The sequence below is a fragment of the Sphingobium sp. TomTYG65 genome, from assembly GCF_055395525.1.
On record NZ_AP027330.1, the window covers coordinates 1901562 to 2014986 of the forward strand.

At 62.6% G+C, this 113425-nt stretch carries 106 protein-coding genes, 2 tRNA genes and 2 pseudogenes (2 of these 110 only partly in view); 44 read left to right on the forward strand and 66 right to left on the reverse strand.

Annotated elements, in window-relative coordinates; translation table 11 throughout:
- Positions 1-764, reverse strand: partial view of a glycosyltransferase family 2 protein gene (locus tag ACZ5Y5_RS09310; protein WP_464808367.1) — the 5' portion only. It extends 250 nt beyond the left edge of the window; only the first 764 of its 1014 coding nucleotides appear in the window; the start codon lies at positions 762-764; its stop codon lies off the left edge, out of view.
- 116 nt (positions 765-880) lie between these two features.
- On the opposite strand from ACZ5Y5_RS09310, the gene ACZ5Y5_RS09315 reads away from it, so the two are divergent.
- Positions 881-2422 carry a YfhO family protein gene (locus tag ACZ5Y5_RS09315; protein ID WP_464808368.1) on the forward strand — a complete coding sequence of 514 codons (1542 nt, stop codon included), beginning with the start codon at positions 881-883 and terminating at the stop codon, positions 2420-2422.
- 711 nt (positions 2423-3133) lie between these two features.
- On the opposite strand, the gene ACZ5Y5_RS09320 is transcribed toward ACZ5Y5_RS09315, so the two are convergent.
- The 5 genes from ACZ5Y5_RS09320 to petA all read right to left on the reverse strand — a co-directional run bounded on the left by ACZ5Y5_RS09320 (position 3134) and on the right by petA (position 7173).
- Positions 3134-3778 carry a 5'-methylthioadenosine/S-adenosylhomocysteine nucleosidase gene (locus ACZ5Y5_RS09320; protein ID WP_464808369.1) on the reverse strand — a complete coding sequence of 215 codons (645 nt, stop codon included), beginning with the start codon at positions 3776-3778 and terminating at the stop codon, positions 3134-3136.
- 11 nt (positions 3779-3789) lie between these two features.
- Positions 3790-4326 (reverse strand): adenine phosphoribosyltransferase, encoded by a 537-nt coding sequence (locus ACZ5Y5_RS09325; protein WP_464808370.1) that lies wholly within the window; start codon positions 4324-4326, stop codon positions 3790-3792.
- A gap of 83 nt (positions 4327-4409) precedes the next feature.
- Complete coding sequence (locus ACZ5Y5_RS09330) at positions 4410-5258, reverse strand: cytochrome c1 (RefSeq protein ID WP_464808371.1); 849 nt, start codon at positions 5256-5258, stop codon at positions 4410-4412.
- Positions 5259-5275: 17 nt separating this feature from the next.
- Positions 5276-6595 carry a cytochrome b gene (locus ACZ5Y5_RS09335; RefSeq protein ID WP_464808372.1) on the reverse strand — a complete coding sequence of 440 codons (1320 nt, stop codon included), beginning with the start codon at positions 6593-6595 and terminating at the stop codon, positions 5276-5278.
- Positions 6596-6606: 11 nt separating this feature from the next.
- Positions 6607-7173 carry a ubiquinol-cytochrome c reductase iron-sulfur subunit gene (petA, locus tag ACZ5Y5_RS09340; protein WP_464808373.1) on the reverse strand — a complete coding sequence of 189 codons (567 nt, stop codon included), beginning with the start codon at positions 7171-7173 and terminating at the stop codon, positions 6607-6609.
- 211 nt (positions 7174-7384) lie between these two features.
- Here petA and ACZ5Y5_RS09345 point away from each other — a divergent pair, with 211 nt between their 5' ends.
- The 3 genes from ACZ5Y5_RS09345 to ACZ5Y5_RS09355 are packed head-to-tail and all read left to right on the forward strand — an operon-like array spanning position 7385 to position 9309.
- Positions 7385-7843, forward strand: coding sequence for a tRNA (cytidine(34)-2'-O)-methyltransferase (locus ACZ5Y5_RS09345; RefSeq protein WP_464808374.1), 459 nt, complete (start codon positions 7385-7387; stop codon positions 7841-7843).
- Entirely contained in the window at positions 7840-8703 is an 864-nt protein-coding gene (gene hemF / locus ACZ5Y5_RS09350) for an oxygen-dependent coproporphyrinogen oxidase (protein ID WP_464808375.1), read from the forward strand. Before ACZ5Y5_RS09345 ends, hemF begins: the two co-directional genes overlap by 4 nt.
- Positions 8704-8709: 6 nt before the next feature.
- Positions 8710-9309, forward strand: coding sequence for a GNAT family N-acetyltransferase (locus ACZ5Y5_RS09355; protein ID WP_464808376.1), 600 nt, complete (start codon positions 8710-8712; stop codon positions 9307-9309).
- Here ACZ5Y5_RS09355 and ACZ5Y5_RS09360 read toward each other — a convergent pair.
- Positions 9291-10079: a DUF7847 domain-containing protein gene (locus ACZ5Y5_RS09360; protein ID WP_464808377.1), complete on the reverse strand. Its 789-nt coding sequence runs from the start codon at positions 10077-10079 to the stop codon at positions 9291-9293. The genes ACZ5Y5_RS09355 and ACZ5Y5_RS09360 overlap by 19 nt on opposite strands.
- 76 nt (positions 10080-10155) lie before the next feature.
- Here ACZ5Y5_RS09360 and lipB point away from each other — a divergent pair, with 76 nt between their 5' ends.
- The 3 genes from lipB to ACZ5Y5_RS09375 all read left to right on the forward strand — a co-directional run bounded on the left by lipB (position 10156) and on the right by ACZ5Y5_RS09375 (position 11995).
- Positions 10156-10860, forward strand: coding sequence for a lipoyl(octanoyl) transferase LipB (gene lipB / locus ACZ5Y5_RS09365; protein ID WP_464808378.1), 705 nt, complete (start codon positions 10156-10158; stop codon positions 10858-10860).
- A gap of 58 nt (positions 10861-10918) precedes the next feature.
- On the forward strand, positions 10919-11212 hold the full coding sequence (locus ACZ5Y5_RS09370) for a hypothetical protein (RefSeq protein WP_464808379.1): 294 nt from the start codon (positions 10919-10921) through the stop codon (positions 11210-11212).
- Positions 11213-11305: 93 nt separating this feature from the next.
- Positions 11306-11995, forward strand: coding sequence for a hypothetical protein (locus ACZ5Y5_RS09375; protein WP_464808380.1), 690 nt, complete (start codon positions 11306-11308; stop codon positions 11993-11995).
- 141 nt (positions 11996-12136) lie between these two features.
- Here ACZ5Y5_RS09375 and queE read toward each other — a convergent pair whose 3' ends face one another.
- The 25 genes from queE to ACZ5Y5_RS09500 form a co-directional block, all read right to left on the reverse strand.
- Complete coding sequence (queE, locus tag ACZ5Y5_RS09380; protein ID WP_464808381.1) at positions 12137-12784, reverse strand: 7-carboxy-7-deazaguanine synthase; 648 nt, start codon at positions 12782-12784, stop codon at positions 12137-12139.
- A 12-nt stretch (positions 12785-12796) separates the two neighbouring features.
- Positions 12797-13492 (reverse strand): 7-cyano-7-deazaguanine synthase QueC, encoded by a 696-nt coding sequence (gene queC, locus ACZ5Y5_RS09385; protein WP_464808382.1) that lies wholly within the window; start codon positions 13490-13492, stop codon positions 12797-12799.
- Between the two features lie 44 nt (positions 13493-13536).
- Entirely contained in the window at positions 13537-13947 is a 411-nt protein-coding gene (locus ACZ5Y5_RS09390) for a DUF3617 domain-containing protein (RefSeq protein WP_464808383.1), read from the reverse strand.
- A 151-nt stretch (positions 13948-14098) separates the two neighbouring features.
- A complete protein-coding gene (gene hslO / locus ACZ5Y5_RS09395) occupies positions 14099-15007 on the reverse strand; it encodes an Hsp33 family molecular chaperone HslO (RefSeq protein WP_464808384.1) in 909 nt (302 codons plus the stop codon).
- A gap of 191 nt (positions 15008-15198) precedes the next feature.
- Complete coding sequence (gene argF / locus ACZ5Y5_RS09400) at positions 15199-16128, reverse strand: ornithine carbamoyltransferase (RefSeq protein WP_464808385.1); 930 nt, start codon at positions 16126-16128, stop codon at positions 15199-15201.
- A gap of 156 nt (positions 16129-16284) precedes the next feature.
- Positions 16285-17478 carry an acetylornithine transaminase gene (locus ACZ5Y5_RS09405; protein WP_464808386.1) on the reverse strand — a complete coding sequence of 398 codons (1194 nt, stop codon included), beginning with the start codon at positions 17476-17478 and terminating at the stop codon, positions 16285-16287.
- 139 nt (positions 17479-17617) lie between these two features.
- Positions 17618-18016 (reverse strand): flagellar export chaperone FliS, encoded by a 399-nt coding sequence (locus ACZ5Y5_RS09410; RefSeq protein WP_464808387.1) that lies wholly within the window; start codon positions 18014-18016, stop codon positions 17618-17620.
- Positions 18017-18034: 18 nt separating this feature from the next.
- Positions 18035-19438, reverse strand: coding sequence for a flagellar filament capping protein FliD (gene fliD / locus ACZ5Y5_RS09415; protein WP_464808388.1), 1404 nt, complete (start codon positions 19436-19438; stop codon positions 18035-18037).
- Between the two features lie 97 nt (positions 19439-19535).
- A complete protein-coding gene (locus ACZ5Y5_RS09420) occupies positions 19536-19988 on the reverse strand; it encodes a hypothetical protein (protein ID WP_464808389.1) in 453 nt (150 codons plus the stop codon).
- Positions 19989-20067: 79 nt separating this feature from the next.
- On the reverse strand, positions 20068-21204 hold the full coding sequence (gene flhB / locus ACZ5Y5_RS09425) for a flagellar type III secretion system protein FlhB (RefSeq protein WP_464808390.1): 1137 nt from the start codon (positions 21202-21204) through the stop codon (positions 20068-20070).
- 3 nt (positions 21205-21207) lie between these two features.
- The gene (gene fliR / locus ACZ5Y5_RS09430) at positions 21208-21990 is read right to left on the reverse strand and encodes a flagellar biosynthetic protein FliR (protein ID WP_464808391.1); all 783 of its coding nucleotides are present in this window, start codon (positions 21988-21990) and stop codon (positions 21208-21210) included.
- Positions 21987-22259 (reverse strand): flagellar biosynthesis protein FliQ, encoded by a 273-nt coding sequence (gene fliQ, locus ACZ5Y5_RS09435; protein ID WP_460986469.1) that lies wholly within the window; start codon positions 22257-22259, stop codon positions 21987-21989. Before fliQ ends, fliR begins: the two co-directional genes overlap by 4 nt.
- A gap of 122 nt (positions 22260-22381) precedes the next feature.
- Positions 22382-23164, reverse strand: a complete 783-nt coding sequence (fliP, locus tag ACZ5Y5_RS09440; protein WP_464810511.1) for a flagellar type III secretion system pore protein FliP — start codon at positions 23162-23164, stop codon at positions 22382-22384.
- A gap of 103 nt (positions 23165-23267) precedes the next feature.
- Positions 23268-23534: a FliO/MopB family protein gene (locus ACZ5Y5_RS09445; RefSeq protein WP_021236401.1), complete on the reverse strand. Its 267-nt coding sequence runs from the start codon at positions 23532-23534 to the stop codon at positions 23268-23270.
- 84 nt (positions 23535-23618) lie between these two features.
- Positions 23619-23957, reverse strand: a complete 339-nt coding sequence (gene fliN, locus ACZ5Y5_RS09450) for a flagellar motor switch protein FliN (RefSeq protein ID WP_464808392.1) — start codon at positions 23955-23957, stop codon at positions 23619-23621.
- Positions 23954-24838, reverse strand: coding sequence for a flagellar motor switch protein FliM (locus ACZ5Y5_RS09455; RefSeq protein WP_464808393.1), 885 nt, complete (start codon positions 24836-24838; stop codon positions 23954-23956). The genes fliN and ACZ5Y5_RS09455 overlap by 4 nt, the downstream gene beginning before the upstream one ends.
- Before the next feature lie 52 nt (positions 24839-24890).
- A complete protein-coding gene (locus ACZ5Y5_RS09460) occupies positions 24891-25538 on the reverse strand; it encodes a flagellar basal body-associated FliL family protein (RefSeq protein WP_464808394.1) in 648 nt (215 codons plus the stop codon).
- A gap of 27 nt (positions 25539-25565) precedes the next feature.
- Positions 25566-27383, reverse strand: a complete 1818-nt coding sequence (locus ACZ5Y5_RS09465) for a flagellar hook-length control protein FliK (protein ID WP_464808395.1) — start codon at positions 27381-27383, stop codon at positions 25566-25568.
- A gap of 1 nt (position 27384) precedes the next feature.
- Positions 27385-27810: a hypothetical protein gene (locus ACZ5Y5_RS09470; protein ID WP_464808396.1), complete on the reverse strand. Its 426-nt coding sequence runs from the start codon at positions 27808-27810 to the stop codon at positions 27385-27387.
- Positions 27807-29135, reverse strand: a complete 1329-nt coding sequence (locus ACZ5Y5_RS09475; RefSeq protein WP_464808397.1) for a FliI/YscN family ATPase — start codon at positions 29133-29135, stop codon at positions 27807-27809. Before ACZ5Y5_RS09475 ends, ACZ5Y5_RS09470 begins: the two co-directional genes overlap by 4 nt.
- Positions 29132-29770, reverse strand: a complete 639-nt coding sequence (locus ACZ5Y5_RS09480) for a FliH/SctL family protein (RefSeq protein WP_464808398.1) — start codon at positions 29768-29770, stop codon at positions 29132-29134. The genes ACZ5Y5_RS09475 and ACZ5Y5_RS09480 overlap by 4 nt, the downstream gene beginning before the upstream one ends.
- Complete coding sequence (gene fliG, locus ACZ5Y5_RS09485; protein WP_464808399.1) at positions 29763-30776, reverse strand: flagellar motor switch protein FliG; 1014 nt, start codon at positions 30774-30776, stop codon at positions 29763-29765. Before fliG ends, ACZ5Y5_RS09480 begins: the two co-directional genes overlap by 8 nt.
- Positions 30769-32508, reverse strand: coding sequence for a flagellar basal-body MS-ring/collar protein FliF (fliF, locus tag ACZ5Y5_RS09490; protein WP_464808400.1), 1740 nt, complete (start codon positions 32506-32508; stop codon positions 30769-30771). Before fliF ends, fliG begins: the two co-directional genes overlap by 8 nt.
- A gap of 1 nt (position 32509) precedes the next feature.
- Positions 32510-32869 carry a flagellar hook-basal body complex protein FliE gene (gene fliE, locus ACZ5Y5_RS09495; protein WP_464808401.1) on the reverse strand — a complete coding sequence of 120 codons (360 nt, stop codon included), beginning with the start codon at positions 32867-32869 and terminating at the stop codon, positions 32510-32512.
- A gap of 12 nt (positions 32870-32881) precedes the next feature.
- Positions 32882-34138 carry a sigma-54 interaction domain-containing protein gene (locus tag ACZ5Y5_RS09500; protein WP_464808402.1) on the reverse strand — a complete coding sequence of 419 codons (1257 nt, stop codon included), beginning with the start codon at positions 34136-34138 and terminating at the stop codon, positions 32882-32884.
- A 59-nt stretch (positions 34139-34197) separates the two neighbouring features.
- On the opposite strand from ACZ5Y5_RS09500, the gene ACZ5Y5_RS09505 reads away from it, so the two are divergent.
- From ACZ5Y5_RS09505 to mdoH, 4 genes are all read left to right on the forward strand, one after another.
- Positions 34198-34473 carry a hypothetical protein gene (locus tag ACZ5Y5_RS09505; RefSeq protein WP_464808403.1) on the forward strand — a complete coding sequence of 92 codons (276 nt, stop codon included), beginning with the start codon at positions 34198-34200 and terminating at the stop codon, positions 34471-34473.
- Positions 34470-35318 carry a flagellin N-terminal helical domain-containing protein gene (locus tag ACZ5Y5_RS09510; protein ID WP_464808404.1) on the forward strand — a complete coding sequence of 283 codons (849 nt, stop codon included), beginning with the start codon at positions 34470-34472 and terminating at the stop codon, positions 35316-35318. The genes ACZ5Y5_RS09505 and ACZ5Y5_RS09510 overlap by 4 nt, the downstream gene beginning before the upstream one ends.
- Positions 35319-35535: 217 nt before the next feature.
- Positions 35536-37020: an OpgD/OpgG family glucan biosynthesis protein gene (locus ACZ5Y5_RS09515; RefSeq protein ID WP_464810512.1), complete on the forward strand. Its 1485-nt coding sequence runs from the start codon at positions 35536-35538 to the stop codon at positions 37018-37020.
- A 60-nt stretch (positions 37021-37080) separates the two neighbouring features.
- Entirely contained in the window at positions 37081-38970 is a 1890-nt protein-coding gene (mdoH, locus tag ACZ5Y5_RS09520) for a glucans biosynthesis glucosyltransferase MdoH (protein WP_464808405.1), read from the forward strand.
- A gap of 40 nt (positions 38971-39010) precedes the next feature.
- On the opposite strand, the gene ACZ5Y5_RS09525 is transcribed toward mdoH, so the two are convergent.
- The 8 genes from ACZ5Y5_RS09525 to ACZ5Y5_RS09560 form a co-directional block, all read right to left on the reverse strand.
- Positions 39011-39742 carry a FliA/WhiG family RNA polymerase sigma factor gene (locus tag ACZ5Y5_RS09525; protein ID WP_464808406.1) on the reverse strand — a complete coding sequence of 244 codons (732 nt, stop codon included), beginning with the start codon at positions 39740-39742 and terminating at the stop codon, positions 39011-39013.
- An 11-nt stretch (positions 39743-39753) separates the two neighbouring features.
- Complete coding sequence (gene flhA / locus ACZ5Y5_RS09530) at positions 39754-41874, reverse strand: flagellar biosynthesis protein FlhA (protein ID WP_464808407.1); 2121 nt, start codon at positions 41872-41874, stop codon at positions 39754-39756.
- Between the two features lie 9 nt (positions 41875-41883).
- Complete coding sequence (locus ACZ5Y5_RS09535; protein ID WP_464808408.1) at positions 41884-42708, reverse strand: lysozyme family protein; 825 nt, start codon at positions 42706-42708, stop codon at positions 41884-41886.
- A gap of 252 nt (positions 42709-42960) precedes the next feature.
- Positions 42961-43269, reverse strand: a complete 309-nt coding sequence (locus ACZ5Y5_RS09540; RefSeq protein ID WP_464808409.1) for a hypothetical protein — start codon at positions 43267-43269, stop codon at positions 42961-42963.
- Between the two features lie 8 nt (positions 43270-43277).
- Positions 43278-43556: a flagellar biosynthesis anti-sigma factor FlgM gene (gene flgM / locus ACZ5Y5_RS09545; protein ID WP_464808410.1), complete on the reverse strand. Its 279-nt coding sequence runs from the start codon at positions 43554-43556 to the stop codon at positions 43278-43280.
- A 47-nt stretch (positions 43557-43603) separates the two neighbouring features.
- Positions 43604-44149, reverse strand: a complete 546-nt coding sequence (locus ACZ5Y5_RS09550; protein ID WP_464808411.1) for a flagella basal body P-ring formation protein FlgA — start codon at positions 44147-44149, stop codon at positions 43604-43606.
- 65 nt (positions 44150-44214) lie between these two features.
- Positions 44215-44712, reverse strand: a complete 498-nt coding sequence (locus ACZ5Y5_RS09555; protein ID WP_464808412.1) for a flagellar motor protein MotB — start codon at positions 44710-44712, stop codon at positions 44215-44217.
- The gene (locus tag ACZ5Y5_RS09560; protein ID WP_464808413.1) at positions 44709-45377 is read right to left on the reverse strand and encodes a motility protein A; all 669 of its coding nucleotides are present in this window, start codon (positions 45375-45377) and stop codon (positions 44709-44711) included. The genes ACZ5Y5_RS09555 and ACZ5Y5_RS09560 overlap by 4 nt, the downstream gene beginning before the upstream one ends.
- 259 nt (positions 45378-45636) lie before the next feature.
- On the opposite strand from ACZ5Y5_RS09560, the gene flgB reads away from it, so the two are divergent.
- The 13 genes from flgB to ACZ5Y5_RS09625 all read left to right on the forward strand — a co-directional run bounded on the left by flgB (position 45637) and on the right by ACZ5Y5_RS09625 (position 56110).
- On the forward strand, positions 45637-46008 hold the full coding sequence (gene flgB, locus ACZ5Y5_RS09565) for a flagellar basal body rod protein FlgB (RefSeq protein WP_196224334.1): 372 nt from the start codon (positions 45637-45639) through the stop codon (positions 46006-46008).
- A 2-nt stretch (positions 46009-46010) separates the two neighbouring features.
- Positions 46011-46421 carry a flagellar basal body rod protein FlgC gene (flgC, locus tag ACZ5Y5_RS09570; protein ID WP_464808414.1) on the forward strand — a complete coding sequence of 137 codons (411 nt, stop codon included), beginning with the start codon at positions 46011-46013 and terminating at the stop codon, positions 46419-46421.
- Positions 46418-47077: a flagellar hook assembly protein FlgD gene (locus ACZ5Y5_RS09575; RefSeq protein WP_464808415.1), complete on the forward strand. Its 660-nt coding sequence runs from the start codon at positions 46418-46420 to the stop codon at positions 47075-47077. The genes flgC and ACZ5Y5_RS09575 overlap by 4 nt, the downstream gene beginning before the upstream one ends.
- A gap of 40 nt (positions 47078-47117) precedes the next feature.
- Positions 47118-47966, forward strand: a complete 849-nt coding sequence (locus ACZ5Y5_RS09580; protein WP_464808416.1) for a flagellar hook-basal body complex protein — start codon at positions 47118-47120, stop codon at positions 47964-47966.
- 32 nt (positions 47967-47998) lie between these two features.
- Positions 47999-48742, forward strand: coding sequence for a flagellar basal body rod protein FlgF (locus ACZ5Y5_RS09585; RefSeq protein ID WP_464808417.1), 744 nt, complete (start codon positions 47999-48001; stop codon positions 48740-48742).
- A gap of 57 nt (positions 48743-48799) precedes the next feature.
- Positions 48800-49588: a flagellar basal-body rod protein FlgG gene (flgG, locus tag ACZ5Y5_RS09590; RefSeq protein WP_464808418.1), complete on the forward strand. Its 789-nt coding sequence runs from the start codon at positions 48800-48802 to the stop codon at positions 49586-49588.
- Positions 49589-49710: 122 nt separating this feature from the next.
- A complete protein-coding gene (locus ACZ5Y5_RS09595; protein ID WP_464808419.1) occupies positions 49711-50355 on the forward strand; it encodes a flagellar basal body L-ring protein FlgH in 645 nt (214 codons plus the stop codon).
- Positions 50356-50369: 14 nt separating this feature from the next.
- Positions 50370-51470 carry a flagellar basal body P-ring protein FlgI gene (locus ACZ5Y5_RS09600; RefSeq protein WP_464808420.1) on the forward strand — a complete coding sequence of 367 codons (1101 nt, stop codon included), beginning with the start codon at positions 50370-50372 and terminating at the stop codon, positions 51468-51470.
- A complete protein-coding gene (locus ACZ5Y5_RS09605; RefSeq protein WP_464808421.1) occupies positions 51470-51781 on the forward strand; it encodes a rod-binding protein in 312 nt (103 codons plus the stop codon). The genes ACZ5Y5_RS09600 and ACZ5Y5_RS09605 overlap by 1 nt, the downstream gene beginning before the upstream one ends.
- The gene (flgK, locus tag ACZ5Y5_RS09610; protein WP_464808422.1) at positions 51778-53112 is read left to right on the forward strand and encodes a flagellar hook-associated protein FlgK; all 1335 of its coding nucleotides are present in this window, start codon (positions 51778-51780) and stop codon (positions 53110-53112) included. The genes ACZ5Y5_RS09605 and flgK overlap by 4 nt, the downstream gene beginning before the upstream one ends.
- 13 nt (positions 53113-53125) lie before the next feature.
- Positions 53126-53971 (forward strand): flagellin, encoded by an 846-nt coding sequence (locus ACZ5Y5_RS09615; protein WP_464808423.1) that lies wholly within the window; start codon positions 53126-53128, stop codon positions 53969-53971.
- Between the two features lie 219 nt (positions 53972-54190).
- Positions 54191-55054, forward strand: a complete 864-nt coding sequence (gene motA / locus ACZ5Y5_RS09620; protein WP_464808424.1) for a flagellar motor stator protein MotA — start codon at positions 54191-54193, stop codon at positions 55052-55054.
- Between the two features lie 3 nt (positions 55055-55057).
- Entirely contained in the window at positions 55058-56110 is a 1053-nt protein-coding gene (locus ACZ5Y5_RS09625) for a flagellar motor protein MotB (protein WP_464808425.1), read from the forward strand.
- A gap of 461 nt (positions 56111-56571) precedes the next feature.
- Here ACZ5Y5_RS09625 and ACZ5Y5_RS09630 read toward each other — a convergent pair whose 3' ends face one another.
- The 7 genes from ACZ5Y5_RS09630 to ACZ5Y5_RS09660 form a co-directional block, all read right to left on the reverse strand.
- Complete coding sequence (locus tag ACZ5Y5_RS09630; protein WP_464808426.1) at positions 56572-57921, reverse strand: sensor histidine kinase; 1350 nt, start codon at positions 57919-57921, stop codon at positions 56572-56574.
- Positions 57918-58637: a response regulator gene (locus ACZ5Y5_RS09635; protein ID WP_464808427.1), complete on the reverse strand. Its 720-nt coding sequence runs from the start codon at positions 58635-58637 to the stop codon at positions 57918-57920. The genes ACZ5Y5_RS09630 and ACZ5Y5_RS09635 overlap by 4 nt, the downstream gene beginning before the upstream one ends.
- Positions 58638-58708: 71 nt before the next feature.
- The gene (locus ACZ5Y5_RS09640; RefSeq protein ID WP_464808428.1) at positions 58709-59362 is read right to left on the reverse strand and encodes an EF-hand domain-containing protein; all 654 of its coding nucleotides are present in this window, start codon (positions 59360-59362) and stop codon (positions 58709-58711) included.
- A gap of 217 nt (positions 59363-59579) precedes the next feature.
- Positions 59580-60797 carry an argininosuccinate synthase gene (locus ACZ5Y5_RS09645; RefSeq protein ID WP_464808429.1) on the reverse strand — a complete coding sequence of 406 codons (1218 nt, stop codon included), beginning with the start codon at positions 60795-60797 and terminating at the stop codon, positions 59580-59582.
- Positions 60798-60946: 149 nt separating this feature from the next.
- The gene (locus tag ACZ5Y5_RS09650) at positions 60947-61888 is read right to left on the reverse strand and encodes a hypothetical protein (protein WP_464808430.1); all 942 of its coding nucleotides are present in this window, start codon (positions 61886-61888) and stop codon (positions 60947-60949) included.
- A gap of 143 nt (positions 61889-62031) precedes the next feature.
- Positions 62032-62241: a DUF4169 family protein gene (locus ACZ5Y5_RS09655; protein ID WP_464808431.1), complete on the reverse strand. Its 210-nt coding sequence runs from the start codon at positions 62239-62241 to the stop codon at positions 62032-62034.
- A 166-nt stretch (positions 62242-62407) separates the two neighbouring features.
- Positions 62408-63739 (reverse strand): endo alpha-1,4 polygalactosaminidase, encoded by a 1332-nt coding sequence (locus ACZ5Y5_RS09660; RefSeq protein WP_464808432.1) that lies wholly within the window; start codon positions 63737-63739, stop codon positions 62408-62410.
- 585 nt (positions 63740-64324) lie between these two features.
- Here ACZ5Y5_RS09660 and ACZ5Y5_RS09665 point away from each other — a divergent pair.
- From ACZ5Y5_RS09665 to ACZ5Y5_RS09695, 7 genes are all read left to right on the forward strand, one after another.
- Positions 64325-65251 (forward strand): LysR family transcriptional regulator, encoded by a 927-nt coding sequence (locus tag ACZ5Y5_RS09665; RefSeq protein ID WP_464808433.1) that lies wholly within the window; start codon positions 64325-64327, stop codon positions 65249-65251.
- Positions 65252-65400: 149 nt separating this feature from the next.
- Positions 65401-67512: a TonB-dependent receptor gene (locus ACZ5Y5_RS09670; protein ID WP_464808434.1), complete on the forward strand. Its 2112-nt coding sequence runs from the start codon at positions 65401-65403 to the stop codon at positions 67510-67512.
- Between the two features lie 97 nt (positions 67513-67609).
- The gene (locus ACZ5Y5_RS09675) at positions 67610-68725 is read left to right on the forward strand and encodes a DUF47 family protein (RefSeq protein WP_464810513.1); all 1116 of its coding nucleotides are present in this window, start codon (positions 67610-67612) and stop codon (positions 68723-68725) included.
- 127 nt (positions 68726-68852) lie between these two features.
- Complete coding sequence (locus tag ACZ5Y5_RS09680) at positions 68853-69854, forward strand: anion permease (RefSeq protein WP_464808435.1); 1002 nt, start codon at positions 68853-68855, stop codon at positions 69852-69854.
- A gap of 306 nt (positions 69855-70160) precedes the next feature.
- On the forward strand, positions 70161-74324 hold the full coding sequence (rpoB, locus tag ACZ5Y5_RS09685; RefSeq protein ID WP_464808436.1) for a DNA-directed RNA polymerase subunit beta: 4164 nt from the start codon (positions 70161-70163) through the stop codon (positions 74322-74324).
- 83 nt (positions 74325-74407) lie between these two features.
- Complete coding sequence (rpoC, locus tag ACZ5Y5_RS09690; RefSeq protein WP_464808437.1) at positions 74408-78664, forward strand: DNA-directed RNA polymerase subunit beta'; 4257 nt, start codon at positions 74408-74410, stop codon at positions 78662-78664.
- A gap of 217 nt (positions 78665-78881) precedes the next feature.
- A tRNA-Gln gene (locus tag ACZ5Y5_RS09695) sits at positions 78882-78955 on the forward strand.
- Positions 78956-79623: 668 nt separating this feature from the next.
- Here the strand turns inward: ACZ5Y5_RS09695 and ACZ5Y5_RS09700 are convergent.
- The 4 genes from ACZ5Y5_RS09700 to ACZ5Y5_RS09715 form a co-directional block, all read right to left on the reverse strand.
- The gene (locus tag ACZ5Y5_RS09700) at positions 79624-80025 is read right to left on the reverse strand and encodes a HupE/UreJ family protein (RefSeq protein WP_464808438.1); all 402 of its coding nucleotides are present in this window, start codon (positions 80023-80025) and stop codon (positions 79624-79626) included.
- A complete protein-coding gene (locus tag ACZ5Y5_RS09705) occupies positions 79919-80842 on the reverse strand; it encodes a HupE/UreJ family protein (RefSeq protein WP_464808439.1) in 924 nt (307 codons plus the stop codon). Before ACZ5Y5_RS09705 ends, ACZ5Y5_RS09700 begins: the two co-directional genes overlap by 107 nt.
- Complete coding sequence (locus ACZ5Y5_RS09710) at positions 80842-81207, reverse strand: peptidyl-prolyl cis-trans isomerase (RefSeq protein ID WP_464808440.1); 366 nt, start codon at positions 81205-81207, stop codon at positions 80842-80844. The genes ACZ5Y5_RS09705 and ACZ5Y5_RS09710 overlap by 1 nt, the downstream gene beginning before the upstream one ends.
- A 710-nt stretch (positions 81208-81917) precedes the next feature.
- Positions 81918-83645 (reverse strand): FAD-binding protein, encoded by a 1728-nt coding sequence (locus ACZ5Y5_RS09715; protein ID WP_464808441.1) that lies wholly within the window; start codon positions 83643-83645, stop codon positions 81918-81920.
- A gap of 133 nt (positions 83646-83778) precedes the next feature.
- Here ACZ5Y5_RS09715 and ACZ5Y5_RS09720 point away from each other — a divergent pair, with 133 nt between their 5' ends.
- The 3 genes from ACZ5Y5_RS09720 (at position 83779) to ACZ5Y5_RS09730 (ending at position 86301) form a co-directional block, all read left to right on the forward strand.
- Positions 83779-85227 carry an NAD-dependent epimerase/dehydratase family protein gene (locus ACZ5Y5_RS09720; RefSeq protein WP_464808442.1) on the forward strand — a complete coding sequence of 483 codons (1449 nt, stop codon included), beginning with the start codon at positions 83779-83781 and terminating at the stop codon, positions 85225-85227.
- A gap of 24 nt (positions 85228-85251) precedes the next feature.
- Positions 85252-85572 carry a hypothetical protein gene (locus ACZ5Y5_RS09725; RefSeq protein ID WP_464808443.1) on the forward strand — a complete coding sequence of 107 codons (321 nt, stop codon included), beginning with the start codon at positions 85252-85254 and terminating at the stop codon, positions 85570-85572.
- A 75-nt stretch (positions 85573-85647) separates the two neighbouring features.
- A complete protein-coding gene (locus ACZ5Y5_RS09730) occupies positions 85648-86301 on the forward strand; it encodes a TetR/AcrR family transcriptional regulator (RefSeq protein ID WP_464808444.1) in 654 nt (217 codons plus the stop codon).
- 362 nt (positions 86302-86663) lie between these two features.
- Here the strand turns inward: ACZ5Y5_RS09730 and ACZ5Y5_RS09735 are convergent, their stop codons facing one another.
- Positions 86664-89189 carry an autotransporter domain-containing protein gene (locus ACZ5Y5_RS09735; RefSeq protein ID WP_464808445.1) on the reverse strand — a complete coding sequence of 842 codons (2526 nt, stop codon included), beginning with the start codon at positions 89187-89189 and terminating at the stop codon, positions 86664-86666.
- 285 nt (positions 89190-89474) lie between these two features.
- Here ACZ5Y5_RS09735 and ACZ5Y5_RS09740 point away from each other — a divergent pair.
- Positions 89475-89717, forward strand: a pseudogene (locus ACZ5Y5_RS09740) (EAL domain-containing protein); the annotation flags it as partial.
- A 181-nt stretch (positions 89718-89898) separates the two neighbouring features.
- Here ACZ5Y5_RS09740 and ACZ5Y5_RS09745 read toward each other — a convergent pair.
- Complete coding sequence (locus tag ACZ5Y5_RS09745; RefSeq protein ID WP_464808446.1) at positions 89899-90384, reverse strand: carboxymuconolactone decarboxylase family protein; 486 nt, start codon at positions 90382-90384, stop codon at positions 89899-89901.
- Positions 90385-90506: 122 nt separating this feature from the next.
- Here ACZ5Y5_RS09745 and ACZ5Y5_RS09750 point away from each other — a divergent pair, with 122 nt between their 5' ends.
- The gene (locus tag ACZ5Y5_RS09750) at positions 90507-90794 is read left to right on the forward strand and encodes a hypothetical protein (RefSeq protein ID WP_464808447.1); all 288 of its coding nucleotides are present in this window, start codon (positions 90507-90509) and stop codon (positions 90792-90794) included.
- 506 nt (positions 90795-91300) lie between these two features.
- On the opposite strand, the gene ACZ5Y5_RS09755 is transcribed toward ACZ5Y5_RS09750, so the two are convergent.
- The 3 genes from ACZ5Y5_RS09755 to ACZ5Y5_RS09765 are packed head-to-tail and all read right to left on the reverse strand — an operon-like array spanning position 91301 to position 92549.
- Positions 91301-91471 carry a hypothetical protein gene (locus ACZ5Y5_RS09755; protein WP_464808448.1) on the reverse strand — a complete coding sequence of 57 codons (171 nt, stop codon included), beginning with the start codon at positions 91469-91471 and terminating at the stop codon, positions 91301-91303.
- A gap of 10 nt (positions 91472-91481) precedes the next feature.
- Positions 91482-92072: a recombinase family protein gene (locus ACZ5Y5_RS09760; RefSeq protein ID WP_464808449.1), complete on the reverse strand. Its 591-nt coding sequence runs from the start codon at positions 92070-92072 to the stop codon at positions 91482-91484.
- Positions 92073-92129: 57 nt separating this feature from the next.
- Positions 92130-92549, reverse strand: coding sequence for a hypothetical protein (locus tag ACZ5Y5_RS09765; RefSeq protein ID WP_464808450.1), 420 nt, complete (start codon positions 92547-92549; stop codon positions 92130-92132).
- A gap of 195 nt (positions 92550-92744) precedes the next feature.
- On the opposite strand from ACZ5Y5_RS09765, the gene ACZ5Y5_RS09770 reads away from it, so the two are divergent.
- Positions 92745-93155: a hypothetical protein gene (locus tag ACZ5Y5_RS09770; RefSeq protein WP_464808451.1), complete on the forward strand. Its 411-nt coding sequence runs from the start codon at positions 92745-92747 to the stop codon at positions 93153-93155.
- Positions 93156-93900: 745 nt separating this feature from the next.
- Positions 93901-95352 carry a hypothetical protein gene (locus ACZ5Y5_RS09775; RefSeq protein ID WP_464808452.1) on the forward strand — a complete coding sequence of 484 codons (1452 nt, stop codon included), beginning with the start codon at positions 93901-93903 and terminating at the stop codon, positions 95350-95352.
- 56 nt (positions 95353-95408) lie between these two features.
- Here the strand turns inward: ACZ5Y5_RS09775 and ACZ5Y5_RS09780 are convergent, their stop codons facing one another.
- From ACZ5Y5_RS09780 to ACZ5Y5_RS09795, 4 genes and pseudogenes are all read right to left on the reverse strand, one after another.
- Positions 95409-95993: a type I restriction-modification system subunit M N-terminal domain-containing protein gene (locus ACZ5Y5_RS09780; RefSeq protein ID WP_464808453.1), complete on the reverse strand. Its 585-nt coding sequence runs from the start codon at positions 95991-95993 to the stop codon at positions 95409-95411.
- 573 nt (positions 95994-96566) lie between these two features.
- Positions 96567-97424 carry a hypothetical protein gene (locus tag ACZ5Y5_RS09785; protein ID WP_464810556.1) on the reverse strand — a complete coding sequence of 286 codons (858 nt, stop codon included), beginning with the start codon at positions 97422-97424 and terminating at the stop codon, positions 96567-96569.
- A 36-nt stretch (positions 97425-97460) separates the two neighbouring features.
- Positions 97461-97706, reverse strand: a pseudogene (locus ACZ5Y5_RS09790) (DUF6538 domain-containing protein); the annotation flags it as partial.
- 80 nt (positions 97707-97786) lie between these two features.
- Positions 97787-97862: transfer RNA gene (locus ACZ5Y5_RS09795), tRNA-Thr, on the reverse strand.
- A 187-nt stretch (positions 97863-98049) separates the two neighbouring features.
- On the opposite strand from ACZ5Y5_RS09795, the gene ACZ5Y5_RS09800 reads away from it, so the two are divergent.
- From ACZ5Y5_RS09800 to ACZ5Y5_RS09825, 6 genes are all read left to right on the forward strand, one after another.
- On the forward strand, positions 98050-99321 hold the full coding sequence (locus ACZ5Y5_RS09800; RefSeq protein ID WP_464808454.1) for a PAS domain-containing protein: 1272 nt from the start codon (positions 98050-98052) through the stop codon (positions 99319-99321).
- 269 nt (positions 99322-99590) lie between these two features.
- On the forward strand, positions 99591-104261 hold the full coding sequence (locus ACZ5Y5_RS09805) for an NAD-glutamate dehydrogenase (protein ID WP_464808455.1): 4671 nt from the start codon (positions 99591-99593) through the stop codon (positions 104259-104261).
- Positions 104262-104469: 208 nt separating this feature from the next.
- On the forward strand, positions 104470-105108 hold the full coding sequence (locus ACZ5Y5_RS09810; protein WP_464808456.1) for a PepSY-associated TM helix domain-containing protein: 639 nt from the start codon (positions 104470-104472) through the stop codon (positions 105106-105108).
- Between the two features lie 18 nt (positions 105109-105126).
- The gene (locus ACZ5Y5_RS09815; RefSeq protein ID WP_464808457.1) at positions 105127-105648 is read left to right on the forward strand and encodes a DUF2271 domain-containing protein; all 522 of its coding nucleotides are present in this window, start codon (positions 105127-105129) and stop codon (positions 105646-105648) included.
- A gap of 10 nt (positions 105649-105658) precedes the next feature.
- On the forward strand, positions 105659-106516 hold the full coding sequence (locus ACZ5Y5_RS09820) for a DUF4198 domain-containing protein (protein WP_464808458.1): 858 nt from the start codon (positions 105659-105661) through the stop codon (positions 106514-106516).
- Between the two features lie 95 nt (positions 106517-106611).
- A complete protein-coding gene (locus ACZ5Y5_RS09825; protein WP_464808459.1) occupies positions 106612-107484 on the forward strand; it encodes an FAD:protein FMN transferase in 873 nt (290 codons plus the stop codon).
- Positions 107485-107497: 13 nt separating this feature from the next.
- Here ACZ5Y5_RS09825 and ACZ5Y5_RS09830 read toward each other — a convergent pair whose 3' ends face one another.
- The 6 genes from ACZ5Y5_RS09830 to ACZ5Y5_RS09855 all read right to left on the reverse strand — a co-directional run.
- A complete protein-coding gene (locus ACZ5Y5_RS09830; protein ID WP_464810514.1) occupies positions 107498-108181 on the reverse strand; it encodes a Fe2+-dependent dioxygenase in 684 nt (227 codons plus the stop codon).
- Positions 108182-108296: 115 nt separating this feature from the next.
- Positions 108297-110663, reverse strand: a complete 2367-nt coding sequence (locus ACZ5Y5_RS09835) for a TonB-dependent receptor (RefSeq protein WP_464808460.1) — start codon at positions 110661-110663, stop codon at positions 108297-108299.
- A gap of 75 nt (positions 110664-110738) precedes the next feature.
- Positions 110739-111017: a ribbon-helix-helix domain-containing protein gene (locus tag ACZ5Y5_RS09840; protein ID WP_464808461.1), complete on the reverse strand. Its 279-nt coding sequence runs from the start codon at positions 111015-111017 to the stop codon at positions 110739-110741.
- Positions 111017-111739, reverse strand: coding sequence for an acetoacetyl-CoA reductase (gene phbB / locus ACZ5Y5_RS09845; RefSeq protein WP_464808462.1), 723 nt, complete (start codon positions 111737-111739; stop codon positions 111017-111019). The genes ACZ5Y5_RS09840 and phbB overlap by 1 nt, the downstream gene beginning before the upstream one ends.
- Before the next feature lie 30 nt (positions 111740-111769).
- Positions 111770-112741 (reverse strand): ferrochelatase, encoded by a 972-nt coding sequence (gene hemH / locus ACZ5Y5_RS09850; protein ID WP_464810515.1) that lies wholly within the window; start codon positions 112739-112741, stop codon positions 111770-111772.
- Positions 112742-112749: 8 nt separating this feature from the next.
- Positions 112750-113425: the end of a molybdopterin cofactor-binding domain-containing protein gene (locus ACZ5Y5_RS09855; protein WP_464808463.1), read on the reverse strand. The gene runs 1601 nt beyond the window's last position; 676 of the gene's 2277 nt are visible here — the last part of the coding sequence; its start codon lies beyond the right edge, outside the window; it ends in the stop codon at positions 112750-112752.

Below are 113425 nucleotides of genomic sequence, written 5' to 3' on the forward strand. Positions count from 1 at the left end.
AGGAACGCCGCGTAGCCAAAGGCCATTAGCGCGATGCTTCCCCCCACATAGGACCAGATGCGCAGCGGCATAGTCGTCGAGGCGGTGATGCCGTCAACGGCGAGCGACCAGAGCTTGCTGACGCGCCACTTGCTGCTTCCGACCTCACGAGGCGCACGCTCATAATCGATGGTGGCGACGCGGAAACCCACCCAGGAGAAGAGGCCTTTGGTGAAGCGTGCCTGCTCGCCGAGTTGCTTGATCACATCGACCGCCTGGCGATCGAGCAGCCGGAAATCGCCGACATTCTCAGGGATGGGATGATCGGAAAGGCGGTTGATGAGGCGATAGAAGCCCTGCGCGCTCCAACGCTTGAACCAGTCGTCGCTCGACCGGTCGGCGCGCCGCGCATTTACCACCTTCGCCCCCGCCAGCCAGTGGCGCACCATGTCGACAATGGCTTCTGGCGGGTCCTGAAGATCAACGTCGATCGGGATGACAGCGTCACCCCTCGCCCGATCGATACCCGCGGCCAGCGCTGCCTCCTTGCCGAAATTGCGCGAAAGGGTGACGTGACGGACGTCGGGGTTCAAACGAGCAAGGATCGTCAATATGTCGCCAGTCCGGTCCGTGCTGCCGTCATTAACGAAGAGAAATTCAGCGCGCGCTTCTGGGCCGATCAGGTCGAGCGCCGTCGCAACCGCAGGACGGGCAGCGTCCAGGAATAGCGAGATACTCTCCTGTTCGTTGAAGACCGGAACGATGATCGACAGCAAGATGCGCATGGGTCTTGGCCTGGTTCACACGAAATCAGACATCAAGCTATCGGCCAGAATGGTTAACGGAAGATGAGGCGGATAAAGCTAAAGCCAAAATTTACCATGGGCTGGCATGAGGAAGCATGCCCAGCTTCCGTGCAATACTCACCAAGCCCTCTGTCATCCTGACCCTTGTTGGGATTGCGGCATTGCTGCCCAGCCTGCTTCTGGGCCCTGGGGCCACGCATTCGCATCTCTACAACCATATGTGGACGAGCCATTTCGGAGAGCAGATGGCAGCGGGCCATCTTTATGAGCGCTGGATCCCCACCAGCTTCGAAGGATTGGGCGCTCCAACCTTCTACTTCTACCCTCCCCTCGCCTATTGGACATCTGGCGGACTGCATGCGCTGGGGCTCTCCGTGCCTCAGGCGATAAATGGCGCCGGCCTGCTGCTGTTGATCGCTTCGGGTCTCACCATGCACGCCTGGCTATCGGCGCGGGGCACTTACCCGCTGCTCGGCGCCATTCTCTATATGCTGGCACCCTATCATCTCTATAACTTTCATGTGCGAGGCGCCCTCGCGGAATTTGCCGCTCTCGTCTGGCTGCCGCTGATTGCCTTGGGCATCGAGCGACTGCCGCATCGGCGCGGACTTCTCCTGCTGGCCTTGTCCTATGGCGCGCTCATCATCACCCATTTGCCCCTCGCAGTCCTGACAGGCGTGTTCCTGATTGGACCACTCATGCTCCGGCGCATCTGGCAGGAGCCTTCAGTGCTTCTGCCTGGCGCTGCGGCAGGCGTGATAGCTCTGGGGCTGTCCGCTTTCTTTTTGCTCCCCGCCGCGACACTCCAGGACCATATCTCCACAGCCCTGCTTTGGGGACCGGGCTATCGGGCTACCGACTGGTCGATCTACAATACGAACTTCACGATGTTTACCGGTCCGGCACTGGCGCTCATCATTCTCGCCTGGCCGGCGCGGTCCGTCTGGACCCTGTTGACAGTGATCGGTGCGCTCGCCGCTGTGCGTCTTCTGCCCTTCGTCTGGGACATTCCGCTGCTCAACAAGGCGCAGTTTCCCTGGCGAATGATGGGTATTGTCGAATTTGCCGCCATCACGGCGCTCCTGTCCTGCCCGTTACACCGCATCCGCATCGCCCTCGCGGGAGGCGCGGCTCTCCTCATTTTTGCCTATGCGCTTATGGCGTCCCGGGCGCTGGATGCTCTCAATCATCCCGTGGACTATGCGCGCATCGACCAGGTCAAACCAGACGCACCGGAATATCTGCCTCAAGGCTTCGATATTTCGCTGGTGGAGAAGGAATATCGCTGGACGGATCTGCGAAGGTTTCGGGCTTTGCCGCGCGGGACCGAAATCCCGGTCAGGACAGCCGGGCGCGTGACAGTTCATCAGGCTGAATTTCCGATCTGGCGCGTGACGCGCGATGGCGCGCCCGTCCGGCATGCGGGTCCTCTTATCAACTTTGACGCCCGGCCAGGCGTCTACCATATCGAGCGGGTGACGATCTGGCAGGAGACGATCGGGCTCGCGATCAGCATAGTGGCTGGCATTCTGCTTTTCCTGAGCCAATGCTCCAAACGTTTAGCCATGTCGTTTGCCGAACTCGGGAATGGGCCAGCTCTCGAGAGGACGGGGCGGCGACGAGTTGCAGGAAACTGAACGTGTAGCCGCAGTGGCCTCGGCAGCATAATCCTCCGCGAAATTGAAGATGCTGCGATCCCCTTTCGAGTGCAGTGATCGTGCCCACGCGCCGCTCATGCAGCAATATGTCGAAAGCGTATTACCTCAGTCATCCCCATCATCCACCGTCAGAGCAGGTTCCTGGGGTCGGGACGCGCCGGGCACATCACACCTTCGATGGCTGGCAGGAGCGGTCTTGAAACCAACCGGATTTCCAAATGGAGCGCCCTGGCCAGTTCGGCAAGGCTCGAGGTTGGAGATCGATAGCGCCCTGTTCTATCTTCGACACATGGCTCTACGGCAGTCCGACACGTTTGCTCAGCGCGCGCTGCGTCAATCCGTTTCTCCGTCGCGCGTCACGCAGGCTGCCGCTGCTGGCCTCCAGCACAGGTGAAAGGGGTTTTCATCTGTAACTGCATATAAGCCCGCGCTGGTTCTATGGTTGACCGACTGGCATTCAGATGCGATCCTAAAATGGTGGGACAGGTCGCTATGAGAGAGTTCGGCAGAATCCAGGCAGGCGCTCCCAGCTTCCCTCCTATCCCATTGATTTTGAACGCAGAAACGAGCAAGAACCGCCGCCTTGACATCGCAGGGATCGTAGGTTCCAGCTTTCACGGTCTCATCGAAAACTCGATGGTTCAATCAGGCAGCGTTTTTGACGTTTCTATGGCGTGTTCCCGTCGTATTTCAGCAGGTTAATCGGTTCAGCTCCGCTACCAGTGAATCCACGGACGCAGCGAGCCTTTCATCCAACAGCGCAAGCAGTTGCGTCCAGCCCATCATGTCCCGCAACTCGCCGGGCCCGTCGGATATGCCTCGCAAGCCCATCAATGGAATCGCGAAGCGTTGGCAGGCGCGGGCTATTGCGAAGGTTTCCATATCGACCATGTCCGCGTCGAGCAGAGCATATTCTTCGCCCCCGACAATGTTCGCGCCGGTAGAAAGGCGGGCGGTGGGCATTTTCAGGGGCGTATGGAGCGGCAAATCTACGGGGTGATTCAGGAACGGCGTTACGCCCTTGGGAAAGCCCAGGCGGGAAGCGTCCATGTCGCGCCAGGAGACGCTGGAGACCTGATAGACCTCGCCTAACTGGCAGGTGCGCGATCCAGCTGATCCGAGCGATACCACCAGGTCCGGGAGACTCCCCTGCTGGTGAAGCTGCTGAAGCGCGAGGCTGACCGACATGGCGGCTTCGACCGGGCCCACGCCGGTCATCAGCGGCGTGAAGCGGGATCGTAGATGTGGGCCATATTCATCTTCGATCGCCATGATGAACAGGACGCTTTTTCCGCCGATTGTCTCGCAGCGCGGTGGGGTGGATGGGAATTGCATGAAGGAAATGGTCAATTACCGGAAAATTCGAGGAGGGCCATGGTAGCGATACCGTCGGCCTCCAACGCGGCCCGTCCTCCCAGGTCGGGGAGGTCGATGGCGAAGAGGGCCAGGAGGACGGTGGCGGCCTGTTCCCTTAACAGTTGGGCCGCGGCGAGGGCTGTGCCCCCGGTGGCGATGAGGTCGTCGACCAGAAGGACGCGAGCGCCCTGCCCTACTTGCCCTTCATGCATTTCAAGGCGGTCGGCGCCATATTCGAGGACGTAGTCGATCCCGACGGTCCTTCCCGGCAGCTTGCCCGCCTTGCGGATGGGGACGAAGCCGAGGCCGAGCACTTGGGCCAGGGCGGCGCCGAGGATGAAACCGCGCGCTTCGATGCCCGCGACGAGGTCGGCGTCAAGGGGACGGGCGATGTCGGCCAGACGCCCTATCAGGTCGGCGAACCCCGCCGGATCGGCAAGCAGAGTCGTGATGTCGCGGAACTGAATGCCCGGCTTGGGGAAGTCGGGAATGGTGCGGACGAGAGCGGCAAGATCATCGATGCTCATCGAAACCCCTTACAAGAAAAGGGGCGCGGTTCCGTCATGAAACCGCGCCCCTTCTATTTCCATCGGTTTACCCGAGCCCTTGATCAGGCCGCCTTCTTCTTGTCCGCCCAGATATTCTGGTAGGACATATAGGCCAGAGCCGTAGCGATCAGGAGGAACACGATCGTCGCCAGACCCGCGCGGCGGCGGTTTTCAAGCTTCGGTTCCGCCGTCCAGGTCAGGAAGGCCGAAACGTCCTTCGACATCTGATCAACCGTCGCCTTGGTCCCGTCGCTGTAGGTCACCTGGCCGTCCGTCGTCAGTGGCGGCGGCATGGCAAGGTTCAGGTTGGCGAAGTACGGGTTGTAGTGCAGCCCGTTGGGCGTCTTGGCGTCGGGGAAATGCTTCAGCAGTTCCGCAGGCTGGTTCTGATAACCCGTCAGCAGCGAATAGACATAGTCCGAACCGTCGTGACGCGCCTTGGTCATCAGCGAGAGATCCGGCGGGATCGCATTGTTGTTCGCCGCAGCTGCCGCGACATTGTTCGCGAAGGGCTTGGGGAAATAATCCGCCGGAACCGGCTCGCGGCTCGAAGCCTCGCCAGTCTTGGGATCAACGTCAGGGGTCTTGATCGCCCACTGCTTGGCGATCGCCTTGATCTCAGCCTCGTTGTAGCCAATGCCCTTGAGGTCGCGGAAAGCGACGAACTTCAGGCTGTGGCACGCCGAGCAGACTTCCTTGAAGACCTGGAAGCCGCGCTGCAGTTGCGCCTGGTCGAACTTGCCGAACGGGCCGTTGAACGAGAAGTCCGCTTCCTTGGGATGCTTGTGGAATTCATGCTCAACCGTCGCAGCGGGCGGTTCAGAGACATAGGCCACAGCGCCCACAAGGAAGGAGATCAGCAGCCAGCCAGCAAAGAAGAGGCCGACGAGAAATGCGCCGATGCGAACCATGTTGATCTTGTCCCCCTTTAGCCGGCGTTCGACGGCTGCGGATCCGCGCCCATACCGGGAAGCGCATCCTGTTCGCCCTTGATGTTATAGCGGTTGAGCACCGATTCCGTGATCGAGCCCGGCAACGGCAGCGGCCGTTCGAAGCGCGAGATCAGCGGCAGGATGATCAGGAAGTGGGCGAAATAATAGGCACCCGCAATCTGGGAGATCATCACATAGGGTTCCGCCGCAGGCGCACCGCCGCAATAGCCCAGGATCAGCACGTCAATGATCAGGATCCAGAAGAACTTCTTGAAGGTCGGGCGATAGTTGCCCGAACGCACCGGCGAGGTATCCAGCCAGGGCAGGAAGAAGAGCATCAGGATCGCGCTGAACATCGCCAGGACGCCCAGCAGCTTGGCGGGCACGAAGAAGAAGTCCACGGTGAACGCACGCAGGATCGCGTAGAAGGGCCAGAAATACCATTCAGGCACGATGTGCGCAGGCGTCGAGAGCGGGTTCGCTTCGATATAGTTGTCCGGGTGGCCGAGATAGTTCGGCGCGAAGAACAGCAGGATCGAGAAGAGGATCAGGAACACGCCCGCCCCGAAACCGTCCTTCGCCGTGTAGTAGGGATGGAACGGAACGGTATCCTGCGGACCCTTCACTTCCACGCCGGTCGGGTTCGACGAGCCGGGAATATGCAGCGCCCAGATGTGCAGAATGACAACGGCCGCAATCACGAAGGGCAGCAGGAAGTGCAGCGAGAAGAAGCGGTTGAGCGACGCGTTGCCAGGAGCAAAGCCGCCGAGCAGCCAGGTCTGGATCGGCTCACCGACCACCGGGATCGCGCCGAACAGGCCGGTGATCACCTTCGCGCCCCAATAGGACATCTGCCCCCAGGGAAGCACATAGCCCATGAAGGCGGTGGCCATCATGAGAAGGAAGATGACGAGGCCGAGCAGCCAGACCATTTCGCGGGGCGCCTTGTAGGAGCCGTAGAAAAGGCCACGGAAGATGTGGAGATAGACGACGATGAAGAAGAAGCTGGCGCCGTTGGCGTGCGCATAACGCATCAACCAGCCCGCATTCACGTCGCGCATCGTCTGTTCAACGGTGCCGAAGGCGACCAGCGTGTTGGCGCCATAGTGCATCGCCATGATCACGCCGGTGACGATCTGGATCACCAGCGCGAGGCCGGCGAGAACACCGAAGTTCCAGAAATAGTTGAGGTTGCGCGGGACCGGATAACCGGCGCCGATGGCGTTGTAGACGAGGCGCGGAAGCGGCAGCTTCTCGTCGATCCACTGCATCGCAGGATGCTTGGGAGTATAATGTTCAGCCCAGGGAAAGCTCATCGTTTCTTACCTCAGCCTACGAGAATGGCGGTGTCGGAAGTGAAGCTGAACTTCGGCACTTCCAGGTTCTTAGGCGCAGGGCCTTTGCGGATGCGGGCCGCGGTGTCGTAGGACGAACCGTGGCAGGGGCAGAAATAGCCGCCGAATTCGCCGCGATTCTCGCCTTCGCCCGCGCCCAGCGGCACGCAACCCAGATGGGTGCAGACGCCCATGGTGATGAGCCACTGCTTCTTGCCGTCCACGGTGCGCTGTTCCAGCGTCTGCGGATCGCGCAGCGAGGAGATATCGACCTTGTCGGCTTCGGCGATTTCCTTGTCCGTCAGGTGACGGACGAAAAGCGGCTGCGAACGGAAGGTCGTCTTGATCGCCTGACCCGGTTGGATCGCGGACAGATCGACCTCGGTCGAAGCGAGCGCCAGCACGTCCGCGCTGGGGTTCATCTGATCGACGAGCGGAATGACGACGGCGACAGCCCCGACCCCCGCGAAGCTTACTGCGGCGATGTTGATGAAGTCGCGACGACGCACTCCACCTTCGCCGGATAGACCTTGGCTGTCCGTATGTTCAACGCTCGCCATGCACCTCAACCCTTGCAAAGACGTCCCTGATACCCGCCCGCATTGCCGTTTCCGGCCCTGATTATCGAGAGAGCCACGGCGCCCACAGAATATGGGCCCCGCCTTTCCCCCTGGCGTGGTTCGCGGGCCTGATAGACCCACTGCAGCTTCTTTGCCAACAGCAATTTGGCCATGGCTATGACAATTTGCCCTGCTGCATTATGCGCAGGCCATGCGTATCGCTCTTTATCAACCCGAGATTGCGGGGAATGTCGGCGCCATATTGCGCCTCGCCGCCTGTTTTTCCGTGCCCGTGGACATCATCATGCCGATGGGATTCGCCTTTTCCGATGCCAAGCTGAAGCGCGCTGCGATGGATTATGGCGCGGCGGCAGAGGTGACTCGACACGCCAATTTCCAGGCATTTGACGACCTTCGCCGCGCGCAGGGCCGCCGTCTGGTGCTGATGAGCAGTCATGCCTCGCAACCGCTGCCGCAGGTGAAATTCCACAGCGACGACATATTGCTGATGGGGTCGGAAAGCGCGGGCGTGCCGGATGTGGTGCGCGACATGGCCGACCTGCGCGTGCGAATCCCGATGGCGCCGGGCTTCCGATCCTTGAACATTGCCGTTTCGACGGGCATCGCCGTCGCAGAGGCCCTTCGCCAGACTGGACAGTTTCCGCAATGACCGTTTCCCTCAATCCCAAGCAACAAGCCGCCCGTAACTGGTTCGAATCGCTGCGCGACCGCATCTGCGCCGAATTCGAAGCGATCGAGCGGGAAGCGGGAAGCGATGCGTCCTTCCTCTACACGCCCTGGGACCGCGAAGCGCCCGCGCTGACCCCCGGCGAAGGCGGCGGCGGCGTGCGCGGCGTCATGAAGGGCAAGATTTTCGAGAAGGTCGGCGTCAACGTCTCAACCGTCTCAGGGGAGTTCGCGCCCGAATTCGCCAAGACCATCCATGGCGCGGCGGACAACCCGGCCTTCTTCGCCACCGGCATCAGCCTGGTCGCGCATATGGCCAATCCGCATGTGCCCGCCGTCCATATGAACACCCGCTATCTGGTTACGTCCAAAAGCTGGTTCGGCGGCGGCGCGGACCTTAACCCGCCTCTCCCGCGCGAAGAGGATACGGCGCATTTCCATGCCGAGTTGAAGGCGGCCTGTGACGCACATGATGCGGACTACTACCCTCGCTTCAAGGCATGGGCCGACGACTATTTCTTCATTCCGCACCGGGGCGTGCATCGCGGCGTCGGCGGCATTTTCTACGACCATTTGGAATGTGCGGACGATAGCGGGTTCGACGCGAATTTCGCCTTCACCCGCGCGGTCGGCGACGCCTTCCTGAAAGCCTTCCCGCCGATCGTGCGGCGGCGGATGTACGAAGGCTGGAGCGAGGAAGATTACGCCAAGATGCTGGAATGGCGCGGCCGCTATGCGGAGTTCAACCTGGTGCATGACCGGGGAACGCTGTTCGGACTCAAGACCGGCGGCAATATCGACGCGATCCTGATGAGCCTGCCGCCGATGGCGAGCTGGAGCTGAACCCTCATGAGCCTGACGCCGGTCGCCAATGATCAGATCGCGACGATCGTCACGCATCTGGAGATGGTCGAGCGCCCCAAGCCCGCGCCCATCCCGCCCGCGCCGCTTCGGCTCGTGCCGTGGAAGCAGCCTGCGCCGGATGCCTATCGCGCGCTGTTCCGGCGGGTCGGCGAACCCTGGCTGTGGTTCTCCCGCCTGGTGATGAGCGACGAGGAGCTGGCGGCGATCATCCATGATCCTGCCGTGCAGATTTTCGCGGTCACCGACCCGCGCGGGGTGGAGGTGGGTTTGCTGGAACTGGACTTCCGTTTCCTGCCGGACTGTGAGCTGAGCTTCCTTGGTTTCATCCCGGAACTGACGGGCAAGGGATTCGGCAAGTGGCTGATGGCGCAGGCCAAGTCGCTGGCATGGCGCAAGGATGTGAGCCGTTTCTGGGTGCATAGCTGCACGTTGGACAGCCCCGGAGCGCTTGGCTTCTACAGGCAAGCGGGCTTCGTGCCGTTCAAGCGCGAAGTTGAGGTCTTTCCTGATCCGCGGCTGACGGGGCTGCTAAGCCGGGACGCCGCGCCGCATGTGCCGCTGCTGGATCAGCCCGCCTCTGCCTGACGATAAAGGCGGGCGAGCATCACCAGCATATAGACCTGTACCACGGTCGATACGATGGCGGCCGCGATCCCGCCGGTGAGGCGCGCGCCCTCCGCCCCGGCGATGAGCCGTCCGATCAGGCCGAAAATCACCTGCGCCGCCGATCCGACGATGGCGGATAGCAGCGTCAGCACCAGGATGAAGCCGAATAGCCGCCAGAAATGGCCGCGCGTCAGAGCCCAGCTGTGGCGGAGCGAGGCGGCAACCCCTTCGCTGCCGTCGATCACGACGGGATTGAGCAGCAGCAGGCGGACGCTGGCGAACAGCATCACGGCGCCCAGGCCAATACCAAGCAGCATGGCGAGCGCGGCGCTCGCGGCCTTGGCGACGAAGGAGATGGCGACCACGATGATCATCCCGACGATCGCAACCGCAAGCAGCGCGCCGACGACCGCGAGCGCCGTGCCGAGCAGGACGGGCAGGCGAGAAAGGCTCAAGCGCAGAGCTTCGCCCACGCTGATACCCGGCCGCAGCGCCAGCGCGAACAGGGCGAGCGATCCGAACCAGATGATGATGACGCCAATCAGCATCGATAGGCCGAAGCTGAAGGGGACATCGGGCAGCGCGCTCTTGTCCATGGTCCAGTTGGCGAGTTCGGGCGGCGTCATCTCCTGCAGGATGAGGCCGGGGAGCGCGACGAAGAGCAGGGCGACCGGGAACAGCAAGCTGCGTTCGCGCGCGACGAAGGCGACCGCTTCTTCCCATGCCTTGCCGATCGACATCACCGTCATATCTTCGTCCTGATTATCATGCGGAAAATTGCGGAGGAGACTTGATCGCTCCCCTCGCCCAAGTCAAGGAAGCGCCATGTCATCGCCCTCCCCTGCTCCCGCTGACGCCCGGCAGATCGAATGGCGGGTGGACTCAGCGCCTGTCGAATATCCTGCGGCGCTTGCCGACATGGAAGCGCGGGCGGCAGCGATCTTCGCGGGCGAAGCGCGCGAGCGGGTGTGGCTGCTCGAACATCCGCCGCTTTATACTGCCGGGACCAGCGCCGATCCGGCCGAGCTGATCGACCCGCGCTTTCCGGTGCATGAGGCGGGGCGCGGGGGACGATATACCTATCATGGGCCGGGGCAGCGGATCGGCTATCTCAACATCGACCTGAGCGCGCGGGGCAAGGACGTGCGCAACTTCGTCCATCATCTGGAAGGCTGGATGATCGATGCGCTGGCGGACCTGGGCGTCGAGGCGCGACGGGCGGATGGGCGGATCGGCATCTGGACCGACGATCTTGACGGACGCGAGGCGAAGATCGGCGCTCTCGGCATCCGGGTGCGACGCTGGGTGACGCTGCATGGCTTTTCGATCAATGTGGACCCCGATCTGTCGCATTTCGGGGGCATCGTGCCGTGCGGGCTGGCGGAATATCCGGTGACCAGCCTGGCGGCGCTGGGAAAGACAGCGTCGATGGCCACTCTGGACGCCACGCTTCACGCGCATTTTCCGGCTTTTCTCAGCCGATTGCGGCGCTGCGGCGCGGGGGTTGAGCAATGCGAGGCTGGCCGCTAGGGTCTGCGCTTTCGCCGGGTGGGGGGCTGCCGGGCATGAGGATGTTTGGGAGACCCGGATGCGTGACAACGCAAGGATGATCTTTACCGCCCTGTTGCTGGCGGGCTGCACGGCGCTGGCCGGATGCGGCAAAGGGGAAAAGACCGGCAACACGGTGCAGATGAAGGATCTGGAAGTCGTGGACGGCACGACGACCGACGCCATGACGGACCTGGACGGCGTGCAGAGCGAAGTGCCGAGTACCGCCATGCCCTCCACGGGCGGCAACAACAGCATGGCGGCCGCGACGCCTGCAGCGGAGCCCGCCGCCAACGCGACGCCGGGCGAGACGGAAGTGCTTTCGGATCAATAGAAGGAGCAAGGCGTTCAGGCGCAATACAGGCGCCGCGGACAAGGCATATCATAAGAGAAGGCCTGACCGATCGTCATTCACAAAGGGGAAGTCATGACATCCTGTTCCACCCTGCGCCGGATCCTTTCCGGGTTGATGCTGGCCGCAGCGCCGATGATCGCGCAGCCGGCCGCCGCCCAGTTCTTCTGGTCGCCGCCTGATTTCTCGACCCCGCCGCTGACCGATGCGGAAGCAGCGACGGCGCTGGGCCTGCCGGGCGCCACGGCGGAAGAAATCCGCGCGGGGCTGGTGTGGAACCTGCGCGCGGCGCTGAACGTCGCGGCGTTGCAGTGCCAGTTCGAACCGACGCTGCTGTCGATCAGCAACTATAATGCGATGATCGCGCATCATGATGCGGAACTGGACGCGGCGCAGGCGGCGCTGCTCGGTTATTTCCAGCGCACCGTGGGCAAGGGCAAGCCGGGTCAGGCCGCCGCCGACCAATATGGCACGCGCATCTATTCGGGCTATTCGACGGTGCAGGCACAGCGCGGTTTCTGCCAGGCGGCGGCGCTGGTCGGACGGCAGGCGATCTTCGCCAATCGCGGATCGCTGAATGAAGTAGCGCGGAGCGGGCTTGGCGCGATCAAAAAGTCCCTCGTGCTGGCGGGTGAGCAATTTTACGGCGATCCAGGGCGCAGCTATTCGCTGACGCTGCCTTCCTTCGACAAGAAATGCTGGAAGAAGGACAAGCTGCGGCCAGAATGTCAGGTGGCTTATAATCAGCGGATTGGGGCGCAGTAAGGGAGATTGCGCCCTTAGTTCAGTGGAAGTGAAGGGGCTTCGACAAGCTCAGCCCGAACGGGGGTGGGTGTGATCGCCTTCTATCGGTTACCTACCACCTTCGCTCGAGACGAACGGGGCCGGGGCTAGGCGCTCTCGATCTTATCTCAGCCCGAGATATTTGTGGGATTGAAGGCTTAAACGCCAGCGCGGGCGGGCCATCACCAGGTCGATCGACGCCTGCATGTTCGCGGGGGCGTTCCGGTCGTCGAGCGGCTGGATCAGCAGATGGTCGAAGGCCCAGCCTTCCATCGCTTCCACATCGGCGAGGCTGTGGCCCACGCCCGGCTGCGGCCAGACCAGCTTTAATTCATTGCCGCTGCGTTGGACGACTTCGCTGCCCGCCTTGGGGCTGATGCACACCCAATCGATCGCGGGATGCGCGGCGATGGTGCCGTTGCTTTCGATCGCGATCGTGAAACCGCGCGCGTGCAGGGCGTCGATCAGAGCGTCGTCGATCTGCAGCATCGGCTCGCCGCCGGTGAGGACGATATAGCGCCCCTCCTCCCCTTCACCCCAGAAGGCGAGCGCCGCATCCGCCAGCGCGGCCGCGTCCGCAAACTTGCCTCCGCCATCGCCATCGGTGCCAACAAAATCCGTGTCGCAAAATTGGCAGACGGCCTTGCGCCTGTCCTCTTCCCGGCCGGTCCAGAGATTGCATCCCGCAAAGCGCAGGAAAACGGCGCGGCGGCCGCTATGCACCCCTTCGCCCTGGAGCGTCAGGAACATCTCCTTGACGGCATAGGTCATCTGCCCTGCCCCTTACGGCCTTGCGGCATAGCGGGTGGGATCGGGCAGGCCAGCCTCCTCAAACCCCTTGGACCGCAGACGACAACTGTCGCATAGGCCGCAATGCAGGTCGTTCGGGGCGGGATCATAGCAGGACCAGCTGATCCCGGCGTCCAGGCCCAGGCGATGTGCTTCACGGACGATGTCGGCCTTGCTCATATGCTGCAGCGGCGCATTGATGCGGATCGGGTGACCTTCCACCCCTGCCTTCGTGGCGAGGGCCGCCATCTTCTGAAAGGCGTCGATGAATTCCGGGCGGCAATCGGGATAACCCGAATAATCGAGAGCATTTACGCCGATGAACACGTCATTGGCGCCCGACACTTCGGCAAGGCCAAGGGTCAGCGAAAGAAAGATGGTGTTGCGCGCGGGCACATAGGTGTTGGGAATACCCTCGCCAACCCCGCCCTTGGGCACGGTCATGTCGGCGGTCAGCGCAGAGCCGCCGAACGCGGTGAGATCGAGCGGCAGGACGATATGACGGATCGCGCCCAGCGCCGAAGCGACACGCGCCGCCGCGCCCAGTTCCACGCGATGGCGCTGGTTATAATCGATCGTCAGCGCGAAGACATGGTAGCCCGCCTCGCGCGCGAGCCCGCCCGCAACCATCGAGTCGAGGCCGCCCGACAGCAGGACGACGGCGAATTTCCCATTATTATTGGCAGCCATGGGTCCGCGCTACCGCCCCAGACGGCTCGGCGCAAGCGGTCCGGTCAGCGGCAGGCGCCGATCCGCCGTGCTTCGATGCTGAAGGAGAAAGGCGCGCCCTCGGCAACCCCCTGAGAACGGATCTGGGCGAGACGCGGGGTTTCAATCCGGATGTCGGTGCGTCCTCCGCCTGCGCCAGCGCAATCATAGCTGATGGCAAGCCGTTTGGCGCTTTCGTCCACCGTCAGCCTTTTGCAGCTGTGGCGGGTGTGGCGCAGCTGGATCAATTGGCGCAGGTCGGACAGGCAGATATTGCGGACGCCGCCCTTCTCTCCTTCCTCCGGCCGTTCGCGCAATTCCCATTCGCCGGGCTCAAGCCCCTTGAGCGGTGGTGCGGAAAGCGCCTGGGAGGCAGCCGGAGATGCAGCGATCAGCATCGCAACGGCCACGCGCAAGGCGTGCAGACCTGTCGTCATTCGATAGCCCCCGTCTTTCATCGCGGACTCCGGAGCGGCTTACCGCACGCATGGCGGCTTCCCTTTGCCTCCATACACCTCATCACGGCCATTTGATAACGCCCGCCCCCGCAGACGCATCAAGCTGTTCCGAAATCGCAATAAATTCCTGTCAGCCTTGCACGAAGCTGTCCAGCGAAACCGGGAAGAGTCGCGAGCAAAAGGCGCAATCCACGCCGATGACGCCCTGCTCATCCGCCATCTGCGCCCGTTCTTCAGCCGGGAAACGGCCGATGACGCTGCGAATATGGGCAAGGTCGCAGCGGCAACCCTTGGTCAGATCGACCGGATCGGTGACGCGCACCGCCTCTTCCTCATGGAACAGACGCCATACGATGTCGGTCAGCGGCAGCGCCTCATCTGTCAGTTCCTCGTCCTTCAGCGTGACGGCCAGCGCCTGCACATGTTCCCATTCCGGATGGTCATGGCGGGTGTGCAACCGCTCACGGCCGACCTCTCCCTCCGGCAGATGCTGAAGCAGCATGCCGGCGGCGAAGCAGCCCTGCCCGGCCTCATGCCGGACCGCGATCTGCACGACGCTGGGGATCTGTTCGGACTGGAAGAAATAATGTTCCGCCGCGTCCGCCAGCGAATCGCCATCGAGCGGCACGATGCCCTGATAGCGCTCGCCCGTGACCGCCTGGTCGAATGTGATGGCGAGATAGCCCTTGCCGAAGAGGCCGAACAGCGTCGGGTCGGGTCCAAGCTCCGCCAGCCGGTCCGCATCGAACTTGGCGTAACCGCGCACCTCGCCGCCCTTGTAATCGGCGACCAGCAGGCTGACGACGCCATTTTCGGTCTGCGCCTGGAGCGTGAGCTGTCCGCCCACATCCTTGAGCGTTGAGCCGAGCAGCGCGGCAAGGACGAGCGCGGACGCGAGCAGCCGTTCGATCGGCGGCGGATAGCTGTGCGCGGCCAGCACATCGTCGAGCACGGGCCCCAGGCGCAGGATGCGGCCACGCGCATGGCGCGAGGGGATGGTGAAACCCAGGGCCTGGTCGATATTGGCAGTCGGGTTCAAGTCAGGCTCCAAATTTAGGCGCGCAGCTTATTCTAAGAAAAACCGTCATGCTGGACCTGTTTCAGCATCCATTTCTCTCCACATGGAGCGGCCCATGGGGCACGATGGATGCTGAAACGAGTTCAGCATGACGACCGAAAATAGCGTCGCGTCTGAGTGTTTCGCCCTAGATAGGACGATTCACCCAAATCTCAACCGAGGCGGCCGGTCGCCCACAACAAGACCGACTTTTGCGCGTGGATGCGGTTTTCCGCCTCGTCCCAGATCACCGACTGCGGACCGTCTATCACTTCGGGCGCCACTTCCTCGCCGCGATGGGCGGGCAGGCAATGGAGAAACTTCGCGTCCGGCTTCGCCTTAGCCATCAGGTCGGGGGTGACCTGATAGGGCATCATCGCCTTCAGCTTTTCCTCGGCATGCGCCTGGCCCATGGAAATCCATGTGTCGGTGACGACGGCATCCGCGCCAGCGACGGCCTCGACCGGGTCGCGGGTGAGCGTGATGCCCGCGCCCAAGGCTTGCGCTTCCTTGATGAAGGCGTGATCGGGCTCATAGCCTTCGGGTACGGCGATGCGGACGTCGAACTTGAACAGGCCCGCCGCCTCGATGATCGAGTGCAGGACATTATTGCCGTCGCCAAGCCACGCCCACTGGCTGCCGGGCAGCGCAAGGCCATGCTCGACCACCGTCAGGAGATCGGCGGTGATCTGGCAGGGGTGGGACAGGTCGGTGAGGCCGTTGATGACCGGCACGGTCGCATGACGCGCCATCTCTTCGATCTTCGCATGATCGTCGGTGCGAATCATGATCATGTCGCACATGCGACTCAACACTCGGGCGGTGTCGGCGATGGTTTCACCCCGGCCGAGCTGACTGGTCGAGCCGTCGAGAATCAACGATGTGCCGCCAAGCTGACGGATCGCCATGTCGAAGCTGACGCGGGTGCGGGTGCTGTTCTTTTCAAAGATCATCGCCAGCGTGTGTCCGGCAAGCGGCGCGTCACCGTCGGACTGGCCCTTGGGCAAGCCCTTGCGCGCTGCTTTCCGGTCGATGGCATCGCTGATCATGGCGGCGATAGCATCGCCCCCGGCGTCCGAGAGATTCAGGAAATGTCTGGTCATGATCAAACCCTTCAACCCGTTCGGCCCTTCGATAAACTCAGGAGAGCCTGTCGAAGCCCTCTTCTGCCTTCAGAAGGAGATGCCCCCTTCGACTGCCTGCTTGCGGCAGGCGCTCAGGACAGGCTTCGACAAGCTCAGGGCGAACGGAAGTTGGTCTTATGCCGCTTCAGCCTCCGCAAAGCTCCGCGCGCCGGCGGACAGCTTTTCGATGCATTCAGCGACATGGCTTTCGTCGATAATGAGCGGCGGCAGGATGCGGACGACATTCTGCCCTGCCGACACCACCAGCAGCCCGTGATTGTCCCGCAGATGCGCCACGAAATTGCGAGCGTCCGCGCTGTCCTTCAACTTGACGCCGAGCATCAGGCCCAGGCCACGGACATCTTCGAACATGTCGTGGTTCGGGATCAGCTGCTCCAGCGCCGAACGCAGGCGCGCGCCGATGCTCTTCACATGGTCGAGGAAGCCGTCGCCCAGCACCTCATCCAGCACCGTGATGCCCACCGCCATGGCGAGCGGGTTGCCGCCATAGGTCGAACCATGAGTGCCGAACACCATGCCCTTGGCCGCTTCCTCGGTCGCGAGGCAGGCGCCGAGCGGGAAGCCCGCGCCGATGCCCTTGGCCACGGCCATGATGTCAGGGGTCAGGCCGTATTGCTCATAGGCGAAGAAGGTGCCGGTACGGGCATAGCCGCACTGCACTTCGTCGAGGATCAGCAGCATGCCCTTTTCGTCGCACAGCTTGCGCAAGCCAGCGAGGAACTCTTGGGTTGCGGGCGTGACGCCGCCTTCGCCCTGCACGGTTTCCACCAGGAAACCGGCGGTGTTGTCATCGACCGCAGCGGTGGCCGCTTCCAGGTCGTTGAACGGCACCACGGTGAAGCCGGGCAGCAGCGGTTCGAAGCCGTCGCGCATCTTGGGCTGGCTGGTGGCCGAAATGGTGCCCAGCGTCCGGCCGTGGAAGGCGTTGTCGAAGCTGATGATCTTGTGCCGATGCGCCTCACCATTGGCATAATGGTAGCGGCGCGCTGTCTTGATCGCGCACTCCACCGCCTCCGCGCCCGAATTGGTGAAGAAGACCGTGTCGGCGAAGGTCGAATCAACCAGTCGCTGCGCGAACTTCTCCCCCAGCGGCATGCCGTAGAGGTTCGACGTGTGCATCAGCGTCGCGGCCTGATCCGCGATCGCCTTCACCAGCTTGGGATGACCATGGCCCAGCAGATTGACCGCGATGCCGCTGGCGAAGTCCAGATAGCGTTCGCCACGCTCGCCGATCAGATAGCAGCCCTCGCCTCGCACCGGGCGGACATCACACCGGGGGTAAACGGGCATGAGCGGCGTAATCGACATGGTGGCCCTCCCTTCGCTGGGCTGATGAAAAAGTCTCAAAACGCAAAAAGGCGGCCCCCGCCGGGCCGCCCTTTGCGAGCGTCGCCTATACTAGCGCCGCCGGGGTGGTGCAAGTGTTGCTATGGGCGGCGGTTGGTCCTTACCCGATCTGGTTCCAGGCGTCGGCGATTTCGGCGATGATGTCGCGGGCCTGTTCGGCATGGTCGGCCGACCGTTCCTTGGCGCTAAGCAACAGGAGGCGGCGCGCTTCGCGATAGATCTGCGCCAGGCCCATGGCGATGTCGCCGCCCTTGTCGAAATCCAGGCTCGATTCGAGCGCGATCAGGATCGACATGGCGCGCGCCTGCTTGTCGGAAACCTTGAGGCGGTCGTTATTGCGTTCGGCGAGCGCCGTGGCTTCCAGAGCGATCAGCAGTTCGTCGAACAACACCTTGACCAGCGCATGGGGGGTCGCGCCTTCGATCCGGCTGCCCGAATGAACGGCCGCATATCCGCGCGCCGCGCGATTGCTTGCATAGCCCTGCTGAGAGTAGAACATATTATCTGACCCCTATTTTCAATTATTGCTCTTGGTCCACATGGCGACCTGCTGCTCAAGATAGCTTTGCGTGGCCTTGATCGCGGACAGCCTCGTTTCCATCGCGGTGTAAACCTTGGAAAGCTGCGCCTGGTAATCGGTCATCTGGTCGTCGAGCTTGTCCAGCTGCTCCTGCAGATCTCCGCCCAGCTTTTCATATTTCGCCTTGGCCGCGGCGAGCGGCCCGTCCTTCTGCTGGATCTTGTCGCGAACGCTGTCCATCAGGCCCGCGAGCCCCGGCGTCGTGTCCGACTTGACGGCCGGGTTCAGCATCTGGGTGATACCCTTGGCGTCGGCCACCAGCGCCTTGTCGAGCACGTCGGTGTCGAGCTTCAGCGTTCCGTCACGATTGGTGCTGACGCCGATCGATGACAGCGTAGTGTAGGTGCCGCTGGTCGCCAGCGCCGTTGAGGTCATCCGCGACAGCTGCTGCTTCATGTCCCGGATCGATGCTTCGCCGTTCAGCACGCCCGCGCTAGAGGAATCCGCGCCCTTCGCCGTTGCAGTGTTCAGCGCCTTCATCAGTGTGTTGTAGGCATCGACAAACTCGACCATCAGATCGCGCATCGATGTGGTCGGCTCGGTGGAGGCCAGCGTCACGCTGGTGCCCGGCGCCGCCTTGTTAAGGTCGATGCGCAGATTGGCGATGGCGGTATCGACGGTGTTGGTGGAATAATGTTGCTCGACGCCGTCGAGCAGGATGATCGCGTCCTTGGCCTGGACCTGGCGGGTCATGCCGCCAGCCGCGCCGTCCCAGGTGAAGGCGTCCAGCGCCGTGTTCGCCGACGTATTGGTGAAGGTGAAGCTGTTCGCCGCGCCGGTCTCGCCCTTCATGACCAGGCGCGTGCCCTGATTGTCAGTAATGACGCTGGCGGTAACGCCGGTTCCGGCGGCGTTGATCGCGGCGGCAAGGTCCGCATAGCTGGTGTTGGGCGCGGTCAGCGTGATCGGCACGGCCGCGCCGCTGCCGACCTGCAGGGAGAAACTGCCTGCGCCAAGCTGGGTCGAGGCGGTGGCCCCCACGACCGGCGTGGACGCGATGGTCTGAGCGGCGGCGAGCTGCCGCACCTCAAGCTGGGCGGGCAGCTTCGGCACGCCGCCGGGCAACAGGCTTACGGCCGCGATGCTGGAATCATTGGAGGCTGGCGACCCGGCAAAACCCGTCCCCGCGAGCAGGCTGTTCAACGCATCGGCAAAGGTGTCGAGCGAGCTGGATGCAGACCCCAGCGCCGAAATCCTGGCATTGTTGGTGGTCTGACGGTCGGTGATGACCTTCTGCTTGGGATCGCGCGCGGCGCTTACCAGGCTGGTGACCAGAGCACTGGTATCGATACCCGATCCAATGCCGAGGGCCGTCGCTATGCTGCCGCTTACCGAGGTCATCCGTCCGTCCTTTCGAAAGTGAGAACGGCTCTAGGGCGAAGACCTTTAGGAAAGATTTTCGTGGGGTGAGAAAGATCGCCCGCCTGGACGATCTATCTCAATTGCCGGACGAAAGCAGCTGATCCACCGTTCCACGGCGCAGATGTGCCTGTGCGGCGTGCGCATAGCTGGCCTGTTGCGCGATGCGCTTGCCCAGCGTCACGGCGCTTTCCACCGCTTCCTTCGAGGCTGGCGGGAGCGGCACCAATATGATCGGCGCTGGCAGCAGCGACTGGATTTCCGCCTCTGCGTCTTCGATTGTCGGAGCGCTGGCTGCGCGCAGGTCCGCCAGAATATCGGCAACCTTGGCATGCACCTTTGCATATTCCGCCGCGCTCGCCAGATCATCTTCGGAAAGACCAGCGCCGCCGTCGCCCTCATGGGGTTTGCCGGCATGGGGATCGACGCCCTGCTGCGCTGTCACCGGCTGGACCGCGGGCACAGCCGAAGGCGTTCGGGACGTGACCCGATCAACCTGCGTTAAGTCGCTCCGCGAAACATACTCGTTCATGACGCACCATCCTAATGCGTCCCCATGAATATATTACGGCCAGCAATGCCTAAGATTTAATTCACCCTGACGATTTTTTTCAAAGCTTCCGCCCGTCGGCGTCGAAGCGCAGGTCGCTCGGCACGTCGATGAAGGGCCGGTCCATCTCGCTTGCCATCCGGTTTTCCACGCGGAAGACGAAGGCGAGCACAGTGGCGACCGCCATATAGAGCCCTTCATTGACGATCTGTCCCGCGCGCGAGGTGAAATAGATGGCGCGCGCCAGATCCGGATATTGCAGCACGGTGACGCCGTTCTGGTCCGCCAGCTCGCGGATGGCGGCGGCGATCGCATCGCATCCTTTCGCTACCACGACCGGCGCTGCGTCCTGGCCGGGCTTGTAGCGCAGGGCGACGGCGAAATGGGTGGGGTTGGTGATGATGACGCTGGCCTCCGCCACCGCCTTTCGCGTCGATCCGCTCAGCACTTCGAACTGGCGGCGGCGGATATGGCCCTTCAGTTCCGGCGAGCCTTCGCTTTCCTTATTCTCGTCCTTGATGTCCTGCTTACTCATGGCGAGCCGCTTCGACCGCTGCATGATCTGGGCGGGCACATCGATGCCGGCGATCAGGAACAAGCCGCCCGCCATGACGAGGCAGGTCATGATGAACATGTTGCCAAGGTCCGACATGGCCGGAGCAAGACCGGATTGGCCGAGGCCGATGATGGCGGTCAGACGATCCCAGATCAGCCACACACCGATCGATCCGAGCAGCGCCACCTTCGCGATGGATTTCATCAGTTCGATAAGGCCCTGCACGCCGAAGATGCGCTTGAGCCCTGCGGCGGGATTGAGCTTCGACGCCTTGGGCGCAAAGGCGCCGGGACGGAAACCGAACGATCCGAGGATCGCCGGCCCGGCAATCGCCGCCAGCGTGGTCGCCAGCAATATGCCGCCAACCGGCAAGGCAATGCCGGTCAGCAGGCTCATGCCGCGCGCAGCCGGGGCGAAATCCATGATGTCCTCGCGCCGGAAGCGCAGCGCTTCGATCAGCATCTGGGACAGCGATTCGACGACCGATGGTCCGGTGACCGCGATCCAGCCGATCCCCGCCATGACGACGAGCGCCGTCGCCAGTTCCTTGGATTGCAGGATGTCGCCTTTCTTGGCGGCATCCTGCAATTTCTTCTGGGTTGGCTTCTCGGTCTTTTCGCCGCCGCCATTGCTGCCCGACATGGTTCAGTGCCCCTCTGCGATCGCTTGGGCCTGGTCGAGGCCAGCCTTGAGAGCAGCGGTCAGGCCATCCCCCATCACCGGAGCGGCAATGGCCAGCAGAATGAGGCCCGCCATCACCGCGACGGGCATGCCGACCGCAAACAGGTTGAGCGAAGGGGCGCTGCGGGCGAGCATGCCCATGATGATCTGGACCAGCACCAGCGCGAAGCCGACGGGCAGCGCCACGGTAACGCCCGCGCCGAGCAACGATCCGCCGAACTGGACAAGGTGCCAAACCGCATCGTTGCTTATCATCGCGCCGCCGGGAGGAAGCGCCTTGTAGCTTTGCACCACGAAGCTTGCGAGCATCAGATGGCCGTCCATGCCCAGCAGCAGGAAGGTGGCGAGGATGGAGAGGAAGGTGCCCACCGCCTGGGTCGGCTGCCCCGAGGAGGGATCGACCATCGCGGCGAAGTTGAGGCCCATGGCACTGCCAATCGTCTCGCCCGCGACGAAGGCGGCGGCATAGCCGATCTGCACCGCAAAGCCCATGGCAAGCCCGGCCAGCACCTCACCCGCGACCAGCATCACGCCCTGGAAACTGGCGACGCCATCCTGCGGCAACTGGATGGTGACGCTGTTGAGCGCGGCAAGGCCAAGGGCAAGCGACAGGATGAAGCGCAGCGGCAGCGGCACGGCCGGTGCACCGAAAACGGGCGCCGCGATGAAGGCCGCGCCGGGACGGATCATGGCGATGAGCCAGATCCACAGCTGCGTTTCCACATTCGCGAAGCCCGGCGCGATCATTGAAGCAGGTCCGGGATGCGTTCGAATATCTCGCGGGTGAAATCGGCGATCAGCACCAGGATCGACCCGCCGAACAGAACCAGCATCCCGCCCACGACGATGATCTTGGGGATGAAGCTCAACGTCTGTTCGTTGATCGAGGTCGCCGCCTGCACCATGCCGATCAGGACGCCCGCAATCAGCGCGGGGATGAGGATGGGGGCCGCGGCCAGCGCGGTGATCCAGAGCGCCTGCTGGGCAAGGCCCATGAAGAAGTCGGCGTTGTCCATAGACTAGACCGCTACCTCCGTTCGCCCTGTTCGAACGAGCCGCTTGTCTCTTTCCAATGTCGAAGGGCGCGCGCGTGCTTCGACAAGCTCAGCACGAACGGGGGTTGGTTGCCCAATTTTGCTCATGTCGCAAACGACCCCGCCAGCGACCCCATGGTCAGCGCCCATCCATCCACCAGCACGAACAGCAGCAGCTTGAACGGCATGGAGATGATCGTCGGCGAAAGCATCATCATGCCGAGCGCCATCAGCGTGGAGGCGACAACCAGGTCGATGATGAGGAAGGGCAGGAAGATCATGAAACCGATCTGGAAGGCGGTCTTCAGTTCGCTGGTCACGAAGGCGGGCAGCAGGATCGAGAAGGGAATGTCGGCAGGCGAGCGGAAGGCAGGCGCTTCAGCGAGATTGGCGAACAGCTTGAGATCGGTTTCGCGGGTCTGCTTGGTCATGAAGCCGTGCAGCACCTTGCCCGAGCGGCCGACCGCTTCCTCGATGCTGATCTGGCCCTTGCCATAGGGGTCGAACGCCTGCGCGTTGATCTGGTCGATGGCGGGCCGCATCACGAACAGCGAGAGGAACAGCGATAGCCCCACCAGCACCTGGTTCGGCGGGGTCTGCTGCAGCCCAAGCGCCTGGCGCAGCAGCGACAGGACGATGATGATGCGGGTGAAGCTGGTCATCATGAGCACGAGCGACGGCAGGACCGACAGCAGGCTCATGAGGACAAGGATTTGCAGCGACAGCGACAGCGAACGGCCGTCACCCGAAATCTGGCCCATGGCGCGTGTCAGCGCGCCGCCATTATCGACGGGCGCGGCAGGAACCGCCTGCGCGGCCGCCTGGGCTAGAGCGGGGGTGGTTACGAACAACCAAGAAAGTAGCACTGCAGCCAGCAGGGCGATCACCGAACGCCCCGACAGCCGTTCGCCCTGAGCCAGTCGAAGGGCGCGCGCATAGTTGGGTATCGCGCGTGCTTCGACAGGCTCAGCACGAACGGAGGGAGGGATCTCAGCGTCCGGCACGATAGGGATCGCCTTCCGCGATCTTCTCGATCCGGCCGCGCGTGACGGACAGCAGTATCTTCTTGCCCTCGAACTCTACGACGGCAAGCTTGCCGAAGGTGCCGAGCGGCAGCGCCTCCAGCATCTTGAGCGAGCGGCCATCCTGACCCGCCATCATGCCGGGCTGATATTTGCGCCATAGCCAGAGCGCGCCAAAGGCCATGCCGCCCACCAGCGGCAACAGGATCAGCAATTTGACGAAATACCAGAACATGGGGCGCAGTCCGCAATGATGGTTAATCGTCTTTCCGAATCAGAAAGATCGCCGCGCAGCAAGGGAAAAGCGCGTGCAGCGCGATCAGCCGCGCCGTTCGACCCCGGCAAGGCGGCTTTCGGCGGCGGCGATATCGACGATGCGGATGCCATAGCGGCCGTTCACCGTCACCACTTCACCCTTCGCGATCAGCGCGCCATTGACCATGATGTCGAGCAGGTCATCGGACTGGCGGTCCAGTTCCACGATGCTGCCTTCCGCCAGGTCCATGACCTCGGCCAAACGGAGCGAGGTGGAGCCGACCTCCACGGACATGCGGACGGGAATGTCCGCCAGCAGGCGGAACTGACGGTTATTGGCCATCCGGCTGCCGCCTTCCTCGCCGAAGCCGTCAATACGGGGCGCTTCGCTCATGTCGCTCATTGTTCAGGTCCTTGTGAAAGCTTTTCGATCTGGAATGCGGCGCGGCCGTCCTGATCGCCGATCGATCCATGGGCGACGATGCGGTCGCCCACGATCAGCGGCAGGCTGCGGCTGATGGTCACTGGAATGATGTCGCCCGCCTTCAACTGCATAAGGTCGGCGAGCGAGAGATTGGGCCGCGCCAGCACGGTGCGGGCGGGCAGGCGGATATCGCGCATGCGATTGGCGATGCGCGCCTGCCAGACGGGGTCGACGCGTTCTTCGTCCACCTGCGTCTTCGATCCCATCAGAGGTTCGACGGCGCGGAGCGAGGACAGCGGGAACAGCAGGTCGATCGGCCATTCCTGATCGCGCGCGATGCTGAGCATGAAGCGCTGCAGCACCATCTGCTCGCCCGGCTGAGCGGCGGAAGCAAAGCCGATGCCGCTTTCCCGGACAATCAGCCCCGGCTCCAGCGGCAGAATGTCGGCCCAGCTATCGACGAGACGCGCGATCAGCCCTTCGGAAATGCGGCTGATCAGCCGATCCTCGGTCGGCGTGAACTCGCCGCGCGCAGGCAGCGGCCGGTGGCCGAGGCCGCCATAGAAACAATCGACAAGGGTCGAGATCATGGCTGCATCGATGCGCAGCAGCATCTGCCCCTTCAGCGGCGCCATGCGATAGACGCCGATGCTAGTGAAGGCTGGGACATCTGCCGACCATGTCGCGAAGTCCAGCACCTGCGTATCCGCCACGCCGATATGCGGACGGGCGCCTGAGATCGGCTCGATCAGGGCGCGCAAACGCCGGCCAAGCTTCTCGCTCAGCCGGTCCAGCCCCGACAGCATTTGTGGTGTCTGCGATTCCCCCCGCCCGAAGGCGTAGGTCTGAACGTCGTTCATGATAGTCCCCTGCCCTCATGAGCCAGGGGACTTCCCGGCTTATCAGGCGCCCCTATTGAATAACGAAATTGGTAAAATAAACGTTATCTACGCCGCCATATCCGGTCTTCTGTTTCAAAACATCGTTGATTGCGCCCTTGATCCGGCCCTGAAGCTGGCGTTTGCCCTCCGGCGTCGCGAGCATCGTTTCGGGTTGCTGGGCGAGCAGCATCAGCACCTGGCTGCGAATCGCCATTTCATGCGTCTTGATCGCCTCGATCACCCGCAGGTCGTAATAGGTCGATACCGCGATCGAAATCTGGGCGAAGGCGTCCGTGTCCGACATGTTGGAGGTGAAGGGCGCCTGGAGCTGGAAATAGGTGGCCTGATAGGCCGCCGGATTGGCGGGCGTGGGCAGGTCGATGCCCTTGCCGGGGTGCGCGGGCGCATGCGCGCCGCCGCCCCCGCCGCCGCCTTCACCATGCCCCTCGCCGCCGGACATGCCATGGGCCTTGGCGACTTCCTCCGCGCTCTCGCCCGCAAGAACCAGGACCGGCTTGTTGGGATCTTCCTTCGGGCCTTCTTCCTTCGAACTGAAGAAACCGGCGGCATAAAGCCCCCCGGCCGTGCCAGCGCCACCGAGGACGAGCGCGACGACGATCAGGAGGATCATCTTCATGCCTCCCCCCTTCTTTTTCTTCGTCTTCGCCTCGTCACTCATTTGCCGGTCCCCCGAATATCCTGGAATTTATGCGTAGCGCGCGCGTACCGCGTCCTGGGCGCGCGGCTGTGCATCCGCATGGTTAAGAACGGCAGGATCGCCGGAGCCTTTAGACCCAAAAGCGTTATTTTCACGGCCCTGCCAGCGGCCCTGCTGGCCTTGGGGCTGACCCATATTCTGGCTGTTTTGCTGCCAGGCGGAGGCGGTCTGGGAACCCTGCTGCTGCGGCTGTTGCTGCTGCGAGGAGGACTGGTTGCCCATGTCCGCGCGATGGGCTTCGGCCACCGGCGCCGCCCGCTCCACCCGGACATCGGAAATGCGCACGGCAGCGAGGCCCGCGTCCAGCTTTAGCCGGTCGCTGTCCTGCCGCAATGCGACTTCGGCGGCTTCGCTGGCGACGGTCAGACTGACAGCCGCGCCGTCGCTTCCCTGACGCACATCGACCTGAACAGCGCCGAGATGATGCGTATCGATCTGGAAGCGCCCCTGCGCGCCATTGGCGGTGAGCCCGGCGATGTCGCGGGCAAGGCCGTCGATCCACTGGCCCGACACGCCCATATCCACCATCTGCGCGCCAAGGCTGGCGGACAGGTCCACGATCGGGACGGAGGGCGCAGCAGCCTGCACGGCCATGGGCTGGCTGACAACGCCAGGGGTCGGGGGCGCGGCGTCAAGCGGCTGCGCAGCAATCGGAAGAACAGAGGCAGCCTCCGCCTGACGCGCGGCAGGCTTGTCCTTCATGGACGCTGCGACCGAGACCTGCTCGCCCACCCTGAGAGGCTGGCCGGACTGGCGACCGGAGAGCTGCTCGCGCACCATTTGCAGCAGTGCCAGCGCCTCGGCTTTCACCGGCTTGCCGTTGAGCATGGGCATTGAAGGAGCCCTGTTCTCGGCGACAGGCGCGGCGCTTTCCGCTGCCGGCTCGTCCTTGCTGGTCACAGCGATGGGCGCGGCCAGCTCAACCGGCGGCGCATTGCGCGGGGCCGGTGCTGAAATGTCTTTCGCAAAGGGGGCAGCTACAGGCGCGTCAGCGGCCACCGGAAGAATGGAGGGCCGGACTCGCGGCGGCGCGACTGGCTGATCACCTTCGACCTGCGCGGTCTCGATGACGAGCGGTGTGGGAGCCGCTACAGGCGCAGGTGCGACAGCAATCAGGGGCGCGATCACCGTTACGGCCTCTGCTGTGGGGGTCGCGACCTCAGCTTCTTTGTGGGTCTCCGGCTTGGGCGCGGGTTCCTCTTCGGTTGCGGTCACGGCCGGCGAAGCGAGCGGGCGCGGTTCGGGCGTCACATCCTTCTTATGGGCCTGACGCGGCTTGGCGGATGGCTTGACCTCTACAGCTTCGACTGGCGCATCGGGCCGAGCTACAGCAGGCAGTGGCGCGGCCTCTACGGTAACGGCCTCCGGTTCGGCTTCAGGCTGGGGTTCAGCTTGCACTTCGGGCTGACCCTTGTCCCGCCCCAAGGCAAGGCCCGGCGCGGGCGCAGATTGCCCATCCGGCTGACGCTTGACCAGCCCCAATGCCAGGCCGGGCGGAAGCGCAGTAGGCGTCTCCTTGCCCGCCGCGACCGCAAGGGCCAGACCGTGCGGCACATGATCATGGGCGGCGGGCTGAACCAGTTGTTCGAGATCGGGCTGGACGTCGGGCACGGCGGCAACGGGCGCTTCCGCATCGACCTGCGGCACGACAGGCGCGGCGGCACCGGCCGGGCGCGCTTCCTCCATCGATCCGTTCAGCAGCGCTGCGAAATCACTTGTGTCCTGTCCTGGCGCCGCTGCGACGGCCGTTCCCGGCACCGCGGCCGAGGAAAAAAGCAGTGCCTTGAGGCTGGTTAGCATGTTCATGTCAGACACCCCCTGTCCGTTGCATGCGACGATAGCGCGGCAAAGCCGCCAGTTTATTCTCGCGCCATTCCTCCAGGTCCGCGCGGGCGCGATCCTTGAGCTTTTCGGCAATTTCGCGATCGCGATTAGCCACTTGGCTGAGACCTTCCTTCACTTCGACCTTGCGGCGTGCGTCATAGAGCGCGCCGTCCAACTGCCGCCCCGCCTGTTCAAGACGGCCCGCCAGCTCCTGCATTGCTGCAAAATTCGCGCCAGTTGCCATGCCAGGGTTGGAAAAAAGATCGCCGCGCACCTTGCGCAGCCGGTCGGCATTGCGTTCGATGCCGTCCGCCTCGTCACGGGCGCGCGCGGTTTCGGCCACGGCCATGGCGTGCTGGACATGGCGGACGCGCAGGATGCGCTGGCGAGTCTTGAGCGCGCCCTTCATGCGCCAAACTCAGCGATGAGCGCGCCAGCGCTGGTGTCGAGGTCAATGTGGCTTTTCTGATCCTGACGAATGAAGTCGAGGATTTCCTGGCGGCGCTGCACCGCTTCGTCGATCACCGGATCATTGCCGGGGCGGTAAGCCCCCATCAGGATAAGGTCGCGATTTTCCTCATAAGCGGCCCAAAGGCGGCGATAGGCGGCCGCCGCCATGCGATGCTCGTCCGGCACGACATCGGCCATGACGCGCGAGAGCGACTTGCCGATGTCGATGGCGGGAAAGATCGCCTGTTCGGAGAGATGGCGCGACAGGACGAAATGCCCGTCCACAATCGCGCGGGCGGCATCGACGATCGGATCGTCCGTGTCGTCGCCATCGGCCAGCACGGTGTAGAGCGCCGTGATCGAACCGCCGGTGCGGCTATCGACGCCAGCGCGCTCGACCAGACGAGGGATGAGCGCGAGCGCAGAGGGCGGATAGCCCTTCATCGCGGGAGGTTCGCCGAGCGCCAGACCGATTTCCCGCTGGGCGTGGGCGCAGCGGGTCAAGCTATCGATCAGCAGCAGCACCTTCTTGCCCCGCGCGCGGAAATATTCGGCGATGGCGGTGGCGCGGGCGGCGGCGCGCAGGCGCAGCACCGGCGGATGGTCTGCGGGCACGGCAACGACGATCGATTTGTGCATCGCGCCCTTGAGCTTGGTTTCCAGGAAGTCGCTGACCTCGCGGCCGCGTTCGCCGATCAGGCCCGCAACGACGATGTCGGCTTCGGCCCCCGCGATCATCTGGCCCATCAGGACGGACTTGCCGACGCCAGACCCCGCGATGATCGCGATGCGCTGTCCGCGCCCGGCGGTCAGCAGTGCATTGACGGCGCGCACGCCCAGATCGAACGGTTCGGTCACGCGCCCGCGATCGAGCACATTGCCCTTCACACCGTTGAGCGGCCAGCTGCCACCTGCGATGATCGGCCCCTTGCGATCAAGCGGCTGACCCATCGCATCGATAACGCGGCCGATGAGGCCATCACCCACCTGAACCATGGTCGCCTGACTGTCCGGCTCGACCCGCGCGCCATTTTCCAGCGGCGCGTCGGCATCCAGCGGCACCAGCAGCGTCTTGTCGCCACGGAAGCCGACGACTTCCGCGCGGCAGACGGTCCCGTCGGCCGCGATCACCCGCGCCCCTGCGCCGATCGGCTTGCGAAAGCCAGTGACCTCCAGCATGCCCGCGTCATGGCTGACCAGCCGCCCGACATGGCGGGGTGCACGGTTCTGCACCTGCAGATGGTCGAACAGCGTCTCCGCCTGCGCGAGCGAGGCCTTGATCACGCCTTACCCTCCATGTCGTCGAGCAGCGCGCGCAGACGGGACAGGCGCACATCGGGGCCGTCCTCGACCCAGCCGTCAGCGGTTTCAAGCCGCACGCAGCCCCGGTGCATGGCGGCGTCAGGGACCAGCTTCACGCCGATCACCTCGCCTTCCAGCAGAGCGATATCGTCGGGATGCAGGTGCAGCGCGCCCTTTGCGTCATTCTCTTCGATGAAGGCGGCAACCGTGTCGCAACGCTGGACAAGGCGGTCGATATCGATTTCGACCTCGCCGACAATCTGTTCGACCAGACGCACGACCGTGGCCGACAACATGGTGGACAGCATGCCGCTGGGCGCGGGGGTCAGCAGTTCCATTGCCTCAGCCAGCCGGTTGCGGGCTTCGGTTTCAGCAGCCTGCCCGTCGCCGATCACGCGGCAGCCTTCGTCAAAGCCCTGCGCGAATGCCTCCATCCGCGCCTGCTCCAATATGTCCTCGTCGGTCATCGCCGGGGCGGCATCGTGCATCGCCTGCCCGTGAAAGCCATGATCCTCCGCGAACCGATTGCGGAAGCCCCCGCTTCGTACCTGGCTGACGCCACCCAGCGGAATGCTGGCTGCGTCACGGCTGCTGCTTGCGTCCCAGACCTTAAACAAAGTCGTTCCCCTTGCCGCCCAGCATGATGGTGCCAGCGTCCGCCATGCGGCGCGCGGTCGCGATGATCAGCTTCTGCGCGTCCATCACCTCGGCGAGACGGATGGGGCCGCGTTCCTCGATCTCGTCGGCAATCGCCTGCGCGGCGCGGGCCGACATGGAACCGAAGATCTTGCCCTTCAGTATGTCGTTCGCGCCCTTCAGCGCCACGACCAGCACGCTGCTGTCGATGGTGCGCATCAGCGTGCCCATATTCTTGTCGTCCATGTCGATCAGGTTATCGAAGACGAACATCTCTTCTTCGATTGTCTGGGCGATCATCTTGTCGCGCTTGGCGATCGCCTTGATGATCCGCTGCTCATTTTCCTTGCGGACATTGTTCATGATGGCGGCCGCTTCGATCGTGCCGCCGCGCTGCGATGCCGCGCCCTGCTTCTTCGAAGTCGAACCGCGCAGCAGCAGCTGCTCCAGGTCGTCCAGCGCCTCGTTGGACACCGGGCCCAAGGTGGCGATGCGATAGACGATCTCTTCCTGATATTCGGCGGGCAGCAATTGCAGCACATCGGCGGCGACGGGAGCCTCCAGATGAGCCAGCACGATCGCCATGATCTGCGGATGCTCCGCCTCGATCAGCGAGGCGACTTCCTTGGCGTCCATCCACTTCAGCATTTCGAGCTGGGTCGAGCGCGTCGGCGGCGTGATGCGCGCCAGGATCGTCTCGGCGCGTTCCTCGCCCAAAGCCTTGGTCATCGCGCCACGGATATGGCGGGTCGCGCCATAGCCGATGGTGGTGCGCTTCTTCGCCTTGGTGACGAAATGGTCGAGCGCCTCGTTGACTTCCTCGACCGCGACATCGGCGACGTCATACATCGCATAGCCAAGCTGGCGGACCTCGTCGGGCTCCAGGCGGGAGAGGATCTGTGCAGCCTCATCCTCGTCGAACAGCATCAGCAGGACAGCGGCGGCTGCGCTGCCTTTGATGGGGGGAACGGTGACGGCCTCAGCCATTGTCCTTCTTCCCTTCCTTCAGGAGGTCGCGGACCACAAGGGCTGCGCGATCGGGGTCCTGCTTCACGAAGTTGCGAATGAGGTCGGCGCGCTGCGCATAGTCATAGGTGGACGAGATCATGTCGAGCGTGACGGCCTTGCTGCCATCAGGAGCGATCGCGGCCTGCTTTGTGATCTCCGTCGAGATTTCGCGGCCGATCTTCTGCCCCTGAACGGCGACATCGGCGACGGCGGCTTCCTGAGCAGCGGCGCGGCGCTTCAGCAGCGGGCGGCCGATGCCGAAGATCACCAGCAGCGCGACCACGAGCGCCGACAGGTTGCGCACCAGCGGAGAGATCCAGTCCGCTTCATACCAGGGGGCCTTCACTTCCTCAGCCTTGACGAAGCTGCGCGAGGACAGGGCAACGACGTCGCCGCGCGCCTGATCGAAGCCCACGGCGCCCTTCACCAGAGCCTCCAGTGCGGCAATTTCCTGTGCCGAGCGTGGCTTGCCATCCGCGCCATTGTCGAGCGCTACGGCGACGGACAGGCGCTTGACGGTGCCGATCGCGTCCTTGGTCACCGACACTTCACGGCCCAGCTCAAAGCTGCGGTTGAAGGTTTCCTCGGTCTTCATCGGCGCGCTGGGCGGGGTAGCGGGCTGGTTCGCCTGCGTACCCTGGCTGACGGCCTGGCCATTGGGGTTGGTCTGGGTGACGGTAGGGTTGACCGGCGCCTGATTGCTGAGCGCGCCGGGCACACCGCTCGCTTCGCCGCCCGCACCCTGGCCGCGCGGGTCGGACGCCCAGCTGCCGGTTTCGGTGCGCAGACGGGCTTCGTCCTGCGGATAGGTTTCGCGGGTCGCCTGACGCTCTGCAAAGTTCAGTTCGGCGCGGACTTCGGTCGAGAATTTGCCTTCGCCAAGGATCGGGGTCAGCAGCGCGATCACCGACTGGCGATAACGGTCCTCGATCTTCGACTGGACCGCGAGCTGCCGGTCGTCGGCGGCGTTGCCGTCATTATTGCTGAGCAGGCGGCCATTCTGGTCCACCAGCGAAATCTGGTCGGGGCTGAGTTCCGGCACCGATGAGGCAACGAGGTGGACGATCGCGCTCACCTGCGCGTCGGTCAGCGTGCGGCCCGAAGCGAGGCGCAGCATGACCGAAGCGGAAGGCTTGGCCCGTTCGCGCAGGAAGACGCTCGGCGGTTCGACGGCGAGGTGGACCTTGGCGCTTTCGACGCTGTCGATCGCCTCGATCGTGCGGGCAAGATCCATTTCGCGCGCGGAGCGCAGCTTTTCGCCCTCGACGGCGCGCGACGCGCCCATCGGCAGGCTGTCGATCATGCTGTTGCCATCGGGCGCGCTCTTGGGCAGGCCTTGGGCGGCGAGCATCATCTTCGCCTTGAAATAATCATCCTCGGCCACGGTCATCGCGCCCGAATTGTCGAAGTCGTAAGCCAGGCCATTTTGGTCCAGCACCTGGGCCACGGCCGACTTGTCGGCATCGGGCAGGCCACGGAACAGGTCGCGCTGTGGCGGTTCGCGGAGCGCCAGCCAGGCAGCGCCTGCGGTCGCGACGACGCCGAGCAGGCCGAGCAGCGGCAGGCTTTTCGCCACCGCAGGCTGCTTGATGAAGCCCGTGAAGCGCGCCTTGAGCGCATCGGGACTCATGGAGTTGCCAAGAGCCGGGCCGCTGGTGGCGGGGAGAGCGGCAGCGCCGCCGACATTGGTGGAAAGTGCGTTCTCGCTCATATTACACCGGCATGCTCATGATGTCCTTGTAAGCGGACAGGAGTTTGTTGCGGACCTGGAGGGTCGCTTCGAAGCTGACCGACGCCTGCTGCTTGGCCAGCATGACTGCGGCAATGTCGGTCGTTTCGCCGCGTTCGAAGGCGGAAGCCGCCTCGCCGGCCTGGCTTTGCAGGCCGTTCACCTGCTGAAGCGCGGAGTTGAGCGCCTGGGTGAAGTCGCCGGGCTTGGAGCCCTGCGTTCCGCCCACATCCACGCCGCCGCCGACCGTGCCGGTCTGGGCGACGTCGCGCAGGGCGGCGTTCTTCTGGAGGATGGCGTTGCGGATCGCCATCACGCTGTCAGTCGGGGAAATGCTGGTCATGCCTTACCTCCCTCAAGCCGCTGCAAGTTCGCGCATCTCGGCGAGCCGATAGCGCAAGGTGCGTTCTGAAATGCCGAGCTTGGCGGCGGCGGCGGCGCGGTGGCCGTCCGTCTCGCGCAGAGCGGCGCGGATCGCGTCGAGCTTCGACTGACGGGCGACATCGCGCAGGCTGACCGTCCCGGCCGGAGCGGGCTCCTCGCCCACGACGCGGAGCTGCGGCGCACCAGCGATATGCAGGTCGTCGGCGTCGATCCGTTCCCCGTCGCGCAGGACGACGGCGCGCTGAAGCACATTGCCAAGTTCACGGGCGTTGCCCGGCCAGACATGGGCGGCGAGCTTGTCCAGCGCCGCGGTGGTCGGCCAGACAAACTCCTGCTGACGCAGCAGCATCGCGGCGGCGATGGCGGCAACGTCGCCGGGACGCTCGGCCAGCGGGCGCAACTCCAACGGCATGACGTTGAGGCGCCAGTAAAGGTCTTCACGAAAGCGGCCTGCGGCGACTTCATTGGCGAGGTTGCGGTTGCAGGCGGCGATGATGCGGACATTGACCGGCACCGGATGGGTCGCGCCGACGGGCAGCACTTCGCCCTCCTGCAGCGCGCGGAGCAGCTTGGCCTGGAGCGCCAGCGGCAGTTCGGCGATTTCGTCGAGGAACAGCGTCCCGCCGTCAGCGGCGAGGAACAGACCGTCCGAAGCAGCGGCCGCGCCGGTGAAGCTGCCCTTCTTATGACCGAAGAGCATGGCCTCCATCATGGTTTCAGGCAGCGCGGCGCAGTTGACGGCGATGAAGTCGTGAGACGTACGGCCCGACTGGGCATGAAGGAAGCGTGCCATGCCTTCCTTGCCGGTGCCGGTGTCACCCTGGATCAGCACGGTCGCATCGCTGCGGGCGACGCGCCCGGCGAGCGTCATGAGGCGGGTGCTGGCCGCATCGCCCACTGCCGGGACAGCCGCAGGGCGCGCCAACTCTGCAATCAGGGCGAAGGCGAAGGCCATGTCTTCAAGCGCGAAAGCGACACGGGCAGGCAGGCCATTGGCGGCCGGAACCAGTGAAGGCTTTCCGTCCACCAGGTTGATCAGGATATCGCGGTGCGTCGCATGGCCGATCTCGGTCGCCAACAGCACGCGCCGATTATCTCTGTCAGCGCCGTCGCGTTCACGAGGGGCCTGCGCATCGACGACGCGCACCATATAGAAGGCATTTTCTAGCCAGTGCTGCAGGCCCGGAACGAGCGCACAAACTCCACGGCTCACGTCAAGCGACGACATGACAGTCCCCAGTTCATCTTTGGCTGGCTTGTGCCCCCGCACGCCCCAACCCCCTTTCGATGCTCTGGAAAATGCCTTTGCATGGTTATCATCTGGTTAATGCGGCAATAACCTTGCCGGAAGGCGGCAATTTTCTTCCGCTTTGCCGCCGTCCAATGGCGGTCTTCCGAAAAGCGACACATGCAAAAGCCGCAGATTTCCGTGCTTTTTCAACTTTTTCAAAAAAAATCGACGCCGCCCCTAAAAGCTTTTTTCCGCCTGCCGTTATCCCCTTTCGAGGCCGCAAGCAGCCTGATGGCAGCGACCTGATAGTGAACGGAAAGGGATTATCATGACTGTTATCGGAACCAACTCTTCTGCTCTGCGCGCCATGAATGCTTCGGCTACGGCCAGCAAGTCGCTGAGCACCGCGATGGAACGCCTGTCGACCGGCAAGCGCATCAACTCCGCCAAGGACGACGCCGCTGGCCTCGCGATCGCAGCGACCATGAGCTCGCAGATCAAGGGCATGACCCAGGGCATCCGCAACGCCAATGACGGCATCTCGATGGCGCAGACGGCGGAAGGCGCGCTCGGCGAAGTCACCAACATGCTGCAGCGCATGCGTGAGCTGGCCGTTCAGGCTTCCAACGGCATCAACGACACGAACGCCAAGACCAATATCCAGACCGAAATCACGGCGCTCAGCTCGCAGATCACCAGCACTCTGGCGAACACCGAATTCAACGGCCAGAAGCTGTTCGACGGTACTGCCGGCACCGCTGGCACCGTGACGATCCAGGCCGGCGCCAACGCATCGGACACGGTCAGCATGAGCTTCGGCGACCTGTCGGCCCCGCTGGCGACCATCCTCGGCTTCGACGCTTCCACCGCCACCACGGCCCAGTTCGCAACGGCTTTGGGCAACGCCGCAACTGCCGGTAGCTTCGATGAAGCCATCCAGGCGATTTCGACCGCCCGCGCCGGCCTGGGTTCCGTACAGAACCAGCTGGAATCGACGGTGAACGGCCTGACCAACAACATCACCAACCTCAGCGACGCCCGCAGCCGCATCGAAGACGCCGACTTCTCGGCTGAAACGACCGCCCTCGCCAAGGCGCAGATCCTGAGCCAGGCTTCGACCGCGATGCTCGCCCAGGCGAACCAGAGCCAGCAGAACGTCCTGAAGCTGATCCAGTAATCCGGTCAGCGACCTTCAATTGACCGGCTGAGGTATTGGTCACCTTGCAGACGGTCATGTGACCCCGGAGCATCAAACAGTCCCCACCGCTCCGGGGTTTACACCTTCGATCAAACGGCCAGCATATCAGAAGCCTCCGTCCCCCCGGGCGGAGGCTTCACCGCTTTTTGGGCGGGCAAGGCTTGCAATGTGCCTGCATGCGCCCATCATGGCCGCCATGATGAAGATCGACAGGCGCGCCGTGATCGCCGCTTCAGGCGCAACGCTTCTCTTCCCCCGGTCGGCCTTGGCCCAGCGGCAGGCCGATCGCTTCTCCTGGGAAATGGTAATTGCACGCGCCCAGCGGCAGGCGCGCCAGCCCTATCGGGAAACGCCCCATCATCCCGGCGCGCGCAACGTCAATTACGACGCCTTGTACCAGGCGCGCTTTCGGGAGGATCGCACGATCTGGGGCAATTTGCCCGGCGACACCGGCGTTCAACTCTTCCCGCTAAGCGCCTCGGCCGAGCAGCCGGTCGAGATCGCGCTGGTCGAGAATGGCCGCGCCACCCCGCTGCGCTATGACCCCGACATCTTCGACGCGCCTGCCGACAACGCCGTGCGCAAGCTTGGCCCGAACGCAGGCTATGCCGGGTTCCGCATCATGAACGCGGCGCGCGACGGCGACTGGCTCTCCTTCCTGGGTGCCACCTATTTCCGATCGCCCGGCGCAACCAAGCAGTTCGGCCTGTCCGCGCGCGCGGTCGCGATCAACACCAGCATTCAGGGCAAGGAGGAATTCCCCCTCTTCACCCATTTCTGGCTCGAGCGCACCAGCCCCAGCAGCGTGACCATCTACGCCCTGCTCGACAGCGCCTCCCTCACCGGCGCCTACCGCTTCGTCAGCGAACGCACGACGCAGGGCGTGCGGCAGGATGTCGATGCCGCCCTTTTCCCGCGCCGCGCCATCACGGAACTCGGGCTGATGCCGATGACCAGCATGTTCTGGTATGATCAAGCCAGCCGATCTTCCCGTACGGACTGGCGGCCGGAGATCCATGATTCCGACCTTCTGGCGATCAGCAGCGCGGACGGCACGGCCCACGCCCGGCCGCTCATCAACCCCGTCGCCCCGCGCGTGGATGCGTTCACGGAACGCAACCCGCAGGGCTTCGGCCTGATGCAGCGAGACCGCAACTTCGACCATTATCAGGATGACGGCGTCTTCTACGAACGACGCCCCTCGCTTTGGGCCAGCCCACGCAAGCCGTTCGGCGCAGGCCAGGTGCGGCTATACGCCTTTCCCACGACCAGCGAATATGTCGATAATGTCTGCGCCTATTGGACCCCTGCCGCCGCGGTGCGCGCAGGCAGCCGGATCGATGCAAGCTACCGGCTCGACTGGTCGTCGGCGGGCGGACCAGCAAAGACAGGCGCGCGGCTCGACAATATCTGGACCGGCCAGGCGAACGAGGCGGGCGTCGATCGCCTGATCCTGGACTTTTCCGGCGTTGCCGCGGACGCAAAGCCCGACATATGGGTGGATGTGGCGGGCGGAGCGCTCGTGCGGAAAGGCGGCTATCCTGTCCTTCACCAGCCCGGCCTGTATCGCGTCGCGCTCGACATCCGGCGCGATAGCGGCAAAGCGGCCGATATCCGGGTCCAACTTCGCAACGGCAATCGGCCGTTCAGCGAATATGTGCATTATCCGCTGGGTGCTTGAAGGAACCGGCGATGTCCGGGCGCATTGTCGCGTCCGTTACGATTTCAGAACGGACAGAAGATGACGGCGATCAGTGACGTGCAGACCGACAGCCAGGCGGAGGCGCAAGCGCCCGCGCGCGGGTTCGAGCATGTGCCAGCCGAAATGCCGCTCGCCATGCCGGAACAGGATTTCCGCGAGCATCCCCGCGATTTTCCCCACCGGCCGCTGAACATCGATCAATGGGCCCGGCGCATGTTGGTCGTGCTGCTGGCGCTGCTGCCCGCCTCCATGGCCGCGCATGAGATGCGGCGCTCGATCGGGCTTGACGGCATCTCGCTGTGGGAAGGCGTCTATCTCGCCCTCTTCATCCCGCTTTTCGCCTGGATCGCCTTCGGCTTCGCCACCAGCCTCATCGGTTTCCTGACGCTCACCATGGGCAAGGGGCCGGGCGTTCGCGCCTATGGCGGGCAGTTCGCGGCCCCGCTTCGTGGCCGTACGGCGGTCCTTTTGCCCGTTTGCAATGAGGATTTCCTGGGCGTCATGGGCCGCCTGTCGATCATGGAACGGTCGCTGGCGCAGGTCATGGGCAATGAACGTTTCGAATTTTTCATCCTGAGCGATTCCAACCCGGCCAATGGCGAGATCGAGCGTGAAGCCTATCTGAAGATGCGCAAGGGCTTTTCGCGGCCCGTCCACTATCGGCGGCGTGCGCTCAATATCGGCCGCAAGCCCGGCAATATCGCTGAATGGGTGCAGCGCTTCGGCGGCGGCTATGATTATATGATCGTGCTGGACGCCGACAGCGTGATGAGTGGACAGACCATGGCCCGCCTGGCGCTGGACATGGAACGGCATCCCCATGTCGGCCTGATCCAGACCGTGCCGACGATCGTTGGCGCAGCGACCTTCTTCGCGCGCTGGCAACAGTTCGCAAGCCGCCTGTTCGGCCCGATTTCCGCAGCCGGCATGATCTGGTGGGCGGGCTCGGAAGGCATGTTCTGGGGCCATAACGCCATCCTGCGCACCAAGGCGTTCGCGCAGAGTTGCGGCCTGCCTGAACTGCCCGGCCGCGCGCCGTTCGGCGGGCACATCATGAGCCATGACATGATCGAGGCCGCGCTGCTGCGTCGTCGCGGCTGGGATGTGCACATGGTCATGGCGGACGACAGTTTCGAGGAATTTCCCCCTTCCCTCCCCGACCTTGCCACGCGCGACCGGCGCTGGTGCCAGGGTAATATCCAGCATGTGCCGCTGATCCCGAAGATCCGGGGCCTGCATCCTGTCAGCCGCTTCCAGCTGCTGGTCGGGGCATCGGCCTATTGCACCTCGCCCTTGTGGCTCGCACTGATGCTGGTGGTGCTGGGCGGCGCGCTCGCCGGGGTCTGGCCGCCAAGCGCCGTCCTGCCCTCAGGCGGGCTGCTGGCGCTGACGGCGGTGCTGCTGTTCGGGCCGAAGCTGCTCGCCATGGGTTGGGCGATGGCCGATCCCGCCCGCCGCATCGGCTTTGGCGGAGCCGCGCGCATGAGCCGGGGCGTCATTGCCGACATCAGCCTGTCGATCCTGATGGCGCCCGTCAGCATGCTCACCCAGACGATCAACCTGTTCGGCATCCTGATGGGGCGCAAGAGCAGCTGGAGCGGCCAGATCCGCGACCGCGACGGCATGTCGATGACCAGCGCCATCTGGCTTTTCAAATGGCATATCATGCTGGGCGGCGCGCTGACGGCGCTGGCGGTCAGGGGCGGCACATCGGTCGGCTGGATCATCCCGGTGGTGGCGGGCCTCGTCCTCGCCCCGGCCCTCGCCGCCCTCACCGCACGCAAGGACCTGGGCCAAAAAGCGCAACAGAGCGGGCTGTTTCAGGTCGCCGAACCCTGGTGGCGAACCCAAAGCTACCGACCGCCGCATTATCCGGAGCAGGTCAGGGGACGGCCTGCGCTTCAGCAGGCGGTCGCCAACGATGGATAATTAAGCGCGTTGTGCCAGCTTCCGCTGGAATGACGAAAGGTCAATCCCACTCCCGCAGCTTCTCGCGCAGCTTGTCGAGCGCGACCTTCTTGATCTGGCACACCCGCGCCGCGCCAATGTCCAGCGCCTGGCCGATTTCCTCCAGATTCAGTTCCTCGACGAAATAGAGTTGCAGCACCAGCGCCTCGCGCTGCGGCAGTTCGCCGATACAGGCGGCCAGCGCCTTCTTCAGCGACTCCCGCTCCATCACATCGTCCGCCCTGTCCTCGACATCGGCGAACCACATGGACTGGTCGGAATAGACCTCGTCCATGCTGGTATGCTGGACCATTTCACAGCCATCCGCCAATTCGCGGTAGGCCGCTGCGTCCATGCCCATCTCGGTCGCCATCTCCGCTTCCAGCGGCGCGCGACGTAATTGCTGTTCCAGCCGGTTTCGCACCGCCGCCAGCTGCTTGCGGCTGGCCATGGCTGACCGCGCCAGCGTCGCGCCACGGCGCAGATGATCGATCATCGCCCCGCGCACACGCAACTGCGCATAGGAGGCAAAGCCCAGCCCCCGATCCTCGAAACCGTTTGCCGCCTCGACCAGCGCAACCATGCCGATCTGCAGCAGGTCCTCGACCTCCACGGCACTCGAAACCCGGCCATGCACATGCCAGGCGATCTTGCGCACCAGCGGCATGTAACGCCGCGCGAGCTGCTCGGGGCTGTTGTTCGACCGGCCGTAGGTATTGGCATCGGAACCGGCGACGACCCTTTTCATATACATTGGTCAGTTCCTCAGGCGACACGTTCACGAGTGGGGAGCGGATCGTGGCGCGGCGCGGGCCGCTGCTCGCCGCCGACCACGGCGACGACTTCCACGCCCTTCCCATCGGGGATTTCCAGGAAGGACAGCACCGGCGTTTCCGGCAGATGCGGCTTGAACAGGCGGGCGAGCGCGCGGCGCGCCACCGGCGAGGTGACGATGGCGAAGTTGCGCGCCTGCCCCATGATCGGCCGGGCCGCCTGCACCACCGCTTCGATGATGCGGTTGGCGAGCGCTGGTTCGATCGGATGCTTGGCATCGCCAGCAACGCGCATGGCCTGCGCAAGCAGCGCTTCCAGGTCGCCGTCCAGCGTGATGACCGGCAGCGGCATCTTCACCGGCACCAGCCCCTGGATGATGAGCGATCCGATGCGCTGACGAACGGCTTCCACCAGCTGCTCATGGTTCATGTCGGGCCGCGCGGCATCGACCATCGCCTCGCAAATGCGGCGGAAGTCCTTGAGCGCGATCCCCTCGGCCAGCAGCGCGCGGCACAGGGCCGAAATCTGCGTGAGGCTGAGCGCGCCGGGCGTCAGGCCGTCGACCAATTGCGGCGCGGCGTCCTTCAGATTGTCGAGCAGCTTGCGCGCTTCGTCGAGGCCGAACATCTCGCTCGCGTTCATGGCGATCAGCTGGTTGAGATGCGTCGCGACCACCGTCGGCGGATCGACCACGGTATAGCCGGCTACGACGGCTTCACTACGCTTGGCGGGCGAAATCCAGACGGCGTCCAGGCCAAAGGTCGGGTCCTTCGCCTCGCGGCCGGAAACCACGCCTTCGAGCGCGCCGCTGTCCAGCGCCAGCAGATCGTCGGGATAAATCTCGTCCTCGCCGACGACCACGCCCGCGATGGTGATGCGATACTGATTGGGCTCCAGCGCCAGATTGTCCTTCACCCGCACCATCGGCACGACGAAGCCCAATTCCTTGGACAGTTGGCGGCGGATGCCGGTGATGCGGGCCATCAGCGGCGCGCCCTTGCGCTCATCGACCAGGCTGATGAGGCCGTAGCCGATCTCCAGCCCCAGGATCGCGCCGTCCGAAACGTCATTCCATTCGATGACGGCGGGATTGGCGGGCTCCGGCATCGGCGCAGGCTCGGCCGCCTTCGCCTTCGCGGTCTTGCGCAGCTGCCAGGCGATATAGCCCGCCACCGCGGCGGCCGGCAGGATGATCATGTGCGGCATGCCGGGCAGTATGCCAAGGAAGGTCAGGATCGCGGCGACCGGCACCCACGCCTTGCTCGACCCGAACTGACCGGTGATCTGGTTGGAAAGATCGTCTTCGCTGCCGACGCGCGTTACGATGGCGGCAGCGGCGATGGACAGCAGCAGCGCGGGAACCTGCGCCACCAGCGCGTCGCCGATGGCCAGCACGATATAGGTCTGCGCCGCCTCGCCCATCGACAGGCCGTGGCTGACCACGCCCAGAATGATGCCGCCCACGATATTGATCGCCAGGATCAGGATACCTGCGACCGCGTCACCCTTCACGAACTTGGACGCACCGTCCATGGAGCCGTAGAAGTCCGCTTCGGTCGCGACTTCGCGGCGGCGGACCTTGGCTTCCTCGGGCGTCAACAGGCCGGCGTTCAGGTCGGCGTCGATCGCCATCTGCTTGCCCGGCAAGGCGTCCAGGGTGAAGCGCGCGCTGACTTCCGACACGCGGCCCGCGCCCTTGGTGATGACGACCAGGTTGATGATCATCAGGATTGCGAAGACGAAGATGCCCACGACATAGTCGCCGCCGATCAGGAAATGGCCGAAGGCTTCGATGACATGGCCCGCCGCGTCCGACCCTTCATGGCCCTGCACCAGCACGACGCGGGTGGAGGCAACGTTCAGCGCCAGCCGCAGCAGGGTCGCGAACAGCAGCACCGTGGGGAAGCTCGAAAAATCCAGCGGCTTAGCGGCGTTCAACGCCACCATCAGCACGGCCAGCGAAATCATGATGTTGGTGATGAAGCCCAGGTCCAGCATGAACGCGGGCACCGGCACCATCATGAACAGCACGACCATCAACGTCGCGATGGGCAGCACGGCCCCCTTGGCGGCGCTCATCCAGATCTTCGCTTTGACTTGGGCGGGAGTCATAGTTGGCCGTTACCTTCCGAGGGTGGCGAGCATGAGATAGGCGAGGCGCGCGGTTTCCGGCTGCGGGCGGATGCTGGTGACATCGGCCGCTGTCGCGAGGCGCTGGGTTTCGATCCGCACATAGTCGGCGGGCTGCACCGTCTTCGCACCTTCCGGCAGCGAAGCATCGGCATATTGGATGGGACCGGTGTTGATCGAATCGACGCCGCGCTGAAGCTTTGACGCGAAGCGATCACGGATCTCCGCGAAGCTGCGGGGGTTGCCGGAGCGATCATAAAAGATGGAACGGTTCGCCCGCGCCGCTGCCGGGAACATCGACGCGGCCGTCGCATTGGGCGCGCGGTCGTGGACGGACAGGAACTTGCTCGCCCCACCCACGCCCAGGAAATGCGCGAGGTACAGATCGACCGGCTCGGCCTCGCGACCCAGACGCTGCTCCAGGTAAGCCTTGTTGTCGGCCGCATGCTGCGCAGCCATGACGGAGGCTGTTTCGGGATGATTGCGCAGGTCGAGAATCTGCTGCCGCATTTCCGGATCGGCGACATAATAACGGCCGTTCTGTCCCCGGCTGATCATGTCAGCCGCCCAGCCCAGGCCATATTCGCTACCATGCTTGTCGATGACGGCAAGCCAGCTCTGATCGACAAATTGATACAGGCCCCGCGCGGAGGAAGTCGTCGCGCGCGCCGTGGGATTAAGGCTGCTTTCGATCTTCGCCTGGCCCAGCAGATAGGCGAAATCGACGCCCGTCCTGCGGCTCGCCATGGCGATCGCGTTGGTCACGCGATTGCCGGTCGAAGCGCCTGTCGCTGATATGTCTGCAAAAGCCGACAATGAAATAATCCCCGTTGGTACCGGGGAGCATTAGAGCAAGGCTTATGCCAAGATTTGGTTAACGCACACTCCATAAATGTTGATGGCGCGTTCAGCATGAAAGAAAAAAGGCGCCACATGGGCGCCTTTCGGTATCTCATCAAACTCCGTTCGCCCTGAGCCTGTCAAAGGGCGCGCGCCGGCTTCGACATTCGAATGAGGCGAGTGACTCATTCGAACAGCCCGAACGAAACGGGGGTATCACCGGGATGCTTACCGCCCGTAAACCAGCGGCGCTTGCGTCGAGCCATGCGCCGCCAGCAGCGCCAGCCGCTGCCCGGCATGATCGGTCAGCACATTGATCCGCACCCGCGCCGCTTCGATCAGCGGCAGCAGCGATGTCACACGCTGCCGAATGGCCTCATCAGCGCGCCACGCGCCAATCGCGCGCACGGCGGCGGCGCTGTTGCTCACCCGGCTGGCAGCGGCGTCGATCGCCGCCACATCCGTCCCGTCGAGCGCGACGCGCAGCTCCTCGAAGGCCGAGAAGAGATCATCCAGCGCTGCAAGCCCGAGCGGCATGGCGAATATTACCCGTTAACCGGCAGATCGAGCGCAAGCATCTTGTCGGCGATCGCGGCCGGATCGACCGGATAATTGCCCGATGCAATGGCGGCCTTGATCGCGGCTATGCGGTCGAAATCGACCGGCGCACCTTCGGCCGCCATGCGCGCCGCCGGGCTTGCCGAAGCAGATGAAGAAGACACGGCGTCCGTTCCCTTTTCCGCAAAAGCGCGCGTTTTGCCGCTTTGCGCCAGACGGGACGCCTCTATCGCGGCACTTAAATTCTGGCCGACAGATTTGATCATGGCTTACTAATCCTTCACTCGTCCCGCTCACCCTATAACGGCAGGGTTCAGAAATCATTAAATCCCGGAATGCGCACTGTTCCCATTCCTACCACCTGGGCCAGAACGGGGGCCGCTTTCTTGCCTTCACGTACGCGGATCGTGTCGCCGACCGCGCCATCCTCGTCCGCGACCATGATGCGCGAGACGCTGAAATCCGCATTGCCCGCGACCAGTTGAACCGGGTCGCCCCGCTTCACCACCATGTCGCGCTGAGCCGCCCGAGCCACCGCGCCATAACGCGCGGCCGGTGCCGCCGCCGCAGCGCCGCCGCCCGCCAAGGGCACACGGATGCGCCAGCCCAGGGCATCGCACTTCACGATCGCCGCGCCGAACACCGGCCCCTCGACGCTGGGCGTTCCAGGGCAGGCCGCCAGCCGCAACCGGCGATCGACCGGAGCCATGGGCCCGCCGGGCTCGCCGATATTGGCGCCCACGGTCATGGCGACTAGGCCGTCGATGCGGTCCAGATTTTCGAACTTCTGCTGCGCCAGCGCGGGCTCGGCACCCGCTGCGGACAGCAGGATGAGGGCAGTGAGGGGCAGCTTGTTCACGGCAGATCTCCGGATACGGGCAGATTCATGCCATGCATTAAGCAATGCTTATGCCTAAGAAGCGGTTAACGCTGAGGGACAGCGGCGCGGCCGATGCGGATCACTTGGCCCTTGCCGCTCGCCCCATCCATCTGGTCGAGCCCGCGGATGCGCAAGCGGTCGCCCGCCAGCCCCCGCGCCTTCAACTCCCGCGCCACCGCGCCGAGCCGCGCGGCAGCCAGGTCCCACTCGTCGAACCGCTCCCGCACCGGGTCAGTCCCCTCACTCATGAGGTCGAGCATCCCGCCGCCGGATCGCAAGTCCGCCGCCACCCGCGCCAGCCGCGCCCTGCCTCCATCGGACAACAGCGCTTCGCCCGGCAGGAACAGCTCCGCCGCGCGCAATTCCACGTCTTTCGCGATCGCGCGCCCGCCAAATTGCTGCCGCACCTGCGCTAGCATCGCGTCCCGCTTCTGCCCGCTCGCCTGCAACAATATGAAGAAGCCGAGCAGCAGCAGCAGCAGATCGGCAAAGCTCACCGCCCATCGATTGCGCCGGGCCTGGGATGCAGCCGCCGTCATCATGCAACCTCGCGGATGGACGCCCGGCGCATCGGCACATTTTCCCGGCGCGCGATGGCCAGCATGTGGCCAACTGCTTCCTTCTGCCAGGCAAGCTCCCGCTCCGACAGATCGGCAAGCCGCCCGGCGATAGGCGCGGCGATAAGATTGGCGATGACCACGCCGTAAAGCGTCGTCAGCAGCGCCAGCGCCATGGCGGGGCCGAGCGCCGCCGGATCATTCATGGCCGCGAACATGCCGATAAGGCCCAATATCGTCCCCGCCATGCCCAAAGCAGGCGCGGCATCCGCGATCGACAGCCAGACGTTGCGCGCGCTCGCATGACGCCGCGCGCGATCGGCCAGCGCCTGCGCCGCCCAGCTATCGAACTGTTCGGTCCGGTCGCTATTGGCAAGCCGTCGCGCCGCTTCCGCCAGGAACGGGTTGGCCGTCTTCACCCGGTCCGTGCAGGCGAGGCCACGCAGTTGCGCGACCTGATCGATCTTCAGCATGGCCGCTCGCGCCGCCATCTGATCCTTGTCGGGATCGCCACGGAACAGCGGCGGCAGGGCAGCGAATGCGCTGCCCAAGGCCGATACGCCGTTCTGGAACAGCGCCACTACGCCCACGCCCGTAATCATCACGATCAGGGTCAGGGGGTCAAATAGCTGCGCCAATATCGCGATCATCGAAACATCCCCCATTCACCCGAAACAACGGCGGCAAAGCCCTGCAGCCAAGCGGCAAAATATTGCCGCCCCTGCCGTCCTGTTCCTGCAACACCGCGCTTTTCCGCCATTCCCGTCCTTGCCGATGCGTCACCCACGCAAATTGGCACGGCTCTTGCGAATACCCGTTCGGATCACCCGCGGTTCACGCCTTCAGGCATCAGAACGGCGGACGGACCGCAACTTTTAGGCCCTCGGGCAAAAAGACGGAAAAGAGACAATGTCGCTGGAAGACGGACTGTTCGGGATACATGGAAAGGCGCTGGCGCTTCGCTCGCAACGCCTGTCCCTGCTCGCGTCCAACATCGCGAATGCCTCCACGCCGGGCTACAAGGCCCGCGACATCGATTTCGAGTCCGCCCTCAAGGAAGCGACCACGCGCCAGCAGGGCAGCGGGATCGCGGATGTGTCCAAGGCGGTGGACGACAGCATGGGCTATCGCGTGCCGCTGCAGCCCAGCCTCGATGGCAACACCGTCGAACTCAGCACCGAACAGACGCTGTTCGCTGAAAACGCCGTCAAATATCGCACGACCCTGTCCTTTCTGGAGGGCCGCATCAACACCATCACTCGCGCGCTGAAGGGAGAATGAGCATGAGCGGCTCGGGTCCCATGAACGTCTTCGACATCGCCGGCCGCGCCATGAGCGCGCAGCTGGTCCGCCTGAATGCCACCGCTTCCAACATGGCGAATGCGGGCAATGTCACCGGCAGCGAGGCGGCAGCCTATCGCGCCATCAAGCCCGTGTTCGAATCGGTCACCGACAAGCCGGGCGTTTCCACGGTGAAGGTCGCCAATGTCCTCACCACCGACGCCAAGCCCACCAAGCGCCACGATCCCAACCATCCGCTCGCCGACAAGAATGGAGACGTATGGGAAGCGGCCGTGGATAGCAGCGCGGAGCTGGTCGACATGATCGAAACCGCCCGCATGTATCAGAATAATGTGCAGGTGCTGAACACCGCCAAATCCCTCATGCTCGAAACCATAAGGATCGGCAAATGAGCACGACCTCCACTGTCACCGACAGCGCGGGCCTGTCCGTCTATAATCCGTACAAGAATGTCGGCACGGGCAAGTCGGAAATGGGCCAGGCGGACTTCCTTCGCCTGCTCACCGCGCAGATGCAGACGCAGGACCCGTTCGAACCGATGGATAATGCGCAGATGGTGTCGCAGATGGCGACCATCACCAACTCGAGCGGCATCGCGGAAATGAACCAGACGCTGAAGGGTCTCGCCTCGCAGCTGACCGGCTCGCGCCTCGGCGATGCGGCCAGCTGGATCGGCAAGTCCATGCTGGTCCAAAGCAACATCATCGCCCCCGACGCTTACGGCCAATATACCGGCCAGGTCACGTTCAAGGACGCGACCAGCGGCGCGACCGTCGATCTGCTCGACGGCAACGGCAATGTGCTGAAGACCATCGACCTGGGCAATCAGGACGCAGGGAACGTCAATTTCTATTGGGACGGCAAGGACGAAGCGGGGAACACCGTCGCCACCGACGCCCTCAAGATCCGCGTCAATGGCGCGTCCCCAACCCGCGTCGCCAGCTGGGCGACCATCGCCGCCGTTCAGTCACCCGCCGACGGCAGCGCCTCCAAACTCATCACCGCGCTCGGCACCTATAGCCCGTCCGACGCCATTTCACTCGCCTAACATCTTATAAAACAATCCTTTTCACCCAAGGAGCAACGCCATGTCCTTCTACATCTCGCTTTCGGGTCTCAAGGCCGCTCAGTCGGACCTTTCGACCATTGCCAACAACGTCTCGAACGTGAACTCGACCGCCTTCAAGAAGAGCAAGGCCGTGTTCGGCGACATCTTCGCCGCCGCGCCGATGCAGACGACCACCCAGGTCGCAGGACAAGGCGTGCGCACGCTGGGCATCAGCCAGCAGTTCACGCAGGGCACGATCGAAACCACCGACAAGACGCTGGACCTCGCGATCACGGGCGAAGGCTTCTTCACGGTCAAACGCACCGGCGACAATCAGGTCAGCTTCACCCGCAACGGCGCTTTCTCTGTCGATGAGAACCGCAATGTCGTCGATACGACGGGTTCGCATCTTCAGGTTATCCCGGTCGATCCGACCACCGGCGTTCCGACCGTCACCGTCAACAGCAGCCTCACTGCGGCTTCGCTGGTCGACCTGCAGGTCCCGACCAACTGGCCGGCGGGCGGCACCGGCAACCAGCTGACGAGCGTCGGCGTCGGTCAGGACGGCATGATCACCGGCGTCTATGCCGATGGTTCGACCGTCTATCTGGGCGCGACCGCAATCGCCGCGTTCAACAGCCAGGAAGGTCTGCGCCAGGGGGGCGACGCCCATTGGACCGCGACTTCGGCGAGCGGCGCGGCGATGTTCGGCACTGGCAATAGCGGCCTTTACGGCGCAGTCCGCTCGGGCGCGCTGGAGCGTTCGAACGTGGACATCACGGAAGAACTGGTCAGCCTGATCTCGGCGCAGCGCAACTTCCAGGCGAACTCGAAGGCGATCGAAGCAGCCAACACGCTGTCGACCACCATCGTGAACATGCGCACCTGATAGCTGATCGCCCGCAAGAATAAGGATAGCCCATGGACCGGCTCGTCAACACGGCACTCACCGCAATGCGCGGCGCGATGGCGCGGCAGGCGGCGATTTCCAACAATCTCGCGAACGTCAACACGGTTGGCTTCCGCGCGGAGATCGCCAATGCCGAGACGCGCTGGATCAAGGGCGACGGTTTCGACACGCGGGCGCAGCAGTCCGAACAGGTGATCGCCGCCGACATGGCGCAAGGCGCGGTCACCGAAACCGGCAATCCGCTGGACGTGGCCATGAACGGCGATGCTCTGCTCGCCGTTCAGGCCCCGGACGGCAGCGAAGCCTATACGCGCCGCGGAGACCTTAAGGTCTCCGACAGCGGTCTCCTCACCACCGGCGACGGCATGCCCGTGCTTGGCGAGGGCGGCCCCATCACCCTGCCCGCCATGGACAGCGTCTCGATCGCGCAGGACGGCAGCATCTGGGGCGTGCCCCAGGGCGGCGAAGCTTCCAACCCGCAGCAGATCGACAAGCTGAAGCTCGTCCGCCCGGTCGGCTCCAGCATCGCCAAGGGCGTGGACGGCCTGTTCCGCGAAACCAATGGCGGCGCGCTCCCGCAGGACCCGCTGGCGACCGTCACTGGCGGATCGATCGAAGGCTCCAACGTCAACGCCACCTCCGCGCTGGTCGATATGATCGAAGCCAGCCGCGCCTGGGAAACACAGGTCAAGCTGATCGACACCGCAAAGCAGCTGGACGACGGCGGCGCATCGCTCATGCGGCTTGATGGTTAATTTGGCACGAACCTTGCTTTTCGCTGACCAAGCCTAACGGCATCACGGAGTTAGACCATGAGCAACGCAGCCCTTCACGTCGCCCGCACCGGCCTCGACGCGCAGAACACGAAGATGCGTGTGATCGCCAACAACCTGGCGAACGTCAACACGACTGGCTTCAAGCGCGACCGCGCCGACTTCGAAACGCTCGCCTATCAGCAGATGATCGCGGCGGGCGCCAATTCGGACGCCGAAAACAAGTTCGCCACCGGCCTCAATCTGGGCTCGGGCGTGTCGATGCAGGGCACCAGCAAGATCAACACGCAGGGTACGTTGCAGCAGACCGGCAACGCGCTCGACATGGCGATCGAGGGCTCCGGCTTCTTCCAGGTCCAGCGCCCGGACGGCACCATCGCCTATACCCGTGCAGGCAATTTCAGCACCACGGCCGAAGGTATGATCGTCACCAGCGACGGCATGCCGCTCGTGCCCCAGATTACCGTGCCGCAGGGCGCAACCGGCGTCACCATCGGCAATGACGGCACCGTCACCGCTACGCTGCAGGGCCAGACCGAACCGACACAGCTCGGCCAGGTCGAACTCGCGAGCTTCATGAACCCCGCCGGGCTTCAACCGATCGGCGGCAACCTGCTCGCCGAAAGCGCGGCCAGCGGCACACCGCAGGTCGGCATTGCGGGCCTCGACGGCCGTGGCGTCATCCGCGCCGGCAATCTCGAAACCTCCAACGTCAATGTGGTCGAAGAGCTGGTCGACATGATCGAAACCCAGCGCGCCTATGAGGTCAATTCCAAGATGATCAAGGCGACCGACGAAATGCTCCAGTACGTTAACCAGCAGCTGTGAGGTTGACGATGCGGAAACCCAAACCTCCGTTCGCCCTGAGCCTGTCGACCCGGCAGGGCGGCGCAGCCAACGGCACGCGCAGGGCTTCGACAAGCTCAGCCCGAACGGCCGTCGTTTGCTTTATGCTGGCAGCCCTCACCGCCACCCCGGCAATGGCCGGCAAAAAGCGGGATGCCGAGCGGCAATTTTATGCCCCCACCGTCGTTGCCGCTCCTGCCGCCCCGCCGGCCAATGGCTCGATCTTCCAGGCGTCGATGGGCTACACCCCGCTGACCAGCGGCGCGCGCGCGCAAAGCGTGGGCGACATCATCACCATCGTCCTGGTCGAACGCACGCAGGCGACCAAGACCAACAGCGCCGATACCAGCCGCAGCGGCAATATCGGCCTGACGCCGCCGAGCACCGGCCCGCTGTCCAAGCTCTTCTCGTCCACCGACATTGCCGCCAGCGGAGACCAGGGCTTCACCGGCAAGGGCAACGCGACCCAGTCCAACGCCCTCAACGGCGAGATCACCGTGACGATCGCGGCGGTCTATCCCAATGGCACCATGCTGGTGAAGGGTGAGAAGGCGCTGACGCTCAACCGCGGCGACGAATTCATCCAGATCAGCGGCCTTGTCCGTCAGGCGGATATCAGCCCGGACAACCGCATCGCCTCGACCCGCGTGGCCGACGCCAAGATCATCTACACCGGCAAGGGCGAAATCGCCCGCGCGAGCCGCCAGGGTTGGCTGCAGCGCTTCTTCTCGATGATCAGCCCCTTCTGATGGAGCGCGCCTTCATGACCCGCTTGGCTTCCCTGCTGCTCCCGATCCTCGCGCTCGTCGCGGCACCTGCCGCCCATGCCGAACGCATCAAGGACCTCGGCACCTTTCAAGGCGTGCGCCCCAACCAGCTGACCGGCTACGGCATCGTCGTCGGCCTCGCGGGGACGGGCGACGACAGCCTCGACTACGCCACCCAGGGCGTGAAGGGCGTCGTCTCGCGCTTCGGCCTCACACTGCCGCAGGGCATCAACCCCGCGCTCAAGAATGCCGCGGCCGTGCTGGTGACGGCCGACCTCCCCGCTTTCTCCAAGCCTGGGCAGCGTCTGGACGTCACCGTCTCGGCGCTCGGCAAGGCCAAGTCGCTGCGGGGCGGCACGCTGATCATGACCCCGCTGCGCGGCGCGGATAACGAGATTTACGCCATGGCGCAGGGCAACCTCGCCGTCGGCGGCCTTGGCGTTTCCGGCGCGGACGGCAGCCAGGTTTCGGTCAACATTCCGTCCGCTGGCCGCATCCCCGGCGGCGCGACGGTCGAGCGCGCGGTTGCCACCGGCTTCGACACCGCGCCTACCCTCACCTTCAATCTTGCCGAAGCCGACCTCACCACCGCGCTGCGCGTGGCGGACGGCATCAACCGCACCTTCGGCGATCAGCGCGCCCATGCCACCGACGCCGTATCGGTGAACATCGCCGCCGCGCCCGGCGCAGAAGAGCGCATCATGATGATGGGCATGATCGAAAATATCGAGGTCAAGCCCGCCGACGCTCCGGCGAAGGTCATCGTCAACGCGCGCACCGGCACCGTCGTCATCAACGGCGCGGTGAAGATCCATCCTGCCGCCATCGCGCATGGCAAAATCACCGTCAGCGTCAATGAAAGCCCGCGCATCGTCCAGCCGGCGCCCTTCTCGCAAGGCCGCACCGCCATGGAGCCTTCCAGCTCGATTTCGATCGATCAGGAAAAGAAACCAATGCTTAATTTTAAAGGTGGAGCATCGCTGGCCGATATAGTGAAAGCGGTGAACGCCATCGGGGCTTCTCCCGCCGACATGGTCGCGATCCTCGAAGCCTTGAAGCAGGCAGGCGCAATGAAGGCAGAACTGGTGGTGTTGTGATGCAGATCAATTCGATTTCGACAGGGGCTGGGGCCTCCGCATCGCCGGAAAAGGCGCAGCTGCAAAAGGTCGCCAAGCAGTTTGAGGCGATCTTTCTGCGCCAGATGATCGGCACCATGCGCCAGTCGGGCGGCGGCGAAGGCATTTTCGATTCAAGCGCGACCGAACAGTTCCGCGACATGTCCGACGCCCGCACCGCCGACACAATGGCGGACAAGGGCGCGCTCGGCATCGCGGAGATGCTGCTGCGCCAATATGAAAGCCACACCCCCGCTGCACCCGCCACGCCAGCGCCGGGCAAGAGCGCATGAGCGACCTGTTCATCATCGGTGCGTCGGGGACGCGCGCTTATCGGCAAGCGATGGCGGCGATTTCCGAAAACATCGCCAACGCCAGCACCGAAGGCTATTCGCGCCGCTCCCTCACCACCGTCGAGTCCGGCTCCTCCACCGCGACGATGGCCACCTATATCTCCCGCGCCAATTTCGGCGGTACGGAAGTGAAGGGCGTCAACCGCGCCTCTGATCCCTATCTGGACGCAGCGGTCCGCTACACCGGCACGGCGCTCAGCAGTTCTACGGCGCGGCTTCGCTGGATGAGCGACATTGAAGGCGCGCTCAACGATACGGACACCGGCATCGGCAAGCTGATGACCGGCATGTTCCAGAATATCGACAAGCTCGCCGCCAGCCCCGGCGACCGGTCGCTGCGCGTCACGACGCTCGACAGCATCAGCCGCGTCGCCGAAGCGTTTCAGCGTACCTCCGCCGACCTCGCCCAAATCTCCTCAGGCATCGCCACCGAAGCCCAGGCTTCGACCGACACGATCAACCGCTCGCTGTCTCAGCTCGCCGACATCAACAACAGCCTGCTGCGCTCGCAGCCGGGCACGTCCGCCTACGCCCAGTTGCTCGACAGCCGCGACGCAGCGCTCAACACACTGTCGGCCAATCTCAACGTAGATATCAGCTTTGGCGCGCATGATCAGGCGCAGATCATCTATGGCGGCCAGACGCTGGTTCAGGGCAATGCAGCGACAACGCTCGCCCTGACGGTCAACGCTAATGGCACGCTCGACCTGGCCACGACCGGCGGCACCGCGCTCACGGCGCCCTCGAACGGCACGCTGGGCGGCCTGTTTTCCGCAGCCACCACGACGACGCAGCGCCGCACCAGCCTCGACACCCTGGCGCAGCAGTTCGTCACCGACATGAACGCCTGGCACGCGCAAGGTCGCACCGACGCCAATGTTGCGGGCGGCGCGCTGCTTTCCGGCACGACAGCCGCGACCGTCACGGCGCTGATTACCGATCCTGCCGCGGTCGCCACCAAATCGACGGACGGCACGCTCAACGGCAATCTGCTGACGGCCGGCACGGTGCTGCGCGGCAATGGCAGTGTCGAGCAGGGCTGGACCTCGATCATCGCGACCCAGGCCAATCTGCTGTCGTCGGTGAAGGCGGAGCAATCCACGGCGCAAAGCCGCAGCGATCAGGCGATCGGCGCGCGCGAGGCAGTGAGCGGCGTCGATCTCGACATGGAGGCTGCCGAGCTTCTGCGCTTGCAGCAGGCTTATTCCGGTTCGGCCAAAATCTTGCAGGTCGCCAAGGAAACCGTCGATGCGATCCTGCAGATCATCTGAAAAGGGCTGACCCATGGTAGGCATCACAAACAAGACGCTGATCGCCGAAATCCGTCGGCAGCAGCAGCTTTCGCAGAGCATCGTCGATGGTCAGACCGCCATTTCGACCGGCATCACCCTGACCAAGCCGTCCGACAATGCGCTCGCATGGGTGCAGGTGTCCGACATCGGCAAGGCGCAGGCGCAGCAATCCGCGTGGCAGGCCAATGTCAGCTATGCCACAGGCCGCGCCGCAAACGCCGAATCCAATCTGGAGCAGATCAACACGCTGCTGGTCCGCGCGCAGGAACTTGTGACCTCCGCGCGCAACGGCTCGCTCAATGATTCGAACCGCACAGCGATCGTTGAGGAAATGAAGACGATTCGCACGACGGTGGCCTCGCTGCTGAACCAGACCGATTATCAGGGCGTGCCGGTATTCGACGACAATCAGAGCGTGCTGGTGCCCGTCAGCCGGGGGCTCAACCTTGCCGTCGTCGGCACGCGGCAGGAGGTTTCCGAAGGTATCGATGTCGGCGGCACGCCCATGTCGCTCGACGACATTCTGGGCCAGGGCCTTACCGCCGTGCAAAGCGGCACCGACGCCGACCTCGTCGTCGCGCTGGACAGCATCAGGACCGGCCAGTCCCATGTCTCCGTCGAACAGGCCAAGCAAGGCGTGCGGGGCGATCGGCTCGACGTCATTGGGACCCGGCTGACCAGCATCGACCTGGACCTGACAGAACGTCGCCAGGGTCTGGAATCGACTGACCTGTCGGAGGTCATCTCTTCGGTGAAGAGCAAGCTGCTCCAGCTCGAAGCAGCCCAGTCTGCCTTCGCACGGATCAACCAGCAGACGCTGTTCGACCTGATCCGCTAAGTCCGGGTCAAGGCCATCCCGCCCTTCACTGCGTCATCCCAGCGGAAGCTGGGACCTCAGGACGAGCAACACCGCTGGGATGACGAAAAACGACCGGCAATCACCGAAAAAATCGCTCGTCCTAACCTCGCGCTAACCATTCCAGATTAACCATCTGACGAAAGCGCCACACTGGCGCCATCGGATGAAAGCCCGCGGGCGGAATATTCAGGGGTACACATGTTCGCAATCATCGGCCTGGTCGTGCTGCTCGCCATGGTGTTTGGCGGCTTCATCTTCACCGGCGGCGACATCGGCCCCGTTCTCCACGCCCTGCCACATGAAATGATCATCATCGGCGGCGCTGCCGTCGGCGCGCTGATCATCGGCAATTCGGGCGCGGACCTGAAGGCGCTGGGCGGCGGCCTCGGTAAGGTGTTCAAGGGCCCCAAATATAAGAAGCAGGATTTTCTCGACTGCATCTTCCTCGTCTCGCGCCTGATGAAAACGCTGCGCGTCGAAGGCCCGGTGGCGCTCGAACCCCATATCGAAGACCCGGGCAGCTCCACCATCTTCTCCGAATATCCCCGCCTGATGACGGACAAGACGCTCATCCACCTCATCAGCGATACGCTGCGCCTGGTGGTCGTGTCCTCCGGCACGCTCGACCCGCACGCAGTCGAGGAGGTGATGGATAACGCTCTCAAGACGCACCATCATGAAGCGCTGAAGCCCGCAGACAATCTCCAGGGTCTGGCAGACGCCCTCCCCGCGCTCGGCATCGTCGCGGCGGTTCTCGGCGTGGTGAAGACCATGGGCTCGATCGACCAGCCTCCGGCCATTCTGGGCGGCATGATCGGTTCGGCGCTGGTCGGCACCTTCCTCGGCGTGTTGCTTGCCTACGGCATGGTCAACCCCTTCGCCAACCGCTGCCGCGCGGTGATCGAGGCTGACGGATCGATGTACCATGTCGTCAAGCAGATCATCATCGCCTCGCTCCACGGCCATCCGCAGCCGCTGGTTATCGAAGCGGCGCGCTCCAGCCTGACCCATGCAAATCAGCCTGCCTTCGCCGAAGTGTTCGACGGCATGCGGGGCAAATAAGCCATGGCGACCAACAAGCGCGGCGGGAACGAGCCCGAACCCCGGCCGATCATCGTCAAGAAGATCATCGTCGACGGCCATGGCGGCCATCATGGCGGAGCGTGGAAGGTCGCCTATGCCGACTTCGTGACGGCGATGATGGCTTTCTTCCTGCTGATGTGGCTGCTGGGTGCGACCACCGAAAAGCAGCGCAAGGGCCTTGCCGACTACTTCACGCCGACGCTGGTCGAACTGAAAATGGCTTCGGCCGGTTCCAGCGGCCTGTTCGGCGGCGATTCAATGGTCAGCAAGGAAAATTACCCGACCACCGGCGGCCAGGGCAATCTCGCCATCACCATCCCGCGCGACGCGAGCGGCACGAAGGATCAGGGCGGCAAATCTACCCGCGCTGCCGACCGCGCGAAGTTCGAAGCGGTGAAGAAGGAACTGGAAGCGCGCATGGCCCGCAAGAAGGGCATGGACAAGCTGCGCCGCAACGTCCGCTTCACCGAAACCCGCGAAGGGCTGCGCATCGACCTTATCGACGAGGCCAATTTCGCCATGTTCGCCATGGGCACCGACCGTCTGCTGCCCCAAGCCCGCGACCTGGTGAGCGAAGTGGCCGGCGTCGTGCGCGGCATGCCCAACCCGCTGATCGTGCGCGGCCATACCGATGGCCTGCCCTATAGCGCAGGGCAGAGCATGAACAATTGGATGCTCTCCTCCGCCCGCGCCGAAGCGACGCGCAAGACGTTGGCGGCAAGCGGCATCGGCAACGACCGCTTCGCGCGCATCGAAGGCGTCGCCGACCGCGAGCCCTTCGCCAAGGGCAATGTCTATGACCCGCGCAACCGCCGCATGTCGATCATCCTCGGCTGGAGCCAGGGCGGCGGGAGCGCGGACGACGAGGCTCAGGATCAGGAAACCAAAGCCGCGATCCGCGAGCGCGACGACCCGATGAACGTCGCCCGTTCCGAAGCGAAGAAGATCGACATGGGCGGCACCGGATTGCCGGCTGGCGTCCAACTGATCAACCCGGCCGCACCGGGCACGTCAAGCAAGCCGGGCAAGCATTGAACCGAGCAGGCGCTGCCGTCATCCGACCGCACACCGGCCTCTCAAGAACGCCGCGCAGGCGCGCGGGGACTGCCTCAGATTAGTCGTTCGCGCTCATATCCCATTTCGTCACCCCGGACTTGATCCGGGGTCCCGCTACCTTCGTTTAAGCAGACGGTAAGAAGTGCGGAGTTCGGATCAAGCCTGTCCCAAGCTTGTCGAAGGGGCCAGCTTCCCACCGTGGCCGCAAACCGGCCCTGCACCCCCTCTGTGACCTCCCCGCCACAACCGCCGTAAAAAGCGTCCTATTTCCTGGCGCGCCCCCCACTTTCCTCTGTCCTACATCCTTGCCGCCGACCTACCCCACCCGCGTCTTTGAAATGTCGAACCTGCTTCCCACGACGCCTACGCGCGCCTGCGCACGCGCGCGCATATGGTGTGAACTTCGGCGGAAAACGGCCGTTTTCCGCCATTCCCCACCATCAAACCGGCAGCACCAGGCTGGCCTCCAGCCCCCCGCCCGCACGATTCGCCAGCCGCAATTTCCCGCCATGCTCCGCCATGATCGCGCGGACCAGCGCCAGGCCCAACCCCGCGCCTCCGGTCTCGCGATTGCGCGATCCTTCCATCCGGGTGAAGGGCTCCATCATCTCCTCCATTCGGTCCTCCGCGATGCCCGGCCCGTCATCGGCCACCACCAGCCGGATCGCGCCATCCTCCCGCACCACCGAAACATGCGCCCGCTCGCCATAAACGATCGCGTTCTCGATCAGATTGCGCAGCGCCCGCCTGATCTGCTGCGGCCGTACCGACGCCACCGCCCGTTCGCTGTCGGCCATCTCGGCGGGCGAGCCAAGTTCGATGAAATCCTCCACCACCGCGTCGGCCAGCGCGGCGATGTCGACCTTCTGCGCCGCCTCGCTGCTCCGCCCCGCCCGCGCGAGGGACAGGATATCCTCCAGCATGCGGTTCATTTCATCGATGGTCTGCGAGATGCGTGCCCGCTCGCCCTCGTCCTCGACCGATTCGGCCCGCACCCGCAGCGACGCCAGCGGCGTGCGCAGATCATGGCCGATCGCGCCGAGCATGCGGTCCTTCTCATCCAGCATGGCGAAGATCCGGCTGCGCATCGCGTTGAAGGCGGTGGTCAGCTCCCGCACATCGCCCGGCCCGCGTTCCTCCACCGCATCGGCCGAGCCCGTCCGCGCGAATTGCTGGGCCGATCGCGTCAACTGTCCCAGCGGCCGCGCAAGCCTGCGCCCCACCCACAGCAACGGGGCAAGAACTATGGCATAGAGGATCAGCGTCTGCGCGATCAGCCATCCGCCAAATCGCGGCGGCCGGTCACCCATGCGCGATTGCGTGACCACCCATTTGCCACGCTCATATTGCGCCGCCATCGTGAGCCTCTGCCCCCTCGGCCCGCCATGCAGGCCGTCCATGGCGTGCATGCGCGCCCGTGTCCAACGGCGCATCGGTGCAGCCTGGCTTTGCTCCACCGAAACCTGCACTGAGAGGACAGGTACGCCGACATCGGCAAACATCGCGAGCGCCCGCCGCTCGATCTCCGGCCGCCGCTCCCCCTTCGGCATAGGGGGTGCATCAACAAAGCGCGCCCGTGGAGGCCGCCCGGCCGGTGGCGGCTCCCCCCGACTGTCCAGCGCATCGACGATGCGATAGACGCCCGGAGCGGTCTGCGCCGTCAGCGTCAGCCGGTTCCGCTCCCGCAGCAGCAGCCCGAAATTGATCGCCTGCGCCACGAACAGCGCAATCGCGACCAATATGATGATCTGGCCGACCAGGCTTTGCGGCCAGAGACGCAACCGCCTCACAGCTTTCTCACATCAGCGGACAGCGTGTAGCCGCCGCCCCACACGGTCTTTATCAATGTCGGGTTCTTCGGGTCGGGCTCGATCTTCTTGCGCAGCCGGCTGATCTGGTTGTCGATCGCCCGGTCGAACGCATTGGCTTCCCGCCCCTGGGTGATGTCGAGCAGTTGGTCGCGGCTCAGCACCTGGTTTGGCCGCGTCGCAAAGGCCAGCATCAAATTATATTCAGCCGTGGACAGCGGCAGCACGACGCCCTCCTGATCCACCAGCACTCGCTCCTGCGTCTTCAAGAGCCAACCCGCAAAGGCATAGGTCGCTCCGTCCGGCGCCGTCACCCGCTGGCCGCCCGTCGCTACCCGGCGGAAAATCACCTTGATCCGCGCCACCAGTTCGCGCGGGGAAAAGGGCTTCAGCACATAATCGTCCGCGCCCATCTCCAGCCCGACGATCCGATCCGTCTCCTCCGACTTGGCTGTCAGCAGGATCACCGGGATTTCGCTCGTCTCGCGGATATGGCGGCATAGCGACAGCCCGTCCTCCCCCGGCATCATGATGTCGAGGATCACGAGGTCGATCGCATTGGCGTTCAATCGCACCCGCGCCTCCGCCGCGCTATCGACAGCGGTCACGCGGAAGCCGTTGCGGACAAGATATTGCGCCAGCGGCTCACGGATCGAACGCTCATCATCGACGAGCAGCAGATGGGGTTTTTCACTCATGGGGAATATCTGTCACGACTATCAGCAGCTTGGAAGGGTGAAGCACATGTCCCCACCCTTCCCTTGTCCGGTCAGTTCTTCGGCGCGGCGTCCGCACCGCGGCGCGCCTGCCAGGCATCGCGCATCGCCTGGCGAGCGGCCTTCATCTCATCGGCAGTGACAAAGCCATCCTTGTTGCTGTCGGCCTTGTCGAACATGGCCAGCGGCCGCGCCATGAACTCGGCGCGGGTCAGCACGCCATCTTTCATCGCTTCGCCGCCCGGACCGCCACGGCCATGGAAGCCCATGCCGCCGCCAAAGCCATGATGGCCGCCACGTCCGCCGAAGCGGTGACCGCCCTCCCATCCACCGCGACCTTCGCCATCGCGCCGATCGAAACGAGCCTGATGACCGGCGGCGAATTCAGCCTTGCTGATCTGCCCATTATGGTCGCTGTCCAGCGCGGCAAAACGCTGGTCGAGCCGCGCCTGACGGCCGATCTCGCGATCTTCCTTCGTCAGCTTGCCGTCGCGGTTTGCGTCGAGCTTTGCAAAGCGCGCATCCAGCGCAGCGGTAAGTTCAGCCTTGCTGACCTTCCCGTCCCTGTTCGCATCGGCCATGGCAACCAGCCCGCCATGACGGCCAACCGGGCCATCGCCCGGCTGCGCCAGCGCCAGATGCGAGGCCGCCAGTCCGCCGACGAACAGCGAACCAACCGCGACCGTGCCCCAAAATTTGCGGATCATCTATTCTCTTCCTTACAAGGGTGGTGAACGGCCGTCGCCGTCCCTGAACGCTTTATGAGGAAGACTTGTCCCGCAACTTTGTCATGTCACGGCCGAAATTGTAGTAATTTGTAACGGCAAGCAGCCGGCCCTCCCCGTCATCCCAGCAAAAGCTGGTATCTCAGGGGAGTGCAGGCAAGGCGGCAAGATCCCAGCTTTCGCTGGGATGACAACGGGCTCAGCCGTCCCGCCGTCCCAGTAGCCGCAAGCGCAGCGCATTCAGCTTGATGAAGCCCGCCGCATCCCGCTGGTCATAGGCGCCCGCGTCGTCCTCGAACGTCACGACCTTTTCGCTATAGAGCGAATAAGGCGACTTGCGCCCGACGACATAGACGCCGCCCTTGTAGAGCTTGAGGCGAACGGTGCCCGTCACCTTCTCCTGGCTGTAATCGATCGCTGCCTGCAGCATCTCGCGCTCGGGGCTGAACCAGAAGCCGTTATAGATCAGCTCGGCATAGCGGGGCGCCAGTTCGTCCTTCAGATGGGCCGCGCCACGATCCAGCGTCAGCTGCTCGATGCCGCGATGCGCCAGATGATAGATGGTGCCGCCTGGCGTTTCATACATGCCGCGCGACTTCATGCCGACGAAGCGGTTCTCGACCAGATCGAGCCGCCCGATGCCATGCTTGCGGCCATATTCGTTCAGCGTTTCCAGTAGCGTCGCCGGGCTCATGCCCACGCCGTTGATCGCCACGCCGTCGCCGCGCTCGAAATCGATGGTGATATATTCGGGCGCGTCGGGCGCGTCCTCCGGGTTTACCGTGCGCGAATAGACATAGTCCGGGGTTTCTTCCCACGGATCTTCCAACACCTTACCTTCGGAGCTGGTGTGCAGCATGTTCGCGTCGGTCGAAAAGGGGCTTTCGCCGCGCTTGTCCCGCGGAATCGGAATCTGGTGCTGCTCGGCGAATTCGATCAGCTTGGTGCGGCTGGTCAAGTCCCACTCACGCCAGGGCGCGATCACCTTGATGTCGGGGGCGAGGCCATAATAGCCCAACTCGAACCGCACCTGGTCGTTGCCCTTGCCGGTCGCACCGTGGCTGACGGCGTCCGCGCCGACCTGCCGCGCGATCTCGATCTGCCGCTTCGCGATCAGCGGCCGCGCAATCGACGTGCCCAGCAGATACAGCCCCTCATAGAGCGCATTGGAGCGCATCATGGGGAAGACATAGTCCTTCACAAATTCTTCGCGCAGGTCGTCGATGAAGATATGCTCATCCTTGACGCCCATCAGCTTGGCCTTCTGCCGCGCGGGCTCCAGTTCCTCGCCTTGGCCCAAGTCAGCCGTGAAGGTCACGACCTCGCACTGGTAGGTCTGCTGCAACCATTTCAGGATCACGCTGGTGTCGAGCCCTCCCGAGAAGGCAAGGACAATGCGGTTGATCTTATCGGACATGGCGGAGCGGCTTCCTTAAACTGGCGCAAAAATTACCGGCGCGCCGGTATCAGGGGTGAGCCCCAAGTGCAACCGAGTCGGCATGAAGCGCATAAAGGAAAGGGCGACGGCATGCGCCATCGCCCCTCCATAGGAAGCCGGTTCAGTCCTTACCGCGTCTGCGGCTTGAACCCCATTTGGCGACCGCGGTCGCCGCCCAGCCGGTAAACCGTCTGCGTCTGGGGTTCGGCATGGATCGTCTGCGGAGGCGCCGGCGCTGCGACCGGGCTACGCACGGAAGCGTCCCTCCGCTCCTGCTGCGCCAGCAGGAAACGCGCACGGCGCATGCGCTTGCTGGGCGTGAGGAAGGGATTTTCCGCACTCGGCGGCGCGGCGACCATCGCCTCCAAACTTCCGGCCAGCGGCGCCGAACCATAGGCTGCGGCGGCCGGAGCGCGATATGCGGGACCCTCTACCACGGGGGCGCGCTCAGCGGCGACGGGGGCTGCCGCGACAGGCGCAGCGGTTTCGACCGCCAACACATCCTCATCCGTACGGCGGCGACGGAAAGCGGCCGCGCCGCCCAGGCCGAGCAGCAGCAGAGCGCCGCCGCCCAGCGCCCAATAAAGCGCGTCATGGGGCGCGTCGCTCGCCGTTGCCGGCTGTTCGGTAGCTGGAGTCGCCGCGGGGGTCGCTGCGGGCGCACTCGGGTTCACGACCGCGACCGGGGCGGGCGCTGCCTGCTGCGGCTCAGGCTGCAGAGCCGGAGTCGACACCTCTCGCGCCGCTGGGGCTGGAGCCATCCTCGCCACCCTACGCGTCGCAGCTTCGGCGCGAGGGGCAGGCGCTGCCTTAGGTTCAGCGGACGTTTCCGCTTGCGAGGCGGCAACTGCCGCAGCGATGCGCTCATCCACCGATTGCGTCGGCTGAACGACGGGCTGCGCCGGGGCGATGACAGGCGTAGATGCAGGCGGGGGAGCGACAACAGCGTCCGTCGGAGCCGCTGACGGTGGGGCAACCGCATCCTGTGCATAAGAATAGGTGGAACCAAGGGCCAGAACAGCGGCAATCGCGGCACCGGCCGGGCGAACGGCTAGGCTATATCCTCTCATAGTGACAATTTAACTGTCGGAACGACGAAACTATCTCAAACTCATGTTTAGTTTCGGGATGAACCGAAACTCCAGGCCGATGAGCGGTTACACAATAGCCAAATGTGAACGGCTGTTCATTTTCAATTATAAATGACGAGTGATCAGCTTTGCTTGGGTTCGCTCCCCTTGTCCTCAAGCAGTTCAAGGCGGCTCCCTTCAACCTTCCTGTCCAGCCGCGCCTCCTCCTTAAGGCTCGCCTGCCGCTCCGCTTTGGTCCGTCCGAACTTGGCGCGATTGGCCGCAGCCGCCCGCTCCTTCTCCGCGCGCGCACGCGTTTTGCGCGCCTGCCTCAGATTGATGATGTCGGCCATGATTGCTCCTTACGCAGCCGTCCTAAGGCAGGACAGCGCGCGGGTGGAGGATGAATCTCGCTTTACGACCCGCGCTGGTCAACCTGACCGACGATTATTCCGTCTTTATCAAGGCCCGGCCCCTCCTGCCGCGCGCCGTCCGTAGGCGAGGCACCGGGCGCTTAGATTAGAAGATCGAAAAGTCCGTATGGTCCAGATGCACTCCGAGTTGCACGACGGCTATCTGAACCTGGGCCGCTCGGCCCGTTCCATCAGGATCGAAATAAACCGCGCCCGTCGCGCTGTTATAAATGATGTGATCATTGGCATCATGGGCGCGCGTCCCCTCCCAAAAGGCACTGTCCAGCAATTGGCCAACAGAGCCTGCGCTTCCGAATACCGTATGATCCAGCGCCAAATGATCGATGCCATGTTCAAAATCGGTGATCTCGTCGAAATTCTTGCTGCCCGAAGCGTTGAAGACGAAAGTGTCGGCGCCGCTGCCGCCGATCAGCGTGTCATTGCCCTTCCCGCCATCGAGCCGGTCACCACCTGCATTGCCCACCAGCTTGTCATTGCCGCCCATACCGTAAAGCTTGTCGTTACCCGCGCCGCCGGTCAGCGTGTTGGCATAGCTGTCGCCGGTCAACGTCAGATTCGCCGGAGGGGGCGGAGTGGTCGTGGTCGTGCTGGTCGTTCCCCAGTCAGCATGAATATATTGGCCCGGCAACACGCCGGTATAGCTGATCCCGTTCAGGTCAATGTCGGCGGTATAGTAGCCCAATCCATCATGTGCCGCCTGCGCCTCGACATCGGCAACGGCCGTCTGCGAAGAGACATATTCAATCGCAATGACATCCTTGCCCGCCGCGATCATCTTGTTCAGCATTTGCAGGCTCGCCTGCGTTTCACTCAGCGGCTGCTTTGCCCCGCTATCGCTATAATATAGATTTTCCTTGAACATACCGTCGAGGTGCGAAAAATAGGTGTTGTTGGACAGCAGTTCCTCGGCGTTATTCGCCCAGATCTTGAAGTTCGGATTTTTCGCGTGGGCATAATCCGCAAGATAGGCGACCAGATCCGCCATGGCTTGCTCGGCTCCGGCAGCGCCGCCCGGCGCATTGGCCTGCGCCCAGGCCTGTTGATATTCATCGACGACATCGAAATAGACGCCGTCATAGCCGGCCGCGATCATCTTATCGATATAGGTGGTCGCGACCGTGCGCCATTCCGGGGTCCAATAGGCGACTTGATAGTTGCCCTGCCATTGCGGGTTTTCCGGACCCAATGCCGCCTGCGGGATGGTATTGAAATAGGCGCGGTAATCCTCAGCCTCGCCAATGCTGAAATAGCCTAGCAAGAGAGAACTTTCCGGCCCCCCGCCCATCTGGGCGACCTGCGCGGGCGTGAAGGCAACACCATTATCGTCATAAATGTCGATGACCTTGACGTCGAATGGCGCCGCAGCGATTTCGGACGGCACAATTCCCTGCAAAACATACATGCCAGTATGCGGCATAGCTTACTCCTGATGATGATTTCGACCCGAAGACGAAGCATGGGCAGGGAGAACCGTTGGCTCAGCCCTTTCGCCTGCCCGCGCTCATGACGCTCGCCGTCAACATCGTCGCACTGCCCATCTCCGCTATGGAGCGGACATGGACACGGAGCTAAACCGCTGTTGACAGGTCGCATCCTTGATTTTAAACGCTAATTCTGGAAATATACGGACACCCCCGGCCGTAGCGATGGCGCCACGGCAAATTGCCAGTAACTCATCTCAGATACCCTCCCCGTCCTCTGGCAGTAGCTTAACCAGAGTTAAGACCGACCTTGCTTGGAAAAGCTGTCTGCCAGATTAACGGCGCGATCGCCGATCCGCGCTTTGCGCCCACCTGAGCCACCCTGCCGGCAGGGCGAAGCGGACTTCCCAGAGACTTCTGCTCTATCGAGATCATGCCGCAGCGACCTTATGGATCGACCAGCGGGAATCATCATGTCGGCTGCAGGCTGCTAGTCCGTTTACCCATTTGGCCGGTTACGATGCGCTAGGCGGCAAAGATGGCGCTTAACCCCGCGCGATAATTCCACTATCAACCGGCTCATGGCCAAGCCTTCCCTGCGCCAACTCGACATTTTCGCGCAGATGGTGGCGGCGGGCAGTGTGGCGCGCTGCGCTCGCGATCTCGGCCTCTCCGTCGATGAAGTAGCTCGCGACATCAGCTCGCTGGAAATGCGGCTAGGCTATCGCCTCTTTGACGACCTTCCCGATCGGACGAGGCTGACGGCGGCAGGACGCAAGACGGCTGAAGCCATGACCCTGTTGTCGCAGGACCAGACCGCAAGTTGGGACGTGCCGGAAGCGAAAGCGGACCCCGCGCCTGCCGCACCACCACCCTCCCCGACCGAACCCGCACGCCAGTCGATCGTCCTCGCTGCTCCCGCTCCCGTCTTCGGCCATTTCCAGGAGGCGCTCGCCGCTTTCGAGGCGGCGAATGAAGATATCGCGATCACGCTCGACCTCTCGATCCACCTCGCCGATGAAGCCCAGCAGGCTCTGGAGCGGGGCCGCGTCGACATCGCCTATTTCTATGCGCTGGGGGAATCGAGAGCGCTGCCCTCCCGCTATGGCTGGTCGGAACAGATCAATCTCTATGCCGGGGCCGATCACCCGCTCGCTCGTCGCGACAGCGTCACGCCCGAAGAGTTGCGGATCAGCCCCACCCTGGCGATGGAGCCTCAAAACGCTCTACGCCGCATCATTGACGAAGCCCTCCAGCGCGAAGGGATCGTCATGGGTGCACCGGTCATCGAAACGGACAATATGTTCGACATCATGACCATCTTGCGTGAAGGCGCGGGATGTTTCGCCGCCTTCGGGCCTCTTGCCCGTGATCTCGGCCGCATGAGCGGCATCCGCCGCCTGGCGTTGGAGCGCCCCCTGCCCGCGATCGAGGTTCGCCAAGCGGTCCGTCCGGAAGCCGAGGCGAAGTCAGCCGCTACCGCACTGGCTGAATTCCTTTTTCTCTGATGGCGTAGCGTAGCGTCCCCTATAATAACCGGGATGAAGCGAGGCTCCACCACGCTATCCAGTTTTTCCTGACGCAGAAAGCTGTTGATACGTTATATCATTTTGGATACCAGCAGCTGGCAAATCTCTCCTTACCAAGGACTTCCTTCATGATTTCGCCCCTGCCGCTGCTCCGCGCCGGTTGCGCCCTTGCGTCGCTCAGCTTTGCTTTCGCCGATCTCGCACAAGCGGAAGATACTCAGCCGCAAGCCTATCATGACCAGCAGCCCGACATCATTGTCACCGCCATCATTCCGCGGCGGCAGGGCGATATTCTGTCGGGCACCTCCGTCATCGCCGGAGCGGAACTGACCCGCTCCCTGCGCCCGACGATCGGCGATACGCTGGCGCACCAGCCCGGCGTCTCCGCGACCTCTTTCGGCCCGAACGCCTCCCGCCCTGTCCTGCGTGGCTTTCAGGGCGAACGGGTGCGCATCCTCACCGACGGCATCGGTAGCTTCGACGTATCCAATACCTCGGTCGATCACGCCGTCGCGATCAACCCGCTGACCGCAGACCGGATCGAGGTGCTGCGCGGTCCAGCAGCGCTGCTCTACGGCTCCTCTGCGATCGGCGGCGTCGTCAATGTGATCGACAGCCGCATCCCACGCCGCGTGCCGGACGAGCCAATCCATATCGACGGCATCGCCACCTATGGCAGCGCCGCCAACGAGCGCACCGGATCGGCAGAAATCGAGGCGCCGGTCACGGAAAAACTGGTTGTTCATTTCGACGGCAGCTATTCCAAGAGCGGCGACCTCGACACGGGCGCCTATATCCTGACGCCAGCCTTGCGCGCCCAAGCTGCGGCAAGCGGTGACCCGGCGATAGCGGCTCTGGCTGACCTGCGCGGCAAGCTGCCCAACAGCGCCGCGCGTAGCTGGGAAGTGGCCGGCGGTGCGGCACTGGTGACGGATGGCGGCAATCTCGGCTTTTCGGTCGCGCACACTGACAATCTGTACGGCGTCCCCGCACGCTATTCACTGGAACCGGGATCCCAGGCCGAACAGGTCCGGCTGCACATGAAGCAGGATCGGGCAGACCTGCGCGCGGAATTGCCGGTCAATGGCGGCATCCTGGAATCCATCCGCCTGCGTGCCGGCTTTGCCGACTACCAGCATCAGGAGATCGAGCAGTCGGGTGAGGTCGGCACCACCTTCTATAATCAGTCGATCGAATCCCGGCTTGAACTGGTGCAGGCGAAGCGCGGCGGCTGGGACGGCGCGGTCGGCGCGCAATTCTTTGCCCGCAATTTCCATGTCGAAGGGGAAGAGAAGTTCCTGCCGCGCAACCGCACCGAACAGCTGGGCTTCTTCACACTGCAGTCGCTCGACTTCGGCACCACGCGGATCGAGCTGGGCGGCCGCTATGAACATAGCCAGGTCGAAGCGGACGCGGATGCCACCCTGCTCAATCCCGCCTATCATAGAAGCTTTGATGCTTTTTCCGCCTCGATCGGCGCGAGCCAGGAAATTGCGTCCGGCTGGCGGCTGGGCCTGAACCTGGCGCGCACAGAGCGCGCGCCCTCCGCCGAAGAGTTGTTCGCGCGCGGCAATCATGCAGGCACTCAGGCGTTCGAACTGGGCAACCCCGACTTCGGCCTCGAAAAAAGCTGGGGGGTCGAAGCAACGCTGCGGGGCCAAGGCGCAGGATATAACTTCTCCCTGTCCGCCTATCACAACTGGTTCAACGGCTATATCTACGACGCGCTGGTCGGTGATTCCGCCTGCATGGCGGTGAATGGCGGGCAGCCGCTGGACTTCCCCTGCTTCCAATATGCTCAGGCGGACGCTCGCTATCTCGGGTTTGAAGCCGAAGCTTCGGTACAGCTGGCTGAGCTCAGCGGATACAAGATCAACCTGGACGGCATGGCCGATTATGTTCGCGCCACGATCACCGGCTCGGGTCCCGCTCCCCGTATCCCGCCTCTTCGCATGTTGGGAGGGATCGAAGCGCAGGGCGACCGGCTGACGCTCCGCGGCGAGGTAGAACATAGCTTCGCGCAGGATCGGACCGCCGCGACAGAAACCCGCACGGACGGTTTCACGCTCGTCAATGCGTCGCTGTCTTTCAAGCCGCTCAAGGGGAATGACCGCACGACCATCAGCCTGTCGGCCAACAATATCTTCGATGTGGAGGCGCGGCGGCACGCCAGCTTCCTCAAGGATTATGCGCCGCTGGCGGGGCGGGACATTCGCGTGACCGCGCGGCTGTCCATCTGATCAACCTAGTTGATTGCGCCTTGTGACAGTTTCGTTACAAGGCGCGCATGGATCAGGGGCGATCGACAAGGGGCGGGGCCGTGGGGGCGAACTGGTAATGCGCCAGATCGCTGCGCTTCCCTATGCCACCGATCCCGACGGATCGATGCGCATCCTGCTGATCACTTCGCGCGAAACGCGGCGCTGGGTGATACCCAAGGGTAATCGCATCAAGGGCATGGCCGGTCACCGCGCCGCGGAACTCGAAGCCTATGAGGAAGCAGGCATTCACGGCATCGCCTGCCCCGCGCCGCTCGGGCGCTACCGCTATGACAAGCGCCGCCGCAAAGGCGGCTCCCGCGAAGCCACGGTCGAAGTTTTCCCCCTTGCAGTCACCGGCCAGTTGTCGCAATGGCCCGAGCAGGGGCAGAGGGAACTGCGCTGGTTTCCGGTCTCAGAGGCCGCGAAGGCAGTTGATGAACCCGATCTTCAGACCATTATCGCGGCCTTTCGCAAACCGCCGCGTGATCCCGGCTGGTTCATCCGAATGCTGCTGCGGGTCAAGGAATGGCAAAGCGAAAGGACTGGAATGCTGCGGTGGTTTCACGCGCTGATGCCCAAGCAGGGGCGCTTCTTCGAACAGTTCGAAGATCATGCAGAAACCCTTGTCGCGGGTGCTGATGCGCTTGCCAAGCTGCTGAAGGGTGGGCCGGACATGGACGCCCATATTCAGGAGATTTCGACGCGCGAGCATGAAGCGGACGACATCATCCGCGAAGTGCTGCAAGACGTTCGTCGCATCTTCGTGACACCCTTCGACCGCAGCGCCATCACCGGCCTGATCGGGGTGATGGACGACGCCATCGACCAGATGAACCAGACCGCCAAGGCGATTGCCTTGTTCGAGGTGAAGGAATTCGCGCCTCAGATGCAGGACATGAGCGCACTGATCGTCGAATGCGCCCGGATCACCGCCGAAGCCATGCCGCTGCTGCGCTCGCTCAATCTCAATTCCGTGCGCCTCCATGATCTCACCGAGCGACTGGTGAAGCTGGAAGGACATGCCGACATCCTGCACGAAGCGGGTCTCAAGGCGCTCTACAATCAGGCGCGCCAGGGCAACCCGATGGACTTCGTTGTCGGCAATGAAATCTACGCCCATCTGGAGAAGGTGACCGACCGTTTCGAAGACGTCGCCAATGAAATCTCCGGCCTGGTCATCGATCACGCTTGATGCCGCTCCTCGGTTCTTTTCGAGCCTAGTTGAAAAACGGGCGGCACGAACATGTCCTTGCTCAACCACGCTCGAAACGGACGGAAGTAGGACGCCTTCATCCATGCAGGACAAAGTATAACCCGCCATGGAAGCTCATCTCGCCTTCCCGCTGCTCGTCGCCCTGATAGGCATCGCGCTCGCCTTCGACTTTTTGAACGGGCTGCATGATGCAGCCAATTCAATCGCGACGATCGTTTCGACGCGCGTGCTGAAGCCGCAATATGCGGTGGCCTGGGCGGCATTTTTCAACTTTATCGCCTTCCTCTTCTTCGGCCTGCATGTCGCCGAAACAGTGGGCAAAGGCATTGTCGATGCCAGCATCATCGATCCGCAGGTAATCTTCGGCGCGCTCATGGGGGCCATCGCCTGGAACCTCATCACCTGGGGCCTGGGCATCCCGTCCTCCTCCAGCCACGCGCTGATCGGCGGGTTGTTGGGCGCGGGCACTGCAAAGGCGGGGCTGGGCGCCGTCGTATGGAGCGGGGTCTTCAAGACCAGCGCCGCCATCGTCCTCTCGCCCGCCATCGGCCTCGTCCTGGCGCTGCTGCTGGTGCTGATCATCAGTTGGATTTTCCGCCGCTTCACGCCGCAAGGTGCAGACCGCGTGTTCCGCAAGCTGCAGTTGGTGTCCGCCTCGCTCTATTCCCTAGGCCATGGCGGCAATGACGCGCAGAAGACGATGGGCATCATCGCCGTGCTGCTCTATTCCCAGGGCATGCTGACGGGCGGTTTCCACGTTCCTTTCTGGGTCGTGATTTCCTGCCAGGCCGCGATGGGCCTCGGCACCTTGCTCGGCGGCTGGAAAATCGTCCACACCATGGGATCGAAGATCACCCGTCTCACCCCTGCTCAGGGCTTCTGCGCCGAAACCGGCGGGGCGATGACGCTGTTCCTGGCGACACATCTTGGCGTACCGGTTTCGACCACCCACACCATCACCGGCGCGATCGTCGGCGTCGGCGCATCGCGCCGGCTATCGGCTGTCCGGTGGAACGTGGCCTCCAGCATCGTCATCGCCTGGGTCGTGACCCTGCCCGCTGCTGGGCTGATCGGAGCAGCCTTCTACGGGCTCACACGCTTTTTCTGACCGCTCTTCACAAGAGCATGATCCGGTCCTATATGGGCCATTCAAATCCGGTCCGTGCAACGCCGTCAGGTGGAGCATGAACCGTCCCCCGGATCGCCCGGGGACCGGCTTCGAATAGCGCGCGAAACCGGCGGGATTGGGCGAAAAACGGCGGGTCACAAAGTGCTGACAGTGCGGATCGGACAGTCCCGGCCCGCACTTTTTTGCGTGGATGCAGAGGAGCGAATCGCCCCTTTCGCCTTCCATGTCAGGCTGAATTTTCGCTGCGATGCGAAAAAATGCGACGAACAACAGGCAGGATACGCAATGGCGACCAAAGCTCTCCCCCCGATCAGCAACACCGGCGCGAAGAAGCGCATAAGGAAGGTGTTCGGCGACATCCACGAAGTGGTGCAAATGCCGAACCTGATTGAGGTTCAGCGGGAGAGCTATGAGCAGTTCCTCCGTTCCGACCCTTCGATCGGCTATGTGTCGGGCCTTGAAAAGACCCTGCGCTCGGTCTTCCCGATCCGCGATTTCGCCGGCACCGCCGAAATGGACTTCGTCCATTATGAGCTGGAGGAACCGAAATACGACGTCGAGGAATGCCGTCAGCGCGGCATCACCTATGCAGCACCCATGCGCGTCACGCTGCGCCTGATCGTGTTCGAAGTCGACCAGGACACCGAAACCCGCTCCGTGCTCGATATCAAGGAGCAGGACGTTTACATGGGCGACATGCCGCTCATGACCCAGAACGGCACCTTCATCGTCAACGGAACCGAGCGCGTCATCGTGTCGCAGATGCACCGCTCGCCGGGCGTGCTGTTCGACCATGACCGTGGCAAGACCCACTCGTCGGGCAAATATCTCTTCGCGGCGCGCGTTATTCCCTATCGCGGTTCGTGGCTCGACTTCGAATTCGACGCCAAGGACATCGTCAACGTCCGTATCGACCGTAAGCGCAAGCTGCCGGTCACGGCGCTGCTCTATGCGCTCGGCCTCACGGCTGAGGACATGCTCGGCTATTTCTACAACAAGGTGACCTTCCTGCGCGGCGAAGGCGGCTGGCAGATCCCCTATTCCGCCGAAGCATGGCGCGGCCAGAAGCCGGCCTTCGACATCGTTGATGCGAAGTCGGGCGAAGTCGTATTCGCCGCCGGTCACAAGATTTCGCCCCGCGCCGCCAACAAGGCGGAAAAGGACGGCCTCGAAACCCTGCTGATCCCGACCGAGGAAGTCTATGGCCGCTACAGCGCCTATGACCTCATCAACGAGCAGACGGGCGAAATCTACATCGAGGCCGGTGACGAAGTGTCGCCGGAAAATCTCGAAAAGCTCGACAAGGCAGGCATTGACCGCCTCGAACTGCTCGACATCGACCATGTCACGACCGGCCCCTGGATCCGCAACACGCTGAAGGCCGACAAGGCCGAGGAGCGCGACCAGGCCCTGTCCGACATCTACCGCGTGATGCGTCCTGGCGAGCCGCCGACGAAGGAAACCGCCGAAGCTCTCTTCGCTGGCCTCTTCTTCGATCCGGAGCGCTATGACCTCTCGGCCGTGGGCCGCGTGAAGCTCAACATGCGCCTCGACCTCGATGCCGAGGATACCGTCACGACCCTGCGCACCGAAGACATCCTTGCCGTGGTCAAGGAACTGGTGAACCTGAAGGACGGCAAGGGCGAGATCGACGATATCGACAATCTCGGCAACCGCCGAGTCCGCTCGGTGGGCGAACTGTTGGAAAACCAGTACCGCGTCGGCCTGCTGCGCATGGAGCGTGCCGTCAAGGAGCGCATGTCGAGCGTCGACGTGTCGACCGTGATGCCGAACGACCTCATCAACGCAAAGCCCGCCGTGGCCGCGGTACGTGAGTTCTTCGGCTCCTCGCAGCTCTCGCAGTTCATGGACCAGACCAACCCACTCTCGGAAGTCACCCACAAGCGCCGCGTATCGGCACTTGGGCCGGGCGGCCTGACCCGCGAGCGCGCGGGCTTCGAAGTCCGCGACGTTCACCCGACGCACTATGGCCGTATCTGCCCGATCGAAACGCCCGAAGGCCCGAACATCGGTCTGATCAACTCGCTCGCGACCTTCAGCCGCGTCAACAAGTACGGCTTCATCGAGACGCCCTACCGTAAGGTGATCGACGGCAAGGTGACCAATGAGGTCGTCTATCTGTCGGCGATGGAAGAAGCCAAGCACACCATCGCTCAGGCGAACGCTGAGCTGAACGATGATGGCACGCTGGCCGAAGACCTGATCTCGGCGCGTGAAGCGGGCGAATTCCTGATGGCGCCCAAGGACCACATCACCCTGATGGACGTCAGCCCCAAGCAGCTGGTGTCGGTCGCGGCCTCGCTGATTCCGTTCCTTGAGAATGACGACGCCAACCGCGCACTCATGGGATCGAACATGCAGCGTCAGGCCGTGCCTCTGGTACGCGCCGAAGCGCCGTTCGTCGGCACCGGCATGGAAGGCACCGTGGCGCGTGACTCGGGCGCTGCCATCGCGGCTCGCCGCGCAGGTATCATCGACCAGGTCGATGCGACCCGTATCGTGATCCGCGCCACCGGCGATATCGAACCAGGCCAGTCGGGCGTCGACATCTACACGCTGCAGAAGTTCCAGCGTTCGAACCAGGACACCTGCATCAACCAGCGTCCGCTGGTGAAGGTCGGTGACCTGATCGAAGCCGGCGACGTCATCGCCGACGGCCCGTCGACTGAGTTCGGCGAGCTGGCGCTGGGCCGCAACACGCTCGTCGCGTTCATGCCCTGGAATGGCTACAACTACGAAGACTCCATCCTGATCTCCGAACGGATCGTGAAGGATGACGTCTTCACCTCGATCCATATCGAGGAGTTTGAGGTCATGGCTCGCGACACCAAGCTGGGGCCGGAAGACATCACCCGCGACATCCCGAACGTCGGTGAAGAAGCGCTGCGCAACCTCGACGAGGCGGGCATCGTTTACATCGGCGCCGAGGTGGAGCCGGGCGACATTCTGGTCGGCAAGATCACGCCCAAGGGTGAATCGCCGATGACCCCGGAAGAAAAGCTGCTCCGCGCGATCTTCGGCGAAAAGGCGAGCGATGTGCGCGACACCTCGCTCCGCCTGCCGCCGGGCGTTGCCGGTACGGTCGTGGAAGTCCGCGTCTTCAACCGCCACGGCATCGACAAGGACGAGCGTGCCATGGCGATCGAGCGGGAGGAAATCGACCGTCTTGCCAAGGACCGTGAAGACGAACGCGCCATCCTCAACCGTGCGACCTTCAACCGCCTCCAGGAAATGCTACTCGGCCAAACGGCAACGGCTGCTCCCAAGGGCGTGAAGAAGGGTGTCGAGATCGACGAGGCTCTGTTGGGCGAAGTCGAGCGTCATGAGTGGTGGAAGTTCGCCGTAGCGGACGACCAGCGTCAGGCTGGCATCGAAGCCGTCAAGGCGCAGTATGACGAGGCGGTGAAGCTGATCGTCGAGAAGTTCGAGGACCGCGTCGACAAGCTGCAGCGCGGCGACGAACTGCCTCCGGGCGTGCTCAAGATGGTGAAGGTCTTCGTCGCGGTGAAGCGCAAGCTGCAGCCGGGCGACAAGATGGCCGGCCGTCACGGGAACAAGGGTGTCATTTCGCGCATCCTGCCGATCGAGGACATGCCGTTCCTGGAGGATGGCACTCATGTCGACATCGTGCTCAATCCGTTGGGCGTTCCGTCGCGCATGAACGTCGGTCAGATCTTCGAAACGCATCTGGGTTGGGCCGCCCGCGGCCTGGGCCAGCAGCTCAAGCATGCGCTGGAAGAATGGCGTGAAGCCAATCCGAACGCGCAGGGCGGCGAGATGCCAGACGCGGTGAAGACCCGTCTGCTCGAAACCTATGGTCCGCAATATGCCGATCAGATCGAAGGCCGCACGGCTGATCAGATCGTGGATCTTGCCGAACATCTGTCGCGCGGCGTGCCGATGGCGACTCCGGTGTTCGACGGCGCCCGCGAAGCCGACGTGTCGGCGATGCTGGAGCTGGCAGGCCTGCACTCGTCGGGTCAGTCGGATCTCTATGACGGCCGCACGGGCGACAAGTTCGACCGCAAGGTGACTGTCGGCATCATCTACATGTTGAAGCTGCACCACCTTGTCGACGACAAGATCCACGCACGCTCCATCGGCCCCTACTCGCTTGTCACCCAGCAGCCGCTGGGCGGTAAGGCGCAGTTCGGCGGCCAGCGCTTCGGTGAAATGGAAGTGTGGGCGCTCCAGGCATACGGCGCCGCCTACACGCTGCAGGAAATGCTGACGGTGAAGTCGGACGACGTGGTCGGCCGTACCAAGGTGTACGAAGCGATCGTCAAGGGCGACGACACCTTCGAAGCCGGTATCCCGGAGAGCTTCAACGTGCTGGTCAAGGAAATGCGCTCGCTGGGCCTCAATGTCGAACTCGCGTCCATGGACGAGATTTCGGACGACGACGGCTTCGCGCAGGCGGCGGAATAAGGGGACCTCTGGCCTTTGCCCTCCGAAGGCAAAGGCCTCCCCTGCCCCGCCCCGAACAATTTACCCTCTAGAGGGACTGAAAAATGAACGAACTGACGAACTTCGCCAATCCGATCCAGAAGCCGGAAACCTTCGACCAGATCCAGATCGGGCTTGCCTCTCCGGAGCGCATCCGCAGCTGGTCCTTCGGCGAGATCAAGAAGCCGGAAACCATCAACTACCGTACGTTCAAGCCCGAGCGTGACGGCCTGTTCTGCGCCCGCATCTTCGGTCCGATCAAGGACTATGAGTGCCTGTGCGGCAAGTATAAGCGCATGAAGTACAAGGGCATCGTCTGCGAAAAGTGCGGTGTCGAAGTCACGGTGTCGAAGGTCCGCCGCGAGCGGATGGGCCATATCGAACTGGCCGCGCCCGTCGCGCATATCTGGTTCCTGAAGTCCCTGCCCTCGCGCATCGGCCTGCTGCTCGACATGCAGCTCAAGCAGCTTGAGCGCGTCCTCTACTTCGAGAGCTACATCGTCACCGAGCCGGGCCTGACGCCGCTGGAGAAGTTCCAGCTGCTGACTGAAGACGAGTTGCTCGACGCCCAGGACGAATATGGCGAGGACGCCTTCTCCGCCGGCATCGGCGCGGAAGCGGTCAAGCAGATGCTGATGGACCTCGACCTTGAGGGCGAGAAGCAGGCGCTGCTGGACGAACTGGCCGTCACCAAGTCGGAACTGAAGCCCAAGAAGATCATCAAGCGCCTGAAGGTGGTTGAGAGCTTCCTTGAATCGGGTAACCGCCCCGAATGGATGATCCTGGACGTCGTGCCGGTCATTCCGCCGGAACTGCGCCCGCTGGTGCCGCTGGACGGCGGCCGCTTCGCGACGTCGGACCTCAACGACCTCTATCGGCGCGTCATCAACCGTAACAACCGCCTGAAGCGGCTGATGGAACTGCGCGCGCCGGACATCATCGTCCGCAACGAAAAGCGCATGTTGCAGGAAGCCGTCGACGCCCTGTTCGACAATGGCCGCCGCGGCCGCGTCATCACCGGCGCCAACAAGCGTCCGCTGAAGTCGCTGTCCGACATGCTCAAGGGCAAGCAGGGCCGCTTCCGCCAGAACCTGCTCGGCAAGCGCGTCGACTATTCGGGTCGTTCGGTCATCGTGACCGGCCCGGAACTCAAGCTGCACCAGTGCGGCCTGCCCAAGAAGATGGCGCTCGAACTGTTCAAGCCCTTCATCTACGCCCGCCTCGACGCCAAGGGTCTGTCCATGACCCTGAAGCAGGCCAAGAAGTGGGTCGAGAAGGAGCGCAAGGAGGTCTGGGACATCCTGGACGAGGTGATCCGCGAGCACCCGGTCATGCTGAACCGCGCGCCGACGCTCCACCGCCTTGGTATTCAGGCGTTCGAGCCCGTGCTGATCGAAGGCAAGGCGATCCAGCTGCACCCGCTCGTCTGCTCGGCCTTCAACGCTGATTTCGACGGTGACCAGATGGCCGTGCATGTCCCGCTTTCGCTGGAAGCCCAGCTGGAAGCCCGCGTGCTGATGATGTCGACCAACAACATCCTCTCGCCCGCCAACGGCAAGCCGATCATCGTCCCCTCGCAGGACATGGTGCTGGGTATCTATTACCTGTCCATGGAACGCGAAGGCGAGCCGGGCGAAGGCATGCTGCTGGCCGACATGCAGGAAGTCCATCAGGCGCTCTATGCCAAGGCCGTCACCCTGCACTCGAAGATCATCAGCCGCGTGCCGCAGACCGACGAAGCCGGCAATCAGTATATGAAGCGCTTCGAGACGACCCCGGGCCGCATGCTGCTCGGCGAATGTCTGCCCAAGTCGCACAAGGTGCCCTTCGACGTCGTCAATCGCCTTCTTACCAAGAAGGAAATCGGGGACGTTATCGACCAGGTCTATCGTCACACCGGCCAGAAGGACACGGTGCTGTTCGCCGACGCCATCATGGCGCTGGGCTTCCGCCACGCGTTCCAGGCCGGCATCAGCTTCGGCAAGGACGACATGGTGATCCCGGATTCGAAGACCGCGATGGTCGACGAAACCAAGGCGCTGGTGGCTGACTATGAGCAGCAATATCAGGACGGGCTGATCACCCAGCAGGAAAAGTACAACAAGGTGATCGACGCCTGGAGCCGTTGCGGCGACCAGGTGGCGAACGCCATGATGGACGAGATTCGCGCCCAGCCCAGGGACCCGCAGACCGGCCGCATGGCCCAGATCAACTCGATCTACATGATGGCGCACTCCGGTGCCCGTGGTTCGCAGGCCCAGATGAAGCAGCTCGCCGGTATGCGCGGCCTGATGGCCAAGCCGAGCGGCGAGATCATCGAAACGCCGATCATCTCGAACTTCAAGGAAGGTCTGACCGTCCTTGAATACTTCAACTCGACCCACGGCGCTCGTAAAGGTCTGGCCGACACCGCGCTCAAGACGGCGAACTCGGGTTACCTGACCCGCCGTCTGGTCGACGTCAGCCAGGACTGCACCGTCGTCGAGGAAGATTGCGGCACCGAAAAGGCGCTGGAGATGAAGGCCATCGTGCAGGGTGGTTCGGTCATCGCCTCGCTCGGCGAGCGTATCCTGGGCCGCACTACGGCGCAGGACATCGTCGACAGCAAGGACGGTTCGGTCATCGTGCCGATCGGCACGCTGCTCGACGAAGCGCTGGTCGCGCAGATCGAGGCCATTGGTACCCAGGCCGTGAAAATCCGCTCGCCCCTCATCTGCGAAAGCAAAATGGGCGTCTGCGGCAAGTGCTACGGTCGTGACCTCGCCCGTGGTACGCCGGTCAATATCGGTGAAGCGGTCGGCGTCATCGCGGCGCAGTCCATCGGTGAACCGGGTACGCAGCTTACCATGCGTACCTTCCACATCGGCGGCGCGGCGAACTTCAATGAAACGTCAAACCTGGAAGCCCTGTCGGACGGCACGATCGAGCTGCGCGACATGCCGACCATCACCGACAAGAATGGCCGCCGCCTGTCGCTTGCCCGCAACGGCGAGATCGCGATCATCGACTCCGAAGGCCGCGAACGCGAAACGCACCGCCTGCCTTACGGCGCCACCATCCTGTTTGCGGATGGCGACGCTGTGAAGAAGGGCGACCGCTTCGCCGAGTGGGACCCCTTCACCATGCCGGTGATCACCGAAAAGCCGGGTATCGTGAAGTATCAGGACCTGATCGACGGCAAGACGCTGACCGAACAGACTGACGAAGCGACTGGTATCGCCCAGCGTGTGGTCACGGAATTCCGCGGCTCGGCTCGCGCCAAGGAAGATCTGCGTCCGCGCCTCACCCTGCTCGACGATCAGTCAGGCGAAGCCGCTCGCTACATGCTGGCGGTGGGTGCGACCCTGTCGGTCGATGATGGTGCACAGGTGCAGGCCGGTGACGTGCTGGCGCGTGTCTCCCGCGAAGCTGCGAAGACCCGCGACATCACCGGCGGTCTGCCGCGCGTCGCCGAACTGTTCGAAGCCCGCAAGCCCAAGGACAATGCGATCATTGCCAAGGTGTCGGGCCGCGTTCAGTTCCTCAAGGATTACAAGGCGAAGCGCAAGATCGCCATTAATCCCGAGGATGGCGGCGAGCCGGTCGAATATCTGATCCCCAAGAGCAAGGTGATCGACGTTCAGGAAGGCGACTATGTGAAGCGCGGCGACAACCTGATCGGTGGTTCGCCCGACCCGCATGACATTCTGGAAGTTCTCGGCATCGAGCCGCTGGCCGAATATCTGGTCGCGGAAATCCAGGAAGTCTATCGCTTGCAGGGCGTGAAGATCAACGACAAGCACATCGAAACGATCGTTCGTCAGATGCTGCAGAAGGTCGAGATCATCGAATCCGGCGACACCACCCTGCTGGTGGGCGAGCAGGTCGACCGCGAGGAAATGGACGAGATCAACGCGAAGCTTCCGGCCGGCTACCAGCCCGCCGCGGGCAAGCCGGTGCTGCTTGGCATCACCAAGGCCTCGCTCCAGACGCGTTCCTTCATCTCGGCCGCCTCCTTCCAGGAAACCACTCGCGTCCTCACGGAAGCAGCGGTTCAGGGCAAGAAGGACACGCTGGTTGGCCTCAAGGAAAATGTCATCGTGGGTCGCCTCATCCCGGCGGGCACCGGCGCAGGCATGAACCGCATGCGCGTTGCCGCCTCGTCGCGTGACGCGGCAATGCGGGCCGCTCTGCGGGCGTCGAGCCAGGTCGACCTGATCGCGCCCAAGACGGCTGCTGAAGAGCATGCCGCCGAACTCGCGCAGGGTCCGGAAGCCGCTATCGGCGATGATCCGCTGGGCGTGGTCCAGGGTGAGGACTTCACCACCCAGGATCTCGACTGAGACCTTTGAAATAAGGGATGCCGCTTCCTACATCAGGAGCGGCTCCCAAGCCCATCGATCCCGCAAGGGAAGATGAAAGAGCCCGCCGGACGCAACAGCATGTCCGGCGGGCTTTTTCATGACCCAAGCACGCGGAATTTTTCCGGCGCATGCCCCTTGACCAGCCGGTCCAACCAGCCTATCTGCGCGCTTCCGATGCGGGTGACGCCCGCCTTGGTGCCCGATCCTCTAATGGTAAGAGAGCGGACTCTGACTCCGTCAATCAAGGTTCGAATCCTTGTCGGGCATCCAGATTTCTCTCCACTGTTCATTCACGTCGGCCATGGGCGAGAAGATTCTCCTATCCGCCTGGCTTGCGCCTTTAGTAACTAGGCCGCGGCAGCGACGGTTTTCTTCTAAAAATTAGGATGTTCCGTTTCCCTTGGCGGGCCAAATCCATCTTTCGGCGAATGCTGCCTCTCACTCATTCCGCATGCCGAACGACATATTGCAGCGGCTAAAGCTGTCGCTAAATTCCCTCCAAATCAAAGGAGGGGTCGTGACAAGCTTGGTAAGAAAAGCACTCCGCGCGTTCAGCCGCCGCCGTCAAATTCGCCAGCGGCTGGAGCAAATCAGGCAGGAAAGCAGTGCTTCCCGTAGTCGCACATTCACCGTCAGGATTTGAACCGCTCGACAGGCAGGGCCCACCGCATGCGGGCGCCTGCCTGAGTCCTTCCGAAACGTCAGATCGTGGGCTTAGGGGCGCCCGGATTTCACTCTAACCTGATGGATAAAGTTCGACTCTGCCTGCCAAGTTGAGCGAGTTTATAGCAGAACACCGCCCATAGACGATTCCAGACCGACAGGTTGCGAACCAAAATCAGAAATCGGCCTCTACAACGCTCATGCGAGCAATCGATATTTATACCTTTCCAGCTAACTATTGGCGCAATCCAAAGATCAAAACCTGTCCAATCTATTCATGCAAAACTGCGCTGCACGAACCAATACACCCCGATCCCTACCAGAAACGCCGCCGCAAAATCTGTGACGATCGGGCGCGGCAGAGCAAGCCGGAAGCGGGCAAGCAACATCGTTAACCCGGCCAGTAGCAACACGATGCATAGCTGCCCAAGCTCCACTCCCAGATTGAAGCCGACCAATATCTGCGCCAGCTTCCCAGGCGGCAGGCGGCTTTCCAGCAGATCGGCGGCAAAGCCAAAGCCGTGGATCAGCCCGAAGACCAGCGTCACAACCAGACGAAGGCGTCCTGCATCACGGATTTGCCCCGACAGCATGGGGTAAGAGGCCGCGAAGATAGCCGATCCCGCCAGCAGCAGCGGCGGCAGTAATCCTACACCGGCGATGCGCAGCCCGGCCATCAACGCAAGTGCGCCCCCCCGTCCACAAGGCGATGAGGCCGGGCCGCCGCGACCCCATGACTACATTTTCCACTCCGACCAGCGCGATTGTCAACGCCACCAGCGCGTCGATGAAGTCACCATGGGGGCGGATGATTCCTGTGACCGCCAGCGCAAGCGTCAGGCTGTGACCGATGGTAAAGCCCGTCACGACGAAGATCAGGTCGCGCAAGCGGCGGGAAATGAGGACCAGCCCGACCAAAAACGCCATATGGTCGACGCCGGTGAAGATATGCATCACCCCCATTTCGATGAATTTCCAGAAGCTGGCATTATCAAGACTGTTGCCACCCGCTTCGTCGAGCTCGATCCCCTGCTCGTCCGCGCTCATCAGTTGCTCGACAAATTCGCCGTCCGGCCGCTGAATCTGCGCGAAATGGATGTGCGTCGGAACCCGTTCGAAAAAGGCTCTGGACACCAGCCGCATGTCGGTTGTGGACGGGCAGCCATATTGGAATTCGGCCCTCAGAAAACCTGGCGCGGCTGCAACCATTCGAGGCGGAGCGGTGAGCGCGCAGGGCTTGCCTGCTGCCGTCACGCCCACCTTCGGCGTCAGATAGGCTAGGAAGGCTTCGCCAGAGGGGCGCGATCCATCCCTTGTGATCCTCTGTGCCTCGGCATCCGCGACGCTGAAACTCATATGGACCAGCCGCCCGTCGAGCGTCCATGCGCTATGCGACTCGCTGCGCGTGTAGGCGATGGCCATGCCGGGCATGAGGAGCGCCGCACAGGCCATGACAAGGCCCAACAGGCAGCCATGCCAAAATCGGGCCGCCATCAATCGAAGCCCCGCTGGATCACCACATCTGCGCGTTTACGCAGGAAATGCTCGTTGCCGGCCGTGAGCACCTTCGCCTGATCAGAAATGTAGTCGCCCAACCCCCTATCCCGCACCTCCTCAAACGCGCGCGGCTGGGGCTGGCTGTTATGCTTGACCACCAGTATATGGATTCCGACTGCCATCGGCACAGGTGCCGATATGGCACCATCCTTCAGCACCCACGCCACGGCGAACAGCCGGTCCCCCAGGTGTAGCTTCGCCGCGAAATAATATTCCTCACCATCCTTCATGCGATCAGCAGCCTTCAGCCCGAGACGGGCGACGACGGTGGACGAGGCCCCCTCCCGAAGCAGCACTGCCACGGCTTTTCGCGCTCTGCCTCCAGCTGACGCGGGCAGCACATATCAGTCAATTCGATCAAGCGTGATCGCGGAGACGTCATATCGACGGTAGAGCTTCGCCACATGTTTTGTCGGCATCGCTTCTGCTCCTTGGATGACCCTTCCCAAAGGAATATTGATGGATCGAGGACGGGTCGAGCCATTCGATACAAGATCGCAATTTTCTAAAGATCGTCCAATTTAACTTTGACGCCTTCAGCCAGAAAACCTCCTCAACGACCAATGGCAGTCTTTGCATTCCGGCATCGGTCCTGCGAACGCCGATGTTGACCCTTTGAAAACTTCGCTCAGACAGTTTCCAGCGCTCCATGCGTGATTGGAACATGCAGCTTCCCAGCACCCGGGACCTATTCCTGTGATTGAACGTCCTGAAGCGAGGACGGCAATTAGAGTCAGGATAGAGGATCTCGCGTAGCCCGCAGGCGCTTCTTCAAGATTTTCCTGACATTCCACTTACCTGTTGCGGCAAGTCGAGCGATGTGGCGCTGCTTCCTGTGAAAGCCAGGGAGCCTGCTGGGGCACACAAAGATTGAAGGCACAGTCAGATTGTGGAGCACGCACTGACATTGGCAGAGGGCGCGGAAATCTGAGGTTGTCTGGCTCCTCGCCCCTGGTGGGGAGCCAGAACCTATCTTGCGGCTATTAAGCGGCACATCTTGCCGGGCTCGCCTCTAACCCACCTCAGACGCAATCGATCGCGCGGCGCGCCTTCCGGAAAAGACACAGTCTGCAACCGACAGTCCGCTGACGTAAATGTTGGAGCAAATCCCCACGGCCGTTCGACCCGCGGCATACAGGCCCGGAATTTTCTCGCCTTGTTCGTTCACGACCGCGCCGCTGCCTTCGTCGACCTTCAGCCCGCCCAGGGTGAGGACCGGCAGGAAGCCGAGCTTAGCGTCGATCGACATATTGATGGCGTAGAAAGGTGATTTCCGCACGGGCGCGATATCCTCATGAGCCTTGCCGAAGGGGTCGCGCTCACCCGTGTCCGCTAGCCGGTTATAGTTGGCTACTGCGTCGCGCAGCCCATCCGGGTCGATGCCGCATTTGCGGGCGAGGCTCTCGAGCGTGCCTCCCCTCCTGGTTCCGAACATCATCGCCGCCAACGCCGGATAGCGTTGAAAGCTCAGTACCGACTTGCTACGCGCCTCCGCCTTGGCTTGGCGGAACTGATCGCGGTCCAGCACGATCCAGCATACGCCTTGCCGGTCTTCCACCATCGGCATGCCTATGGACGCGCCATAGAGCATCTCGTTCACATAGCGTTGGCCCTTGGCGTCCACGACCATGCCACGCGCCCATGCCATCGGCGGATTGATGAAGCGCCACGCACTAGCGTGGTGCAGCCGGGACACGGCTCCTCCGGCACTCTGACCGAGGCGGATGCCGCTGCCGTCGTCCCCCGGCGTGCCGAGCGGCATCCCTTTCAGATATTTGGGTGCATAATGCGCGACCATCGCGCGATTGAAGATAAACCCGCCGGCGGCAAGGCAGACGCCCCGCCGAGCGCGAATGAGGCGCGTCACACCGATTTTCTTTTCCAGTGCGCGCGCCTTCGCGAACAGCCGATCAGCCATGCGTCCGATCAGCGTCGCACCTGGCATGGAAGGAGGCAGCCTGAGCACCATGCCGGTCGCCCGTTGCATCAACGCAGCGTAGCGCTTGCCGTCCGGCGTGTCGGAACGAATTTCAACGGCGGAAACCCCCACTACCCGGCCGGACCGATCAATGATGAGACGCTTCACCTTGGTCGATGTCATGCATTGCACGCCAGCCCGATCGGCCGACGCGCGGAGCGGGTCATACAGGCCCTTGCCATAGCCCATCGGCGCATCGAGCTTGTCTACCAGTGCGCGATGACCGCGGGCTGCAGGCTTCGCCGACGCCTTGTAATCAGGCGCAAGGCTGTTGTCGGAATGATAAAGCGAATAATCCGTATGCGGATAGCTCGTCTTCTTCGGATAGAGCCGCCCCTCAAAACGAACGCCATGCCCTGCAAGCCAGCGCGCGGTCTCGGCGCTTGTCTCGCAGAAGCGGCGCAATGTGTCCTCCTGCACAACGCCCTGCGTCTCCAGTTGCAGATAGCGGAACATCTCTTCCGCCGAATCTTCGACCCCGGCCTCCTGCTGTGCAGGAGTGCCACCGCCGCCATAGAAGATACCGCCGTTGATCCGCGTAGCGCCACCGCCCGCCGCCCGATCGATCGCCAGCACCGAAAGACCAGCCTCCCGCGCCTGCAAGGCGGCCGAGACACCGGACCCGCCATAACCGACGACTACAACGTCGGCTGCACGATCCCAGCCGAACGCGTCAGCGTCATCGATGAGCAATGGCGCCTCAACTTCGCTGTGCCAATGGGCATCGCCCGGACGGGGCTCATTCTGTGTGAGGGTCGCCATTGTAACTCCGCTTCCTGCCGGTCCCTCGACGGAGGGACTGCGCTCTTAAATATACATTGCTGCATATTTCAATTGGCAATCGACCGGGATGCAATTATCCGGCGCGAAATTCCGGATCAGGAAAGGTATGCGCGTGCAGAAATCCGAAACTGTCGTCCTGGTGACAGGAGCCACCGGCAATATGGGCCGTGCCGTGGTCGAGGCCTTGCTGCAGTCGCCAGCGATACAGGTCCGGGTGCTCGTGCGCCCGGAAGAGAAGAAGCATCCTGTGATCCGCCGGTTGCGCAAGCGTGATCAGGTCGATTTCGCATGGGGTGACCTGACCGACGCTGCATCGGTCGAGCGCGCGGTGGCCGGAACCGATATCGTCCTGCACATGGGCGCTTTGGTGTCTCCGCTTGCGGATACGCTGCCGCCGTCGGTGGTGGAGAAGGTGAATGTGGGCGGCACGCGCAATGTGGTGGAAGCGATCAAACGCCAACCCAATGCGGACGACGTCCGCCTGGTTTATATCGGCACCGTCGCGCAGACCGGTAGCCGCAACCCGCCCGTCCATTGGGGCCGCACCGGCGATCCGATCCGCATCGGTTATAATGGCCATTATGCGGGAACGAAGGCGCAAGGCGAGGCGATCGTCGCCGAGTCCGGTCTGAAGCATTGGGTCTCTATCCGGCAGACCGGCATGGCGCATTACGACATGTGGCGGACCAAGGGACCCATCATGTTCCACAATCCACCCAATGGCGTGATGGAATGGTCCACCGTCGAGGATTCGGCGCGATTGATGGCGGCGCTATGCGGCGATGCTGTCCCAGATCATTTCTGGCGCCATTTCTACAATATCGGCGGCGGGGCGGCGTCCAGACTCGTCAACCATGAACTTATGGCCAAGACGATGATCGCAATGGGCGCAGGCGATTTTCGGCCGATGCTCGATCCCAACTGGCTGGCGACACGCAACTTCCATGGACAATGGTATAGCGATTCCGATCGGCTGCACGAACTGGTGCCCTACCGCCAGCGCACGATCGACGACTTCTTCGCGGAGTTGCCCCGGCATATCCCTTGGGCCATCCGTACGTTCATGCGATTATTCCCCAGCGTGGCGCGCAAGCAAATTCTCAAGACCGCGCAAGCGCCCGAAGGACCGCTCTACTGGATTCGTCATAATGACGTCGAACATATCAACGCCTATTTCGGATCTCGGGAAGCGTGGGAACGCCTCCCGACGAATTGGGATGATTTCCGCTTTGCGCAGCCGTCGCGTGAACCGGTTCTGCTCGATCATGGCTATGACGACACCAAGCCCAAGGCTGAGTGGACCCTGGACGACATGAAGGCGGCCGCCATCTTTCGAGGCGGCGCCTGTCGGGCCGAGCATGTCAATGACGTCTATACGCCGGTCGAGTGGGAATGCAGCCTCGGCCATCGCTTCTCCATGTCGCCCAACCTCTATCTTGCCGGCGGTCATTGGTGCCCGACCTGCCAGATCGACATCGACAGCTACGCGCGCGCCGCTGAGAAGAACGCTTTCCTGGCTCAGGTTTGGCCAGGACCGACCGCGCATCCTGCAGAGCACTGATCTTCCAGGACATAGGGAAATGATATGAAACCGGTCCTTGCCTCCTGCCTTGCGGCCTGCGCTCTCGCCATTGTTACTTCCCCGGCCGAGAGCGGGACGCCCGCGCACCCTGAAAAAGCGGTCCGCCCCCGCTTCACGACCGAAGCCACCCCGATCGGCGCCCTGCTGGACAATGCTGCCGCGCGCGCGATTGTGGACAGGCATATTCCAGACTTCTCGACGGATTCCAGGATCAAACTGGCCAGGACATTCACCCTGAAGGGTCTCCAGCGCTTCGCAATGGGCAGGATCAGCGACAAGCAGCTTGCGGCGATCGACACCGATTTCGCCAAGATGCGACGTTAGAGGGCGTCAGCGCCGAGCCCATTATTGCGCCCCAATGGCATTGCCATTCGCGCCGCCCGCGACGAAAAGCGGCGGATGCAACGCACGACACCGGTTCCTGAAAAGCTTGCCATGCGACGCGGGCGTCCGTCGGCAGAAGAGGTCGCCCGCATCGAAGGAACGATATTGAGCGCCGCGCGCACTCTTTTCCTGAAAGGGGGATTTGACGGCGTCTCGATGGAAGGCGTCGCCGCGGCGGCAGGCATCACGCGAGCGACTTTATACAGCCGCTACGCTTCCAAGGCAGCGCTGTTCCGGGCCGTCATCCAAGATACCGTTTCGCTATGGTATTCGGGCACGCGGGTGCAAGCGGCCGATGCCACGGCGGATATCCGATCCATCCTGCGCCTGCGCGTCAGTGACATGGCGGCATTGCTGGTCGATCCGCTGTTCGGCGCATTTCAATCCTTGATGCTGTCCAACCGGCATCGCTTTCCCGAACTCGCCCCAATGATGCACGAACTCGGGTACAAGAGAGCTGTCGAACTGCTGGCGAATGACATCGATGCTGCCGCCCAGCGCGATGCTGTGCCGGCGAGATCTCCGGAAGAAGTAGCGCAGCACATCATCTCAGCCGTTTATGGCTGGTTCTTGCAGCAGGACCTGATTCGCGTAGCCCAAGCTGAAGATATCGAGGCTTATGGGTGGAGCCTCATCGACCTGCTGATGCATGTCCGTGAACGCTGGTGACTTCGTGAGGTTGGTTGGGGCAGTATGTTTTCGGAACGTGCCGCCCTGCTCTTGAGCCCTCCACATTCACATGCGTTCACTCACCACGCTTTTTCGCGCAAACCCTGGCAGCTTTCTCAGTCACCTGTCTCAAGCCGAAAGTCTTAGTTCATCTATCGCGGTGGCGACTTGCTCAGCATTTCCGTGCCTATCATCGCGCCAGCTGCGGACAATCATTGGGGCATCGTGTCCGACATAGACGATACAGTCATGGAAACCGGCGCACGAATTTGGTGAAGAACTGGGTGCCGGTGCTGGTGGAGCGGCCGCATCCAGGTCGCTATGGGTGCCGCGGCCTGATCGACCGCGGCACCCATTTTCATTTAGAAGCGGATGCGCAAGCCCGCGCGTCCGCCAGCGCCTTCAAGGCTGTTGGAGCCACCGCCGTTGCTGAAAGTGCGCACATAATTAGCCTCTAAGAAGCCGGAAATGCCGCTCGTCTGGCCAATGGTGACGCCCAGGACCGCTTCACCATAATCCCTCATGCGGTCATTGGTGAAGGCGACCGTCTGCACGCCGTTGCTGAAGCTCACCTCGTCCCGACCCTTGAACTCGTGGACATAGTTAGCTCCTATATAGGGCGCCAGCACGGCCGTGTCCCCAATCTGCACCTGTCCGCCGATGCGCCCACCGACGCGGCCTCGCAGGCCATCGTCCTCATTAAAGTCCGCAGTGGTGCCAAGGACCGAGAAGCTGTCGATATTCGAGCGCGTGTAAGACAGGCTTGCGGCAGGCTCGATGAAGAAGGCGTCGCTGCCGAACCGCAGACCGACCTCACCACGGACACCATAGACGGAGCCATTGAATTTCTGTCTGAAGCCGCCGGTCGGGCTGTTGGCATTGGCCCAATAATGATCATATTTGCCCAGCACGTTGGCGAAGATGTTGCCCGAGGTGAAGCTGCCATAGATACCGGCATTCACCGCGTTGAAGTTGATCCTGTCTGGCGAACCGGCAAAGTTCTGCGAGGAATTTATATAGCCGCCGGTCACACCCAGGGCGAAGCCACCCTTTTCACCAACGCCGCCACCGAAGTCGAAGCCGGCCTGTCCACCGTAATAATCCTGCTTGTAGCCCGTGTTGATGACACGGCTCTGACCAAAGCTGGACACCGTCCGCCTTCCGCCCCGATCCTCGACCGACCCGTGCATCTGTAGCCAGAACTTGCCGGAGTTCGCGGTATCGCCATGCGCCCACAGTGAATCGCGGCGCGACCGCAGTTGCGCGGTGACCACGTCCGCGGACTTCATCCACAGGCTGCGGATGCCATTCACATAATTGAGCGTACGAAACGCTGCGTCGCTTGGTCCGCCCGTGACACTGTAAGACAGCGTCGCGGGGTCATAAGCTACTTCATATCGAACGAGGCCAGCATTCTGGAAGCCCCCGCTGAACTGAAAAGCCGACGCAGCGGACGGGGCACCCGCCTGAACGATTGCGGTGCCCGAGGTGAAGATGGGTGCGCTAAGGGACGGCGCATCAAGCAGCACGGTGGTTGTACCCGTGGCCGCCCCACCCAGGATCAGCCGATCGCTGCCGCCAGCGCTCACATCGACACCCAACTGGCTTGCGCCCGTGCCCGAGAAGGTGCCCGGAAGCGTGAGGGTATCGCCCACTACGCCATTGCGAAGATCGACCAGGCCAGCGTTGGAAAAGCTCTCCAGGCCCGTGAATGTCGATGCACCCGCCACCGTGGCGCCCGTGCCAACGCTGACCAAGCCAGTGTTCACGAAGGCGTCGCTGCCCGCTCCGAAATCGGGGTTGGGGCCAACGACGAACCTGCCGCTATTATTCACCGTATCGTCGCCGGCGGTCAGAACAATGTCGCTGGACAAGGAACCACTGTTGTTGATCGTTGCGGGACCGCCGAGCGCCTGGACCGCCAAACCATTGGGATTGGAACCGATCGTGCCGGAATTGGACAGGGTGCTGCCATTGACCGACGTCAGCGTGATGAGGTTGCCGTCAGCCGCCGACAGGCGACCATTCGGACCCACAGTGACCAGCGCGCGATTTCCGCCCGTGACCGCCACGGCGTCGGAGCCGAGACCGGAAGCCGAAACCAGGCCATTCACGGTAGCACTGGCATTGTTGCTGGCGGTCACCGCGACCGCGCGCGACGTGTCGCCGCTGGCCGCGACATTATTCACGACCGCACTGGCATCGCCTGCCGTCCCTGTGACGGAGATGGCATCGGAAGCACCACCCAAGGATGCACTACCGGCCGTCGTCACCGTGCCAGTGGAAATCACCGCCGCGTTGGCGCCCTGCGCGAAAATGGCGCTGCGGCTAGTCGCTATGTCCGCGGGCAGCGCAGCAACTGTGCTGACATTGTTCGCGGAAACGAATGCATCGCCAGTTCCCGACACTGCCGAAATGCCTGCTCCGCCGCGGCCGGTGGAGGTGACGTTGCCCGTCGTTATCACGCTGGCAGGCCCGGTGTCTGATAGGGCGGATACCGCCGTAGATCCCTCGCCAGTAGTGGAGACCGATGCCAGTTCCACGTCCGCCGCACCGCCCAGGCTGGACACCGTCACGCCGTTCGAAAGCGCGCCACTTGTCGCTACGGATGCGCCGCTGCCGTCGAGCGCCAGATCACCCGCGCCCAAGATCTGAACGCCGGGAGTGGCAGGCGTGACTGTCTGAATGGAAAGGTTGGCGGGCAGGACAACCGTCAAGTCGGCCGTGGGAAGGTAGGTGATGCCGGCTGGATAGGGGCTGCCGGACGCAGGGCAGGAAACCACACCGCCGGCCGCGGGCAGCACGCCGCATTCATCCTGGGCCAGCGCGACGTTGGGCACGGCCAACATCAAAATGCCGAGCGATCCCGCGAGGCCAGTGGCGCCCAAAAACGCGCGCGAAGGCGCAGCATTCCGACGAGCGGAATGCCAAAATTTGTTCGAATTCATCTGTAAATCCCTTTTTACGCTCCCTGATAGGCAGCTGAACCGGGAAACGACGATGATAAACGATAGTTCCCCGGTTTCTCCAATAGGATCGGATTATAGGTTAACGGTTCACTGTTCGGCGATTACACTTTCAATATTACCATTTCACATAATCCGCGTTCAAAATTCCCATTTATATTGATAGAGATTAAGAACTGATCAGATCGGGCAGAGACGGGCTGTTATGCTGAATGGCTGAGGCTGGAACTCATCGAGGATCGGATGGTTGCCCAGTCGGACGACATCCGCCGGTCTTTCGAGCATCTCCAGCGTTTGGGCGTCCACATTTCGATCGATGATTTCGGCACGGCTTATTCCCACCTGCGATATCTCGCGCGCTTTCCGCAGAGCGAGGTCAAGATCGACCGCAGTTCCGTTCGCGACGTAGCGCACAACGCCATGAGAACATCATTGTCGAGGGCGGCGTAAAGCTGCGCGCGGCGCTCTTCGGGGCGTGGCCGAGAGGATTGCCCTGCGGAGTAGGGCGGCGCCAGCGTGACAGGAATGCAGCCGTCCGCACTTAGGATGGCAAAATCAGGAGCTGAATGTCGTATGAGGGAGTGCTGCTGCCAAGAGGCGGGAGCAAGAGTTTGCGCCCGCCTCCGTGCGTTTATGGCTTGGCTGCAACGGGAAGACGGAATGGCGCGCCTAAACGGTTGAACGCGTTCATCGCCGCGATGACAAGCGTGAGATCGACCAGATCCTTTGGTGCAAAGACGGCGGCTGCCGCCGCATATGCATCGTCAGAGGCGTGGGTAGTGCTGACGTTGGTCACCTCTTCAGCCCAGGCCAGCGCCGCGCGATACTGGTCGGGGAATAAATGCGGCACCTCAGCCCAGACGGGGATCAGAGCAACCCTGTCGATCGGCATGGTCTTGAGCAGATCGCGCGTGTGCAGGTCGATGCAATGGGCGCAGCCGTTGATTTGCGAAACACGCAGGAAGACAAGGTGGATCAACTCTTCGGGAAGATTCGTGTTCTTTGTCACATAATGGTGGATCCCGAAGAGAGCCTTGGCGCCTTCGGGCGCGATTTCGGACCAATTCAAACGTTTCATCTCGGTCATGATGCTTTCCTCGTCATTGGCGCCGATCATCGACGCTCACCGGCTTGACGAGGCAGGCCAGTGCGTCGTGACATCATGGCGCACATATTTTTCGATGCTGCTGTCGTCCCATGTCACACTGGTCACAGCGATCTCGTCATGCAGGCAGACGCTTGCATTGGAGCCATGGACATGAAGATCGTTATCATCGGGGGCACGGACTGATCGGTCGGCCTCTTGTCAGCCTTCTGGGGACCAGGGGCCATGAAGTCATTGCCGCGTCGCCCAGTACCGGCATCGATGCGCTGACTGACTCGGGCTTGGGCCAGGCGCTGAAAAGTGCTGCGGTCGCAGTTGATGTCAGCGATGCGCCCTCTTTCGAAGATGCCGCCGCTCTGGCCTTCTTTCGTGGCACCACCGCCAACCTGCTAGCAGCGGCACGCGATGCAGGTTGGGGCTGATCAAGAGGAAGAACCAATAGCTATGGGCTTCGTCGATAACGATCCAGCGCAGCTTGCCGCGCGATGCATCGCGTCGGTTTTTCGATAGGCACTATCAAGTGCTGGAAAGGCACAGATTTCTGCGGCTTTCAGAGCCATTTGGGGGTATTTCTTGGAACAAAGCGAGACCACCGAGAAGAGCAGAATCTCTCGGAACCGCAGAAAATCAACGTTTTTGAACGTTTTGAGAAGAAGCGATGGTGCCGCTTACGTGACAGGTCTCCGGGTTGAGGGGGTTATTTTCGTCGGACATTGAGGGTTTCTCCTGTGTTTTCAGCAGGGCCAGTTTGAGTCCGCTTACGGGACCCGCATTTCTGCCCAGAACCCAGCGCATAAGAGATCGGCGGCCACGAAGGGCCGCCGATAGGATGAGGTCTTCTCAGAGCCTCAGGGTCGCGATGAGCAAGCTATGGGTCGGCTCTGAGTCGCGCTTGGATGGATCGGACAGGGACGATCAGTTGGGATCGTCAGGCCGGATCGTTCGATGGCCCTTGCCCGTCCTCATTCACGATCCCGGCATCATCATCGGACGATTCTTCAGCGCGACGCAGCCTTTCGGCGTCAGCTTTCCGCTTCGCTTCAACCTTGGCTTTGAGTGCCGCATAGCGTTCCGCGCCCAATGTCGGGATGTCTTTCATGGTCATTTCCTCATGCGGCTTTGGCCATCTGCTGCTTGAACCGGTGGACGGTCGCAACGCCCACCTTGAGCTTGCGGGCTGTGGCATTGATGCTCATGCCCTTGTTCAGGGAACGCCTGATTTTCTCAGCCTTCTCAGGATCGAGTGGAGGCCGTCCGGATTTCTTCTCGGAACGTGCTAGCCCGGCCATGATCCTGCTGCGGATCATCTCGCGTTCGAAGTCCGCAAATACGCTGAGCATGCCGAACATGGCGCGTCCGCTGGGTGTTGAGGTGTCGAGCGCCTGCTGGTGGAGATAGAGGTCCACGCCCTTGGCGTTGATCTCAGTGAGGAAGGTGACAAGGTTCTGAAGAGAGCGTCCGAGACGATCCACGGCCCAGCACGCCACCATGTCGATCTCCCGGCGCGCGATGGCCTTCATCAACGCATCGTAGCCCGGACGCTGATCGCGACCTTTTGCGCCGGAGATACCCTGATCCTCATATTCCGCGACGATCTCCCAGCCATTGCGTTCAGCGACGGCGAGGAGTTCACGGCGCTGGTTTTCGGTGGTCTGGCTGTCCTGATAGACGCGGGTGTAGAGGGCGATGCGTTTGGTCATTCCGCTATGCTCTCACAGTTCCGGAATGCGTCAAGTAGTTCTTTTAGTTCGATAATTTCAGGGCGGCGGATGATCGGCTTGGTCGCGGGGGTCGCCCTTATCGGGATAGCAGTAAGCTGCTGAGAAGACATGGGCCATGCCTTCAGTCCCTGAGCGATTGGCCGCGAGGTAAAGGCGATGCAGGCATTGGCCGATCTCGCGGATCACACCACCTTCGAAGAAGGCGACCGCGCTGCCTCCCTTCGGGCAAGCGATCTCTAAAAATGCGGTTTTGTGCGGCCAGTGGTCTATTACGAGGGAGACGCCGCTGTTGAGATCGATGTTGAGGGTCAGTTCGGGTGCTTCGCCGGTCAGCAACGTCGCCAAGGTCAGGGCATTAGCTGGACTGATCCGGCGCATTGCGGACACGGACCCATCGTCTGCCTCGATGGTGAGGGCGATCTCGTCACCGATGAGTTCCAACTCAATGCGCTCCATCCGGCCTCCTCAGTGATCCGCACGTGAGATCGCACAGTTCCTGAAACAGTCAAGTAGTTCATTTAGTTTGGTAATTTCAGGATCGACAGTGAGATGAGATAATCGTTGGATTTGAATCGCAGTGGTGTTATTACCGCATTGCTCGCCTTAGAGCATCCGCCGCTTAGCGGTAACTCCTCATTTAAGGAGACTGATATGCTTAAGAACTACACGCCTGATCGTGTCTCGCTCGACCGTGATCCCAACCTCGCTGATCTCAAATTCGATGCGGGCTCCCACACCCCTGCGTTTGAGAGCGAAACTGGGCAACACATCTACCGTCTACTTACCTCACGCATTGGCGTAGCGATGCTGATCGGCGCGGTGTGCTCCGCCTCGTCCCGTCCGCCGGTGGTGGGTATCGAGCCGCTTCTCGCCTCTCAAATCGGGGAAGAGGCATTTGAGGACGAGATGAAGCGCCTGACCGGGCGCATCGTCCGGTATATTATCGAGCACATCGGTGGCCGCTATGAGACACGGGGCGTCAAGGTCACCAAGGCGCTGAACTCTCATTATTCTAGCGGTTCGACCTATTCATTCCCTGAGCGCGTTCGCCGCTCCGCTTGATAGCAGGCTGGGGCCTCAGCATTGGGACCCCAGCCCACAATATGATTTCGCGAGATTGGGGCGGGGCGATGAAGCAGGGTATCAAGATGGCCGAAGTGGCATTCTATATGACCCACTCAGGGATAGCCCAGTCCGCCCCGACGGTCGCACCCGCAAGCCACGATCTCATCTCCCGATCTTCCGTTGATTCCGCATTCCGTTTTCAACTGAATTGCGAACCGTTTCCAGAACTCGTCCCCACCCCGGTTTTGGAAAACGAGTTTCCGCCAGTTCGAGGTGGCAGAGTTCCGCCATGGTTTTGGAAAGGTGGTCGCCGACCATATCGCCAACTCCTTTCCAAGTCAGTGATGGCGTTGGCATGCAGGGGCATGCCGCCGTCGGCTTGATGTCGCGCGGGCTCCCGTTGGGCGGGAACCCTTCCGACTTCCACGCCGAAAATGGAAAAGTGAAGACATCTACCCGATTGGCGTAATGCGAGGGGAATGTTGGGGTGGCCTATTTCGGAAAAACCCCCGTAATAACAGAACTCCTATATATATAAGGAACTGGCTTTATGGGCGGGTTTTACGCTAAAACTCATGTATACATCAATTCGCATCACGCCAGATTTTAATATTGCTGAACAAAATAGGAGAGTTGTATAAATAATCTCGACGGGAGACTCTTGGAGTCATGCCCACGAGATCGCGGTTGGAACCACCCTCAACTCATCTCCCGTCATTCACTAACGGGTGTAGGGTAGAACATGAATGATTTTTTAGAATACGCGAAGTCCGTATTGGGTCCGAAAGAGGTCCGTCAATTCAAAAACGCAATCGAGCACCCCTTGGGGGAGTTTCACAAGCGAGTGATCGCTCCGCAGTTCTTCCAGCCCTCCCAGAACCTCTATCTGGGCGTCGCGCTGGACAAGTATGACAAAGGCAAGAATCATTACCTCGCCCAGACCATGCTCCAATTCCCGGATGCGTGGCACGCGCTGACCTACTTCACAAATCCGCTGTCGATCCCGCCAGCCCCGGCCATCGTGGACAATAAGGAAAAATGGGTCGCGCCAATGGAGCGCGTTATCTGGGGGCAGCATCAGGTCATGACCTACGAGTTCGACCAGACCGACCTCCCGTTTTTCAAACGGCAAATGGCATGGTGCCACAGCGGCGACGGAAAGCTTCTGAACTGCGATATGGGCAGCCTCTTCAAGGCGTGCTCGGCGTGGATCGACTTCGAGGGGATCACGGTTAACTACTCGGGAAATAAGGGCTTCCATATCCACATCGTGATCAGCACGGGCCACGCCAAGGCGATGGGGATTGAGCAGCACATTCGCGAGGGCCTCGAAAAGCACTGGCACCGCTTGCTCGATACGGTGATGGATACGCTCAAGCCGGGGGTAAAGCCCGACATGACGATGTGGCAGGCAGACAAGTATCGCCGTATCCCGAACGGCGTGCGCCCACTCGACGCGCCGAACCTTCTCGGCATCCCTGCTGGCGAGTATGTCCCGCAGGTCGCGATCTGGGAGAAGTTTCGGGATAGGAAGGCCAAAGGCGCTACCGCAATGTTCTTCGACCCCATGCAGTTCGTGCCACGGGCGATGGCGCGCGACAGTCACTCTGGCGGGTGCTTGACCTTTCTTCCCTCGGGAAAGGAACTGGATTTCTGCCGGGACAAGATGCGGGCGTTGTTCAACGACGAGAACTACCCCGCATTCCACGACTTCGTTGCACATGAGGACGGCATCCGCGCTCACTTCTCCAATCATGCGGGGGATCAGAATCCCGCCTCCTACATGGACACCGACTTCCGAACCGTGAATATCAACGGGTCGAATCCGCTCGGTCTCACGCCCTCTACGGCACCTCAGCTTCCAAAGCCGCTGGGCGAGATGATGGCGGATTGGGCTGATGAGTTTCAGGCGATCAACACTCGCCACCGCTCTCCGGTCGAGCAAGAGTTCGCGATGGCGGTAGTGGATGATGCTTCCGCGCGCCGGGAAATGGAACGATTGTTAATGAATGTGATCCGGGAAGAGCGCCTCGCGCTGATCTGCGCGCCCGAGGGGATCAGCAAGACCACCGGCCTCTTCGACAATCATGCTCGCATCGCGGACTGGTTGAGCGCGGAGCAAGCGGGCTCGGTGATGTATGCGTTCACCGCGTTCATCCGCGCGAGCGCGAAGGTCGCGACATCCTTTTCCTGACCGTAGATCGATAGGCCATCGGGCGCGGCATCGTTGGCCTTGAGGAGTAGCGAACCCTATCCGCAGGTGGGGTCGTAGATTGTGTGCTGGCGGGTGGTGGCGCTGTTGATTCCGACGGCCTTAGACATGATCCGCGACACTTCTGACGGGGTGTAGAATTGCCCCTTCGACTTGCCGCTCTCGGTGGCAAAGTGGCGCATCAGATATTCGTAGGCGTCACCAAGAATGTCGTCGCCCTCGGCTCGGTTTTTGCGGAAATCGAGTTCCGGGCGGCTGAAAATCTCCATCAGCTTGGACAGTCGATCCACCATGTCCTTGCCATCGCCCAGCTTCGTCGGGTCGTTGAACTTGGCATTGTCGATGACGCCGCCAAGGCCATTGGTTTCCGCCACCTTGGCGATGATCTTATCGATCTCCTCGCCAATGTCCTTGGTGCCCTTCAGCTTCACCATGTCGGAGAAGTGGCACCCCTCCGGCACCTCGATCTGGGCTTCGGGGTCGCTCAACGAGCGGTCGGACACATATTTGAGGAACAGCAGGGTGAGGATGTAATCTTTATATTGCGAGGCATCCATGCCTCCCCGCAGCGCGTCGCAACTCTTCCACAACGAACTGTAAATCTGCGACTTTTTGACAGCCACTCTTTTGCCCCCAGCCTTCGAAACGTAACGGCAGCGTCCTGTGCTGCGCCCGATCATGACGCTTAATCGGCATAGTTCTGCGAGGCAACGGCGAGTGCGCGGGGGCCGTTCATTCATTCAAAAGGCTGTCGTTATGGGATGCGCCGCCGCTCACTGCTGCTACATGGATGGCAGGTTGTTTCGCCGGGGCAATAAACAGGGGGTAGGCGATGTCAGGTGCGGATCAGGTGGTGCTGGAATTTGACGCGAAGGCACCACCGTTGATTTTTCGAGATTGGGACAAGCTACAAAAATGGTTTGAATCAGAACGCGCTCAGTGGACGTGGCTCGTTCGTGGAGATGGTATCACTGATGTGTCTGGCGTGTCCACGAATGTTCAGAATCAACTCGACGCTATCGCCAATACACTGGGAGTCCTGCAATCTCGGGGGAACGCGATCTCCTCGGCTGCTGAGGCACTGTCGAACTTTGCCCCCAAAGGTCCGCTGCATTGCTTTGAAAGTCCGGGAGGAAAGCTGATTTTGGATATCCGGGGTCGCGCCGGGGAGGCTGCGGCTGCGTTTGCTTACGCATTCAGCAAACAAATGGCCGATCTACGCGCGGCGAAATCCCCCGAGCAACTGTTGGGAGCGATATTGACGGCTCTCCCCGATATGGTCGAGCCCTCGGCCCTAACCACGCTCTTGAAACAGGAGCGAGAACGCTACCCTCTCCCTGCGCGGTGACTGCAAAACACCATGTATCGTCGAGCTTCCTCACGTCTGCCGTATGTAGCTGGCAAATCTCATTCAGCCTCATCCCCGCGAACAACCCGATCAGCGGTATCCAGAAGCGGGAGCGCTTCGGCCTTGCCTTGCCTATTGTGGCGAAGTCGCGTTCGTCATTGACGCAACCCCGATAAATTGGCGCGTCAAAAATGCGTTGGAGTTGCTGACTGGAAAACGGGCGACGCTTTTCCCTTGCTGCCATGCCATCGGCAATCTTCAGTCCTCGGGCTGGATTTCTCGTCAGCATCTCCTCCTTGACGGCCCAGTTAAAGAGCGTCGAGAGCTTGTTCATATATTCGTTCACATTGGCGACGCTCATGGGCGCGATCCCTTTGGCAGTCGCCATATCAGCGACATCACGGGGCAGCATCTCCGGCCAGCGCTTTCTGGCGTTGCGCGGCAAGCGCCGCAGAATGTCGAGTATCTCTCGACAAGTTTCCCGATTGACTGAGGCAGCAGGCGCATCAGCGCCGACGATCTCCATGATCGTCGCGTAGGTGGTCCGGTAGATCATTCCGCTCTTGGCCGTCCGCGCCGATGTGGGATCGCTCAGATATCGTTCGATGACTTCCGCAAGCGTAAGCGCGGCGGCGGCCGGAGGCACAATTACGGGCACGATGGGCGTGACGATCCGTTCGGGTCGAGGCTCGACCGTCGGCGGCACTGATCCACCTTCGATCACCGAGACCTGATCGAAATAGGATTCGATCTCGAAGGCGACTTTCCGGACCAATCGTTTCGCGACTGAAAGGGAAGCTGTTTTCAGGGATCGGTTGATGTGGGTCCGGCCGACACGGCCAATCAGATCAGAGGGGACCCGGACGCGATACTGATAAACCGCCCCTCGCCGCCATAACCCGCAATGCCATCTGTGCGACACCGGTGTGTCACAGTCTGAACGGCCATTATTTGAGCCATTTGAACATCTTAGATGCTTTTGAGCCACCCTCTTGTGCGACAGTCTTGTGTCACAGTCAGGGGCGGACGATCTGTTAGACCGTTGTTTTATGGTTGTTTTTAGGAGGCTGGTGCCGCTTACGTGACTCGAACACGTGACCCCATCATTACGAATGATGTGCTCTACCAACTGAGCTAAAGCGGCGCTCGGGGGGCCAGATAACAGCGGTTGATGCGCAGGACAAGCGGGCAATGCATCTCTCGCGCATCATCTTTGCGGAGGCCCGGCACTGCGCCGCCAATCGCATGATCGGTTCTTCACAGCATGTTTACCATCCCATGGCAGTGTCGATTCTCAGGAAAGCTTTTCTTCTGGGTTAAGGACCGGCCGGATGGACACTCTGCGGGGGCAGGAAATCTCCAACGAACAGGATGATTTCGATTATGCCGATAACGGGGCGATCGAAGCGCCGCCCAGCGTGGGCTCGGACGAGCGGCGCATGCAGGTGCGCGCCTATAATTATTGGGCGTCGCTGCTGGGCGACCGCGCGCTGCCTTCGATCGAGGATCTCTCCCCCGATCAGCTGGAGGATTTCGGCCCTAACAGCGTCCTGCTAGACTTCAGCATGGGCCTCGACAATCCGGCGGTCGTCTATCTCGGTACGGCGCTGCGCCGGGAGTGCGAAGTCACCGGCGCGATCCAATCCATCAGCGACGTGCCCTCCCGCTCGCTGCTGTCGCGCCTGACGGACCATTATCTTCAGATCATCGCCAACGCCGCGCCGATCGGCTTCGAAGCCGGCTTCGTCAATCAGCGCGGCGCGGAAATCCTGTATCGCGGTATCCTGATGCCCTTCTCCTCCGATGGCGAGACGATCGACTTCGTCTTCGGCGTCATCAGCTGGAAGGAATTGGTGAGCCAAGCCATTTCGGACGAACTTGGCCGCGAAGTCGATGCCGCCCTGCGCAGCAGCGCCCAGGCGCGCGACGTCACGCCGATCTGGGCGGATGGCCCGGCCGCAGGCGAAGAGGATACGCTCGATCTAGCCGGCATGGAAAGCCCCGCCGACGACGCGCCGCTTGCCGATTGGCTGGCACTCGCCCGCGACGGCGCGGAACAGGCCCGCACCAGCGAGGCCCGCACCCACGGCGCCCTCTATCGCGCGATCGGCCTCGCCTATGACTTTGCGCTGATGACCGAAGCCTCGCCCGATGATTATGCGGAAATGCTGGCGGACGCTGGGATCAAGGCGCAGGCGCGCAGCCCGCTGACCGCCGTGGTGAAGCTGGTCTTCGGCTCCACCTATGACAAGACGCGCATCACCGAATATGCGACCGCGTTGGAACATGCCAAAGCCGCCGGACTCGGCCTTGGCGCGCTTGGCGACTATCTCGGCCAATATCCGGGCGGCCTGAAGGCGCTGATCCGCGATGAGCGGGCCCAGCGCCGCGCCGCCCTGCCCGAACGCCCGGACCCGCGCCAGAGCGCCCGCGCCACGCTCAAGGCCGCCGCGCCTATCGATCCTGTCGCCATCCCTACCGATTGCGATGGCCTCGCCGTCGTCATCGCCCGCCGCGAAGCGGACGGCACCATCGCGATCGTCGGCGCCCTGCCCGATGGATCGGACCTCGGCCAGCGCGTCATCGTCGCCGCCGCGGGCTGATCCCCGCGGGATCGGCACGAACGGCCGCCCTGCCGCGCCAGAACGGGATCATCCTCCGGTCTTGCCTGTTACGCCTTGCGAACCGGCTCTCATGCTGCGCGCCCTCATTTTATTTCGAGTCCACGTAACTTTATTTCTACCTTCAGGTTGAGCCTCTCGGGGCGGTAGCGCATAAGAACCGGTATAGCCGAGGAGTCGCATGGCGGCGTTCCAGCGTCTTCTCCGTTCAAGCAGAAGCGGAAAAATTCCGCACCGGGAGAAGGTTACGCATGACGGCACTGGCTGAGCCCAAGACCAAGCAAGTTGATGCATCGATCCGCCAGGCGCTGGAGGCGGCGCTGGAACGAGGCGCGCTGCCCGGCGAGCGCGATGATTTCGATCATGACGCGGCATCTGCCGCAGCGGCTTTTCTCGGCCGCACCGCCAGCGCTCGCAAACCCGGCCAGCTCGCCATCGCGCTCGAAACCCTGGGAGAAGGCGCCACCGGCCGCTATATGCGGGTCGCGATCGTCAATGACGACATGCCTTTCCTGGTCGACTCGATCGCCAACGCATTGGCGGCGGAGGACATCACCATCCACCGCCTGCTGCATCCTGTCCTGTCGGTCGAACGCGACGAAGATGGCAGGCTCGCCGCCATCCTCGATGATGAAGCGCCCGGCGCGCGCCGCGAATCCATGATCTATATCGAGGCGGATCGCGCCGATGCGAAGGGCCGCCGCGCCCTTGAAAAGGCGTTGCGCCAAACGCTCGCCGACGTCCGCGTCGCCGTCGCCGACTGGCCGAAGATGCGTGAAGCGATGGGCCGCGACGCGGACGCCGTTCCCGATGGCGAAGGGGCCGCCCTCCTCCGCTGGTTCCTCGCCCGTCACTTCACGCAGACCGGCCATGAACGCCGCCGCCGCGACGGTACGGCGGAAGATCGGCTCGGCATCTGCACGCTGGAGGAGGCTCCCCTGCTGGCCCCAGCCTCGCTCGAAGCCGCCTTCACCTGGTTCGAAGAAGGCAAGCGCAACCCGCTCATCATCAAATCGAACCAGCTCTCCCGCGTCCACCGCGCCGTGCTGCTGGACCTCATCATCGTCCCGGTGCGGGAGGGGAAGGACATCACCGGCCTGTCGATCCACGCAGGCATGTGGACGAGCGCCGCGCTCGCCGCCAGCCCCGACAAGGTGCCCCTGCTGCGATCCGCTCTTTCCGCGCTGATGGACAAGTTCGGCTTCGACCCTGCGGGCCATGCTGGCAAGGTCCTCGCCCATGCGCTGACCGCCCTCCCCCACGACATATTGATCGGCTTCGACCATGAAACGCTGGAGCGGCTCGCCCTCACCTTCATGTCGCTCACCGATCGGCCGCGCCCGAAACTGGCGCTCGGCACCAGCGCGCTCGCCCGCCACCTCTACGCCTTCGCCTGGCTCCCGCGCGAGGAGCTGACCACCGCCCGCCGCGTCGCCGTGCAGGACATGCTGTCCCAGGCGGCCAACGCGCCCGTGCTCAGCTGGTCGATCGCGCTTGAGGAAAGCGGCCTGGCGCTGCTCCGTATCACGCTCGACCTGCGCGACGGCGGCGTGGTGCCTGACGAAGTCCCGCTCGACCGCCAGCTCAAGCAGATGGTGCGCGGCTGGCTTCCCGCCGTTGAGGAAGCGCTCGCCGAAACCGAGGACCCCGGCCGCGCCGCGGCCCTTGCCCAGCGTTATGCGCCCGGTTTTCCCATGGCCTATCGCAATGGTGCAGGTCCGGCTGAAGCAGCCATCGACATTCGCCTGCTGCACGGCCTCGCAGGCCCCGGCGACAAGTCGATCCGCATCTATCGCAATGGCGAGGATACGCCCGAGCGGCTGCGGCTGAAGCTTTACAGCCATGACGTGATCGCCCTGTCCGAAGTCGTCCCCGCCTTCGAAAATTTCGGCTTCCGCGTCATCGACGAGATGACCACGGCGATCGATGGCGGCGCGCAAGGCCATGTCCAGCGCTTCGTCCTCGAACTGCCGGCAGGCGGCGATGGCGAAGCGGTGGTCGCGCGGGCGTCGGTCGTCACTGAAGCGATCGCCCAGGTTCTGGAAGGCCGGGCGGAAAATGACCGCTTCAACGAACTGATCGTGACGGCGGGTCTTGCCCCCCGCGCCGTGGTCCTCTTCCGCGCCCTCTTCCGCTATCTGCGTCAGACCGGCATGGCCTATGGCATGGCGACCTTCGCCGAAACGCTGCGGCGGGAGCAGGCGATCGCCCGTCAGCTCATCACCCTGTTCGAAGCCCTGCACGATCCCGCTGTGAAGGATGGCGCGGCCCGCGCCGAACAGGCTCAGGCCGCCATCAATGCGGGCCTCGAAAAGGTCAGCGCAATCGATGAAGACCGCGTGCTGCGCCTGCTGCGCGCCGTCATCATCGCGACGCTGCGCACCAATTTCTTCAGCAACGCCGCCGCCGAGGCACTCGCCTTCAAGCTCGACAGCGCGCAAATCCCCGGCCTCCCAGCGCCGCTGCCTTGGCGCGAGATCTGGGTCTATTCGCCTCGGGTCGAGGGTATCCACCTGCGCGCGGGGCCGATCGCGCGCGGCGGCATCCGCTGGTCCGACCGGCGCGACGACTTCCGGACCGAAATTCTTGGCCTCATGAAGGCGCAGCGGGTCAAGAACGCCGTCATCGTCCCCACCGGGGCCAAGGGCGGCTTCTATCCCAAGCAACTGATCAGCCCGCAGATCGATCGGGACGCCTGGATGGCCGAAGGCACGGAAAGCTACCGCATCTTCATCCGCGCCCTGCTGTCGGTCACCGACAATCTTGTCGGCGGAAAGGTGAAGCACCCGCCGCAGACCGTCATCCATGACGGCGATGATCCCTATTTCGTCGTCGCGGCGGACAAAGGCACGGCCTCCTTCAGCGATGTCGCCAACGCCATCGCGCTCGATCAGGGGTTCTGGCTGGGCGACGCTTTCGCCAGCGGCGGCTCCCATGGCTATGACCATAAGGCGATGGGCATCACCGCGCGCGGGGCATGGATCAGCGTCCGTCGTCACTTCGCCGAAATGGGCATCGACGTACAAAGCGAGCCTGTCTCCGTCGTCGGCTGCGGCGACATGTCAGGTGACGTGTTCGGCAACGGCATGCTGCTGTCGAAATCGATCCGGCTGCTCGCCGCCTTCGATCACCGGCACATCTTCCTCGATCCCGATCCCGACCCGGCGAAGAGTTGGGAAGAACGCAATCGCCTGTTCCAACTGCCCCGGTCGAGTTGGGACGATTATGACAAATCCCTCATCTCCAAGGGTGGCGGCGTCTATCCCCGCACCATGAAGAGCATTCCGCTCACCCCGCAGGTTCAGGAGATTCTGGGCGTGACGGACAGTGAAATGGAGCCGGCCGCTCTTATCGGCGCGATCCTGAAAAGCCCCAGCGATCTGCTCTGGTTCGGCGGCATCGGCACTTATGTGAAGGCCGCTGCCCAAAGCCATGGCGATGTCGGCGACCCCGCCAACGACCGGCTGCGCGTCAATGCGGAGGATCTGCGCGTGAAGGTGGTGGGCGAAGGCGCGAACCTCGGCGTCACGCAAGCTGCGCGCATCGCCTTCTCGCTGCGCGGCGGCCGCATCAACACCGATTTCATCGACAATTCTGCGGGCGTCGACTGCTCCGATAATGAGGTGAATATCAAGATCGCGCTCAACAAGGAAATGGCCGAAGGGCGGCTGACCTTCGAAGCGCGCAACAAGCTGCTCGAAAGCATGACCGACGCTGTCGCCGACATCGTGCTGGAGGATAATCGCCTCCAGGTGCTTGGCCTTTCCATCGCCGAAACAGGCGGCGCTGCGGACCTCGCCAGCTATGTCCGCCTCATCGAAACTTTCGAGGAAAGCGGCAGGCTCGATCGTCAGGTTGAAGGGCTCTCGGCCAACGACCAACTGCTTCGCCGCGGACAGGACGGCCTTGGGCTTACCCGGCCTGAACTGGCGGTGCTGCTCTCGACCGCCAAGCTCGCGCTGCAAGACGCGATCGAACATGGCGGGCTCGCTTCCGATCCCAGCATGGGGGCGGAACTCGCCGCTGCATTTCCACCTGCGATGCAGAAGAAGGAGGCCGACGCCATTGCCGCCCACGCTTTGGCCAAGGAAATCATCGCGACCAAGGTCGCCAATCGCATCGTCAACCGCCTCGGCCTCATCCATCCCTTCGAACTGACGGAGGAGGAAGGCTGCTCGCTCGCCGATCTCGCCAACGCGTTCCTGATCGCCGAGCGCCTCTATGACATCGGTACGCTCTGGGGCGCGATCGATGCTGCAGACATGTCCGAAGCCGCGCGGCTGGCGCTGTTCGCCGACATCGCCAGCGGGGTCAGGGCGCAAATCGCCGACATCCTGCGCAGCCTGCCCGCTGGCACGCTGCCCGGCGCAGGTCATGCGATGCTGGCGGAGGGTGTCGAAAAGCTCGCGGTCGAGGTTGATAATCTCCTCACCAGCGAAGCCTTGCGCCGCACCAATGCCGTGATCGATCGCCTCCTCATCCTGGGCGCGCCCGAAGATCTCGTCCGCCGCACCGCTGGCCTGTTCAAGCTGGACGGGGCGGTCGGCATCGCTGCGTTGGCGGGGCGGCTGAAGGTCGATGAAGTGGCCTTGACGCGCGCTTTCACCCATCTCGGCGAAGCGGTCGGCATCGATTGGGTCCAATCCACCGCCGCGCGGATGGCTCCTTCGGACCCTTGGGAAAGGCTGCTCATTTCCGGCGTTGCCCGCGACATGCAGCAGGTCCGGCTCGATTTCCTCGAACAGGGGGGCAAGGGCCACGGCAAGGACATACTCGCGAATGTGGACGCCTGGCTCGCCGAAAAGCAGCCCCGCATTTCCCAATTCCGCGCCTTGGTCCAACGCGCCAAGACCGCCGCAGCGCCCAACGTCGCCATGCTCGCAGAGATCGCAGGCCAGGCAAGAGGCCTCCTGGCGAAATAACTTCCAGCCACCCGTCATCCCAGCGCAAGCTGGGATCTCGGCCCAAGGCGAATAGCACGCCCCCTGGTGCTCCTGCGAAGGCAGGAGCCCATCCTCTCCCCCACCACCGCGCCGCCGCCTTCGAGCGACCTCCTAAACATACATTTTGATACAATTTTCCCCTTCGCCCAAGTTTGCAATTGCGAGTCGTTCGCGTTATGCGAACGCCATGCACGCCCCCGTCCGCGCTCAGCCGAAGAAAAAGAAGAAAGCCTTCTGGCTGAAGCAGTTGCACAGCTGGCACTGGATCAGTTCCGCGATCAGCCTCATCGGTCTGCTGCTGTTCGCCTTCACCGGCATCACCCTCAACCACGCCGCCGATGTCGAAGCTTCGCCCCAAACGGTCGAAAAAGCCGCTACCCTGCCTGCCCCGCTGCTGAAGCAGGTCGCGCCCGACAATGCTCCCGACAGCAAAAAGCCTCTTCCCGCCCCTATCGCCTCTTGGGTGGAAAAGGAAATCGGCTCCAGCGCCGCGGGCGATGCGGAATGGTCGTCCGACGAAATCTACCTCGCTCTGCCCCGCCCCGGCGGCGACGGCTGGGTGTCGATCGATCGGCAGAGCGGCCGGGTCACCAGCGAAAGCACCAGCCGCGGCTGGATCAGCTATTTGAACGACCTCCACAAGGGCCGCAATACCGGCGCCGCCTGGAAATGGTTCATCGACATCTTCGCGGCAGCTTGTTTCGTCTTCGCAACGACAGGCCTGCTCCTTCTCCAGCTCCACGCGGCCAAACGTCCCAGCACCTGGCCTCTGGTCGGGGCCGGCCTCATCATCCCAACTGTTTTAATTCTTCTTTTCATTCATTAATTCAGGGGACCAGCAGCGATGCCAAGCGGCTACAAACTCATCCTCGGCACCGGCGCAGCGCTCGGCGCAGCCATGCCAGCCACCGCTCAGACACTGAATGTCAGCGTCGCCATCCCCCGCTTGCCCGTCGCCGAATATCACCGCCCCTACGTCGCGATCTGGCTTGAAAAGGAAGGCGCTGCACCCCGCACCCTGTCGGTCTGGTATGACGTCGACAAGGCGAAGGGCGAAGGCACGAAATGGCTTCGCGACGTTCGCCAATGGTGGCGCGCCTCGGGCCGATCCATGAGTTTTCCCGCCGATGGTATCACCGGAGCCACCCGCGCGCCCGGCGACCAGAAGATCGCCTTCACCGCCGGAAAGGGACCGCTCGGCCAGCTCTCACCGGGCAGCTACACGCTCGTCGTCGAAGCCGCCCGCGAAGTCGGCGGCCGCGAACTGCTCCGCCTGCCCTTCAGCTGGCCGCCCAAGCCGGGCGCAGTCATTCGCGCGAAGGGCAGCTCTGAATTGGGGGCGGTGAACCTCAGCTTCGGCAAATAAGGGGATTATGATGAAAGCCAGATATCTGATCACAGGCGCACTCGCCGCCCTGCTAGCCTCGGGCGCCGCTCAGGCGCACCGACAGTGGATGCTTCCCTCCTCGACCGTCTTGTCAGGCACCGACAGCTGGGTCACGGTTGATGCGGCCGTCTCGAACGACCTCTTCTACTTCGAACATATGCCGATGCGCACCGACAATGTCGCCGTCACGCAACCGGACGGTTCGGCGGGCAAGATCGAGAACGCCGCAACGGGTAAGTCCCGCTCAACCTTCGACGTGCACCTTACCCAGCCGGGCACCTATCGCGTGGCCAGCGTCTCCACCGGCATCATGGGCAGCTACACCCTAAACGGCCAGGTAAAGCGCCTCCCTCGCGGCACGACCAAGGACAATCTCGCCGCAGCCATTCCCGCTGGCGCTACCAATGTCCAAACCGCTGAAGCGTCCAACCGGAACGAGATTTTCCTGACCTTGGGCGCGCCAACCACCACGATCTTCAAGCCTGTTGGCGTCGGCGTCGAACTGGTGCCGATCACCCATCCCAATGACCTCGTCTCCGGCGAAGCGGCCACCTTCCAGTTCCTGCTCGACGGCAAGCCTGCCGCTGGCCTCAAGGTCACCGTCATTCCCGGCGGCATCCGCTATCGCGACACGCTGCGACAGCAGGATCTGACCACTGGACAGGACGGCAAGCTCTCCATCACCTGGCCAGAGCCCGGCATGTATTGGCTGAACGCCAGCATAGGCGGCGGGCGCGAAGGTGGTGAAGGCGGTCCAGCCGCTGGCCAGCCAGGTCCGGATCGGCCCGCAGCCGCGCCTCAGCGCCGCGCCTCCTATGTCACGACTCTGGAAGTGCTCGCACCCTGACCGGCGTCCGCATAGCCATTCCCACCAACCTGTCGCCCGGCTCCTTCGCCGGGCGACAGCGGACCGGCGTCGTCACCGAACTATCCGGACCCACGATGGGCACAAGCTGGTCTGCGCGCATCGTCGATGCGCCATCGGGATGCGCAGCCGTCATCGGCGATGTGCTTTCCCGCGTCATCGCGCAGATGAGCAACTGGGAAGCCGAATCCGACATCAGCCGCTTCAACGCGCAGCCTGTTGGTGCCTGGACCGCGCTGCCCCACGACATGATGACGGTCCTCAAGGCGGGACTCGATGTCGCACGCCTTTCGGCCGGCGCTTTTGACCCGGCGGTCGGACGACTGGTGGAACGCTGGGGATTTGGTCCATCTGGCATCACCGGCCCCGCCATCCTGTCCAGCCCATTTTCTCCTTGGACGAAGATCGAAGTCGATGGCCAAAAAGCGCGACGACTGGCCGATGTGGCGCTCGACTTTTCCGGCATTGCCAAGGGTTTCGCCGTCGATGCTCTTGCACAAGCCCTTCGTGAGTTAGGCTTAACCAGCTTTCTTGTCGAAATTGGCGGCGAACTGCGCGGAGAAGGGATAAGGCCCGAACTCCAGCCTTGGTGGGTCGACGTGGAAGCGCCGCCCGGCCTTGCCATTCCGGCGCTGCGCATCGCCCTCCATGACCTCTCTGTCGCGACGTCAGGAGATTATCGCCGTTTTCGCGATGAAGGCGACAGGCTTCTGTCGCATAGCATCGATCCGGTAACCGGCAGCCCAATCGCCAATGATGTCGCCTCAGTCACCGTCCTGCATCAAAGCGCGATGTTCGCTGACGCCTGGGCCACAGCGATCACCATAGCGGGACCCGAGCGCGGCATGGCTCTCGCCACGCGCGAAAATCTGGCCGCGCATCTGGTCCTCCGCACCCCCCAAGGCGCTCAGGAATATATGACCCCTGCTCTGGCGGCGATGCTCGACTGACAAAGATGGGCGCTCAAGCGTCCGCCCATCGCCGCAGCAGATTGTGGTACAGGCCAGTGAGCCTGATCACCTGGCCATTATCATGACCAAGGTCTGCGGCAAGCGCCTGGATGCTGCTGTCGAGGTCGAAGAGCATCTGCCGAGCGGCATCATCCCGCACCATCGATTGCAGCCAGAAAAAGCTCGCCACTCGCCGTCCGCCGGTGACTGGCTCTACCCGGTGCAAGGAGGAGGATGGATAGAGCACCGCATGTCCGGCCGGAAGCTTCACCTGCTGGACGCCGAAATTGGTTTCGACCGTCAACTCACCGCCATCATAGCTTTCCGGATCTTCGAGGAAGACTGTCACCGAGAGGTCGGACCGAACGCGAAAACCCGTGCCCGCCTGGATTCTCACCGCATTATCCACATGGACGCCGAAAGCCTGCCCGCCCGCATAGCTGTTGAAGAGCGGGGGAAATATCTTGAGCGGCAGGGCAGCGGCAAGGAACAGCGGCGACTTGCCCAGAGCATCGAGAATGATCTTTCCCGCCTGCTGCGCCTCCGGCGCTTCTTCGGGCAACTGCATGTTTCGCTTGGCCAAAGCGGACTGATGGCCCGATGTGACATTCCCATCAACCCAGGCGGCGGCATCGATCAAAGAGCGAACGGCGGCAATGCTCGTCGCGTCAAGCAGGTCGGGAATGACGATCAGCATGGCGGCACCTTTAACTCTCATGAAAATGGCGGGCAACCGGCGCGAGGAGGTCGCCGATCGCCCGCCACTCAATGCGCTTCCCCAAGGGACGGTGGGGAAGCGCCGTCACCTTGCTTTAGAAGCTATAGAAAAGGCTAAGTCGCGCGGCACGTCCTTCGCCGGGGGTGGCCCAACCGCCAGAAACTATGCCGTTCGTCGCGCTGATGTTGTTGCGGATGCCCGTATAATATTTCTTGTCGAACAGATTCTGGACATTCAGTTGCGCTGTCAGCCCGTTGTTGAAGTTCCAAGACAGGAAAGCGCGGTGAACCCAATAATCATCCGCTCGGTATTGGGTGCGGTTGTGCAGGTTGCTCTGATTAAGCGCGAAGCTGCCCTGATAGGTGACGCCATAGCCAAGTTCGAGGCCGAACGGCAGGCGGTAGCTGGTATAGATGCTACCCGAATGCTTCGGCGTCTGGATGAGATCGTCACCCTTTGATGGGTCAGGGATAGTAACGCTGTTTGAACAAGCGGGCGCCGGGGTCGCAATGCAGCTATCGGAGATGCCCTGGATAATCTTACTGTCAAGATAGGTGTAATTTGCGAAGATCAACCATTCAGGTGTGATGTTGCCCGTAAGGCCCAACGCCACCCCGTCCACCCGCGAGTGGCCATCAAGAACCTGAAGTGTGGGATTAATCGGGTCATTACTCGACACGCGATAGTTGGTGCGCTCGTTGCGGAAGACCGCCGCGGTCGCGAGAAGCTTTCCGCCCATCAGGTTGGCTTTCGCGCCAATTTCATAGCTACGCGCTGTTTCCGGCGCCACGTCGCAATAATCGGAAAATGTCGTACCTGAACCGCTGGTGCAGCCGGCCCGCACCGTTGCGGATGAAGGGGTCTTGCTGTTGGCGAAGGCAGCGTAGAAGCTCAGATGTTCGGCAGGCTTGAATACCGCGCCGATACGATAGGAGAAGAGATCGTCCTGACTGCGCTGGCGCGGGCCGGTCGTCGTCGCGCCGCCGAGCGCGGGGGTAGCCACAGTGTCCACCCGGAAGATGTTGCGAACATTTTCGTAGCGAACGCCGCCGTTCAGCTCAAACTTGCCAAGCTCCAGGGTATCGAAGGCATAAATGGCGACATTCCGGCTATCACCATAGCTGTTGCCGGACACGATATAGTTGGTCGCGCCCGTCCAGACCGTGTTCGGATTGGACAAACTGATATCCGGCTGAGCCAGCACATTTCCCTGGCTATCCCGCAGCAGGTTCGCCGTGGTCAGCCGATAATCCTCCTGCGTCGCCGAGAAACCAACGACCAGCGTGTTGAGCAGCTTTCCAGCCTCTCCCGTCACGACCCGCAAATCAGTCTGGCTATAGAGGAGGTCATTGATCTGATCACGCACCAGTCCGCGCGGACCCGACGGGCGGTACGTGCCTGCGGCCATGCCGCCCGTACATGCCACCGCTGTCTGCAAGTCAGAGCCCGTGATTGGCTGAAGACCATTGACTAGGCAAAATGTGCCCTGCGGTGCGCTGGTGACGCTATATTGGTGAACTCGTTGCCACCGGCCGAGCGATCGAACCGATACCGCGTCACTAAACTCATGCGCGAAGATTGCTGTGAACCGGTCGATGTTGACATTTTGGCGATCAAGGTTCGCGATACCGAAATAGTCGCTGTCATCGACGCCCGGCAATGGGCCATCATTGATCGCGTTCTTCACATAGGGAACGCCGTAAACCGGCGTGTTGCGATCTTCCTGGTGGAAATAGGAAAGCGTCAGGCTGGTTGGGCCATCGATCCCCAGCTTAACAGAGGGCGCAACGCCCCAACGCTTGAAGCGTTCGACGTCGCGACCGGGCATGTCGTTGCGATGATACATGGCGTTAAGACGCACGCCGACGAAGTCAGACACCCGCTGGTTTGTGTCGATAGTGGCACGGTAATAATCGTCGGTGCCGATGCCCGCTTCAGCTATGGTGAGATTTTGAGCTTGAGGCGCTTTCGACACAAGATTGATCGTACCGCCCACAGACCCGGAGCCGTTATAAACCGAGTTGGCGCCATTATAGACTTCAACCTGTTGCATGTTGAAAGGATCAGTGCGGCTATATTGCGCGCTATCCCGGACACCATCCTGCGTAATGTCATTATTGGCCGAATAGCCGCGCAGGTTGATGCTGTCGCCATAGCCGCCACCACCTTCGCCTGCGCCAAAGGTTATGCCCGGCACGGTCGACAACACGTCACGCAAGGTCAGCAGATTCTGTTTCTTGATCGTCTGATCTGAGATGATGGTTATGGTCTGCGGGGTATCGACCAGCGGCGCCGTATTCTTCGGATTGACCAGTTCGTCAGCATAGACACTGCCCGTCACCACAATCGAATCTTGCGCCGGTACGGCAGTAGCAGCTTCCAGAGCAACTGCGGGTGTGCTGACGAACGCGCCTACACAGCTCAGCGCCAGAAAAGATACGGATTTCGCATGAACGGACATGAGTACCCCCTTCGTTGTTGGGGGCGTGCTATTGCGAATCGTTCTTACTGTCAACGCTATTGCGAATAATTCTTACTACTCGCAGCAGCGTCGCCGAGCAAAGAGCCAGCAGCGGATGGCACTGGCGAGATTAGGTGCCGGATCGGCAGACATCCGGTCCAGATCGATCTGCGCGATAAGAGCGTTTACGGGGAGGTCTAGGCGAGTGGCCTCGGTCCGCAGGGCTTCCCAGAAAATTGGCTCAAGACTGATCGCGGTTTGATGGCCGGCGATGGTCACGCTGCGCTTGACCGGCGGGCCGAAGGGCGATGCTCCCTCCGGCCCCGAGAGACCATTCACTAAAACACCGCTCATCAATACATGTGCTGGCCGCCGTTGATGGAAAGGGTGCTTCCTGTGACAAACCCCGCATCATCGCTGCACAGGAAAGCCACGCCGCGCGCAATCTCTTCCGCATGACCCAGCCGACCGACGGGTATTTTGGCAACGATCTTTTCCAGCACGGCAGCGGGGACCGCCGCAACCATGTCAGTGTCGATATAACCTGGGGCGATCGCATTGACGGTCACACCATATTTCGCACCTTCCTGCGCGAGTGCCTTGGTGAAGCCGTGGATGCCCGACTTGGCAGCAGCATAGTTAACCTGTCCATATTGACCGGCCTGGCCGTTGATCGAGCCAATGTTGACGATGCGGCCCCATCCTCGTTCGCGCATCCCTCCGAAGGTAGCCTTGGCCATGTTGAAGCAGCCGCCGAGGTTTATGCGCATCACCTCGTTCCAATCGTCGAAGCTCATCTTTGCGAGAACGCCGTCACGCGTAATTCCAGCATTATTCACGACCACATCTACAGGCCCCAGTTGCTCAGCAACCGTGGCGCAGCCTTCCAGGCAGGCTTGATGATCGCCCACATCCCAGCGGAAAGCCTGAATGCCGGTCCTCTCGGTGAAGGCACGCGCCTTTTCATCATTGCCTGCATAGTTGGCGGCAACTTTGAAGCCCTGTTCCTTGAGAGCTAGGCTGATCGCTTCCCCAATGCCCCGTGTTCCGCCCGTGACAATAGCAACTCTGCTCATATCAGCCCCTCCTGTTCAATTGGACGAAACTCAATTCTCCAGCCATCCCGCCAATTCGCGGCCGACCAGATTGCGGTAAAGGATCATAGCTTCTGACGAGGCGTTCAAACAGCTTAAATGGGCAAAATTATCACCGCCCGCGGCCAAAAACTCCTCCCGGCCGCGTATGGCGATTTCTTCAAGCGTCTCCAGGCAGTCCGCTGAGAATCCAGGAGTGAGAATGGCCACCTTCTTCACACCCTCCGTGGGCAATGCTCGCAAAGTCTCGTCGGTGGCAGGGCCGAGCCATTTTGCTCGTCCGAAACGCGATTGGAATGACAACCGCACCTCCCTGCCCAGAGCAGATTCAAGCAGCTTGGCACTGGCGAGACACTGGTCATAATAGGGATCGCCCAACGCCCGTGTACGTTCCGGCATGCCATGGAAGCTGGCGACGAGCAGGTCAGGCGTAAAATCCAGCTCCGCCAACTGCCGCTCGGTCGAACTGCGCAGCGCTTCGATATAGGCAGGGTCCGCATAATAAGGCGGCAAGGTGCGAATAGCCGGCTGGGCGCGCAACTGCGTCAGCGCGGCATAACAGGCGTCCAGCGCAGTAGCCGTGGTCGCGGCGCAATATTGCGGATAGAGGGGCGCGAGAAGAATACGGCCACATCCCGCCGTGATCATCGCGCACAACCTGTCTGGGATTGAAGGCTTACCGTACCGCATCGCCCAATTGACGGCGACGTTAGGGCCGACCAGCGCCTGCAACTTGCCCGCCATGTCGCGGGTATTGACCGCGAGGGGCGACCCTTCCTCCAACCAGACCTCCTGATAGGCCTTTGCCGATTTCGCCGGACGCGTCAGTAGGATTGGGCCGCGCAAGATCGGCTGCCAGATCAACTGCGGAATCTCCACGACACGCCGATCGGAAAGGAATTCTCCCAGATAGCGGCGCACAGAAGCGGCGTCCGGCGCATCAGGCGTGCCGAGATTGATGAGGAGAACGCCGATCTTTTCCATATTCGCTGTCATGTCCTGCGCAGGATGGGCAGCTGGCGGAAACGCTGTCCAGTTACTGTGAAAAGCGCGTTCGCGATTGCTGGAGCAACCGGCGGGGCGCCGATGTCGGTGAGGCCAGCAGGTGGTGCTGTGCTACGGATAAGTTCGACGGTGACTTCGCCGATGTCTGCGAGGCGCGGAAGGCCCATCCGCCCCAGTATGGCTCGACGGGGCATCCCTCGCGCATAAGGAACAGAAGCGCCCATCGCCCGCGCTAAGCCGTAGATCAAGCCGCTTTCAACCTGCTGTCGGGCTATGTCGGGATTTACCTGTTCTCCCCCGTCGACTGCCGCGACAATCCGGCTGACGCTCAGCTTTCCGCCGTCCAACGCAGCCTCGACCATCACCGCTGCATAAGCGCCATTCATCGCGTGAACAGCCAGACCCTGGCCGCTTCCTTCGATGCCGCCCTGCCAGCCTCCCATCGCGCCCACGGTCGTCAAGCAGTGCGCCAAACGGGGATTGCCGCCCAACATCTGAATGCGGAAGGACAGGGCTTCCATTCCAGCCTGATGCGCCAATTCGTCGATGAAGCTTTCCGTGAAGAATGCCCCGTGCAGGTGAGCGTTAGCGCGCGCGAAACCAAGCGGAAGGCCAGTGTCAGCAGGATAGTGATCCACGGCCCAATTGGGCAATGCATAGGGG

What these genes read in the sequence shown, in the direction of transcription:
- ACZ5Y5_RS09315 (WP_464808368.1), top strand. Translation starts at nt 881, where the DNA reads ATGCCCAGCTTCCGTGCAATACTCACCAAGCCCTCTGTCATCCTGACC.
- ACZ5Y5_RS09320 (WP_464808369.1), bottom strand. Translation starts at nt 3,778, where the DNA reads ATGCAATTCCCATCCACCCCACCGCGCTGCGAGACAATCGGCGGAAAA.
- ACZ5Y5_RS09325 (WP_464808370.1), bottom strand. Translation starts at nt 4,326, where the DNA reads ATGAGCATCGATGATCTTGCCGCTCTCGTCCGCACCATTCCCGACTTC.
- ACZ5Y5_RS09330 (WP_464808371.1), bottom strand. Translation starts at nt 5,258, where the DNA reads ATGGTTCGCATCGGCGCATTTCTCGTCGGCCTCTTCTTTGCTGGCTGG.
- ACZ5Y5_RS09335 (WP_464808372.1), bottom strand. Translation starts at nt 6,595, where the DNA reads ATGAGCTTTCCCTGGGCTGAACATTATACTCCCAAGCATCCTGCGATG.
- petA (WP_464808373.1), bottom strand. Translation starts at nt 7,173, where the DNA reads ATGGCGAGCGTTGAACATACGGACAGCCAAGGTCTATCCGGCGAAGGT.
- ACZ5Y5_RS09345 (WP_464808374.1), top strand. Translation starts at nt 7,385, where the DNA reads ATGCGTATCGCTCTTTATCAACCCGAGATTGCGGGGAATGTCGGCGCC.
- hemF (WP_464808375.1), top strand. Translation starts at nt 7,840, where the DNA reads ATGACCGTTTCCCTCAATCCCAAGCAACAAGCCGCCCGTAACTGGTTC.
- ACZ5Y5_RS09355 (WP_464808376.1), top strand. Translation starts at nt 8,710, where the DNA reads ATGAGCCTGACGCCGGTCGCCAATGATCAGATCGCGACGATCGTCACG.
- ACZ5Y5_RS09360 (WP_464808377.1), bottom strand. Translation starts at nt 10,079, where the DNA reads ATGACGGTGATGTCGATCGGCAAGGCATGGGAAGAAGCGGTCGCCTTC.
- lipB (WP_464808378.1), top strand. Translation starts at nt 10,156, where the DNA reads ATGTCATCGCCCTCCCCTGCTCCCGCTGACGCCCGGCAGATCGAATGG.
- ACZ5Y5_RS09370 (WP_464808379.1), top strand. Translation starts at nt 10,919, where the DNA reads ATGCGTGACAACGCAAGGATGATCTTTACCGCCCTGTTGCTGGCGGGC.
- ACZ5Y5_RS09375 (WP_464808380.1), top strand. Translation starts at nt 11,306, where the DNA reads ATGACATCCTGTTCCACCCTGCGCCGGATCCTTTCCGGGTTGATGCTG.
- queE (WP_464808381.1), bottom strand. Translation starts at nt 12,784, where the DNA reads ATGACCTATGCCGTCAAGGAGATGTTCCTGACGCTCCAGGGCGAAGGG.
- queC (WP_464808382.1), bottom strand. Translation starts at nt 13,492, where the DNA reads ATGGCTGCCAATAATAATGGGAAATTCGCCGTCGTCCTGCTGTCGGGC.
- ACZ5Y5_RS09390 (WP_464808383.1), bottom strand. Translation starts at nt 13,947, where the DNA reads ATGACGACAGGTCTGCACGCCTTGCGCGTGGCCGTTGCGATGCTGATC.
- argF (WP_464808385.1), bottom strand. Translation starts at nt 16,128, where the DNA reads ATGACCAGACATTTCCTGAATCTCTCGGACGCCGGGGGCGATGCTATC.
- ACZ5Y5_RS09405 (WP_464808386.1), bottom strand. Translation starts at nt 17,478, where the DNA reads ATGTCGATTACGCCGCTCATGCCCGTTTACCCCCGGTGTGATGTCCGC.
- ACZ5Y5_RS09410 (WP_464808387.1), bottom strand. Translation starts at nt 18,016, where the DNA reads ATGTTCTACTCTCAGCAGGGCTATGCAAGCAATCGCGCGGCGCGCGGA.
- fliD (WP_464808388.1), bottom strand. Translation starts at nt 19,438, where the DNA reads ATGACCTCGGTAAGCGGCAGCATAGCGACGGCCCTCGGCATTGGATCG.
- ACZ5Y5_RS09420 (WP_464808389.1), bottom strand. Translation starts at nt 19,988, where the DNA reads ATGAACGAGTATGTTTCGCGGAGCGACTTAACGCAGGTTGATCGGGTC.
- flhB (WP_464808390.1), bottom strand. Translation starts at nt 21,204, where the DNA reads ATGTCGGGCAGCAATGGCGGCGGCGAAAAGACCGAGAAGCCAACCCAG.
- fliR (WP_464808391.1), bottom strand. Translation starts at nt 21,990, where the DNA reads ATGATCGCGCCGGGCTTCGCGAATGTGGAAACGCAGCTGTGGATCTGG.
- fliQ (WP_460986469.1), bottom strand. Translation starts at nt 22,259, where the DNA reads ATGGACAACGCCGACTTCTTCATGGGCCTTGCCCAGCAGGCGCTCTGG.
- ACZ5Y5_RS09445 (WP_021236401.1), bottom strand. Translation starts at nt 23,534, where the DNA reads ATGTTCTGGTATTTCGTCAAATTGCTGATCCTGTTGCCGCTGGTGGGC.
- fliN (WP_464808392.1), bottom strand. Translation starts at nt 23,957, where the DNA reads ATGAGCGACATGAGCGAAGCGCCCCGTATTGACGGCTTCGGCGAGGAA.
- ACZ5Y5_RS09455 (WP_464808393.1), bottom strand. Translation starts at nt 24,838, where the DNA reads ATGAACGACGTTCAGACCTACGCCTTCGGGCGGGGGGAATCGCAGACA.
- ACZ5Y5_RS09460 (WP_464808394.1), bottom strand. Translation starts at nt 25,538, where the DNA reads ATGAGTGACGAGGCGAAGACGAAGAAAAAGAAGGGGGGAGGCATGAAG.
- ACZ5Y5_RS09465 (WP_464808395.1), bottom strand. Translation starts at nt 27,383, where the DNA reads ATGAACATGCTAACCAGCCTCAAGGCACTGCTTTTTTCCTCGGCCGCG.
- ACZ5Y5_RS09470 (WP_464808396.1), bottom strand. Translation starts at nt 27,810, where the DNA reads ATGAAGGGCGCGCTCAAGACTCGCCAGCGCATCCTGCGCGTCCGCCAT.
- fliG (WP_464808399.1), bottom strand. Translation starts at nt 30,776, where the DNA reads ATGGCTGAGGCCGTCACCGTTCCCCCCATCAAAGGCAGCGCAGCCGCC.
- fliF (WP_464808400.1), bottom strand. Translation starts at nt 32,508, where the DNA reads ATGAGCGAGAACGCACTTTCCACCAATGTCGGCGGCGCTGCCGCTCTC.
- fliE (WP_464808401.1), bottom strand. Translation starts at nt 32,869, where the DNA reads ATGACCAGCATTTCCCCGACTGACAGCGTGATGGCGATCCGCAACGCC.
- ACZ5Y5_RS09500 (WP_464808402.1), bottom strand. Translation starts at nt 34,138, where the DNA reads ATGTCGTCGCTTGACGTGAGCCGTGGAGTTTGTGCGCTCGTTCCGGGC.
- ACZ5Y5_RS09505 (WP_464808403.1), top strand. Translation starts at nt 34,198, where the DNA reads ATGCTCTGGAAAATGCCTTTGCATGGTTATCATCTGGTTAATGCGGCA.
- ACZ5Y5_RS09510 (WP_464808404.1), top strand. Translation starts at nt 34,470, where the DNA reads ATGACTGTTATCGGAACCAACTCTTCTGCTCTGCGCGCCATGAATGCT.
- ACZ5Y5_RS09515 (WP_464810512.1), top strand. Translation starts at nt 35,536, where the DNA reads ATGATGAAGATCGACAGGCGCGCCGTGATCGCCGCTTCAGGCGCAACG.
- mdoH (WP_464808405.1), top strand. Translation starts at nt 37,081, where the DNA reads ATGACGGCGATCAGTGACGTGCAGACCGACAGCCAGGCGGAGGCGCAA.
- ACZ5Y5_RS09525 (WP_464808406.1), bottom strand. Translation starts at nt 39,742, where the DNA reads ATGTATATGAAAAGGGTCGTCGCCGGTTCCGATGCCAATACCTACGGC.
- flhA (WP_464808407.1), bottom strand. Translation starts at nt 41,874, where the DNA reads ATGACTCCCGCCCAAGTCAAAGCGAAGATCTGGATGAGCGCCGCCAAG.
- ACZ5Y5_RS09540 (WP_464808409.1), bottom strand. Translation starts at nt 43,269, where the DNA reads ATGCCGCTCGGGCTTGCAGCGCTGGATGATCTCTTCTCGGCCTTCGAG.
- flgM (WP_464808410.1), bottom strand. Translation starts at nt 43,556, where the DNA reads ATGATCAAATCTGTCGGCCAGAATTTAAGTGCCGCGATAGAGGCGTCC.
- ACZ5Y5_RS09555 (WP_464808412.1), bottom strand. Translation starts at nt 44,712, where the DNA reads ATGATGACGGCGGCTGCATCCCAGGCCCGGCGCAATCGATGGGCGGTG.
- ACZ5Y5_RS09560 (WP_464808413.1), bottom strand. Translation starts at nt 45,377, where the DNA reads ATGATCGCGATATTGGCGCAGCTATTTGACCCCCTGACCCTGATCGTG.
- flgB (WP_196224334.1), top strand. Translation starts at nt 45,637, where the DNA reads ATGTCGCTGGAAGACGGACTGTTCGGGATACATGGAAAGGCGCTGGCG.
- flgC (WP_464808414.1), top strand. Translation starts at nt 46,011, where the DNA reads ATGAGCGGCTCGGGTCCCATGAACGTCTTCGACATCGCCGGCCGCGCC.
- ACZ5Y5_RS09575 (WP_464808415.1), top strand. Translation starts at nt 46,418, where the DNA reads ATGAGCACGACCTCCACTGTCACCGACAGCGCGGGCCTGTCCGTCTAT.
- ACZ5Y5_RS09580 (WP_464808416.1), top strand. Translation starts at nt 47,118, where the DNA reads ATGTCCTTCTACATCTCGCTTTCGGGTCTCAAGGCCGCTCAGTCGGAC.
- ACZ5Y5_RS09585 (WP_464808417.1), top strand. Translation starts at nt 47,999, where the DNA reads ATGGACCGGCTCGTCAACACGGCACTCACCGCAATGCGCGGCGCGATG.
- flgG (WP_464808418.1), top strand. Translation starts at nt 48,800, where the DNA reads ATGAGCAACGCAGCCCTTCACGTCGCCCGCACCGGCCTCGACGCGCAG.
- ACZ5Y5_RS09595 (WP_464808419.1), top strand. Translation starts at nt 49,711, where the DNA reads ATGCTGGCAGCCCTCACCGCCACCCCGGCAATGGCCGGCAAAAAGCGG.
- ACZ5Y5_RS09600 (WP_464808420.1), top strand. Translation starts at nt 50,370, where the DNA reads ATGACCCGCTTGGCTTCCCTGCTGCTCCCGATCCTCGCGCTCGTCGCG.
- ACZ5Y5_RS09605 (WP_464808421.1), top strand. Translation starts at nt 51,470, where the DNA reads ATGCAGATCAATTCGATTTCGACAGGGGCTGGGGCCTCCGCATCGCCG.
- flgK (WP_464808422.1), top strand. Translation starts at nt 51,778, where the DNA reads ATGAGCGACCTGTTCATCATCGGTGCGTCGGGGACGCGCGCTTATCGG.
- ACZ5Y5_RS09615 (WP_464808423.1), top strand. Translation starts at nt 53,126, where the DNA reads ATGGTAGGCATCACAAACAAGACGCTGATCGCCGAAATCCGTCGGCAG.
- motA (WP_464808424.1), top strand. Translation starts at nt 54,191, where the DNA reads ATGTTCGCAATCATCGGCCTGGTCGTGCTGCTCGCCATGGTGTTTGGC.
- ACZ5Y5_RS09625 (WP_464808425.1), top strand. Translation starts at nt 55,058, where the DNA reads ATGGCGACCAACAAGCGCGGCGGGAACGAGCCCGAACCCCGGCCGATC.
- ACZ5Y5_RS09635 (WP_464808427.1), bottom strand. Translation starts at nt 58,637, where the DNA reads ATGAGTGAAAAACCCCATCTGCTGCTCGTCGATGATGAGCGTTCGATC.
- ACZ5Y5_RS09640 (WP_464808428.1), bottom strand. Translation starts at nt 59,362, where the DNA reads ATGATCCGCAAATTTTGGGGCACGGTCGCGGTTGGTTCGCTGTTCGTC.
- ACZ5Y5_RS09645 (WP_464808429.1), bottom strand. Translation starts at nt 60,797, where the DNA reads ATGTCCGATAAGATCAACCGCATTGTCCTTGCCTTCTCGGGAGGGCTC.
- ACZ5Y5_RS09650 (WP_464808430.1), bottom strand. Translation starts at nt 61,888, where the DNA reads ATGAGAGGATATAGCCTAGCCGTTCGCCCGGCCGGTGCCGCGATTGCC.
- ACZ5Y5_RS09655 (WP_464808431.1), bottom strand. Translation starts at nt 62,241, where the DNA reads ATGGCCGACATCATCAATCTGAGGCAGGCGCGCAAAACGCGTGCGCGC.
- ACZ5Y5_RS09660 (WP_464808432.1), bottom strand. Translation starts at nt 63,739, where the DNA reads ATGCCGCATACTGGCATGTATGTTTTGCAGGGAATTGTGCCGTCCGAA.
- ACZ5Y5_RS09665 (WP_464808433.1), top strand. Translation starts at nt 64,325, where the DNA reads ATGGCCAAGCCTTCCCTGCGCCAACTCGACATTTTCGCGCAGATGGTG.
- ACZ5Y5_RS09670 (WP_464808434.1), top strand. Translation starts at nt 65,401, where the DNA reads ATGATTTCGCCCCTGCCGCTGCTCCGCGCCGGTTGCGCCCTTGCGTCG.
- ACZ5Y5_RS09675 (WP_464810513.1), top strand. Translation starts at nt 67,610, where the DNA reads ATGCGCCAGATCGCTGCGCTTCCCTATGCCACCGATCCCGACGGATCG.
- ACZ5Y5_RS09680 (WP_464808435.1), top strand. Translation starts at nt 68,853, where the DNA reads ATGGAAGCTCATCTCGCCTTCCCGCTGCTCGTCGCCCTGATAGGCATC.
- rpoB (WP_464808436.1), top strand. Translation starts at nt 70,161, where the DNA reads ATGGCGACCAAAGCTCTCCCCCCGATCAGCAACACCGGCGCGAAGAAG.
- rpoC (WP_464808437.1), top strand. Translation starts at nt 74,408, where the DNA reads ATGAACGAACTGACGAACTTCGCCAATCCGATCCAGAAGCCGGAAACC.
- ACZ5Y5_RS09700 (WP_464808438.1), bottom strand. Translation starts at nt 80,025, where the DNA reads ATGGCCGGGCTGCGCATCGCCGGTGTAGGATTACTGCCGCCGCTGCTG.
- ACZ5Y5_RS09705 (WP_464808439.1), bottom strand. Translation starts at nt 80,842, where the DNA reads ATGGCGGCCCGATTTTGGCATGGCTGCCTGTTGGGCCTTGTCATGGCC.
- ACZ5Y5_RS09715 (WP_464808441.1), bottom strand. Translation starts at nt 83,645, where the DNA reads ATGGCGACCCTCACACAGAATGAGCCCCGTCCGGGCGATGCCCATTGG.
- ACZ5Y5_RS09725 (WP_464808443.1), top strand. Translation starts at nt 85,252, where the DNA reads ATGAAACCGGTCCTTGCCTCCTGCCTTGCGGCCTGCGCTCTCGCCATT.
- ACZ5Y5_RS09730 (WP_464808444.1), top strand. Translation starts at nt 85,648, where the DNA reads ATGCAACGCACGACACCGGTTCCTGAAAAGCTTGCCATGCGACGCGGG.
- ACZ5Y5_RS09745 (WP_464808446.1), bottom strand. Translation starts at nt 90,384, where the DNA reads ATGATCGGCGCCAATGACGAGGAAAGCATCATGACCGAGATGAAACGT.
- ACZ5Y5_RS09755 (WP_464808448.1), bottom strand. Translation starts at nt 91,471, where the DNA reads ATGAAAGACATCCCGACATTGGGCGCGGAACGCTATGCGGCACTCAAA.
- ACZ5Y5_RS09760 (WP_464808449.1), bottom strand. Translation starts at nt 92,072, where the DNA reads ATGACCAAACGCATCGCCCTCTACACCCGCGTCTATCAGGACAGCCAG.
- ACZ5Y5_RS09765 (WP_464808450.1), bottom strand. Translation starts at nt 92,549, where the DNA reads ATGGAGCGCATTGAGTTGGAACTCATCGGTGACGAGATCGCCCTCACC.
- ACZ5Y5_RS09770 (WP_464808451.1), top strand. Translation starts at nt 92,745, where the DNA reads ATGCTTAAGAACTACACGCCTGATCGTGTCTCGCTCGACCGTGATCCC.
- ACZ5Y5_RS09775 (WP_464808452.1), top strand. Translation starts at nt 93,901, where the DNA reads ATGAATGATTTTTTAGAATACGCGAAGTCCGTATTGGGTCCGAAAGAG.
- ACZ5Y5_RS09800 (WP_464808454.1), top strand. Translation starts at nt 98,050, where the DNA reads ATGGACACTCTGCGGGGGCAGGAAATCTCCAACGAACAGGATGATTTC.
- ACZ5Y5_RS09805 (WP_464808455.1), top strand. Translation starts at nt 99,591, where the DNA reads ATGACGGCACTGGCTGAGCCCAAGACCAAGCAAGTTGATGCATCGATC.
- ACZ5Y5_RS09810 (WP_464808456.1), top strand. Translation starts at nt 104,470, where the DNA reads ATGCACGCCCCCGTCCGCGCTCAGCCGAAGAAAAAGAAGAAAGCCTTC.
- ACZ5Y5_RS09815 (WP_464808457.1), top strand. Translation starts at nt 105,127, where the DNA reads ATGCCAAGCGGCTACAAACTCATCCTCGGCACCGGCGCAGCGCTCGGC.
- ACZ5Y5_RS09820 (WP_464808458.1), top strand. Translation starts at nt 105,659, where the DNA reads ATGAAAGCCAGATATCTGATCACAGGCGCACTCGCCGCCCTGCTAGCC.
- ACZ5Y5_RS09825 (WP_464808459.1), top strand. Translation starts at nt 106,612, where the DNA reads ATGGGCACAAGCTGGTCTGCGCGCATCGTCGATGCGCCATCGGGATGC.
- ACZ5Y5_RS09830 (WP_464810514.1), bottom strand. Translation starts at nt 108,181, where the DNA reads ATGCTGATCGTCATTCCCGACCTGCTTGACGCGACGAGCATTGCCGCC.
- ACZ5Y5_RS09835 (WP_464808460.1), bottom strand. Translation starts at nt 110,663, where the DNA reads ATGTCCGTTCATGCGAAATCCGTATCTTTTCTGGCGCTGAGCTGTGTA.
- ACZ5Y5_RS09840 (WP_464808461.1), bottom strand. Translation starts at nt 111,017, where the DNA reads ATGAGCGGTGTTTTAGTGAATGGTCTCTCGGGGCCGGAGGGAGCATCG.
- phbB (WP_464808462.1), bottom strand. Translation starts at nt 111,739, where the DNA reads ATGAGCAGAGTTGCTATTGTCACGGGCGGAACACGGGGCATTGGGGAA.
- hemH (WP_464810515.1), bottom strand. Translation starts at nt 112,741, where the DNA reads ATGGAAAAGATCGGCGTTCTCCTCATCAATCTCGGCACGCCTGATGCG.